Here is a 115,343-nt window from a genome sequence, read left to right on the forward strand (position 1 = left end):
TGGCAGCACAGCTCCCTGCCACAGATACCGATACCGCCAACCATCTTCGTCTCATCACGAACACCGATCTGACGGAGCTCGATCCTTGTCTTGAATACAGATGCCAGATCCTTTACCAGTTCACGGAAATCAATTCTTCCATCTGCGGTAAAGTAGAACAGTACTTTATTATTGTCAAATGTATACTCGGCCTCGATCAGCTTCATATCAAGCTTATGTTTTGCAATCTTCTCTTTACAGATAGCAAATGCCTTCTTGCTCTTTTCTTTATTATCTTCGTGTCTTTTCTTATCTTCATCAGTAGCTACTCTTATGATCGTCTTTAAAGTGGATACGATCTTACCATCGTCTATGTTCCGCTTACCCAGTACAACTTTTCCGAATTCTACACCACGGGCAGTTTCTACGATAACAAATTGTCCACACTCAACATCATGGTCTCCCGGTGAAAAGAAATAAATCTTACCATTCGGTCTGAACCGAACTCCAATGATCTCTTTCATTATTTATTCTCCTTTATAGTCAGAAGCATAAGTTCCATAGCCACATCAAAGTTAACATTTGCTTCCAGACGGATCTTCGCCTTATCCATTGCCTTTAAGACATCCTCAATTCCCTCATAGGAGATGTGGGATGACTGCTTGCGGATATCCGTATAATATTCCTTGAACATCAGCCGTCCGGCATTTCCGGTGATCTTTAACATCAGGATATCGCGATACCACATCATCATCAGATCAATATAATCACCGATCTTTAACTTGTGATGGTTCATATTCTTGATCGCAAACATAATATCGTCGACTGTCATATCCGGGATCTTGCGAAGAACACCTGTTACATCCTCTATGATTTCCTTGTATTCGTCACTGGTCGCAAGTCGGATCGCCTTACCCAGATTACCCTGTGCAAAGTCCATACAGAAATCCGCTTTTTCCTTTGGAAGCTTCAGCTCATTCATCAGATAGTCCAGTACATCCCGCTCTCTGACAGGCTTAATATTCAGTACGATACATCTGGAAATGATCGTCGGAAGAATCTTGTCAATATTGCTGGTCAACAGGAAAATGATCGCATACTCCGGTGGCTCCTCGATCGTCTTAAGCAGAGCATTCTGTGCATTTGCATTTAAAAGCTGTGCATCGTCGATCACATAGATCTTATACCGGCTGCTATACGGTTTGATCGTTATATCCTTATTTACCTGATCACGGATTTCCTCTACAGAGATCACATTTGGTTTGTCATGTGTGACCCATGTAACATCCGGCTGATTATCCGTATCCATCTGCTTGCATGATTTGCACTTGCAGCATGGCTCCGTTCCGCCTTCTTCACACTCCAGAGTCTTGATTATGGCACGCGTCAGAGTCTTTTTACCACTGCCTTCTTCTCCATTTATAATATAGCCCTGGGATACCTTTCCCATCTCTATACTTCTCTTAAAATGCTGGATTATATCTTCATGTCCGATAATTTCAGAAAATTCTATCATGCTCTTCTCCTTGCTTATGCTATGGTCTTGCCAGCCATTTTTCTACATACGAAATTATTATATCATGTATTGCTTCTTTTGGCAAAGCCGCATCAACTTTTACGATACGGTCAGGATTCATCTCAGCAAGGCATCTGTAACCCTCGACAACCTTCTTATGGAACTCCAGACTTTCCTGCTCCATACGATCAAGCTCTGCCTGGTTTTTCTTTCTGGCAATGCCGGCTTCCGCATCCAGATCCATTAAAAATGTCATATCCGGCAGGATACCCTGTAAGGCAAATTCATTCACCTTATAAACAGTATCAATTCCGAGTCCCCGTCCGATTCCCTGATATACAGCTGACGAATCTACGAAACGATCAGCGATAACTGCCTTGCCTGCAGATAATGCCGGCTTGATATTCTCTTTTACAAGCTGTGCTCTCGCTGCCGCATATAATAACAACTCTGTCATATATCCCATCTCTGTAAAATCTTTATTCAAAATGACTTCACGGATCGCTTCGCTAACCGCATTTCCGCCCGGATCTCTGGTTATGAGTACGTCATATCCTTTTTTATTCAGATAGTCCTTTAACAGCTCGATCTGTGTTGTCTTGCCGGCTCCGTCCGGTCCTTCCATCGTTATAAATATTCCCTGCATATGTTCCATACTCCTTTATCTGTTTTATCATATCGCCAATCCGGATCCAATTACCGAACCCTTTTGACAGCCCCAAATGTTATTGTACTATAACATTTTTATAACCTGTATATATATACCATCCGGCGGACATTCCACTCCGATCATGTTAAGCCCGGTTTCCACCATATGTATGATATCCCGGATCACCTGCGCGTCAATCCTCTCACCAGGTACGATAACCGAAGTTCCCGGCGGATACGCATACACATAATCAGCCGCTGTGCATCCTTCTGCCTCTGTCAGCTTCTTTCTGCTACTGTCAAATGTCCACGCCCTGCCCGGCGTCATAATCTGCTCCGGCAGATGAAACCTTGTATTAAACAAAACGGCATCCTCCGTCTCCGACAGTGTCGAATCTGTATCATACTCCCGGATTGCATCTCTTCCCGCTTCATCAGACGCCTCTTCCAGTTCTGAATCTATCTGTTTTAAGACCTCATACAGACGATCAAGCGCTTTTCTCTTATCCGCAAATGATGTCATGACGATCACATGCTGTGCTCCTGCCATCTCAACCACCTGATGAAAGTTCTCTGCCAGTACATGGGCAAGCCATGGGCCGGTCGCCTTTTCATACTTTTTGCCATCTGTATTATCCATATTCTCCGGGTATATGCCCGTCACTGTGAATACCAGCTTACATTTATCATAAGCATAACATGTCTGCTTCGGTTGTAACAGTCTGATATGCTTCAATTCCTTACATTTTTTTCTAAAATGCTTTAGCCGTTTTCGATATGCGTCAAATACTTCCGGGTGATTCACTGCATATACGACCGCTTTCTCCATGCTCTGTGTGAACAGATACGATGGTGATGACGTCTGAAAAATATGCAGATAGCGTTCCACCCTCGGAATCAGATCTTTCCGATTCACATGAAGAAGTGCGGTCTGCGTCAATGCCGGAAGTGTCTTATGTGTGCTCTGGATAACCAGATCCGCTCCTGCCGCAACTGCTGACAGATTCCGCTTCGGCATAAACGGAAGATGTGCTCCATGTGCTTCATCCACGATCAATGGGATATCATACGGAACAAGTACATTCTTAATTCCGCAGATATCCGAGATCACGCCCTCATAAGTCGGCGAAGTGATAACCACAGCAGCAGGCAGCTCACCTCTCTGCTTCATCTCCTGTATCTTCTGCCCGATCTGTTCCGGTGTAATATCTGCAAATATATCTGTTCCCGGCAAAAGCTCCGGCACAATGTACTCCGGTTCCAGATTCAACAGGCTTACTGCATGGCAGACAGATTTGTGACAGTTTCTTCCCATCAGAATCCTTGCGTGCTCCGGTGCACATGCAAAGAGTGCTGCCAGTATCCCACCGGTCGCACCATTCACCATCATATATGTCTTCTTTGTGCCGTAGAATCGTCTCATCTGCTCCAGACTGTCCTTCATGAACAGCTCCGGTTCATGAAGGTCGTCCAGCCCTTCCGCCTCCGTAAAATCCCGACGGAATAATATCTCCCAGAAATCATCCGCAAATACATCCTGCCTTTTATGTCCCGGCATATGCCAGGGATAATAGTCTCTTTTACTGTATCTGTCCAGATATTTATTAATATATTCTTTCAAGCCAATCTCTCCTGTTCTATAAGAATAAAGACCGGAGAATCTTATCCGCAGAAAATCTCTGTCCTCTGCAAATAAAACTATCCAGTCTCCATCCTTCATCTCTAGCTGCCGATTATATTGTGGATCATCTCAAGCTGACTGCGAAGTGCTTCCACATCGATCTGGCCCGGTGCAGAAGGAATACCCGCAGTTGCAAATGAGATGCAGTTGCCATACATTTCTCCGGTTGTTCTGGTTGATACGCCAAGCTCACCCATAGAGATAACGATAAGCGGTGTCTGATTCCCATACTCCTGCAATTCCTTTGCAGCCTGCATCATGTCGACAACCTGTGAGCCATCCTCAGGCATCATTGCGATCTTCGCAATATCTGCACCTGTGTCTATCATTTCCTTGAATCTGCCCACAATCTGTTCCATCGGTATCGTCGTCTTGAAATCATGATTGGATACAACCACCTTGATACCATGATCATGCGCTGCTTCAATTACTTCTGTAACAAAAGGAATATCATAGAAATATTCAACATCGATCAGATCAACCAGTTCATTTTCAACCACTCGTAACAACATTTCTCTGTACTGATCCGGTGTAATATCATGACTTCCGCCTTCACTTCTGGTCCGGAATGTGAATACGATCGGAAACTCTGCTAACTCATCCTGAATCTTCTCAAGTATTTTTAGCAATACATCCATATCCAGACAATCCTCAAAACAGTCTGCTCTGAATTCTACCAGATCCGTCTTAGATTTCTTGATCGTTCGTATCTGCATATCCACATCATACTCAGTCGGTGCTACCATAGGTACGCAGATCTTTGTCATACCCTCACCGATTCTTACATTTTTTACTTCTACAACATTCATATATGTGCTCCCGGAATACCTTTATCCTATTGCTCCTGTACATTTATGATCTGGCCATTGACAAGCTCATTGGCGATGGCTGTGATATCGGCATCAACCTCCTGATCCTTTCCGTTTGCCCAGACATTTACATTTACAACTATATAATCTTTATCGTTGATCGGATAGAAATAGTAATAATCACGAACCTTTATATCGTAGATATCTGAATCTATTACATAACAGTCCATTGTCTTGCCATCAGTTCCGGTCACCTGCTCCATCTTTTTATCAAGAACGCTGCCATCTTCTCCAAGATAGTCAAAATATGTCATAAAGTTCTCGCATTCCTTCTCTTTGTCGCAGTTCGGTGTCAATGTATAATATGCATTATATTTGTCATTGTAGATATCTATCTCTTCATCATCTGCATATCCTCTGTCGTAACCTGCCGGATCATTCAGGGCAACTGTATAGCCTTCACCCTTCATGACATAACCGGAATAATCTACATCATCAATGGAAGAACTGTCAATTACATATTCATCATCATTGTCACCATCATCAGTAGTTGCATCCGATGTAATAAAATCGTCAATGTCTATATCTCCGTTATCAACTGCAGAACCAAGTGCCGAACCCCATGCTGACACAATTCTCTGTGCTGCTTCCTGATTGATATTTGATTCCATATATTCATCTGTCATCTCAGTATAATCTACAACCTGCTTGGATTCGTCCGGCTTCCCGATCTCTTTTCCAAGATCACCAAACTGTACATCACCGGAAAGATCCGCATATACGGTATCGCCACCATCCGTAACCTTAAACGAATCAACTGTTGCGCCAAAGGATTTACCCTTCCGGACATCCTTCAGGCTTCCTGTCAGATCATATGCAAATACAGCCTCATCATTTGCAGTCAATGTCAGATGACTTTCAAATGCATTTGTCGATTTTGTGAAGGTCGCTGTCTGTTCCAGACCGGCAACAGCCTTATCATTTACAACAACGCTGTCTGTTAATTTATATACATAAGAGCCCTTTGTGTTCTCTTTCTTCTTACTGAATGATACGGATCCGAGTTCCTTCTCGTCCTTCTTTACGGATGCACAGAAATAAACATCATCCGCCGGGTGTTCTTCACCCATGTAATCCCATACAACAGATGCAGTTCCACCAAGAGCAGTAAACTTATAATCCATACTGATTCTTGCTAACTGATTCTTCTTAACATATATATTTACAACAAAATCTTTTGAGAACATCATTCCATAATAAGTTGGAATGTACTGAAATGCCTGTGATAATTCAGCTCTTGTAACTCCGATCTCATCTAATTGATCATCAGTAATATAATCAGATGCATAAGCATTCAGATAATTACAGAGTGCTGTCACATATGCCTTTACATCAGCAGTCGGAAGTGTAACTGTATACTGCTTACATTTTTCCTTGTCGCCGTTGTGATTCTCAATCTCTGCGCTCCCTACTCTGTCATAGGTAACTGCTTTCTTCAAATCCTCTGTAGCAGGCTCCATATACTTCTCATACAGCGCCTTTACTTCATTCTGGGTTGCTTCGTCCATATCTGATGTATCAAGTGATTTCAGCATAGCCGCAAGATCCATCTTGAACACAGAATCATACAGCTCAGGAATCTCAAAATAGAAAACCTTGTCAATGCCATAAAGATTTGCGTTTACGGTCTCGCCGGCAATAGTCAGGGAACCATTCAGATTCAGATTATATGAATTATCCTTCTGCTTCTCAAATGCTCCGCTTATTCCGTATGTAGATCCGGATAAACCATCCATTTTATAAATACTGTTCACCTTCAGGTTCATATCAAAATCCATCTTATCTTCACTGAACTCTGATACGCCGATTACATCTTCTAACGGTGATGAATCTACCGACTCGGTAACTGTATTCTTCATTGCCGCCTTAATTGCCTCGGCAGGAGTCTTTCTTACAAAGAAATAAACTGCAGTAACAATAGCTGCAACCAGCACAACACCTATAAATGTAAATAATGCGATCTTTCCACCTTTTTTCTTCTTTGGCACAGTCGCCTGATATGGTGTCTGGTCACCAAATTCATTCATGTCCGGCTGTGCATATCCCATGTTCGGATCTGCATTATAGCCATTCATGTTATTGTATACACCCGTGTTCGGATCTGCATTATAGCCATTCATGTTATTGTATGCGCCCATGTTCGGATCTGCATTATAGCCATTCATGTTATTGTATGCGCCCATGTTCGGATCTGCATTATAACCATATGGCATATTGTTTTCCGGTGTCTGATCGTTCATACCGCCATCAGCACCATTCGGATTCTCCGGGAATCCCTGATTCATATTATTTTCGTTCATCTCATTTTCCTTTCGTTCTGATGAATATATAGCAGATCATCCATCTGCTTCGTTTTCATGTTTATTCTATATTAACTCCGACAATTCCTACATTAGTAGAAAACAGAGGATTTGTCAAAGATTTTTATCCAAACCAAGCTGACCGATCAGGCTCTTTGGAACATATGCTTCAACAAAGATTCCGTCCTCCAGATATTCTTCCGTCAGAACTTCGCCATATTTCCTTATCAGCCCCGGTTTCCCCGCATCCTGATAAGCAAATGTATGCCGGATATATGTCTTCTGCTCCCGCAGAACTTCTTCAACCTGTACCAGCAGATCATCGATTCCAGCACCGGTCTTTGCTGACAAATATACCATACGATCCGCGCGAAGGTCCTTGATCATCGATATATCCCCACCCTCCGGCAGTTTGTCAATCTTGTTGAACACTGTAATGATCGGATGATCCTTTTCCTCATCTACATTTAACTGTCTGAGTGTCGCATAGACCGTCTCCATATTCCGATCCCAGTTCGGGTCGGACGCATCCACAACATGGAGGATTACATCACTGTACTTCGCCTCCTCAAGTGTCGACTTGAATGCCTCCACCAGATGGTGTGGCAGCTTGCGGATAAATCCTACCGTATCCGTGAACAGCACCTGCTGTCCGGCGGGAAGTACAGCATTTCTCGTTGCCGGATCAAGCGTTGCAAATAACTTATCTTCTTCCAAAACACCTGCGCCCGTCAGCTTATTTAACAGAGTTGACTTGCCGGCATTTGTATATCCTACAATACTTACAACCGGAATCCCCGTCCTGTTCCGCTGCTTTCTCTGTTCTGTCCGTCTGCCTTCTACCTGACGAAGATCCGCTTTCAGCTTCGAGATCCTGTCTCTTATCACTCGACGGTCGATCTCCAGCTTCTTCTCACCGGGACCTCTGGTTCCGATTCCTCCACCAAGTCTCGACAGGGAATCACGCATACCTACCAGTCTGGTCGCCCGGAATCTGAGCTGTGCCAGCTCTACCTGCAGCTTTCCTTCATAGCTTCCGGCATGTGCGGCAAATATATCCAGAATAACCATCGTTCTGTCCATTACTTTTATATTAAGTGCATCCTGAAGGTTCATCAACTGTGCCGGTGATAACTCGTCATCACAGACGACGCCTGTCGCATCATACATAGCGACCATGCTTCGCAGTTCTTCTACCTTACCACTGCCAAGATATAGATCACTTGTTGCACGATCCAGACTCTGGATTAGTCTTCCGACTGTAGCTGCCCCTGCGGTTTCCAGAAGTTCCTCCAGTTCATCCAGTGATTTCTCTGTATCCTCTACCGATACTCCACCGGTGGTTACTGCAAATACGATCACTCGTTCTTCTGCTTCCATCTGCACTTCATAACCGCTTTTTTTATCATTTTCTGATCGAATATCCAACTTCTAACCTCTCTTCTTTTTCAGCTTTCTGCTGTCCTTCTCTATTCCTCTAAAGCAATCGTTATCTTCCACACGGCTGATCGATTATCTGCGGTATCTTTTGCATAACAGGATACTTCATAGGTTCCCGGTGTCTCCTGTACACCTGTCAGGTCTATCACAAGAACCGGATTCTCTGTTGTCCGGTCATCGTCTACCCCGACTTCCTCCGTCTGTGGGATCACATCGTATGAGATGATCTTCTTATCACTGTCAAAGGCTGTAACATTTCGCGCGATCAAAGCTGCCAGTTCATCTGCATCCCCATGATAACCTCTCAGGTGCAGTTCATCCGGTGCTTCCGTAATAACAGGAGGTTCCGTGTCCTTGACCGTAATATAGATATCCCGTAATATTTTCTTTCCATTATCATAAAAGTAATAAGATAATTTATATTCACCCGGTGTCTGGTTGTCTACTGTTCCTTCTACCATGAGCCGATCCGTTACATTCTCCATATCTGATGAAAATGCAAGAACACCTGTCTTACTGTCAAACGGCTCTCCCACTTCAATGCTATGGCTTACCGCTCCATATATCGCCGCCGTTCCGGCAAACGGATTGCCCGGCGTCGTATCTGTCGGATCCCAGCCAGTATCATCTGTCTCAGTAAAAACATATGGCTGCTGTGGTCTGCCAAGCGGTCCCGGATAATCACTGTCGAATAAGTATACCTGTGTTCCCGGCATACAATTCTCATAGATCCATTTCACATCCGCCACACACATACGGATACATCCAAGCGATGCCCCTTCTCCGAGCTTATTATATTCCCATGTCTCAAGTTTATCGCTTCCCTTTTCTGTATAAGGAACGGAATGGAAATAAATTCCCTCATGAATCTGGTAAGCATACTGTCCGTATACATTTCCTTGCAGGATCGCCCATTCCAACCGCTTCTCTGTTGTTGTGAATAAGCCTGCCGGTGTCGTATCATCCAGTGATACCGAACATCGAAATGCCTTAACCGGAACTGTATAAAAACCATCCGAATCCAGACTGTATACTGTAACAATATTCTCTTTACGATTAATCTTTATGGCATATGGCATTCCATTGTCTTTCAGATCTATGCCATTATAGTCCTGTCCGGCAGAAACAGCATCTACCTTCTTTAATTCTGCCGGCTGAGCAAGTTCCAGATGATCTTTTGTATTTTCTTTCTCATTTTTTGTCACACCTTCTATATCGGTATCTGCATCCGTCGGCGTTGCTTCTTTATATATGGAAATCTTCTTTTTATTTGTCTCCCCGGATCTGGATACCGCCTGCACCCCTACCAAGACCAATATTGCTATATAAACAGCAAAAAACAAAAATGCCTTTATAAAGGATAAACCTTTCAATCTCTGCCGACTACTTTCTTCTTTATTAGATATCTTTTCATCTTTCTGATTATCTTTTTTCATTCGTATCCAATCCTTCTAACTTTTTATTCTAACATACATTATTTCCGATAAAACCTAAACTTATCTTACATATCATACTGCATAATCCATGATATATCTATCCATTTTCATGCAGCAATTTTCATTTTCTTCCACAATCTGTCATTTTCACCAAATCTGATTGTAAATTTTCTGTACCTTTTTTTATGTTTACTTCTCTTTACACTTTCCCAAAAATGTATATAATTCAATAGTACGAAAGGAGAAAGCAGCGTCTGATGGCGTTCTGCAAGTTATATAATATGAAAGATTTAACCGAAGGAAAACCAATAAAAGTAATATGGCTCTATGCCCTTCCAATGATTCTCGGACAGATCGCACAGCAGTTCTACAGCTTCTGTGATTCTGCCATTGTCGGAAACTGTATCAATCCCGATGCGCTTGCAGCCGTCGGAGCAACCAGTGTTATCTCGAATACACTGATCGGATTTCTGAACAGCGCCACGCTCGGCTTATCGATCCCGATAGCCCGGTATTTCGGTGCTCAGGATCAGAAAAACATGCGAAAATGTATCGGTGTCTCAGCAATCCTCACCTTTGTTACTTCCATCGTTCTTACGATCGTTGGACTTCTGTTTATATATGACCTCCTGGTGCTTCTTGGTACACCTGAGGAAATTATACATATGGCTGACAAGTACGTCAAATACATTTTAGCAGGACTTATCTTTTCAGCAATTTATAATTTTGGTGCAAATCTGCTACGTGCTGTCGGTGACAGCAAGACCCCATTGATCTTCCTTGGCATCGCAGTTGTGCTGAACATCGGACTGGATCTGTTATTTATCCAGGGCTTCCATTCAGGTGTTGCTGGAGCAGCTATCGCTACAGTTATCTCGCAGGCAGTTGCCGGTGTTGCATGTTTTATATACATCTTCACAAAATGTGACTTCCTGATCCCCAAAAAAGATGAATACAGAGTTGACCATACAGATTTCAGCGATCTGGTACAATCCGCTCTCGCCATGGGATTCATGAGCTGTATCGTAAATATAGGTACTGTTACCTTACAGAGTTCTATCAATAAACTAGGTACAAATATCATTACTGCACATACCGCAGCAAGAAAGATCTTCGATATCCTCGATGTAGCTCTCTATATTATCGGAAACGCAGTTACAACCTTTGTCAGTCAGAACATCGGTGCCAAAAGGATCGACCGTGTAAAATCCGGTATCCGTGCCGGCATCCTTATAAATACGATCGCAACCACACTTATTATTCTGGTCGGTTTCCCAACCGCTCCGCTTCTGCTCCGTCTGGTTGCCGGAACAAGCGACGCAGCTGTAATCGATCCAGCTGTTATGTATATCCGAATCAGCATGTGCTGTTTCTATGTACTCGGACCATTGTTCGTACTTCGCTGTGCTATGCAGGGTATGGGAAGAAAGATTGTTCCCGTGCTTTCCAGTACGATCGAAATGGTCGGAAAGATCCTTGCTGTTATGTTCTTGGCACCTGCCCTCGGATATCTGGGCGTAGCGATCACCGAACCTATCATCTGGGCTGCCTGCACGCTGATGCTTACCATTATGTATGTCGCAAAGCCTGTTGATAAGATATTCGCATAACATCACCATATATAAAAGCCTATCTGTAATAACGGCTTACTGTGATCAGTTATGACTCATTTAGTTTCTATTCGATACACCCGCTTATTTGTCAGCAGTCGCCCCAACTCACCCTTACGGGTTCAAACAAGGGCTTGATGCTGACAGCTAGAGTGTATCTCATTACGAAACTACATGAATGTCATTACTGATCACAGCAGCCATCATCACAGACAGGCTTGTCTTATTTATATATATGATAATCTTATCGAAAGACGCCGGGCTGTCAATTATGACAGTCCGGCGTCTTAATTTTGTTTGCTATCAGATATTATTTCTGATTCTTACGTTTCTTATAGACAACAGTTCCTGCTCCTGCAAGTGATACTGACATCATAATGAGAAGGAAAGCTATCGGTGAATCATCACCTGTCTTTGGCTTATCTACTGTCTCCTCTGTCGTCGTTTCTGTTGTTGTCTCTGTAGTTGTTACTTCGGTTGTCTTCTCTGATGTAACTTCGGTTGTATCTTCCGATGTTACCTCAGTCGTTTTCTCAGATGTAACTTCCGTAGTCTTTTCTGTAGTTGTCGTCTCAGAAGTATCTTCGGTGGTTGTCTCTGTAGTTGTGGTCTCATCGTAGGTATCCACAAATGTTACATCTACTGTCTCATCTATCTCTACCTGAACATCTACTGTCTTACCATCCTTCTGAAGTCCTGTACCAATCGCATACTTGATGCTCTTAGTCTCATATCCATCGATATCATACTTGGTTTCTTCTACTGTATATTTGCCAGCAGGTTTTTCAAGTTCCAATGTATACTGCTTTGTAGTCACATCATACTTGAAATCATTCAATGAATATGTCTCGACATTTCCGGCTTCATCTGTAATCTTGAACTCGATCGCGCTAGCTGCTGTAGTCTTATCTACAGAACCAACAACCATCTTTGTAAGTACAAGTTTGCCCTTAGTTCCAACTCTTGTATTTGTAATCGTTATCTCGCCTGTTACAGGATCTGTCGTTACGCTGTCTGTATATTCAGCCGGTACATTTAATTCCTTGACGCTATATGAGATTAACTGTCCGGCATCATCATACTTTGGAAGATTTGTCCATGTATGCGTCCATGAATTATTCTCATCCAACCGAGCTGCTACACCAGAAACGGCTGTTCCTGCATAAAGCTGTACGCTTACAAATGGTGCACGTTTATTGGCTTTATTGTTATTATCGTTCCATATCTTCTTAACTGTTACAGAGGTAAGTTCTCTAGCGTAATCGTTTATGAACTCGACATCGATCGTTGTTCCATCTGCTACAGTTGCTGTTGCTGTATCGCCATTATCTTCGGTTCCGCTTCCTACCTTGTGGCTGGTTGTCAATGTATAACCTGTGATTCCTGCTACAGTTTCGACTACTGTGTAGTCACCTACTGCAAGGCCATCAATCTGTACACTGCCGCCTGCTGTTAACAGTTCTGCTCCGGTTACGGTCTTACTGTAGCTGTCTGGGCCTGTGATCTTAAAGCTGATATCTGATGCTACATCTGTGAGTGTCTTGTCTCCACTTACTGTCTTCGTCAGCTTCAGGCTACCGACCTGCTTCTTATAGTTGTTTGTAAATGCTACTTCTGCTGTTCCGCCATTTGGTACGGCTGCCGTTGCTGTTGCTCCGGCTTCTGTACTTCCACCATCTACTTTGTAAGTAGTAGTGACTGTATAGCCGTTTGGTCCGGTAGTCGTCTCTTTCACCGTATAAGTTCCTTTTGCAAGATTATCGATCGTGTAACTACCGCTTGTATCAAGTTGTGTTCCTGATACTGTCTCACTGTAGCCATTTGGTCCGGCGATCTCAAAGCTAATAGTTCCTTTTACATCTGCAAAGCTTCTATCTCCTGTTACTGTCTTTGTCAGCTTCAGGCTTCCCGGATTCTCTGCATAATTGTTTATAAACTCTACGTTACTGGTTACTCCATCTGTTACAGCTGCCGTTGCTGTCTTTCCGTCAACTTTGCTTCCGCTTCCTACCTTGTGGCTGGTTGTCAATGTATAACCTGTGATTCCCGCTACAGTTTCGACTACTGTGTAGTCACCTACTGCAAGGCCATCAATCTGTACACTGCCGCCTGCTGTTAACAGTTCTGCTCCGGTTACGGTCTTGCTGTAGCTGTCTGGGCCTGTGATCTTAAAGCTGATATCCGCTGCTACATCCGCAAGCGTCTTGTCTCCACTTACTGTCTTTGTCAGTTTCAGGCTGCCGACCTGCTTCTTGTAGTTGTTTGTAAATGCTACTTCTGCTGTTCCGCCATTTGGTACGGCTGCTGTTGCTGTTGCTCCGGCTTCTGTACTTCCACCATCTACTTTGTAAGTAGTAGTGACTGTATAGCCGTTTGGTCCGGTAGTCGTCTCTTTCACCGTATAAGTTCCTTTTGCAAGATTATCGATCGTGTAACTACCGCTTGTATCAAGTTGTGTTCCTGATACTGTCTCACTGTAGCCATTTGGTCCGGCGATCTCAAAGCTAATAGTTCCTTTTACATCTGCAAAGCTTCTATCTCCTGTTACTGTCTTTGTCAGCTTCAGGCTTCCCGGATTCTCTGCATAATTGTTTATAAACTCTACGTTGCTAGTTGCTCCATCTGTTACAGCTGCCGTTGCTGTCTTTCCGTCAACTTTGCTTCCGCTTCCTACCTTGTGGCTGGTTGTCAATGTATAACCTGTGATTCCTGCTACAGTTTCGACTACTGTGTAGTCACCTACTGCAAGGCCATCAATCTGTACACTGCCGCCTGCTGTTAACAGTTCTGCTCCGGTTACGGTCTTACTGTAGCTGTCTGGGCCTGTGATCTTAAAGCTGATATCTGATGCTACATCTGTGAGTGTCTTGTCTCCACTTACTGTCTTTGTCAGCTTCAGGCTGCCGACCTGCTTCTTGTAGTTGTTTGTAAATGCTACTTCTGCTGTTCCGCCATTTGGTACGGCTGCTGTTGCTGTCTTGCCGTCAACTTTGCTTCCGCTTCCTACCTTATGGCTGGTTGTCAATGTATAACCTGTGATTCCTGCTACAGTTTCGACTACTGTGTAATCACCTACTGCAAGGCCATCAATCTGTACACTGCCGCCTGCTGTTAACAGTTCTGCTCCGGTTACGGTCTTACTGTAGCTGTCTGGGCCTGTGATCTTAAAGCTGATATCTGATGCTACATCTGTGAGTGTCTTGTCTCCACTTACTGTCTTTGTCAGCTTCAGGCTGCCGACCTGCTTCTTGTAGTTGTTTGTAAATGCTACTTCTGCTGTTCCGCCATTTGGTACGGCTGCTGTTGCTGTTGCTCCGGCTTCTGTACTTCCACCATCTACTTTGTAAGTAGTAGTGACTGTATAACCTGTTGATCCGGTCACAGTCTCTGTCACCGTATATGTTCCTTTTGCAAGATTATCAATCGTATAACTTCCGCTTGCATCCAGTTCTGTTCCGGCTATCGTCTTGCTATATCCGTTTGATCCGGCGATCTCAAAGCTGATATCCGCTGCTACATCCGCAAGCGTCTTGTCTCCACTTACTGTCTTTGTCAGTTTCAGACTTCCCGGATTCTTCGCATAATTGTTTACAAACTCTATGTTGCTGGTTGCTCCATCTGTTACAGCTGCCGTTGCTGTCTTTCCGTCAACTTTGCTTCCGCTTCCTACCTTATGGCTGGTTGTCAATGTATAACCTGTGATTCCTGCTACAGTTTCGACTACTGTGTAATCACCTACTGCAAGGCCATCAATCTGTACACTGCCGCCTGCTGTTAACAGTTCTGCTCCGGTTACGGTCTTACTGTAGCTGTCTGGGCCTGTGATCTTAAAGCTGATATCTGATGCTACATCTGTGAGTGTCTTGTCTCCACTTACTGTCTTTGTCAGCTTCAGGCTGCCGACCTGCTTCTTGTAGTTGTTTGTAAATGCTACTTCTGCTGTTCCGCCATTTGGTACGGCTGCTGTTGCTGTCTTGCCGTCAACTTTGCTTCCGCTTCCTACCTTATGGCTGGTTGTCAATGTATAACCTGTGATTCCTGCTACAGTTTCGACTACTGTGTAATCACCTACTGCAAGGCCATCAATCTGTACACTGCCGCCTGCTGTTAACAGTTCTACTCCGGTTACGGTCTTGCTGTAGCTGTCTGGGCCTGTGATCTTAAAGCTGATATCCGCTGCTACATCTGTGAGTGTCTTGTCTCCACTTACTATCTTTGTCAGTTTCAGGCTGCCGACCTGCTTCTTGTAGTTGTTTGTAAATGCTACTTCTGCTGTTCCGCCGTTTGGTACGGCTGCTGTTGCTGTCTTGCCATCAACTTTGCTTCCGCTTCCTACCTTGTGGCTGGTTGTCAATGTATAACCTGTGATTCCTGCTACAGTTTCGACTACTGTGTAGTCACCTACTGCAAGGCCATCAATCTGTACACTGCCGCCTGCTGTTAACAGTTCTACTCCGGTTACGGTCTTGCTGTAGCTGTCTGGGCCTGTGATCTTAAAGCTGATATCCGCTGCTACATCTGTGAGTGTCTTGTCTCCACTTACTATCTTTGTCAGTTTCAGGCTGCCGACCTGCTTCTTGTAGTTGTTTGTAAATGCTACTTCTGCTGTTCCGCCGTTTGGTACGGCTGCTGTTGCTGTCTTGCCATCAACTTTGCTTCCGCTTCCTACCTTGTGGCTGGTTGTCAATGTATAACCTGTGATTCCTGCTACAGTTTCGACTACTGTGTAGTCACCTACTGCAAGGCCATCAATCTGTACACTGCCGCCTGCTGTTAACAGTTCTGCTCCGGTTACGGTCTTACTGTAGCTGTCTGGGCCTGTGATCTCAAAGCTGATATCTGATGCTACATCTGTGAGTGTCTTATCTCCACTTACTGTCTTTGTCAGTTTCAGGCTGCCGACCTGCTTCTTGTAATTGTTTACAAACTCTATGTTGCTGGTTGCTCCATCTGTTACAGCTGCCGTTGCTGTCTTTCCGTCAACTTTGCTTCCGCTTCCTACCTTGTGGCTGGTTGTCAATGTATAACCTGTGATTCCTGCTACAGTTTCGACTACTGTGTAGTCACCTACTGCAAGGCCATCAATCTGTACACTGCCGCCTGCTGTTAACAGTTCTGCTCCGGTTACGGTCTTGCTGTAGCTGTCTGGGCCTGTGATCTTAAAGCTGATATCCGCTGCTACATCCGCAAGCGTCTTGTCTCCACTTACTGTCTTTGTCAGCTTCAGGCTTCCTGCCTTCTTTGTATAGGTATTAACAAAGTCTACCTCTGTATTCTTTTTTGCCTCTACAGTTGCAGTTGCTACTTTACCGGTTTTTTCGCTTCCACTTCCAACCGTATATTTAGTAGAATGCTTAAATCCTGTAATATCCGTTATTGTCTCGGTTATCGTATATTGACCCGGCACAAGACCAGTAAGGGTCTTTGTTCTGGTTGTTGCATCCAGGTCTTTGCCCTTTATGGTTGCACTGTAGCTTCCCGGTCCTTTTATTTCAAAGCTCAAACCATCCTTAACATCAGCAAATGTCTTATCTCCACTTACTGTCTTTGTCAGAGTCAGGCTGCCACTCATATCTGCCGAATTATTGAAACTGATCATTTCCGGAATAGTATTACCTATTAATATTCCATCTTCCGAATACTTATCTATACTGTTTATATCTGAATAAATCTCTCCTGTGGTAGCATCCTGCTTCACGCTTACGGTTGCAACATAGAAGGATGTATCGTATGCAATATTCGAATTTGATCCTTTCTTCTCAGATATCTTGTAATAAAATTCTTTTCCTATATCCGAGGCTGTGTAATCTATTACATTGAAATCACCAATACCGGTCGCAGTGCTTGACGTAATCTGCTGGTTTACACCAGACGTCTTGTCTGTATATGTGATCTCTTTCTGACCATTTACAGAACTGATACTTGGTTTATTTATCTCCTGAAGTTCAAATGTAAACGCCTCATACTTCTGTAGATTTTTCGTTGATCCATCTATAGTCTTCTTTATCTGAAAACTACCTTTTTCGTTGTTATATCTCAGGTAACTGCTGGTTACAATCCTCTCCAACTGGGAGGTCTGCTGTACCTTCTTATAATCGTCACCCGGAAGTACAAAATACATAGGATCCGGATTCACCTTATATCCAAGCTGAGATCCTGTCTCAACCAATGCATATACAATATCGAGTCGGAGATTGTCAATTACCCACTCCGTCTCATCATCTCTCAGTGTCTTCTCCTTTTCCGGAGTGGCACTGCTGTCATATGTATATAATCCGGTTGCTTCATCATATGTTGCTCTGTATATCTTAAAGGAGGATCCTCCCAATGGTTTCATATTACCATCGGTTCCTCTGTAATACTTTAACAATGTTATAGATCCGGTATCACCGGCACCCTGTACCTTTGATGAATATGCGTAATTATATCTGGAAACCTGATCCTTTGTATCAACAGTTTCTACGCCTTTCACTGTAAATGTATTACCACTGTTTTCAAATGTAATCTTGTCTGAATCCGCAGCAGTTCCATCACCATAAAGAGCCAGCTTTACTGTATATGTGATCTGGATATGTGTTTCATCAGGAATCTTAAATGTAATGCGGTTATTCAGCTTATCATACGAAAATGACGCTGAACTGCACTCCGATGAATTTCCGTCATCATCAATCTGCTTGATCTTGACTGTAGATGGATCAAGGATCAGGCTGGTACCCATATCATCCTCACAAGTAAGAACATCTGTACCTGATGCCAGATCATATCCACATTTATTAATATCAACGGTATAGAATATTTTATCAACGCTCTTGCTGGTATTATATTCCATCTGTTTGTCTACAAGTTTTCCCGGTGTCAGCTGTGACGACACCGTCTTCTTTCCCACACTTGTTCCGTCATAAGTAGCTGATACCTTGTTCTTAAATGTAGTAGTTCCGCCCTTGTGGAATTTCATTCCATCCTTTACCTTGGCTGTATATGTGACATATATACCACGTTGGTTCGGCGCAGCATTATTGATATTATCGATCATCTCCTGTGATAAAGTTACAGTAAAGACAACTTTTCCGTCTTCTGCAGATGTATCCGTAACACCAAGCTGCGAGCTCTGATAGTTATTATGGTTATCAAACCAGCCATCAACCTGTCCTGCACCCAGATAATCAACTGATTTCAGCACCATGTTGTCCGGCATCTCATCTGTAAAGATTATCTGCTTTCCAACCTCCGGAGTTATAGAATCGTCCTTTGAGAAATCAACCCATACATTGTATTGGATGGTTTCTTTGTCGTCGTCGGCAAAAAATGCTCTCTTATCCGTAATGCTGACAGCCTTGAATTTATAATCTGCAGATACCGGTATCACACCCTGTTTTCCATTACTCTTATATCGAACTTCACCTTTGTTTGAATATGTTCCTATTGGATCTTCATCTGTTATGTGAGTCTTAAAGGTCAATGTCATATGTGCAGAGCCGCTTGCCTGCAATGATGCAATATATGAATCCTTAAATGTAAGATTATTTTGTTTATTAAAGTCTGTATATGTGGTCTCCAGTACATCAGAATCCATCTGCTGGTTACTCTTTTCTGTGTACTTCAGGATAGTTGCATCTGTATGGGTGTTATCAGTCAGTGTAACTTCCAGATTGCCGATATTGAAGTCATGATTTCCTGAAGCACCGTACAGACTATCATTTACCGCAACATCTGTAATATTTTCGCCTGTTGGTATATCCACATCTATCTTCCATGTCAGAATCTTTGAAGCTTCATCGTAAGATGCATAAGATTTCTTTGCCCAGTTTGACTCTGTAATTCCCACTTCGGCAGAAGTGTTGTACTTGTGTCCATCAAATTGAATATTTGTTACATCGTTCTGTGCGGTAACCTTTGATGAAGAACTCTGTGCGTCAGCCGACACATCTGTTGTATATTCATATGTGTATGTCTTATTATCGGTAGTTGTAAAATCACTCTTGGTAAAGGATATATCCTTAGATGCTCCGAGAGCAGTACCCCCAAGCATTTCTGTCACTTTATCTGTAACCCCGGACATATCAACCTTATCCCATCCAACGACTCCCGGTGTAACAGTTATCTTCCAAGTAACCTTTCCCGTTGTGCTGTCATATGTACCGTTCTTTGAAACAGATGGCATATCAAGATCCAGATTAACACTATTACTGTCTGATGTTTTAGGATTTCCTTTGTTTGTCGTATATTCTGTCTTGAATTTATTTGACTCGCTTCCTGTATAATGGTTTGTACCCTGTTCCAAAACAGATGCATCAGCCTTCATATCATATGTAAAGCTGATTTTCTGATTCTTTGTCATTGTTGAACCAATGGCTGTACTCAGTTCTGCCAGAGAACCATAGGTTGTACCATTATAAACAAAATTTGTGGCACCGGATAATGCAGATCCAGCCTCATCACTTAATACAAGATCCGAAATATTGTCATCCTTACATGTAATATCAACCTGATATGTCTGGTTTAATGTTCCGTCAGCATTCAGAGTTGCTTTACCTACAGTCTTCTTCGCTACTTCAAGATTACTTTCTGCCTGATTAAATACAACATGAATGTCAAATTTATTACCGCTGACAGCGATCGTCGCATCCGTGCTTGCTTTATTATCATCGTTATTAACCGAAACCACACCATCCAGGCTTGCCTTTCCTGAACGGTTGGAATAGTTATCATAATAATCCTTATTAATAACAAGTGTGAACTCGCTACCGTTTATACTGTATTTACCCATCTCTGTATTGGTCGTATCATTAAACGGAACATTTGTGATACTGTCCATACTGATATTATCAATGCCCAGATCGATCTTCGTTATGTAATCTCCTCCCGCTGTTGTCATTGAGGAATTCGGGAACTGCCAGTTGAAATTAATCCTCACCTTCGTCTGGTCATTCAGCGTTATTCCGCTAGTTAACGGCTTGTACGCCCCCGCTGCTTCATCATAGTATTCAACGACCAGATTGGTTATCGTCATACTATCATCATCGGCAAATACTGCACCTGAAAAATTAACAAATAATGTATTGATAACTAATACAAATGCAAGTAAAAATGCCACAATTTTACTTCGTTTCATTTGATTCATCTTTCTTCCTCCTACATTAAATATTCTTTCTCTCTGTACAACTCTACAGATTATTAAAATGAACAGACTACCCCCAGGGCATAAACGTTCCAGTTCACCACATCATACGCCATTATCATAAAAAAGTCAACAAAACGGCAGGGTTATATTTATTAAATTTTGCCAAGGATTAAGTTAATTTATTAATTTAAGCTGATTGCTTATCTGTTATGCCCGCAGGCAGCCATTTTCCCTTCCATGCATAGAGCACCATAAGAACCGCTCCGAACGCCCATGAGACCGGATATAAGACAAAAATTCCGTCAATATCATGGAAAGTAGGAAGGATAAACTGAATCCACACGATACGGAACAGACATAAAGATGTCAGCAGTACGACCATTGGCGGTACACTCTTTCCTGCCCCCCGGATGGTTCCTGCCAGACCGTGCATGATACTTAAAATGAAATAAAACGGGCAGAAGTACTTCATCGCCAGTTCTCCGTATGCGACGACTGCATCATCATTTGTGAATAACCGCATCAACGGGTCTGAAAATACCAGAAGCAGGATTCCTGTGGTGATCGTATAGATCAATCCCATCGCGATCGTCACCCACATGCCTTTCTTTACCCGGTCTATCTTTCCGGCTCCATAATTCTGTCCGGTAAATGTCGTAACTGCCATGCTGATACTCATAACCGGAAGGATATTGAAGCCGTCGATCTTCAGATATGCGCCAAATCCCGCTACCGCATCTGCTCCGAATCCGTTCACACTGGACTGCACAAGGATATTTGACAGGGAAATGACCATATTCTGGATTCCGGTTGGAAGTCCGATCTTCACGATACGTCCTGCCATCTGTCTATGTATCTTTATCTTTCTCAGAGAAACTCTGTAATCTGCTTTTACGCGTATCAGATAACCGGTCGCAAGAACACTTGATACCACCTGACTGATATCTGTTGCGATCGCAGCGCCTTCTACACCCATGCCAAAGCCCCGGATCAGAACCAGATCGAGGATGATATTTGTAACCGATGCATACGCAAGGTAGATCAGTGAACGCTTCGAATTACCACCTGCGTTCAGGATGCCTGCTGCCATGTTATATAGAACATTGAATAACAGTCCACCAGAATAAATCTGCAGATAGAGAACTGCGCCGTCAAATACTTCTTCCGGGGTATGCATCCACAAAAGAAGTCTGCGGCTGAACAGAACACCACCGATCGTAAGGATCACGCCTAATATAACAGATATCGCAAGGGCTGTATGAACAGCATCCTCTGTCTCTTTTTTCTTCTTTGCGCCCAGATACTGGGAAACTACAACACCTGCACCTACGGAAGCGCCCTGACTGAATGCGATCAGCAGGTAAATCACCGATGTACTGGAGCCGACTGCCGCAAGTGCATTCTTTCCTACAAAATTACCAACGATGATCGAATCTGCTGTGTTATACAACTGTTGCAGCAGATTTCCTAATATTAGTGGAATTGCAAAAAATAATATATTTTTTACGATGCTTCCCTCTGTCATCAGAGTGCCTTTTTTCGTTTCTGACTTCATCTGTATCCCTCTGTTTCTGTCTTATCTGTCATGTAAGCTTTCCACCATCTAAATTCTTAGCAATGGCGTACTTCTATCATTATCCTAATATCTTTTTCAACATATGAACGCGGTTAAATGGGAATGAAAAATAATATCCGTCTGCAAAATCATCGGTCATTGCCATGAATTCTCTGGCAAGCCGGATACCACAATTTTCTCCTTCTTCTCTGTTCATATCCTCTCTGTAACGATCTATAACTGAATCCGGTATCTCGATACCCGTCATTTCATTCTTCATAAAGACAGCATTTTTCCTGCTGACAAGCGGCATCAGTCCGACAAGGATCGTAGCTCCGGTCTCTTTCTTCATCTGCCTTATAATCTCTGCCTGCTCTGCCGAAAAGATCGGCTGGGTCATAAAAAATGTTGCTCCTGCCGCCATCTTTCTTCGGATTCGTTCTGTCTCTGCCTTTGTATTCATCCGGTTATGATTGATTGCACCGCCATATGTAACCGGGTGCTCGCTAAATGTATCACTGTTCATTTCCTGAACGATCTTCATCATTCCTACAGAGTCGAAATTGAACACGCTCTTTGTCGTCTGACGGAATAATACGGGAACCGGATCACCTGTCAGCAAAAGGAAATTCGTGATATGGTTCAGACTTGCTCCAAGTATCGTGGAACGGATCGCGATCGCATTCTTATCTCTGCAGCAAATATGCGGCATAACGCACAGTCCTGTCTCAAGTCTTATCTTCTCTGCCATCAATACCGAATCGGCTCTGGTTCTTCCCGATGGAGAATCCGGGAAAGTCACGACATCGACTTCTGCATTCTTTAATATATGCGCTGCATCGAGTAACTTCTCATCATCTGCATTTAACGGAGGAACCAGTTCGACTGCAACCAGCTTATGGGACGGATCCTTCACCCGACGCTCCATGAAACCATATGCCGGTTTCTCCGAAGATACAGTTACCTCTGCCACTGTTTCCCTGCTGCCAACCGGATAATCCAGTGATATCCCTGCTGCTATCTTCCGAATATAATCCGGTGTTGTTCCACAGCATCCACCGAAGATGCAGATGCCTGACTCTGCGATCTCTGATATTTTCTCCGCAAAATATTCTGCATTATCCGTAAAGGTCAGACGGTTATTCAGATATTTCGGATAACCGGAGTTCGGGAATACCGAAAGGAATGTAGCATCGTCTGCCGATATCTTCCGGATCAGCTTCTTCATATGGCCCGGTCCGACACCACAGTTTAAGCCGGTGCCATCTATATATCTGCATGCCTCTGCATCCGCGATCAGTCGTTTCGCAGACAGGCCTGTATTGCTATAGCCGAACTGATTGACACTGAAATGTACCAGAATCGTACAGTCATGTGTCTCTTTCAGATATGCGATCGCCGGGAGAATCGTTTCCAGTTCCGGAAATGTCTCAAATAACAGAATGTCGATTCCCTGCTCGATAAATGTCTCTCCGATCATGATATATTCCTTCGTCAGGTTATCGGAATGCGGTACACCCTCGGCGGGGATCGGGCCGATATCTCCTGCAATATAAATCTCATGCTCCGCCTTTTCTGCCGCTGCCTTCGCGCATGTAACTGCCGCCCGGATATTCTCTTTTACCGCTTCTGTATCACTTAAAAGGCTCTTTGTGTTTGATGCAAATGTATTCGTGCGGATAAGCTGTGCTCCCGCTTCTATGTATTCGGTGTGGATGCCAATGACCCGCTCCGGTGCTGTTATATTCGCAAGCTCCGGAAGATTTGAAATCGCAAGCCCTTTTTCCGGCTTACTTCCATCTCCATATAATGACATGTAATAAGTACCAAATGCTCCGTCTGCAATGATTCGTTTTGTCTGTATATATTCTTTCAATCTCATAAAAATCTGTTTATCTCCTTGTCCGTTTCCAAATTCGGCCTATGTGCTACAGTCTGCCTTTGTCTATCATTAGGCGTTTTTTCCACACCATTATATATGGACATCCATCAGAATTCAATGGTATGCCGCCACAAGAGCCAAATGGCATCTGCCACTCCTGTACTTCCAAACAAAACCCGCAAAACATCTTACTTCTTATAACGCAAAAATGATCTGCATACAAGTCTGTCATTTTCTGACTGCCCTTGTATACAGATCATTTCATTTTAATCGGAACTTTATGATACTCTTATCATCTGTTCCTTCTCGGCAACGTACTTCATCATCCGAAGCACATAGGACGGCATCTTTCTTTTTCCGGCCTCCCAATCCTGCACGGTACGATATGGGATTCCATAATAATCGCAGAATTTTTTACGATTCATACCCATACTGTCACGAAGTTTGCGAACCTCATTTCCGTATACTTCTTTCTCATCCATGCTTTTTTCCTCCTTAACCCTTTTGTATTTGTCCCCAAACCAATATATAGTTTAGTTTATATAAATAACGCAGGATTTGCAATACACCTTGCAAAAATGTCTTGTTTTCTGCATTATTTTACCATTTCTTTACCATTTTCGAGGCTGTTTCCCCAAAAATGACATGCAGAATCAGATCAGATTCCTGTTCTTCGCTTCCATAACTGCGCCGGCTTTGTCTTTTACTCCCAGTTTTTTATATGTCTGTGCCATATGATATTTTACATTTGCCTCCGTCATATTAAGCTGCTCCGCAATCTGGATCCTAGAGAATCCCTCTGCCAGAAGTTTGATGATACGGATACCGGTCTCACTTATCCGGACTTCTGCCTTTCCCATTTTCAGATATCCCGGATATGATCTTGCAACACTCTCTGTCTCTTTCATCACCTGTCTATGATACTGACGATTCTTTTTTATAAGTTTCGGATCATCTTCCACCTCTTCCGGTACAAACGGCAATGCTTGAAGCAGCGGATAGACAGCTGCTCCCTCTCTGGAAATCACTCTTACAAAATGATAATCTGCCGCTTCCTTTATCCCTGCCTGCAATTCTTCCCGCCAGGCTTTATTTCCCATACGATACATCGTGATCGCCATCAGTAATCTGCACTCGATCTGAATATAAGTACGTTTCATGACTTCGGCATAATATTGAAGCTTCACCAATAAACTGTATGCCTGTTCATATTTGCCTCGTTGAATGTATACCCGAACCTTTGTAAGATAAATAAATCTGTCATAGATTGAAAATTCCACATTCTCATCTACCGTCTGATCCATCCACCGGTTTACTTCTGCCCATTCGCCCTTATACAGTGCACATCGGGCAAGAAATGTCTGTATGTTCGGCAACAGCTTTACTGCCCCCTCCTTTTCAGCTTTCTCATAAAAGCTTCGGAGAACTTCTTCTGCCTCCTGAACTTTTCCGTTTATAATATGAAGCCATGCAAGGATACCGTCAGCTACAAAGCACTGTTCAATCTTGCCTCCGGCTTCTGCCTGCATACGACCTTTATTTGCAAGGACAGCCACCTCGTAATTGTCTTCGCCTTTTTCAAAAAAGCTCTCTGCCAATGCCAGATTGATCAGCCCTTTGCCGTATTTGCCAAGAACAAATTCCACAAGCTTACCTATCTTCCCTGCCAGTTCGCGATCCCTTCTGCTCCATTCACAGAAATCTTTCCCTCCATTCATCATAGACGGTTGGTTAGAAGTAACTGAAAATTCGCCCAATGTCGCCTGCCTGTCAAATACCAGTCGATATGCATTCTTCATAATACTTATCATATCTGCTGAACCTCTATGAGGCAATCCGATCTCCAGATACAGCAGATTATTCTTTGCTACCTTTCGAATACTGCCCTGATGACTGTCTGCAAATGCCTGCAGCTCCGAATACCAGCGTTCACTTTCCTCCGGATTCAACAACAGCGATTGCAGCATACTCATGCCACACATAAGCTCCGGACTTTTCTTCACGATCTCCTCCGACAACGCAAGATAATATTTCTTCAATTCATAATAATACGCACTGTTTGCTGATTTTCTTGCATTATCGATCAGAATAGATACCATTCGTTCCATCGCGTCTGCTTTCTCGTACATTTCAAGTGCCTGTAAAGGTCTGCCTGCTAACTGATAAAACAATCCTGCATTTTCATATACATTTTTTATCTGTTCTTTTGTATATTTTCTGTTCATTCTGCGCAACATGGATAACCGCATATGATCTCGAAGCTTATAGATTTTTTCTCCGTTTGCTCCCATCTGTTCATCTAAGAAATTACCCATCCATCTTGCATGCTCGATCAGATTCTCTGCATCATTCGCTCCCGTGATCATCTCAGCCAGCCGTATGGTAAATGTATCTACGATCGATATTTTCATCAGAAAATCCTGCATCTGGATATCCCAATTATCGTATACATGGAACTCCAGATAATTCCACATCTGCTCTGTTACTTTTCTTGAGTACTCGTCGTACTCCGGATCGGACAATCCATTTTCATATCCCAGTTCGTAGTACATGGTTGTTGCTACGCTTAATGCAAATGGCATACCATAGGTTTCTCTTGCCAGTCGCTTCTTCTGCTCTTCAGTCAGAACCATCTGTGTCAGTTCTATATATTTCAAGATTGACGGCATATCCATAATAAGCATGCTTTCATCTATAATATAAAATCCTTCCCGGAAGCGCAGTGTTGAAAGCCATGGGGGAACAGGACATCTGCCTGCCAGGATCATCCAGATATCCTCTCTTATAATTAAATTAAAAATTGCGTTTCGGAGTTCATCATCTTCTTCCCATGTAAGCTCATGTATATCATCGATCACAACAATCTTTCTGGCTGTTTCCTCCGGGATCTCAAGGTCCTCTGCCGTTATTTCTCCTGCATGGAACAGGTTGTATTTTCTCTTACCCAGATAATGGGTGATCAACTCACTTTTTCCGGTTCCGCTGACTCCAAATATATATGCGGTTACGTTCTCATCGTCTGCCGTCTTCAACAACCGCCAGGCTTTTTTCGGTTTGATATAGTCGCCTTTTTCTATTGATGGATTTCCGTTCATAACCGCTGTTCCTTTCGTAATTTTTATATAGTGTAAATAATTACACAGCTTTGCCTGCTAGCAGGCATGCTGTCATCCGCTTATTTCTTCTCCGTGAATAACTACGATTTCTCCGTTCTTCGAACTCCCGAAATCGCTTCAGTCATTCGCTTTCCGGACTTTCGTCCTTCATGCTCATGTTTCTTCTCCGTGAATAACTACGATTTCTCCGTTCTTCGAACTCCCGAAATCGCCTCAGCCATTCGCTTTCCGGACTTTCGTCCTTCATGCTCATGTCTGTTTGCCCGGCAAATAATTACACAGCTTTGCCTGCTAGCAGGCATGCTGTGTAATTGCTTGCCGGGGTTATTCACTCATTATATCACTTGTTTTGGCGCACTGTACACTGGACAAACGGCTAGTATTGCACATTTTTTTATTATTTTTCATTCTTTCAAATAAAACACTTGCTTTTTTCAGAATAAATATTTATACTAATACAGGTATTGAGATCCATACATTTGAGTATGGATTTTCTTTCGGCGCGTGGCTCAGCTTGGTAGAGCGCTTCGTTCGGGACGAAGAGGTCGCAGGTTCAAATCCTGTCGCGCCGATTTTTTATGCTCTTTTTTACGCACAGTTATAAAACAATCCGTTTTTCCGAATCTTAAAAATGGAAGAACACATTACCCATTATTACGCAAGACGTTTGCACTCTATTCTAACGCAACGGTGCTAAGTTCCCCGCCTTTGGCGGCTCACTAAGAACCGGCGTTAGAAAAGGCTTGCTGCATAATAGTAATGTATCCTTCCATTTTTGTATTTCAACACAAGAAACGGATTGTTTTATAACCGCGCATACAGGTAAGCGAATTTTTATCTTGTCACCGACAGTATTTTTCTCTGTTTTAAAGTTCGTTTAAGGATTCCCTTTTAGAATACAAGTAAATTAAATAGTTCCTGTACATCTATATCATCTACCTATTATTTCGTAAGTCGTTTCCACTCTAATCCTCGTGCAGCGATATTTACATTACAAATACGAATTGTGTGATCTCTCTTTCCGATGGAACGATCACAAATAAAGACAGCGACAGCTACCTGATGAATATTTGCGGCAACTCCGCTTCCCATGGCTGGGGTACCGCTGGAGCAAATGGCGCACAGGTAACATTTTCCGCAAGCGACCAGACCTTAGACGGTGATATCGTTGTGGATACGATCTCCACGCTTGATATGACATTATCTGATAACAGCACCTTTAACGGAACGATCAACATTATCGATAATGCCGATGGTGGTACTGCTGTCTCCGACAATGCCGTTGTTACGATTGATTCCGGAAGCACCTGGAATCTGACTGGTAACTGCACGATCAGCAGCCTTACCAATAATGGCACGATCAATTTCAACGGCTACACCATCACTCTTGCAGATGGCACGGTGTTGAAGTAAATTTCTGAAAGCACCCTATGGTTACTCATAGGGTGCTGAGAAATTGATCCAGCATATACAATGGAACATTCACCATCCAATCTTGTTTTCTAAATTTCGACATAGAAGATCGTATTGCCATTTCAGGTTTATATTTTTCACAAAAAGCTCGCAAACTCTTTGCTCGTAGGTTTTCTTCTGCTTTTACCTCAATAGGAATACACTGCATCTCCTGTTGTATCAAAAAGTCAATCTCCCCACTGGAATTTTCTGTAGAGTAATAATACAATTCTCTATCAGCTGCTTTTAACTGCTGTGCAACAAACTGTTCTGTCAATGCTCCTTTAAATTCTTCAAAAATTCTACACCCATCCAGCAACACTTTTGCTGCAATATTTCCCTTTGCCCCAAGAAGCCCTACATCAATCATAAACATCTTGAAGCTGCTCATCTCCATATATGCAATCAAAGGAATATCCGGTTTACTAACACGATAACTTTTTATAATCAAACCGGCATCTTCCAACCACTGGATTGCTAATTCAAAATCCTTTGCTCTGGCGCCTTCCCTCACACAACCATAAATAAACTTACGATTTTCTTTTGCAAGCTGAGCCGGAATAGAATTCCATACCATCATAATTCTTGGAATTACATCTCTGGGTGCATGCTTACTAAAATCCTCTTCATAATACTTCAGTAAATTCTTCTGGATTTCTCTTACTTCATTAAAGTCATCTGTATCTAAATATGTTTGAATAACTTCTGGCATTCCACCTATATAGTAATATTTTTTTAATAGCTCCGTATATTTTATAGAATAGGCATTTATCATTTCATAATCACGCGATTGTAATAATTTTGCCAACTCATTTTCACCATTTGCGCATAAAAACTCGCTGAAATTCAAAGGATAAAGCTGCATGAAGTCTACCTTTCCAACAGGAAATGAAGTACCACTATGAAGTGCTACTCCTAATAATGATCCTGCAGCAATTATGGCATATTGTGGTGCATTTTCATAAAAATATTTTAACGATGTAAGAGCCTCAGGCGCTTCTTGTATTTCATCAAATATAATCAATGTATCTGCTGCTTCAAAACTTTTTCCATACTCAATTTTAATAGCAGATACAATACGCGCAATATCAAAATCAATTTGAAATACCCTTTTCATAATTTCATTATTATCAAAGTTAATATATACTGTATTCTTAAAATATCGCGCACCAAATTCCTTCATAATCCATGTTTTTCCAACTTGTCTGGCACCTTGGATAATTAAAGGTTTTCTTTTTTTCTTATCCTTCCATTTTTCTAACTTTATAAATAAATCTCTTTCCATAACTTCATACCACCTTTGCACTTATCCGTAGCAGTTATGCCAATATTATATGCTTTTATTTATATTTTATCAACATTTTTCAGGTGGTAATTTGTTCGTCTATAACATTTTTCAGGTGGTAATTTTTATAAACTCAACAATTTTCAGGTGATAAATATACTCATTCAATTCTTCCATCCTCTATCCTGTACCGGATCGGACACCGCATCGCAACCTTTGGATCATGCGATACGATAATGATCGTTATCCCCTGTCTGTTTAGTTCCAACAATAAATCCATAAGACTATCGGTATTTTCAGAATCTAACGCTCCCGTTGGTTCATCTGCAATGATTATTTTTGCATCCATTGCCAATGCTCTGGCGATCGCAACCCTCTGTCTTTGTCCACCGGATAACTGATTTGTCTTTTTTTGCTCTAGTCCTGAAAGCCCGACAGCCGACAATATCTCCTTTGCTTTATTTTCAAATTTGCGGTTATATCGTCCTCCGATCACTTCGGGCAGACATACATTTCGCAGAACTGTATCGTTTCCAAGAAGTCCAAAATCCTGCATGATCATCCCTATCTTTTGATTGCGTATTCTGCATCTTTCTTTATCAGACATATCAGAAACCAGTTTCCCACAAAAACGATATTCTCCGGAACTCGGCGAATCAATTCCCGCAATAATATGCAGCAGAGTTGATTTTCCGGAACCGGAAGGTCCCGTAATGGCAACCATATCCCCCTCTTCTATTCTCAGATTAATATCCTTTAATGCATGCGTCTCGGTTGCTTTTCCTGCATTATATATTTTTTCAATCTTTTCTAATTCGATCATATCAGTCACCACCCTTTAATAATTCGATCTCTGCCTGTTTTCCGGTTCGCCGGAATCCCATCCATATGCTCAATAGCAGAATGAACAAAAGCACACCTGCTGAAAATCCATAACTAAATATCCCTGTGTATCCGTAACTCTCCTGTATTTTTAATACCGTTTTTGTAAACCATGGATATAAAAGTGCCGCTATTCCAAATGACACTGCCAGCAAAATTGCACCGGATGAGAAAATAACCGCTATCATCTTCTTTCTTGTCATTCCTAATATATAAAATACCGCAAACTCATTTTTCTTCTGTGCGATCATAAGATACAGATACCCTCCATATCCAAACACTGCGATCAAGGTCAACAAAGCAAATGCAAGCACATACCATGCATTTTCTTCCAGCATATTCTTAAAAGCTCCTGCTGCTATCGTACGGTAAGTATTTAAAGTTCCATAATTTCTCATTTTACTTTGCAAAGAGGTTGCCAGATTTTCTCCCGATACATGTTCTTCCGGTTCTATCAGGAAATTAACATTTGTCAAATGATCAAATAATTCATCCATAGCCTTGCCAAATACAATAAATCTGTATTCCGATAAATCTTTCGATGGAACTGCCATATCTCCCAATTCCATGGTATCTCCGTAACTAAAAACCACCGGAACTGCACTGTCTCTCTGCAAGATGCCTGCTACTTCACATGATATTTTTATTGTATCATCAAAAGCAAGACTGATTTCTGTCCTTGTTCCAACCGGTAATTCCTCTGCCATTGAACTGCTAACCAATATAGGAATGCATCCTGCTGATACATTTTCCTGAATTTCCGGTTCTATATTTAATCTGATAATATCTAACATTTCGCTTGAATACATAACCAGATTTGCGCTGCACATCTTCCCATCCGTCTGCATATAAATACCATTTTCAAATGCACATCGATCTACTTTTTTCACACCGTTCGACTCCCGCAGCAGCTCATAAATCTCTTTTGCCGCAGTTCCATTTCCGGCCATTTCCTGCGCATATATTGAATTATTCTTGCTAAAATGAACCATAGAATCAAAGTCTAATGTATATGCCGCTTTTACCTGCTTTTTCTCCATCAGATATGAATCGACCGGTTTTAATACAACAAATGACATTTCAAGCATACATATCAACTGAATGAATAAAACAATCTCCCCAAACAACTTCTTTGTATATAAATACCTGCATATCCGAAGAAAATTCATACGATCTCCCCCTTTGTATATAAACGAACCACCTTTCCCATCGGTCTTAACGTGCATAATATCGAAAATCCAAACATAACAGCTAATATATATATCAGGCTGTCAGGCATTGGGAATGCATTTCCATAGACATATTGAAGTAATGGAAATGTCAGATATTGCAGAATAATCGCAATGATACTGCCAACGCCATAATATAAAAGCCAGTGTCCATATATCAATAACATACACCGTACTTTTGGCATCCCGCACAACCACAAAACGGTGATCTCTTTTTTATAAGTTGTGATCCACTCTGCCATGAGTCTGATCACTGTTATCCCGGCGATCATACACAAAAGAAATGCAAGTATTTCATATTGCGTCCGTCCTTCTTCCAGCACATCATTGGAATTGCTATCGGGTAAATATACCCGCGTCGATGGAAACATATCCTGTATTTTTTCTGCATATTTCTGCAAAACCTCATAAGATGCATAATTGAATTGCGCCAGTATCTGTTCCGGTTGAAATTCTTCTTTATAACATTTATATGGGATCAACATATATTGCATTTCCTCACCGGCTTCTTCCCCTAAAATGTCGATCTGTGACTGTGATGATCTGGCTGAAGCGAAGGACCATGGAACGATCCAGCCCATACCAATTACTTCATATGTATGCTCTCCTGCCTCAAAACTTCCACTTCCGGCTATTGCATTTTTCATATTATCAGATACAAAACCAACATATTCACCTGCTGCCTGTTCCTCTTTGTTAAAAAAACTTCCTGAAGTAATTGGAAACCAATTGTTTCCTTTTGTTCCATCCCAGCCTACCAATATTTTTTTACTTTCCAACCTTGTGAAATATAATACATTTACCATCCCTTTTTTTGAGATGCTGTTCAGATATGCAGACATCTCATCCATATTTATACCGTTTTTCTCGTCTATATCGATCGTCAGAGATGCTTCCGTATTGCTACAGGTAGCCAACTGATACTGTCCAACTGCCAAACCCAGCATGATACTGATGCAATATACACATATGACAACGCCCAACAATAACAACCCGGATATGACAGGATTCATGCTTATGTGTTTCTTTAATACATGTCCGAATATCATAGATATGCCCTCCTTCCTAAATAACCATGCAAGTAAATGATTTTGCAGCCACCTCTCACCCCATACACTTGAAAAATCATCCCTTGCAGGTAAATGGTTTTTCATCATCATATCATCCACATTCCCCTGTTCAAGACGCGCCGGCGCAAACAACATCCTGCCGGATGCAAACAACATACGGAAATGAAATTATAGTCTTCACAGGAAAGGCTGGTATGTTACAATAAATATTGTAGAAGTGTAGATTTATCGAAATGGATATAAACGATATGGAAAAGCGAGGGGATATTTTTGAGTGACTATATTGCAGAATTTATTATAAATATCTGGGTATCATTTCTTTTTCTGATACTTGCAAATGGAAAATTAAACCGGCGAAGCTTCAGATATTCTTATCTGTTACAGATCCTGTCGGTTCTCGTATTGGCAGAATGTGCCTTATTACTGGATGTCATGCAGGCTCCCGTTATCATCAAATCCCTGACTATACTATTGGTCTTACATTACCTGTATACCTGTATATTCTTTACGTTCCAGATCAGCAATCTGTTCTGGGTCGTTATATTCTGCATAGTAGAACTTGCTTCCAAATTCACAGCGACCATATTCCCTGTGGAATGGCTGCACACAGATGCCGATGGGATGCTGACGGATCATGCAGTACAAAGCCCGGTTACAATCCTGTATCTTCTGACCCTTACGGTATTGACATCCATTCTGCTCTGTTTCTCATCCAGAGCCTTCAAGCTCTCACGAACAGAAAAAATAATCTTCGTTCTGTTGTCAGTCTTATGCATCGTGATTGAAAATCTTATCGTTGCCGGTCAGGTAAATATCCATACCGGAAGCCCGGAAACCTATGCAGATCTTCTGTCTGCCATCTGTTTCCTGATCTTGATCTTATTTGTCTCCCTGACAATATACCTGTACCATCTCGGCATAGAACGTGAGAAAAATATCCAGTTGTCCAGACAACAGCTCCTATCAGAAATGGAGCGTAAGCAATACGACCAGATCATCAGCTCCATATCAGAGCTTCGCTATCTGAAGCATGACATCAGCAATCATCTGGACACCCTTCACGCCCTGATGGTAAATCATGCATATCCGGAAGCAGAGGCATTTATCCGGGACCTGACCGCAACCGTAAATAACAACCACTACATTCTTGCGAGCGGCAACTCCACGGTAGACAGCATCCTCACAAATAAACTGATTCAATGTAAATCTGCACAGATTCAGGTTGAATACTCGGTATTTCTGCCGGACAGCATTCCGCTATCGGATATTGAATTATGTTCCTTACTTGGTAATTTATTTGACAATGCCATCGAAGCATGTGAACAGCTTCCGGAAACAGAACAACGCTCGATTGATTTTTCGATGAAACCATTTCAGAATATGCTTTCCATCGTCATAAGCAACCGGACAAATGGATATTACAGAATAGATAAGAAGAATCATTTCCTATCAACGAAAACCATAGAGGATACACCCGAACATGGATTGGGGCTGTCGAGAATCCAAAGTATTGTAAACGATCATAACGGTATTTTTAACATTCAACCAACGACGGATACCTTTATGATCCAGATATTATTGCCACTTAAATGAAAGGATGAACCAATCGGATGAATATAAATATCGCTGTACTGGAAGACATTCCAAAACATTATAAACAATTAGCGGAAGTTATACATAACTGGGCTGAGAAAAAGGAATATGCTGTTTCTGTCAAATGGTTTCACGATGAAACTTCTATTTTAGGATCAGCATTTATGAAAGATTGTAATTTGCTGTTTTCCGATATTGAACTGAAAAATGCCGACACGAATATACCTGCCGATGATCACATCAAAAATGGAATCGATATCTGTACACAATTAAGGAAAAACGGATATCAAGGAGATATTATTTTTCTTACAGCCTTCCGTGAATATGTCTTTGACGGATATCAGGCACAGGCGATCAACTATTTATTAAAACCTGTTTCACCTGAAGCGATCGAACGTTGCCTGGATCAGTATATTTCACTGCATTCTTCAGACTATTATTGCCTGCATAAGGACAATAACATCACACGGATTCCGTTCAATGATATCATTTCCATAAGCAGGCTGGGGCATGACTGCTGCATCACAACAGCTTCCGGCTTATACACAGAACGAACCTCGCTGAAAAACATGGAACAGCATCTGCCCGAACCATTTATACGGTGTCACAAATCCTGCATTGTCAATATAAATCATGTCACCTCCTTATCCGGCTCCACGATCTATCTTGCAAATAAACAGACCCAGACGGTCGGAAGAAATTATCTGGATGACATACGAAAAGCATTGCTGCAAATCGCACAATAAAACAGCACCCTATAAGCATGATACCTTTCAAGCAGTCAATGAAAATAACCAATGTCTGCTCAAAAACGTATCACTGCCCACAGAGTGCCTGAAATAATACATCTTCTACTGATTCTTCACATTCTCCACAAATCTCAGGATCTTCTCCCGGTCTTTGCCGATTCCGGTGTCGTTCTCCACACCGGAGCTGGTGTCTGCACCATCCACATGAGTTGCGGCAAATGCCTCTGCCACATTGTCAGGATTTAAACCACCAGCAAGAAGTGCAAACTTCTCATCGTGCGGAATATCGGAAAGTACAGACCAGTCAAAGGTCTTCCCACTGCCCGGTGTCTGTGCATCAAAGATATATCCTTTTACTATATCAGCCTGATGATATTTCTCATAAGAAGACAGATCATGTACATTAAATGCTTTGATAACAGGAATATGGATCTCCTGCAGCAGTTCCTGGCTGATATCCCCATGAATCTGGATCATCTGGATTCCGGCAGCTTCGATCTCCCGGATCTGATCGAGCGTCGGTTCTACCGTTACCGCTACGGATGTGACCGCAGGGTTCAGTTTTTTTATAAGGGAAGATGCTTTTTCTACTGTGATATTCCGCTTGCTTTTCGGAAAGAACATCACCATTCCCATAAAATCCACGCCGGCTTCATTTACATATTCAACTTCCTGTTCTTCTGTGATTCCACAGATTTTTACCAGATTCATAGCTTCTCCATTCTGTCATTTATATGTACGACCTCTTTATCATAGTGGTAGAACAATACTTCTATATAAGAATCGATTATTTACACAGTTCATCTGCCAGTGCATCGATCTGTGCAAGGCTTGCGTCATTTAATGCCGCCTTGATCTGAACTGTTGTATCAGTAAATGTCAGATTCTTGCTGTTTTCAAACATACCCTTCATAACCTTTGCAGCCATTGGAGCCCATGCGCCATTCTCGATCAGACCGATCGTGCGGTTCTGGAAATTACGCTCTGTCAGGTGATTGATGAACTCTCTCATAAATGGGAAAATGTCACCGTTATAGGTCGTTGTTGCAAGCACCAGTTTGCCATAACGGAACGCATCCTCTACTGCCTCTGCCATATCACAGCGGGCAAGATCATTGACTGCTACCTTTGGGCATCCCTTTTCGGTCAGCTTCTTTGCAAGAAGCTCTGCTGCCTCTTTTGTATGTCCATAGACAGATGTGTAAGCGATCACTACACCGTCTGTTTCTACTCCATAAGATGACCATGTATCATATAAACCGATATAATATCCGAGATTCTCTGTCAGAACCGGTCCATGAAGCGGACAGATGATCTGGATATCCAGTCCTGCTGCCTTCTTCAACAATGCCTGAACCTGTGCACCGAACTTTCCTACGATTCCGATGTAGTAACGGCGAGCCTCACATGCCCAGTCCTCCTCTACATCCAAGGCTCCGAATTTGCCGAAGCCGTCCGCGGAGAATAATACCTTATCTGTGCTGTCATAGGTCATCATAACCTCCGGCCAGTGTACCATCGGAGCCATGACAAATGTCAGCTCATGCTTTCCAAGTGATAAGGTATCTCCCTCTTTCACCATCATTCTTCTATCAGCATAATCTTTTCCAAAGAAGTTCTTCATCATGTTAAATGCTGCCGCTGTTGCAACAACTGTTGCTGTCGGATACTTCTCCATGAAATTTGCAAGATTCGCCGAATGATCCGGCTCCATATGCTGAACCACGATGTAATCCGGTGTCCGGCCTGCAAGCTCCGTTTCCAGCTTTGCTAACCATTCATCCGTAAAATTCTGATCCACCGTATCCATAACGGCAATCTTCTCATCCATGATCACATAAGAATTATATGCCATGCCATTTGGCACAATATACTGTCCCTCAAACAGATCGATCTCATGGTCATTCACACCGATGTACTTAATATCATTTGTAACTGTCATTTTTTCTTCCTCCTGCCACTATATTTTTATTTGTATATTTTTCTATCTGCGGGCTTTTTGTTCACCCACAGTTCTTTATGGTATTTTTTTCATTGCATCAACCGCAATACAGTATCTGTTTTCTATATTTCATGATTTCATTTTTACGCTTTCCCTTAGTCCACTGATTTCAGGGATTCTGCCATATTGATCCGCTCCAGTCTCACCGACATGAACAGGTTGACACAGCCATTAAAAGCAAACGTCAGAATAATGCTGTACACATAACTAAGCGGTGAAATGTAAGTGTCAAATGAAACCATATCCACACGGATCTGATCCATAACAAAGCTATGCAGAAATACTCCGAGCACCAGACCGACCGCTATTCCGATTGCCGTCAGCACCCAGTTTTCACGGAACACATAAGATGAGGTTTCATTTCTGAAAAATCCAAGCACCTTTACGGTTGCAATCTCCCGGATTCGTTCTGTAATATTGATATTTGTCAGGTTATACAGCACGATAAATGCCAGTGCTGCCGCCGACAGGATAACGACCAGAACGATATAGTCCAGACTCTTCATCATATTGCTGATACGTTCGCGCATATCTCCATTCACGACTACTGCAGAAACTACATTTTCTTTCATAAGATCGGCAGCCACTTCATGTGCATCCATATCAGGCTTCAGATTGAAATAGACGGAATGATATACCGGAGCTTCTCCCATCTGATCCATGTATGTTTCCGGCGACAGATATACATAATTATATACATAATTTTCAAAGATGCCGGAAATCTTTGCCTTGATCTCTTTCATATCACTGTTCCGGATCGTAATGGTATCCCCAACGGACAGATCATACCGGGTTGCCAAAGCACTGTTGATAACCGCCTCATCCTTGCCCGGATATGCGACCTTCTCATTCTTACTGTTGTGAAAATCCATATATTTGTCCGAATGCTCCGGTTCTTTCATAATAACTAGATTAATGCTCTTAATGCCATCGGACTCTATCAGATCCCAGCTTGTCTCACCAACAAAATCATAGTCCTGCATATATTTGTCTAATTTATCATACAGATCACCGGCTGCCGCTGATTCCGAACCCGTCTGCGTTGCTTCCTGCTGATCCTTCTGATTTTCCTCAGAAGCTGCATTCGTTTTCTTTACATCATCAACACTCTCTGCAAGGGTCATCGTTCCGTCTAAGATCTGGATCTCATCATACTGACGATCTGCAAAGCCGGCGATCGAATCATTGATACCAAATCCGGTCAGAAGCAGGGCTGTGCATCCGCTGATTCCTATTACCATCATAAAGAAACGCTTCTTATACCGAAAGATATTTCGAACCGATACCTTATGCAGAAATTTTAATCGTTTCCATACAAATGATATTTTCTCAAGGAATACACGTTTGCCCGCCTTCGGTGCCTTCGGCCGCATCAGACCTGCCGCAGTCTCCGACAGCTCATACCGGCAGGTAAACCATGTCGTTCCTACCGAACATGCCAGAGATACCAGCATAGCAATTCCTGCCAGCTTCCAGTCTACAATATATTTTAAGCTAATATTCAGATACATCATATGATATGCTTTCCAGATTACCCGTGGGAATGCATACGTTCCTGCAAAAAAGCCTCCTATACATCCGATAACTGCTGCCAGCCCTGAATAGATCATATATTTGCTCATGATCGTATGCTCACTGTATCCAAGTGCCTTTAGCATTCCGATCATTGTTCGCTGTTCCTCGACCATACGATTCATCGTCGTCATACAGACAAGCACAGCAACCAATACAAAGAACACCGGAAATACCTTTGCTACACCATCCACGATATCGGAATCACTCTCAAAACAGACATAACCGACATTCGTCTCCCTGCCAAGAATATAATAACTGACATCCGGTGCGTCATCTATGGTTACGCCGGCAACCATATCTTCGGTAAGCCCGGTCTGCATCAAAAGCGCCTGATATCGTTTCGTAACACGGTCATGACAGATAGCATCCCAGGCATCCTTTTTCTCGTCCATATAGGTATCGTACGCATCATCGTATAACGCATAGTCCTGATCAAACCTGACATAGACGTCAGTGTAGCATTCACAGTCAAATGCTTCCGGCTTCATATATACAAATCCACTTAATTTACCGGTCCCGAGAGTAGTCGTTCCACGTTCAAAATTAATATAAAGGGAGGACTGTACGGTTCCAGTAACCGTAAATTTCCTATAGCGGAGCTTTGTCTCAGTGGCATCACCATTCGTATCTGCCACGGTAATGACATCACCGATTCTCACATCTGTCAGCTTGTCATCCACTACGCATTCATCATCCGCTTCCGGCAGTCTGCCATCCACCAGACGGATGTCATTCACATGCTCCGGCAATGACAAGGTTTTGAGTGCACGTTCATTATCACCCATACCATCATAAAGCACATCAAATGAATAGCTGCCCTCTGCATACCGGACATCATCCTCACCCGCAAATGCTTCCACATCCTCATCTGTATAGCCAAGCGTAGACACCAGATGCAGATCATAGAATTCCGAATCACTGAGGAAATCCGTAATCGTCTTTACCATAGCCGGCTTGGTCATCTTCAGGCCTGAAAAGAAACCAACACCTAACGCTATGATCGCGAGAATCGCTGCAAACCGTCCAAAACTGTTTTTAATTTCTCGAAATGTCGTACGACGCATCATTGATTTCATAAGACATACCTACCATTCCAGATCTTCTACATTTTTAATGTTATCATTCAGAACAACCTTCTCTACTGTTCCGCTCTTAACTGTGATCACACGATCTGCCATTGCTGTAAGTGCCTGATTATGTGTGATAACGATAACCGTAGTTCCGGTGTTCCTACAGGTATCCTGAAGCAATTTGAGTACGGATTTTCCTGTATTATAGTCCAGCGCACCGGTCGGTTCATCACATAAAAGCAGCTTCGGATTCTTTGCAAGTGCTCTGGCGATCGCTACCCGCTGCTGCTCTCCACCGGATAACTGTGCAGGGAAATTTGCCATACGATCCTCAAGCCCTACCTGCTTTAATACCGTTGCCGCATCTAACGGGTCCTTACAGATCTGTGCCGCAAGCTCTACATTTTCCAGTGCCGTCAGATTCTGCACCAGATTATAGAACTGAAATACAAATCCTACATCATATCTCCTGTATGCCGTAAGCTGCCGCTTGTTCAGCCCGGAGATTTCTTTTCCGTCCAGATATACACTGCCGCCGGACAGCGTGTCCATTCCGCCCAGGATATTCAGAATCGTTGTCTTTCCCGCTCCTGACGCTCCAACAATGACACAGAATTCTCCTTTTTCAATCTCGAAGTTCACATCCCGCAGAGCATGGATCTCAACCTCGCCGGTCTTATATATTTTCTTAACATCCTTAAACTCAACATATGCACTCATGCCGCCTCGCTCCTTTCTATCATGACAGATAATTGTGAATTAAATATTCTCTTTTTTATATGAACAGTATTGACATTACCAACCAGTGGACGCTTCCGCTCGTTTCCCCACTGTGTAACTTCGAACTAACCTCGGTAAACCTCGCTAAGGTCTCAGTTAGCCCTGCAACGGTACTAAGATGCTGCTAATGCACCATCTAAGGACCGGCGGACTCAAATGCCACTGTTTTGGTAATTCAAACTGTTCATATATAACTTATAATTTTTAATTTCACAATTATCTGTTACTCACTTCTAAGTGCTATTACAGGGTCTTTCTTCGCTGCCATCTTAGATGGGATAAGACCGCCGATCAAAGTAAGCACAACACTAATGATCACAAGGATCACCGCACCCTTTACCGGAAGTGAAGATACATTTGGCACATTTACAAATTTCTCTATCACCTTGCTTATCGGGATATTTAACAGCACCGTAACCAGAATACCGATCGCACCGGATACCAGTCCGATAATAAATGTCTCTGCGTTAAACACACGGGAAATATCCTTTTTCGACGCTCCGATACTTCGAAGAATACCGATCTCCTTCGTTCTCTCCAGTACAGAGATATAGGTAATGATTCCGATCATGATCGATGATACGATCAACGAGATAGCTACAAATGCGATCAATACATAAGTGATCGCATCGATGATCTTCGTAACGGAAGATAGCATCAGCCCGATATAATCGGTATAAGTGATCTCGCTGTCTGAATGTGAATCATTATATTTGTCGATCAGATCTGTCAGCTTATCCTTGTCCGCGAATTCTGAACAATACAGGCTGATAACGGACGGCTTTGCCAGATCCGCAAATCCAAGCTTCTCGATATTATCATCATAGGTTGCGGTAGACTGTGCAAAATAGCCCTGTTCCTTTAACATTTCAAATAACTGCTCATCAGACATCTGTGAAATATATGCCTGCTGTTCCTCTGACAGGTTCATGGATGCAACGATCTGCTGCATGTCCACCTGACTCATGTCGATATCTTCTCCGTTTGAAAACGGAAGTCCTGTAAATACATCGGTATCCGGATTGTCAAGCTGCCGTTTTACGATCTCCGATTTTTCATTTTCGGATACAACATACTCTGCAAGTTCAGCGGTATAACCGATCATTCCCGCATCGATCGATGCTGCATAAGAGGATTCGCTCTGACGGATGATACCACAAACCTGAATATCCAGACCTTTGCTGATCACATCTGCCATATAATCTTCATCGGAACTCTTGTCTGCCCATGTTCCGTCTGCATTTTTTTGATAAATGTCACTCGGCAGAATGAGCTTGAATTTGAGATTTAAAAGATCATCATAGGAGAAGCTCATTTCCTCCGGTGCATCGTAATCTTTACCTGCCATGATCTTCGGAACCATCTCTCCAAGATCAGAAGCATTTCTGACACCTAATGTATATAAGGTAAAATCACTGATCTCGTTATTCTTATCAACGACCAGTACAACTTCATTTTTATTCTGAGGCCAGTGTCCTGCAAGCACATCGTACTGCTGTTCCAACAGCTCCCGATTACTCATTAACTGCTTCCACATATCCATGGAATTATTTCCGTAACTGAATGCCGACATGAAGCCTGACAGGGATTTCTGGGATTCTTCCATATCGCCAAATCCCATCTCTCGCATCATGATACTTGGATTTACCTGCTGTGTACCGCCTGCTGCATTTTCGTTAAATACATACATCGGAGTATCATAGGTATACTTGATATCACTCACGATATCCTTGAATCCATTTGTATCATCTTCAATATATTTCTTAAATGTTTCCAGATCGTTTTCCTTTACCTCTGAGAGCATGGACACCATCATATCGCCCATGACATCACCAGAGTATACACGATCCGGGTCATGATCACTCAGATCTTCTTCCTTTGTATTACCCGCCATTTCCGAGATCAGGTCAGAATAATCCATTGCCTTTTTCTGGATCTCGATTGGATAGGATGACAGGGTTTCCTCCTGCACATCATTGATATAGCCCTGGAATCCACTGGATAATGACAGAATCAGCGCGATACCGATGATACCGATACTTCCGGCAAATGCCGTTAAAAGGGTTCGTCCTTTCTTCGTCAGCAGGTTATTAAAGCTGAGGGAAAATGCCGTAAATACAGACATAGATGTCTTTCTCGGTGCATATGCTTCTTCTGATTCTTTCGCTTCGTCTTCATCTGAAAATGGTGCGGAATCATCTATGATCTTACCATCTAACAGCTTCACGATTCTTGTAGAATATTTGTCTGCAAGCTCCGGATTGTGTGTTACCATGATGACCAGCTTTTCTTCTGCGATCTCCTTTAACAGCTCCATGATCTGGACACTGGTTTCGGAGTCCAGGGCTCCGGTCGGCTCATCTGCAAGCAGGATATCAGGATCATTGATCAATGCTCTGGCGATCGCTACTCGCTGCATCTGTCCACCGGACATCTGATTCGGCTTCTTATAGATCTGATCGCCCAGACCAACCTTTTCCAACACCTCTTTTGCACGTTTTCTACGCTCGGATTTGGATACACCGGATAAGGTCAGCGCCAGCTCGACATTTGCGAGAACCGTCTGATGCGGAATCAGATTGTAACTCTGGAATACAAAACCGATCGAATTATTCCGGTATGAATCCCAGTCTCTTGCCTTGAATTCTTTTGTTGATCTGCCATTGATAACCAGATCACCACTCGTATACTGATCAAGTCCGCCTATAATATTAAGAAGCGTTGTCTTACCACAGCCGGACTGACCAAGTACCGATACGAATTCATTCTTTCTGAAATTAATGGAAATGCCTTTTAACGCCTTTACCACTTCATCTCCGGTCTGATAGTCCTTCACAATCTTCTTTAACTGAAGCATATATTGTTTCCTCCACGAATTATATTATAAAAATTTTACCATCCCAGTTTTAGCATTTCAAGGAAATGGCGGATTCTTTTATAAATGTTTTACATAATGATAAAATACTACGCTGCGACATCAGGGTTATTATGGCGCAGTATTTTTTTATTTTTATCAAGTTTTTGTAAATGGCTTTTATTTTGGAAATAAATAATGTATAATGGCGACAGAGTAGGGTTATCTAACCGGATTTTTACATTATAAATGTGGACAATTCGGGCAGATGAAAGCCCAAAATAATTTTTATAATGGAGGAATTTATAATGTTAGTTTCAGCAAAAGAAATGTTGGAAAAGGCTAAGGCTGGAAAATATGCCGTTGGTCAGTTTAACATCAATAACCTTGAATGGACAAAGGCTGTTCTTCTTACAGCTCAGGAACTTCAGTCTCCTGTAATCCTTGGTGTTTCAGAAGGCGCTGGAAAGTATATGACTGGATTTGAAACAGTTGCAGCTATGGTTAAGGCTATGCACGATTCTTTAGGAATTACAGTTCCTGTAGCTCTTCACCTTGATCACGGAACATATGAAGGATGCTACAAGTGTGTTAAGGCCGGATTCACATCTATCATGTTCGATGGTTCACACTATCCATTCGAAGAGAACCTTGCTAAGTCAACAGAGCTTGTTAATGTTGCTCATCAGCTTGGTCTTTCTATCGAGTGTGAAGTTGGTTCAATCGGTGGTGAAGAAGACGGTGTTATTGGTATGGGCGAGTGCGCAGATCCAGAAGAGTGTAAGATCATCGCTGATCTTGGCGTAGATATGCTTGCTGCCGGTATCGGTAACATCCATGGTAAGTACCCAGCAAACTGGAAGGGTCTTTCATTCGAAACACTTGATGCTATCCAGCAGAAGACAGGTACTATGCCATTAGTTCTTCACGGTGGTACAGGTATCCCTGCTGACATGATCAAGAAAGCTATCTCACTTGGCGTTTCAAAAATCAATGTTAACACAGAGTGCCAGTTATCATTCGCAGATGCTACAAGAAAGTACATCGAGGCTGGTAAGGATCTTGAAGGTAAGGGATTTGATCCTAGAAAGCTTCTTGCTCCTGGTTTCGAAGCTATCAAGGCTACTGTTAAAGAAAAGATGGAACTTTTCGGATCAGTTGGCAAAGCTAACGACTAATTTCTTTCGTAATACGAATATCGTATAACAATAATATGCCCCATATGGATTTATTTCACAGACCACTTGTGTTCTGTTGTATAAACCATATGGGGCATATTGCTGTTACAGGTTTTCTGCCATATATGCCCCAAGGGCGTTCTTACATGCTTTTACCAGATTCCCATAACATGCTGCATAAGCAGGCTGACCAAGGTAATGCCGATCCAACAGCATGCACCTAGCAAAATCGGCTTGCCACCGGTTTTGATCAGCTTAATAACATTGCTGTTTAACCCGATCGCCGCCATAGCCATGATAATGAAGAATTTGGACAGCTCCTTTAACGGTGCAAATACATCCGCATTTACGCCCAGACTGATACAGATCGTTGTGATTATAGATGCGATCACAAAATACAGAATGAACATAGGAAATGCTTTTTTCAAGCTGAATCCATTTGTCTTCTGCTCTGTCTTTGCCGCCTGTCTTGCACGAACTGCCGCAAGCACTAATGTGATCGGTATAATTGCCAGTGTTCTGGTCAGTTTTACCGTTACTGCCTTATTGAGAGTCTCACTTCCAAGATTCCACATGCTGTCCCATGTTGATGCCGCCGCTGTTACAGAAGATGTATCATTGATGGCTGTTCCCGCAAATATTCCAAATGCATCACCGGATGCCGTATCAAATCCTATTGCTTTTCCTATGATCGGGAAGAAGATAGCCGCAAGCACGTTAAAGAAAAAGATAACAGAAATAGCCTGTGCGACTTCATCGTCATCTGCATCTATAACCGGTGCTGTTGCTGCGATTGCGGAACCACCACAGATAGAAGATCCAACACCGACAAGAATCGAAGTATTTGCCGGAACCTTCATCACCTTTCGAAGGATCCATGCGATCAATAAGGATGTACCGATCGTACAGATAATGATCGGAAGCGACTGTTTTCCTGTCTGCAGGATTACTCCGAGATTCATGCCAAATCCTAATAATACAACGGCTGTCTGCAAAACAATCTTTGATGTCCATTTGATACCGGCTTCTGCCTTTCCCTTATCCGTCCATACGAGTGCGATCAACATACCGGCTAATATCGCAATGATCGGTCCGCCGACAACCGGAAACCGTTTTCCAATTAACCATGAAGGAACTGCTATGATAAAACACACCAGAATTCCTATCCAGTTTTTCTTAATAAAATTCATTTATTCCTACCTCACTGTGTTTTTTGCGGATGCTATTATAACACCCGCATACAAAAAATGCCATAAAATTGATTGACATTTTCTATCAACTTGGTATAATAGGCACGAATCGGACGGTATATATGATATACCTTGCAAGGTGTTCTGAATGTTATTCAGGATTCCCGGATGGACATGAATGTTATGAGCCAGATAAGATTATCTTATCTGGCTCTTTTTTTGTGAACAGCACAGCATAGGAGGACTTATAATGGATTTATTAAAAGACAATCTGAAAAAATTATACTTCAAATTTCTGATACCATCACTTGGAAGTGCCATGGTTATGTCTATTTATACACTGACAGATGCGATCGTCATTGGAAAAGGTGTCGGCGCAGATGCTCTTGCTGCCCTAAGTATTACAACACCACTTCTCTGCATCCTGATGTCAACCGGAATCCTGTTTGGTGTCGGCGGCTCTGTACAGATGAGTGTTCACAGGGGAAGTGGTAATCATCAGAAATCCAATCGTTATTTTACAATCTCTTTTTTCCTGATTACGGCTGTTACTACCCTATTATGGCTGATCTATGCCACCTGCATGCCTAAGCTGCTTCATCTGATGGGAGCAAATGACACCTTATTCCCATACGCCATGTCCTACATGCGTTATATCAACATTTTCCTTCCGGTTGCTGTATTTTCAAATTATGTAGCAATCTTTATCCGTGCCGACAATGATCCAAACCGTGCAATGGCGGGAGTTCTGCTTGGCGGCGTCGTAAATATCGCACTGGATATCATTTTTGTATTTCCTATGCATATGGGAATGGGCGGTGCCGCATTCGCTTCCGTTCTCGGTATGACTATCCAGGTAATTGTCGGTGGCTCACACTTTTTCTCACGCAAAAACGGTCTTCATTTCATCCGACCGATTCACACGATTCCCAGTATCCGTCATATTATTGTCGGTGGTATCCCAAGTTTTTTCAATGAATTTGCAAATGGATTCATCGTACTGCTGTTTAATATCCAGATCCTGAAATACTGCGGTGAAAATGCACTCTCGATCTACAGCGTGATCTCAAACTGTGTAATCCTGTTCAACTCCCTGTTTACCGGAGTCGGTCAGTCGATCCAGCCTGTTATCTCTACTAATTATGGTGCAGGAAATGGGGTCCGAATCAAAGGAATAAAAAAGATGGCATATACCACTATCCTTATAATGGGTGCCATCTTCTCGCTTAGTGGAATCTTATTCCCGACTGCGGTCTGTCGTATTTTTATTAAAATGAATCCAACACTGACTGATATTGCAAATCTGGGTATACGAACCTACTTTTTTGCATTCCTGCCATTTGGCATTAACCTGCTGACTTCTTACTATTTACAGGCGATACTGCGATCTGCACAATCCCTGTGCATCTCACTGCTCCGAAATATCATCTTAAGCAGTATCTGTATCCTTGTATTTCCATTGTGTCTGGGTGCATCCAGCCTGTGGTTTGTTATGCCGATCGTTGAAGTCGTAGTGTTATTTGTCAGCCTTGGCTACCTGAAAAGCAAATCTATATAGAACATAAACGCTAAGATATAACTGTAACTCTATCTGCAGTTCTACTCTTAAACAGTTTCGGCTATATTATGGAAGTCGCTCATTAAAGACTCGTATGCAGCTTCGTCCATGCCATAGGAAAAGCATGCAAGTGCACGGAAACAGACCTCAGGTAATCTCTTAAGATTTCCGCTGTTATACTGTTCTGCCACCTGCTGTAATTCATTGATTATGTCATGCTTACGCTTCTGTTCTTCCAGGCTGCCATTCCAGAAACAGCTCATATCATAATCAGATGTATTCCCGCATGGAGCCGTACAGGTGGAACACCCGGGAGAAAGTCGGTATTTCTCCCGGTGTATTTCCTCTATTGTCTCATCATTGTCTTCCTGTAATAACGCACTTGCGATCGTCTGATCTGTTTTCTCTGTCCAGCCGGAATTACCGGCCGCACCTACAAGGCCGATCAATGCGCCAATGATCTTATCATTCCTCATGTTGCTAATTCCTTATGTTTCCAAATTTCTATATCTCTAATTCCTCTATATCAATTCTACACATTCTATAAAACTGATATCTATATAAGAGCTTAATTGTATTCTCTATCTTCACACTTTATAAATACCGCTTCAGATATTGTCCGGTATATGAATTCTCACATTCTGCGATCTCCTCCGGTGTTCCCTGTGCGATCACTGTTCCACCGCGAACACCGCCTTCCGGTCCCATGTCGATGATATAATCGGCAGTCTTTATAACATCCAGATTATGCTCGATAACAACTACGGTATTTCCACTGTCACTAAGTCTGCGAAGAATATCCACCAGACGATGAACATCGGCGAAATGAAGTCCGGTCGTCGGTTCATCCAGAATGTAGATCGTCTTTCCGGTTCCACGTCTGGCAAGCTCCGTCGCAAGCTTTACTCTCTGTGCCTCTCCTCCGGATAAAGTGGTAGATGGCTGTCCCAGACGGATATAGCCCAGGCCAACATCCTTTAACGTTTCGATCTTTCGCAGAATGCTTGGAACATTTGCAAAGAACTCGCAGGCTTCATCCACAGTCATATCCAGAACATCATAAATGCTCTTACCTTTATATTTTACTTCCAGTGTCTCACGATTGTACCGCTTGCCGCCGCATACCTCACAAGGAACATAGACATCCGGCAGGAAATGCATCTCGATCTTGATGATACCATCACCACGGCAGGCTTCGCATCGTCCACCCGATACATTGAATGAAAATCTTCCCTTCTTATATCCTCTTGCCTTGGCATCCTTTGTATTTGCAAACAGATCACGGATCATGTCAAATACACCTGTATAGGTTGCCGGGTTCGATCTCGGGCTTCTTCCGATTGGTGACTGATCGATATTGATCACCTTATCGAGTGCATCGTAACCCACGATGTGATCATGATGTCCCGGTTTGATACGGCTCTTGTTCAGTCTTCTCGCCAGCTTCTTATATAAGATCTCATTTACAAGTGAGCTCTTTCCCGAACCGGATACACCAGTCACGCATACCATAATACCCAGTGGTATATTCACATCAATATGCTTCAGGTTGTTCTCATACGCATTCTGAACGGTCAGCCAGCCCGTTGGCTTTCTTCGTACCTCCGGTACCGGAATCTTTTTTCTTCCGCTTAAATAATCACCGGTAATCGAGTTCTCATTTTTCATGATCTCCTCTGCTGTACCTTCCGCAACAACATAACCACCATTTTCACCGGCTCCCGGACCGATATCTATAATATAATCTGCTGCACGCATCGTATCTTCATCATGCTCTACCACAATCAGAGTATTTCCAAGATCACGCAAATGCTCCAATGCTCCGATCAGCTTATCATTATCTCTCTGATGCAGACCAATACTTGGTTCATCCAGAATATAAGCAACTCCCACAAGCCCGGAACCGATCTGTGTCGCCAGACGGATTCGCTGTGCCTCTCCACCGGACAATGTGCCTGTAGAACGATAAAGTGCCAGATAATCAAGGCCTACATCGATCAGAAAATGCAGTCTCGCCCGGATCTCCTTTAAAACTGCCCCGCCGATCAGCATCTGCCGGTCTGTCAACTTAATATTATCCATAAAGTTTGTAAGATCCTCGATCGACATTCTGGTCAGATCATCAATATTCTTATCGGCGATCGTAACAGCCAGTGCTGTCGGTTTCAGACGTTTTCCTTTACATTCTTCACATGGCGTGATCGTCATAAAAGTCTCATACTCGGCCTTGGTCGTCTCACCTCCGGTCTCCCGATATCTTCGCTGGACATTCTTGATCAGTCCTTCAAATGTAATATCATAGACGCCTTCTCCACGCTGTCCTTTATAGTGAACCTTTACCGGACGGCTGTTCTTGCCATATAATAACAGATCTTTGATCTCATCACTGTAATCCTGAAATGGTGTGTCCAGTGAGAAATGATATTCCTCTGCCAATGCACGAAGTACTGCATTTGTGAAACTCTTTCCATCATTACAGGACTGCCAGCCCAGCACAACAATTGCCCCTTCATTGATCGACAGCTTGGTATCCGGGATCATCAGATCCGGATCAAATTCCATCTTAAATCCCAGACCGGCACAACATGGACATGCGCCAAATGGATTGTTGAATGAAAAGCTTCTGGGCTCGATCTCATCAATGCTGATTCCACAATCCGGGCAGGAAAAGCTGTCAGAGAAATTCAAGATTTCATTTTCTCCATCTGTATTTATAACCTCAATCTTCATCAGACCTTCTGCCATCCGCAGAGTTGTCTCTACAGAATCTGTCAGTCTTCGTTCCATATCAGGACGAACGACCAGACGATCCACAACAATATCAATATTATGCTTCTTATTCTTATCCAGCTTGATCTCCTCGGATAACTCATACATACTGCCATCAATGATCGCACGGACAAAACCGCTCTTTGCCGCCTTCTCCAACAGCTTCACATGTTCCCCTTTTCTGCCTCTTATAACCGGTGCGAGTACCATGAATTTTGTCCGTTCCGGCAATTGCATGATATCGTCTACCATCTGATCCACGCTCTGTTTGCTGATCACTTTTCCACATTTCGGACAGTGTGGGATTCCTGCTCTTGCATATAACAGACGGAAATAATCATAGATCTCCGTTACTGTTCCGACTGTGGATCTCGGATTCTTATTTGTCGATTTCTGATCGATCGATATCGCAGGCGACAGGCCCTCGATCTTCTCGACATCCGGCTTCTCTGCCTGTCCAAGGAACTGTCTTGCATAGGAAGATAAGGACTCCATATAGCGTCGCTGACCTTCGGCATAGATCGTATCAAATGCCAGTGAGGATTTGCCCGAACCGGACAGACCTGTCACAACGACAAATTTATCTCTCGGAATCTTCACATCTATATTCTTCAGGTTATGTTCTTTTGCACCTTTAATCGTAATATACTTAATATCACCCATTTCGGTTGACCTTCTTTCTGCTCATTTTATTTGAATCTTATAAACATGTATGATCATTATATTTATTATTACTTTTATACAATATGAAAGATACATTACATATTATTCCGTAAGACGCTTCCGCTCGTATCCTCGTGCAGCGGTACATAAAGTTGCAAAAAACGCAACTTAAGTACCGGCCTCGGATAAGGCTTACTTCATAATAGTAATGATATCTTTCATATTAGTTTAACAACTAATATTCAAACAAATAATAATATGATCATACATGTTTATACACTTTCAATTAGTACGACAGCATGATCTGTATTGTATTTTCTACTTATCATAATCTCGTAAAGCTTCTTTATATTTTTTCAGCTCATCACGGACGATCGCTGCCATTTCAAAGTTCAGGTCGGCGGCTGCCATGTTCATCTTCTTTGTCAGCTTATCGATCATTGCTTTCAGCTCTTTCTTTGTCATGGATTCAATATCTTTCTCTGCATCCACAACCGGTTTATCTTCTGTGACTTCATTTGTAATAAGATCACGGATACTCTTCTGGATCGTCTTCGGTATGATCCCATGTTCCTTATTATAAGCATCCTGAATCTTTCGACGACGATTTGTCTCCGAGATCGCACGTTTCATGGAGTCTGTCATCATATCTGCATACATGATAACATGACCTTCTGAATTTCTCGCAGCACGTCCGATCGTCTGGATCAATGAAGTCTCCGAACGCAGGAAGCCCTCTTTATCTGCATCCAGGATAGCCACCAGTGTGATCTCCGGAATATCAAGTCCCTCACGAAGGAGGTTGATACCAACTAATACGTCAAATACACCCATTCTGAGATCACGCACGATCTCTACACGCTCCATTGTATCAATATCAGAATGAAGATATTTGACCTTAATGCCATTCTCACGCAGGAAATCTGTCAGATCCTCTGCCATACGTTTTGTAAGTGTTGTAACCAGAACCTTGTGTCCCTGTTCTGTCTCTTTCAATATCTCTGACATCAGGTCGTCGATCTGTCCTTCTACCGGACGGACATCCACCGGTGGATCCAGCAATCCGGTCGGTCGAATGATCTGCTCGGCCCGGAGCAGCTCATGTTCTGCTTCATATTTGGATGGTGTCGCCGATACAAATAATACCTGATCTAACTTCGATTCAAATTCTTCAAAGTTTAACGGACGGTTGTCCAATGCGGATGGCAGACGGAATCCATAATCCACCAGATTCTGTTTTCTGGAACGATCACCTGCATACATTCCTCCGACCTGCGGAATCGTCATATGCGACTCATCTATGATCAACAGGAAATCATCACCGAAGAAATCCAGCAATGTGCTCGGAGTCTCCCCGGATTCTCTGCCGGATAATGGTCCTGAATAATTCTCGATACCGGAGCAGAAGCCTGTCTCCCGCATCATCTCTATATCAAAATTTGTCCGTTCTTCAATCCGCTGCGCTTCGATCAGCTTATCATTTTCCTTAAAATACTGTACCCGTTCAGCCAATTCCGCTTCGATCTTTGTAAGTGCACGTTCCAGCTTCTCATGTCCGACAACATAATGAGAAGCAGGAAAGATACAGGTAAAATTCAGGCTGCGCCTGATCTCCCCAGTCAACGGATCAAATTCACAGATACGGTCGATCTCATCACCAAAGAATTCAACACGCACAGCATCTTCAAATGTCGATACCGGAAGGATCTCCAGCACATCCCCGTGTACACGGAATGTTCCACGGTGGAAATCCATATCATTTCTGACATACTGGATATCCGTCAGTTCATCGATCACCATATCCCGATCCTTGATCATTCCGACACGGAGCGACAGCATCTGCTCCCGGTATTCATCCGGATCACCGATACCGTAAATACAGGATACCGAGGATACGACCACAACATCTTTTCTGTCGATCAAGGCCGCTGTTGCACTGTGACGCATCTTGTCAATATCATCGTTGATCGCAGAATCCTTCGCTATATAAGTATCAGTCGATGCCACATATGCTTCCGGCTGGTAATAATCATAATAAGAAACAAAATATTCTACCGCATTTTCCGGAAAAAATTCCTTCATTTCCGAATATAACTGTGCCGCCAGCGTTTTGTTGTGCGCAAGCACCAGCGTCGGTTTATTCAGTTGTGCTATTACATTTGCCATGGTAAATGTCTTACCGGAACCGGTTACACCTAACAGGGTTTCAAACTGATTTCCCTCTTTAAATCCATCCACCAGCTCTTTGATCGCCTGCGGCTGATCACCGGTCGGCTGATATTCTGATACTAATTTGAAATGATCCATTATGTTCTCCTGATATATCTATCTAAATACAATCAATATTCTTATTATTGTTCTCTGTCTAATATATCATTCCATTTAAAAAAAGTACAGAGCAAATCGAATATTTGTTCTTTATTCTGTAAGAACCTTCTGCTTCCCACTGTTGCATCCGCAAAGCGGATTTAAAAAACATGCCATCCATGATATACTATGATTTATCAAAAAATGAACGAGGTGTAACATGAGCGCAATCGTAACATTAAAGAAGGGCGAGGGCAGAACCATCAAAGCCGGCGGCGCCTGGATTTATGACAATGAAATAGATACCATCATGGGGAGTTTTGAAAACGGAGATATCATCATTGTAAAAGACTTTGACGGATATCCGATGGGAAAGGGATTTATCAATACGAATTCCAAGATCACTGTCCGTATGCTGACACGTCACGTCGATACCGAGATCAATGAAGATTTCTTCCGCATGCGTCTGCAGGCAGCATGGGATTATCGTAAGAAAACCGTAGATACAAGCAGCTGCCGTATCGTATTTGGCGAGGCAGACTTCCTGCCCGGTATTGTGATTGACAAATTTGAAGATGTGCTGGTCGTTGAGTCACTTGCACTTGGAATTGACAGAGTTAAAAATTTGTTAATAAATATTTTAAAAAATGTCCTTAAATCAGATGGTATAATAATCAAAGGTGTTTATGAGCGTAGCGATGCTAAAGTTAGAATAAATGAAGGGATGCAGCCATTCAAGGGATTCATTGGGGATGAATTCGACACGAACGTGGAAATTATTGAAAATGGCGTACACTATATTGTTGACGTAAAAGACGGTCAGAAGACCGGCTTCTTTCTTGACCAGAAATACAACCGACTTGCGATCCAGCGTCTTTGTAAGGATGCAAAAGTTCTTGACTGTTTCACACACACAGGCTCTTTTGCGCTGAACGCCGGAATTGCCGGTGCCACAAGCGTACTGGGTGTAGATGCTTCCGCACTTGCGGTCAAACAGGCACAGGAAAATGCAAAGCTGAACCATCTGGAGGATTCGGTTACATTTATCTGTAAAGATGTCTTTGATCTGCTCCCTGAACTGGAAGAACAGGGCGAGAAATTCGACGTTGTAATTCTGGATCCACCTGCATTTACAAAATCACGCAACTCAATTAAAAACGCTGTAAAAGGTTATCGGGAAATAAATCTGAGAGCCATGAAGCTCGTTAAAGATGGCGGCTTTCTTGCCACCTGTTCATGCTCCCATTTCATGGACTATGAACTCTTTACAAAAACCATCGGGCAGGCTGCTTCCAACTCTCACAAACGACTGAGACAGGTTGAATTCCGTACTCAGGCTCCTGATCATCCGATTCTGTGGGCTGCAGATGAATCATATTATCTGAAGTTCTACATATTTCAAGTAACCAGCGACAAATAGCTGGAGTTTCAGAGATTGGTCCTCTGTCATTTATCTTACTTGTAATACTTTTGGGAGGTAAACATGAAGCTAATACAGAGAAATAGGGATGCAGCATATCTACAGTATGATAAATATGTCGATTTCGACAATCCCATGGTTATGGAGAAGGCTATGGATCTTACCAAAAACTGCAGATCTGTTTACGAAAAAATAGAAACCATATATTATTTTGTCAGAGATGAAATTGATCACACCTGGGACGCCAAAGATTCCACGATCACGATCTCTGCATCAGATGTTCTGGAAAAGAAAACCGGTATCAGCTATTCAAAGGCAAATCTGTTAGCCGCACTGATGCGTGCAAATGGTATTTACACCGGATTCTGCTACCAGAGGATCAAACGATTCACATATGATAACAAGCTGGCACTTCATGCACTGAATGCAGTATTTGAACCGGATGTCAAGAAATGGATCCGCTTGGACGCCAGAGGGAACAATTACCAGTTTCAAGCTGATTTCTCGATCAACGAACGAAATCTTGGATATGAGATCCGACCGGAGCTTGGTGAATTTGAATTCGACGATCTGATCGCGGTTCCTCTTCCATCGACAATGGCAGTTCTGGAAAAGAGCACAAATGCGATCAAAATGTACTATAACGATCTGCCGGACTACAACGATTAATATTATATTTTACAAAATCATCGGTCCTGCCGACCGACAGTTTTTCCTGATCATTCTAAAAACTGTTCTGTTGGCGCGGTCGATGATTTTTTATGTCTGTCTGAAATGATTTCCGTTGATTTTTCCGGTATCGCAGGGTTTAATTTCCTGTTGTCTTATGGTAGAATTATACACAGTTAAAAATTTTACGAAAAGGGGTTACCGATATGAGTAATGTCACAATTATGAATCATCCTTTGATCAAACACAAAATATCAATGTTAAGAAACGAGAACACCGGAACAAATGAATTCCGTACACTTGTAGAAGAAATCGCTATGCTTATGGGCTACGAAGCACTTCGTGATCTGCCTACAGAAGATGTAGAGATCAAGACTCCGATCGAAACCTGCAAATCTCCTATGATCGCAGGCAAAAAGATGGCAGTTGTACCGATCCTCCGTGCCGGTCTTGGCATGGTAAGCGGCATCCTTGCTCTGGTTCCATCAGCAAAGGTTGGACACATTGGGCTCTACAGAGACCCGAAGACACACGAGCCGCATGAGTATTACTGTAAACTGCCGGATCCGATCGAGCAGAGAACAATCCTTGTTGTTGATCCAATGTTAGCAACCGGCGGTTCCGGTTCCGAAGCTGTTTCATTTATCAAACAGCACGGCGGCAAGAATATCAAATTCATGTGTATCATCGCTGCTCCTGAAGGTCTGGAAAGACTTCAAAAGGATCACCCGGACATCCAGATCTATGTTGGTCAGCTTGACAGATGCTTAAATGAAAATGCTTACATCTGCCCGGGTCTCGGTGATGCCGGCGACAGAATTTTCGGAACAAAATAACAGGAAGGCTTACATTATGAGATATATACACGAGCTTCGCGAAGGCGAAATGGTTTCAGAGGTTTACCTCTGCAAAAACAAGATCACAGGAAAGACAAAATCAGGTAAATCCTACTATTCTCTGCAGCTGGTAGATGCCAGCGGAACAATGGATGGTAAGATCTGGGAACTGAACAGCGGAATTGGGCATTTTGAATCCATGAACTATGTTAAGGTTGACGGTCAGGTTACCTCATTTAACAACACTCTCCAGTTGACAATTAAGAAGATCCGTATCGCTGAAGAAGGGGAATACGATATCAACGACTATATGCCATGCACGAAGAAAAATGTCGATGAAATGTTTGACAAGCTGCTTGGCATTATCGCAACGATCGAAAAACCTTACTACAAAAAGCTTCTGGAAAGCTTCTTTGTAGAGGACAAAGCTCTTGCAAAAGAATTCAAAAAGCATTCGGCTGCCAAATCCATTCATCATGGATTTGTCGGCGGTCTGTTAGAGCACACTCTGGCAGTTACCAGCATGTGTGACTACTACACTACATACTACCCGATCTTAAATCGTGACCTGCTCCTGACTGCTGCCATGCTTCATGACATCGGCAAGGTCTATGAGCTTTCAACATTCCCGGAAAATGATTACACAGATTCCGGTCAGTTACTTGGTCACATCGTAATGGGTACTATGATGATCCGCGACAAGATTCGTGATTCTGTTCCGGAATTTCCTGCAAAGGAAGCAAACGAACTGGAGCACTGTATCCTCTCCCACCACGGCGAACTGGAATACGGCTCTCCAAAGAAGCCTGCCCTGATCGAAGCACTTGCATTATCATTTGCCGATAATACAGATGCCAAGATCCAGACATTCATGGAAGCATTAGACAGCAAGGACGAGACCGGCTGGCTTGGTTACAATAAAATGATAGAAAGTAATATCCGCAGATCTACAAAATAAAGGATACGATATTTATTTTATGGAACTTAAAAAGAACAGTATATATACAATAGAAATAACGGACATGGGAAATGAGGGAGAAGGCATCGGCCATCTCTCTCTTTCTGATGTAGCAAATAACAAAACAGGCACAGACATTTCCACGAAAGCTTCATCCGAAGATGGAAATAACGTGCAGAATATCACTGTATTTGTCAAAGATACAGTGATCGGTGACGTAGCCGAGATCTCGATCATGAAAGCAAAAAAATCGATCGCCTACGGACGGCTGGTTCGCCTGATCACACCATCCCCTTACCGCGTAACTCCGGTCTGCCCAGTCGCAAAGAGCTGTGGTGGATGCAGTCTTCAGCACATTTCCTATGAGAAGCAGTTGGAATACAAATGGAATAAAGTAAGAGAATGTCTGCGCCGGATCGGCAAGATTGAGAATCCCGATACTCTGATGGAACCAATCTATGGTATGAAAGAACCATACCACTATCGAAATAAAGCACAGTTTCCGGTTGGCAGAGACAAAAACGGCAATATCGTGATCGGCTTCTATGCCGGCAGAACCCATTCGATCATCGATTCCGATACCTGTGCGATCGGTGCAGAAGTAAATGATCAGATTCTGCCGATCATCCGTGCATTTCTCACGGAATATAACATTTCCACTTATAACGAAACAACCGGACAGGGTCTGGTACGTCATATTCTGACTCGTGTTGGGTTTACAACCGGCGAAGTTATGGTCTGTCTCATCGTAAATGGAAAAAAACTACCTCATGCAGATGAACTCATCTCCCGTCTGACAAAAATTTCCGGAATGACTTCAATCTGCCTGAACATCAATACAGAAAAAACAAATAAGATTCTTGGACCAACCTGCAAAACACTGTGGGGCAGTCCATACATCACAGATTATATCGGCAATGTAAAATACCGGATTTCACCTCTGTCCTTCTATCAGGTAAACCCTGTGCAGACTAAGGTACTTTATGAAAAAGCATTGGAATATGCAGATCTGAACGGCGAGGAAACCGTCTGGGATATGTACTGCGGCATCGGAACCATCTCCCTGTTTCTTGCTCAGAAAGCAAAACAGGTATACGGTGTGGAGATCGTTCCTCAGGCAATCCTGGATGCCCGTAAAAATGCGGAACTTAACGATATCCACAACGTCGAATTCTTTACCGGAAAAGCGGAGGAAGTCGTTCCTGCCATTTACGAAAAAGGCGGCGATGGTTCCCATGCAGATGTCGTCGTTGTCGATCCACCAAGAAAAGGCTGTGACAAGGTACTCCTTGACACCCTGATCCGGATGAATCCAAAACGGCTTGTCTATGTAAGCTGCGATCCCGCAACCCTTGCCCGTGACATCGCCATCCTCACTCCCGCCGGCTACCACCTCGAAAAAGTCGCTGTCGTCGACCAGTTTGGCCACACCGGGCACGTTGAGTCCGTAGTTCTGCTGTCACGAGCATAGCGAAGTGAGAGCAGATTACGGAGGACCATGCAAGGCACGCCCAAGAGAACGAGTTAAAAACGAAGTTCGATTGGATGCGGGCTACTGCTGAAACTTGCGTTCTCTTAGAGAAGACAAGTGCAACGCACGAAGTCTGAACTTAGAAACGCAGTTGTTCTGGCGAGCGAAGCGAGAGCAGAACCTCCTTGAACCTTGTCAAGGAGCGTTAGCGACGCAGAGAAGCATTAGCACTGACCATGCGATAGCTGTCCACGATTGGCGTGCACGAAGTGCAAAGACAGCGTAGGAAAGAGGAATGTGTAATGCTCCAGATTATGTCCTTAGGCTGTTGGCATACTATATTAAAACGGAAAACATGGTGAAAGATAAGAGCAACGAGAAAATATGAGAAATTTGGAAATGATACAGTCTGGTTATCACTTGACCAGATGGCAGAACTGTTTCAAAGGGATAAATCAACTATATCGAGACATATTAAAAAGATATTTGAGGAAAGAGAATTGGATGCTTGTCAGACATTCGGAAGATAAAAAATTATATCTATAGGAGATACAACAATGTTATACATCATGCGACATGGAAAAACAGACTGGAATGCCATGCGGAAACTACAAGGTCGGACAGACATTCCATTAAATGAAGAAGGACGCCAGATGGCGGAGCATGCCAGAACAGAATATGCCGATATCCATTTTGATATCTGCTACTGCTCTCCCCTTATCCGAGCAAAGGAAACAGCCGAGATCGTATTAAAAGGGCGGAACATTCCGATCATAACGGACGACCGGTTAAAAGAAATGAGTTTTGGCAGCTATGAAGGAACCGCAAACTGCATAACTACTCCCGGCTGTCCAATAAAAGATCTCTTTCTTGATCCGGCAAACTATAAAGTTCCAAAGGATGGTGGAGAAAGCTTTAAACAGCTATTTGCGAGAACAGGAGAATTCCTAAAAGCGGTTGTAAAACCACAATTAGACGAAGGAAAGGATGTCCTGATTGTCGGACATGGAGCTATGAATTCCAGTATCATCTGTCAGGTCAAAGGGATCCCGCTGTCAGAATTCTGGAGTGCAGGAATCGAGAACTGCAAACTGAAACGTATACTATAAATATCATTTATAAATCCAAACAAAAGCAACACATTTCATTCAATAGCAAATGAGGAGATATTTGAAAATGAAGACCTACAACTTCTATGGTTGGAAACAGGCAACCGTTCCTGCCATAACAAACAAGTATAAAGGAATCCATACACCACAGGATCTGTATGACAGATTATCTGATATCTGGTGCGCTGATACTTGCGCACCAAGACTACGTGATGGCTGGACACCGGAGAATAAAACCTTGGGGCAGTGTTCTATCACAGCATTTCTGGTTCAGGACATCTTTGGCGGCAAGGTGTATGGCATCCTGCGTCCCGGCGGAAACTATCATTGCTATAACAATGTCAACGGTCATATATTTGACCTGACCAGTGAACAGTTTGGTGATGAGACTCTTTCTTATAAGAACAATCCTGAGCAGTTCCGTGAAGTACATTTTGCAAAAGAAGAAAAACGTTTAAGATATGAATATCTGAAACAACAACTGGCATGCTTAAACCAGCAATCCACTTGCTGATTTTCGTAAGATCAGGTATGCTGAAAAATAAATATGACATCTGAGAAAGGAACCCATACTATGATAGGATTAATCGTCGCACGTTCAAAAAATAATGTAATCGGAAAAAACGGCCAGATCCCATGGCGGATCAAAGGAGAACAGAAACAATTTAAAGAACTGACAACAGGGAATACTGTGGTTATGGGACGTAAGTCATATGAAGAGATCGGACATCCTCTCCCGAACCGAATGAATATCGTTGTGTCAAATACTGCCAATTACTCCGGTGAAAACCTGCTTACCGTTCATTCCTTACAGGAAGCTCTTGATGCTGTAAAAGAGGGAAATGTCTATATCTCCGGTGGATATGGGCTGTTCAAAGAGGCACTTCCACTGGTTGATACGATGTATATCACAGAAGTTGATACTGTCGTTGAAGACGGAGATGTCTTCTTCCCAGAATTCAATGCAGATGAATTCGATATTACAACTGGCGAATCCGGTGGTGACGACATTATATTTACCCGCACGACCTACACCCGCAAGAAACTGTAAACAAGGACAACTCACATGAATACACAGACAACGAATGAAAATCCTCTCGGCACTCAACCCGTAAAAAAATTATTAATGCAATTTGCTATTCCAAGTATAGTAGCCATGCTGGTCAGCTCTCTTTATAACATTGTTGACCAGTTTTTCATTGGGCGAAATGTCGGTGAACTCGGAAATGCCGCAACCAATATTTCATTTCCACTTTCCATATCCTGTATCGCGATCGCTCTGCTGTTCGGCATCGGCGGCGCATCTGCTTTTAATCTGGCTATGGGAAAAGGAGAAAAGGAAAAAGCAGTTTATTATATCGGCAATTCCGCTGTCATGCTCTTTGGCTGTGGTGTGATTTTAACTACGATCACCCTGCTGTTCTTAGAGCCTCTGCTCCGTTTCTTTGGATCTCCCGACAATGTACTTTCCTATGCAAAAACTTACACAGGCATTGTTGCGATTGGATTTCCTTTTCTGATCCTCACGACCGGAAGCGGTCATCTGATCCGCGCAGATGGCAGACCAAAGATTAGCATGATCTGTAACCTTACCGGAGCCGTAATCAACACCATCTTAGATGCTCTGTTTGTATCCGTTCTTCAGATGGGTATGACAGGCGCAGCCATCGCAACCGTTATCGGTCAGGTAATATCCGCCGGTCTTGTCATCTGGTTTTTATCCCACTGTAAGACTGTAACGATAAGAAAAGAACATCTCCGCATCAGTAGACCGATCATAGCGAGAGTCACATCCCTTGGTACTGCTCCTTGCAGCAATCAGCTTGCCATGATGATCGTACAGATCATTATGAACAAATCTCTCAAATACTATGGCTCCCTTTCCATCTATGGCGAAGCAATCCCTATCGCCTGTGCCGGAATTATCACAAAAGTAAATCAGGTATTTCTATCTCTGATTATCGGTATATCACAAGGCTTACAGCCAATCACCAGCTATAACTACGGTGCAGGAAAATACAAACGGGTAAAGTCTGCCTATCTGTTCGCCTCTACCTGTGGATTTGTGATCGCGCTCATTGCGTTTCTATTATTCCAGTTTGTGCCAAGGCAGATCATATCCATTTTCGGAAATGGCTCCGAAAGCTACTTCCAGTTTTCGATCAGCTATTTTCGTATTTTTCTGTTCTTTACGTTTATAAACTTTATGCAGCCGATCACTTCGAACTTCTTTACATCGATCGGCAAACCGAAAAAAGGAACATTCCTGTCATTAACCAGACAGATCCTGTTCCTTCTTCCATTATTAATTATTCTGCCGCTTTTTATGGGTATTGATGGCATTATGTATTCCGGCCCTATCGCCGATGGACTTGCCGGAGCGGTCGCCATCTTCATGGTCTTTAACGAATTCCGCACCAGACCTTTCCGCTAAAGAGGTTGTTGTTGTTCAACCTCTACTTTTTGCCATGATATTTTGGCTCTGCTGGTATGGACATATACAAAGACCGTTCCGTTTTCTGCTCGGATTTGCACGCTTATTGCCAGCAGTCGCCCAAACTCACCCTTACGGGTTCAGACATGGGCTTGGTGCTGACAGCTAGTGCAAACCTCACAACGAAAACTTCACTGATGTCTTATGTATATATCCATACCAGCAGAGCCAAAATATCACAACTATAAATAACACAAGAATCATCAACAACCTCTTGTTTACTCACACATCGGGAAACGGACAATAAATCGGGTGCCGATCTCCGGACGGGATACGACCTGGATCGTGCCGGAGTGAGCATCGACGATCCATTTGGCTATGGAAAGTCCCAGGCCGGAACCGCCGGTCTCGCTGTTTCTCGCTTCGTCCGATCGGTAGAATCGTTCAAAGATATGAACGACATCTGACGACTCCATTCCGATGCCCTCATCCTGAATCATATAACTGACATAACCGGATTCCAGCATAACTCCTAATGTAATATCCGCACCATCCGAAGAATACTTTGCCGCATTCTGTACAAAGATCCGGATGGACTGTTTGATCATGGCTATATCACCTGTCATATATGCAGGATCTGTTCCACGAAACAGATAGCGGTGCTTCTCATCGATCATCTGGGATTCCTCCCAGACCTCACTGACCATCTGATTCAGATCCAGTTTCACTTTATTCAGAGTATTTCTTCCGCTGTCACCCCGCGCAAGGAACAGAAGCTGTTCTACCAGCTCCTTCATGTGCTGGGACTCATTCTTAAGGGCTTCGATGGATTCTGTCAGAACCTTTTCATCCTCTTTTCCCCATCGATCCAGCATATTCACGTATCCCTGGATCACAGCAATAGGTGTCCGAAGCTCATGTGATGCATCCGATACAAACCGTACCTGCCGCCTTTCGTTTTCCTTCATATTCCGAAGCAGGTTATTCAACGCGATCTCAATACTTTTCAATTCCTTGTCTCCGGTATGGACTCCCTGTTCGGCATCATCCGGAGAAATATGTGATATTGCCTGTTCCAGATGATCCATCTGATTCTGGTCAAATGTCTTTGCAGACTTCTTATCGGAACGTTTCTTCTGATCCTCCATACCATTTTGCTCAAATGACATCTTACTGATCTGTTCTGCCTTTACCGCCAGATCATTTAACGGCTTCAGCTTTCTTCTGACAACAGAAGTCCGGAATAACGCAAAGAACAACACAAATCCTTCTGCCGATAACAGTATGATTCCCGGTACAGCTACCAGATCCCTTACATCCCGGAAATCATATGCATATGATTTCCGGTCATTTCCATCGATCACATATTCCAGTGTATGCTTTTCTTGATTGACATTAAAATAATAATGCTCACCTGTTACCTGATCCGGAAGCTTTGTGGTACACCAGTACATCCAGGTTCCCATAATAAGAAAGGCAATGATAATATTGATTCCTATTACATTGCCTACTTCCTTCAGCCAGAAGCTGATATTTATTTTTCTGGCGATCGAGGTCATCCTCTTATTTTCATTCATCCGTGATACCTTTTCTTATACATTCTTTCAATCTTGCTCTTGTTTCTGCATCTACCCTTATCATCAGACCGTATACTCTATCCCGTTACACCTTCCTATGATTCCCTGATCACATAGCCTACGCCTCGTACCGTTGTGATCAGCTTGATACCGAACCGGTCATCGATCTTCGTACGCAGATACCGGATATATACATCTATGATATTTGTCTCACCGACATACTCATAACCACAGACAATATTCATCAGCTTTTCCCGATCCATGACGATATTCTTATTCTCCATCAGAGTATGCAGCAGCTCAAATTCCCGATTGGTAAGCTCCACCGGTTCTCCCGCCACCATAACCTCATGCCGGTCGGTATCCAGGCTGACCCCATGGATCTCTAGCTTATGTGTCTCCTGCCGGTCGGTGCTTTTCCGCTTCAGCGCTACACGGATACGAGCCAGAAGTTCTTCGATCGCAAATGGCTTCGTAATGTAATCATCCGCTCCCGCATCCAGCCCGGACACCTTGTCCATTACCGCATCCCTTGCAGTAAGCAGCAGGATCGGAACATTATTTCCTTCTTTACGAATACGGCGAAGGACCTCCAGACCATTTAGCCTTGGAAGCATAACATCCAGCACGATCAGGTCAGCATGTTCTGATAGTGCCAGATCCAGACCTGTCCGCCCGTCAAATGCCTTTATTACTTCATAGCCTTCATGAACCAATTCCAGCTCTACAAATCTGGCAATCTTTTCTTCATCCTCTACAATCAAAATCTTCCGGCTCATCTCTACTCCTTGTTGTGACGATTTATTTTAAGGGAGTATCTTGAGTACCTATGTCCATATTCTGACATACTATTATTCCGCAAGACGCTCTCGCTCTGTTGCTCATGTAGCGGTTCTAACCGCTCCACTCCGTGGATCGCTAAGTACCGACATTCGCAAAGGCTTGCTGCATAATAGTATATCAGAACATGGACAATGTATTTTCGTTTCATGTCCCTTAAAATAAATCTGTGTATTGTAAATTAATCTCTCACATTAGTTCTTGTTAATGTCTGTCTTAATAGTTTCTACCGTATCCGCAACCTTGTCGCAGGCACTGTTCAGGTCTACATTGATATTGTCGATTCCTGCAAAATGGTATCTGCATTCACAGAATAAACCGACCACTAATAACGGGATCGTGATCCAGAATGCGAAGATAATCGCAAGTATCAATACCAGAACAGGTACATTCACCATAGTGCTGCCACGTCTTTCTATGATGAACTTGGAATCAACGCTTTTCTTCAAAAGTCTTCCACACCAGGAAAAGAACTGATCCATCATCTGACCAAAGGTCTTTTTATTGCAGTCTCTGGTATATTCCTGCTGTGCCTGTTCGAATTCTGTTGATGTCTGCTGTGCCTGTTCCGTCGTGTAATCGGTTACTTCCGGTGCTTTTACCTTACCTTTCTTTTCCAAATAAATGATCGCATCCAGCACATCATAATTATTTGCTTCTAATGCCTCCTTGGCTTCCTCATAGCTGACACCTGTTTTTTCTCTTAACTTTTCTACTTTTTCTAAATTATCCATATCTTTTTCCTTCTTTCTCTATTCTCTCCTCAGCTGATGGTATTACTATACCAACCACGAATTAATCTAAAATAGGAGAAAGATTAAAATCAGATTAAAAATCTGACCATTTTATTTTAAAGCTGCTTTTTCGATGGAATAACTGTCAATCAGCTCATCCTCTGCCGTATAGATAGATACGCTTGCGGTTAACTCTTTTATACTTGCCGGATCTGTTACATCACACAGAAGCTTTCCATATGTATGCCCAAGAGCCTCTGTCATATAGGATGGTTCTTCGTCCGTTCCATTTACAAGGATAGTGTCAAATGTTGCCTGAATTAATTCATCTGTCTTATTATAGATTTCAAATGCCAGGCAAGTCTCTGCATCCTCACCCTCTCCGTCAGTCTCTATACCTGTATATGCAATGGTAATCTTATCATTATCAAACACCTGAACTGCACCATCCTTTAATGTAAAGCTCTGATCACCCGAAGCTTCTGCCTTACCAGATAAAGGAACATCCTTAACCTCATAATGTCCAACTGTTTCTCCCGCATCGTTATCAATAAAAAGTATACCATTCAATACGGAAACTGCTTTATCACACTCAATCATACACACATCTTCTTCTGTTGCATTTGCTTCCAGTTCAGGACCAAACAATGGCTGTATCGTCTCTCCGTTAATTGCTACATCCCCAAAATAAATATTAACAGGATCACCCGTCTTATTGGAAACAGTAAACATCATACCATCAGCTTCCTTGTCATATCCTGTATATGTAAGAGTCACTTTGTCATTATCTAGCACAATGACAGTTACATTCTCCTCTTCTGTTGATGATTCTGTCTTTTGTTCCTTTTTTCCACAACCACACAGACTTGCAAATACACACAAGCCAGCTGCCAGAATATAATGTCTTCTTTTCATAATAATTCATCCTCCACATTTCTATCAAAACCGGGGTACACCACTTCTATCTGATGCGCCCCGATTTTTCACATATTATTTTTTTATTTTGACCTTAGTATAACTGCTCCATGCAGAATATGTCTTTTTCGAACCTGACTTCTGATAAGAACGTATTCTGACATAATATGTCTTTCCCTTTTTCAATTTCTTAATTACTGCTTTATCGGAAGATTTAACTATATTTGTCATCTTTGTCCCTTTTGCAAAAGTCTTGCCGGTAGAATACTGAATTTGATAACCGGAAATCTTCTTCTGCTTTTTCCACGTTACTGAAAGCTTTCTTCCCTTCTGGTTCGCAATCTTTAACTTAGTTGGTGCAGTCAGACGAAGGATCTTCTTTTCTTTACTAACCGCCTTTGCCGTCTGTCCGTTCACAGATTTATAAGATTCTATTCTATAACTATAAACTGTGCCATGCTTTGACTTCACTGTTGAATCTGTATAAGTAGTCTTCGAAGCGCCCTTTACTATCTTAATCTTTTTCCATGACTTAGAACCTGAATTTTTACGATAAACAACATAACCGGTAGCATCAGAAACCTTCTTCCATGTAAGTTTGACACCTGTTGCTTTGTTTTCCACCTTGGAAATAGTTGTCTTATTTACCGTGATTATTGCAGGTACATCAACCGGCTCCGTCTTACCGCCGTCGCCCGGCTTGGTCTCACTTCCGTCTCCCGGTTTGGTCTCACTTCCGTCTCCCGGTTTCGTCTCACTTCCGTCTCCCGGCTTGGTCTCACTTCCGTCTCCCGGCTTTGTCTCACTTCCGTCGCCCGGTTTTGTCTCACTTCCGTCATCTTTCTTTGCTTCTATTATGGTAAATGTCTTTGTTACATAACCAATATAGTTGCCGGTTCCTGTTACTGTTATAGTCGCAGTTCCTACCTCAATATTATCTGTATAATCAACTATATACTCTATAGCATTTTTTAATACTGTTCCGTCTGAAAGCGTCACGGTTGCCTCTGGCCTGATCTCCTTACTTATGTACTCATAGCATTCCTGTGGAATCGTGACATTTGCACCTGTAATACCTTTTCGTGCAATCTCAAATGTCTTCTCTGCCGTACCGCCATAGTTTCCTTTTCCGGATACAACTACTCGCGCCGTTCCGGCATCAATACAATCTTCATAAGAAATAGTATAATCCACATTCTCTACCAGAGTTTTTCCAGCAAATACAACTGTCGCCTTTGGTGTATTCCTCCTGCCACTATAAATATACTGATCCATACTTAAGACTATTTCTGCATCCTTTATGTCTGCTCCTATGCCAAATGAACCATTTGCCTTACCTGTATAATTTCCCCGACCGATTACATTTACAGTTGCAGTTCCTATGTCTGTATTATCCTCATAAGATACAGTATAGTCTGTTCCAAATATCAATCCGGTTCCATCTGAAAGTGTTACAGTCACTTCCGGTTTTATCTCTGTACCCGTATATTCATAGCTTTCTTGCGGGATTGTAACATTTGCGCCTGTAATATCCTTTTGTGATATTATAAATGTTCCTTTTAATTCACCACTATAGTTGCCTGTTCCGGTTACGGTTACATTTGCTGTACCGGCATTTTTATTGTTTTCATATTTAACAGTATAATTTGATGCATCCAAATAATATTTGTTTCCTGTTGTCTCCGATATAACAACTTTGACTTCCGGTTCTTTCTCTGTGCCATCATAAATATAGGAATCCGGCTGAATTTCCAGTTTATATGATCCGATATCTATTGCCTCAATTATATAATTCAGATTTTTTGACCCTGCAAAGATTCCCTTGCCTGTTACAGTTACAACAGCATCTCCTACACCTGTATCATTCGTATAAGTTACTGTATAATCTGTATTTTGTATCAGATCCTGTCCTTTATATGCTACTGTTACCACAGGTTTCTTACTGGAACCATCATATACATATTGATCCTGTGATAAAGATATCTGGCAGTCATCCAGACTCACTTCGCCTTCCTTACCGATGCGGAATGTAGTAGCTTTCTTACAGGAAGGATTATACTTTGGATAAATGCTGATCTTCACAATACCCGGTTTAAGCATATTAACGGTTCCACTTTCATCTGTCAGATTACTGACTGTTGCGATACTTGTATCTGAAGATTCCCATACCATCTCGCTATTCTGATTGGTGGAATCAGATTCAGATGAATAGGTCTGATTTCTTAACAGGAACTTGAGCTTCGTACCTGTATCATATCTAGACTCATAATTGGTATAATAATAACCATTATCTGCAGATCCATACCAGTAAACGGCAAAAGACTTAACAACATATTCCGTATGCGACTGACCACATTTTGAACATGTTAATACCACTGATGCATCTGATGCATTTGTAGCACTCACCTGATAGCTATGCCCTAACACAACATTTTTTACTGTATAGTCTGACAGATCATTTATGTTGATCTGATAGAACTGCAATATTTCATTTTTCCATGTATACCAGACCAACTTATCTCCCGCAAGAACAGGAACGCAGTCTGACAGATCGCCGGCCAGACTATAGATAGCTCCAACCTGATTTCCGTTTCCATCAATCTTAGTATAGTATACAGAAGAACCTCTATGCCATAACAGCATATAACTGTTTGTTCCAATCTTCACAAATTGCGGTGTGTCAGTCGTACCCTGTCCTGCTGTATAATTGGTTATCTTATTTACTGTCACTGCATCTGTACTCTTAGATACAACACCTACAAATATATCCTGACCTGCTGAATATTTGGCAGTACTGTCAATATCAACGCTTCCGGCAGTCAGATATGCAGTGTCCGATATCTCAAATCCACCAACCGTCGCTCCCGTATAATTCGCACCCTTCGTTCCCTCAAATGCCACAATGTCTGTTGCTTTGCATGCAGAAGAATAAGAAATGCCCCTGGTGAAGCCGCTGGATGTAACTACTGATGGATACCTTACCAGAACGATAGATCTTGGATTTGCATCTCCATGATCAACCGCAACGATCTTACCATTCTCCATCTGAATAAACTGGTTAAATGAATGACTGACATAGCCATAATTTATATTCATAACTTTTGTAAATGAATCTGTGATCTTCATAGTAGATGTATCTACTTGAATCGTTACATTGGCCTGATGATTTACTCCATCAATAGCATACATTTCATGAGACGTACGAATCATCAGATAATTTCCATAGGCTGCCATTCTTGCAGAGCCGGCATCAAACGGGACTGTCGTATTTGCACCATACAGTCCACAGGAAGCTACCCGGTTCCAGTCCTTTGTATATTTTGTGATACGATACACTTCTACACTATCCGACTCGTTCTTATTGGTCTGACCGGAAAGAATATAATAATTCCCATTCATCTCATAAAATCCACCAAATAAAGGAAGTTCCTGCGGAACAATCTTCCGTCCGGTGATCGTAAAAGACGAATCAAAATATTCAACGACATAACCGTTGGCATCAGCCCCAGCCTGTACCCGCATATAAGTTCCATTCTCATATGTAAGATATGATCGGATCGGCTTTGCCCACTGACTATACTCATAGTTTTGATCTTCGATATTATCTCCTGTATAAGTTGTACAAGCAACCTCTGCCGCCTGTACCTGCTGTCCTCCACCAAGGCGGCCTGTTATTCCACCGGAAAGAATTCCTGCTGCCACTGTAAATCCGGTCACTACAGCAATGATGCTTTTCTTTAACCCCTGTACACCTTTTGTCATATGCCTCTCTCCTTTATAAAACTAATTACATCCTGCTCCATTTTCTCTCAATCTATCATAGCATCTGCAATGTGCCTTATTGCACATTGTGTTTCCCTAAAAAACAAAACCGCACCCCATATATCCTATACAACCGCCAAAGCCCGATGTAAACACGAAACTTGGTTCATTGTTTATACACAATAAGAATATACAGTGTGCAGTCTTGTTATTTTTTATTCTTCCGTCTTCTGTTCGTCTAACACTGTAATGTCAATACCCAGCTCTTTGAGCTGATCCTCATCCACATAATCCGGAGCATTTGTCATCAGGCAGGATGCATCCTTTACCTTAGGGAACGCGATCACATCACGGATAGAATCCTGCTTTGCCATAAGCATAACCAGACGATCCAGACCATAAGCCAGTCCTGCGTGAGGTGGTACTCCATATTTGAATGCATCTAACAGGAAACCAAATCTTTCATACGCCTGTTCCCTTGTAAATCCAAGACATTCAAACATCTTCTCCTGAATATCATCCTGATGGATTCTGACAGATCCACCACCAATCTCGTTACCATTTAATACAATATCATAAGCCTTTGCACGAACCTTACCCGGATCTGTATCAATAATCGCCAGATCCTCTTCCATCGGCATAGTAAATGGGTGGTGCATAGCTGTAAACCGATTCTGTTCATCTGACCACTCAAGAAGTGGGAATTCCGTTATCCACACAAATTCAAATACATTCTTATCAAGCAGTCCCATCTGTTCTGCGAGATGGCAACGAAGTGCTCCAAGAGTGTCCCATACAACCTTGTTCTTATCTGCTGCAAATAACAATAAGTCTCCCGGTTCACCGGAAAGTGCTGCTACGATATTGTTCATCTCATCTTCAGTCATGAACTTTGCAAATGACGACTTGTAAGTGCCATCTTCATTAATTACGATATATGCAAGACCCTTTGCTCCGTATGTCTTTGCAAATTCAACCAGAGCATCGATCTTCTTACGAGGCATAGCGCCCTGTCCCTTTGCATTGATACCACGGACAGATCCGCCATTTTCAAGTGCACCTGTAAATACGCCGAATCCACAGCCTTTAACAACATCGCTGATATCCTTTAATTCCATACCAAAACGAAGATCCGGCTTATCAGATCCGAAACGATTCATTGCTTCGATCCATGTCATACGACGGATTGGAAGCTGTACATCTACATCCAAAATCTCCTTGAATAACTTTGCAAGGAGTCTTTCATTTACATCTATAACATCATCCACATCTACGAAGGATAATTCCATATCCATCTGTGTGAATTCCGGCTGTCTGTCTGCACGAAGATCCTCATCACGGAAGCATCTTGCGATCTGGAAATAACGATCATAACCGGAACACATCAGAAGCTGCTTGTAGATCTGTGGAGACTGTGGCAGTGCATAGAATGTACCCGGATGGATACGGCTTGGTACGAGATAATCTCTTGCACCCTCCGGTGTTGACTTACATAACATAGGTGTCTCGATCTCAAGGAAGCCTTCATTTGCCATGAACTGTCTGGCAATGGTCATAACCTTGCTCTTCATAACCAGATTTCTCTGAAGATCCGGTCTTCTCAGATCCAGATATCTGTATTTCAAACGTAATTCTTCTTTTGTCTTACTGTTCTCCTCAATCGGGAACGGAGGTGTCTCAGCCTCTGATAAGATACGAAGGGAAGTTGCTACAACCTCGATATCTCCGGTTGTCAGATTCTCATTTACCGCACCAGCACGCTTACAAACTGTACCTTCGATTGCTGCTACATACTCGCTCTTAAGCTTTGTTGCCTTCTCAAAGCACTCGCTTCCGCATTTGGATTCCTCAAATATGATCTGAAGAATACCGCTTCTGTCTCTGAGATCGACAAATATAATTCCACCTTTATTTCTGCTCTTCTGAACCCAGCCCATTACGGTTACTTTCTGTCCTTCAAGAGCGTTTGAAACCTCTGCACATCTGTGGGAACGCTTCAGTCCCTGCATTGATTCTGCCATTTTTCTATATCCTCCTGTGGTTCTTATCTTTCTTCTAATACACTTGCAAGCTGATCCAGCGCGATCTCGGTCTGCTCGCCCGTTTCCATATTCTTGATACGACCGGTATTGGTCTCTAATTCATTATCACCAATAATGATCGTGTATCTCGCATTTAATTTATTTGCATATTTCATCTGCGCCTTTACACTTCGATTCATATAATCTGTCTCTACGATATAACCTGCCAGACGTAGATCATATACCAGCTTATAAGCTTTTGCCTTTGCGGAATCACCCATGATACCGACATATAAGTCGATCGGTTTTTCCGGTGCGAGATTGATATTTTCTTTCTCAAGGAAATATAGGATTCTTTCAATTCCCATACCGAATCCAACAGATGGCTGTGTCTCTTTTCCATCAATCTCATATACCAGATTATCGTATCTTCCTCCACCGCATAAGGTGAAGCCCTCTTTATTCACAAATTCAAATACTGTCTTTGTATAGTAATCCAGGCCACGAACGATTCCGGTGTCAACCTCAAACGGAATCTCAAGCTCTGTCAGAAGTCTCTGAAGCTCCTTAAAATGAGCATCGCATTCTTCACACAGATAATCAATCGTTCTTGGGGCATCCTTTACGATTGCCTTACAGCCCGGCTCCTTACAGTCAATAACACGAAGCGGATTTTTAACCATACGTTCCTTACAGGTATTGCAGAGTCCCTCTTCATGCCCTTTCAAATAGGAGATCAGTGCATCATTGTACACCTTCTTACATTTTGGACATCCGATACTGTTGATATGCAGCTTCGCATCTGACAGACCGATCTGCCTGATGAGAGTTGATACCAGTGTCATAACCTCAACTTCTGCCATTGGATTTGGAGATCCGACAAACTCAACACCGAACTGGTGATGCTGACGAAGTCGTCCGCTTTCCGGCTTCTCATAACGGAATGCCGGTGTGATATAGAACATCTTGACCGGCTGTGGTTCTGCATATAATTTATTCTCAACATAAGCACGGATCGCACCTGCCGTACCTTCCGGCTTCAATGTGATACTTCTTCCACCCTTATCAACAAAGGTGTACATTTCTTTCTGTACTACATCGGTCGTCTCTCCAACACCACGCTGGAACAACACCGTATGCTCAAATACCGGTGTGATCACTTCCTTTATATTGAATTTCTCACACAGATTTCTTGCCATTGCTTCTACCTGTGTACGTGTTCTCATCTTGTCACCGAACCAGTCACTGGTTCCTCTTGGTGCCTGAGTTATCATATTCCATCCTCCATCTATTGTTCATATTTTTATACTATACATCAACTGATCTGTGATTTATAGCTTCCTTTTAAAATTGACTGAACCTCATCTAAAATATCGGTTGTATTTATAATTCTCTGAAATGCGAGAAATACATTCATGTCAAAATGCCGCACTTCATCGATCACCATCAATAATGCAGTCTTTGGTTCAAATGCTTTCCGGTATGCACGATCACTTATGAGCGCGACAAACACATCACATACACGAATGATCCTTGCTCCGATCGGGATCTCATCTCCCTGAAGGCAGAACGGATAACCGGAGCCATCGTAGTTCTCATGATGATACAGGATAATATCCGCAATATCATCTCCGTAGCCTTCTTTTTTTACGATATCCGCTCCAAGCTTCGCATGGAGTCTCACATAACGCATTTCCTCAATCTTCATGGAATTGCCACGACCATAGATATATGGTGTAATACGAAGCTTTCCGATATCATGGATCATTCCGGCAACCGCAATCTTATGGATCTCATCTTCTGACAGCCCCAGTTCTCTGGCAAGCTCCGACGACAACCGGCTGACACACATTCCATGACGAATGGCATCATTCAGATCCTGTTCATAGTATTCAATTTCTTTATCTATGTCTAAGTTTATAACTTTATCTGTCATTTTGCAAACGCCTGCTTTTTTCTGTCAATCATTTCATCAATTCTCGCGATATAATCGTCTACACTCTTACAATTTTCCACACGATCGATCCGGGTTCCTGTAATCATCTCTCCAGTAACCGGATCCGAATCACCTTCCCTGCGGATCAGCTTACTGGAGCTTCCCGCACCGATTCCTATAATGTCTGTCCGTTCCTCCATAATCAGAATATTATAGAGACATTCCAGTCCATGTCTTGCATATCCGACATTTTCCAGATTGCCGGCCATATTCTTCTGTCTGTACAGATAATATGGTGCAAGACCCAGTTCCTCTGCTGCCTGACCGACCAGTGATAACTGCTCATCCACATCACCTGCAAAGCTGTATTTGTCCATCTCCTGTTTCAGATGTGCTGCCCGTTTGATCGCAAGGGTGTGAACCGTAAGGCTCTCCGGTGCAAGCTTCTTCACTTTTTCCAGCGTCCGCTTCACCATCTCTGCATCTTCACCCGGAAGACCTACGATCAGATCCATATTGATATTATCAAAGCCTACTTCTCTGGCTCTCTTAAATGCTTCTTCTGCCTGCTCCGGTGTATGTGCTCTGCCGATCAGCTTCAGTGTCTCTCCGTTCATCGTCTGCGGATTGATACTGATACGACCTACGCCATGAGCTTTCATCACCTGCAGCTTATCTGCCGTCGTACTGTCCGGGCGTCCTGCTTCGATCGTATATTCCCGAACCTGCGACAGATCAAAATGCTTCTCGATCATGCTGCACAGACGATCCATCTGCTCCGCACTGATCGAAGACGGCGTACCGCCACCGATATAAATGGATACCAGTTTCTTCTCTGTATAACTTGCTGCGACATACTCCATTTCCTTTTCCATTGTATCCAGATAAGCATCGACCTTATCCTTATAAACACCGATCGGATAAGAGGTAAAGGAGCAGTACAGACATCTCGTCGGGCAAAATGGTATGCCGATATACAGGCAGTATTCATTCCGCTCGTCGATCGTCTCAATGATCGCTTTCTCACGTCTGGCAATCTTCACACAGGCATCTGCCTTTTCCAGGCTTGCCACATAAATCTCCTGATACAGCTTCCGTATCTCCTCATCCGTACATCCACGTTCTACCGCTTCCATTGCAATCTTCACCGGACGTACTCCGGTCAGACTTCCCCATGGAAGAACCCTTCCGGTTCTTTCTGACAGCATCCGGTACATCGCACGCTTCAGAATATTACGGAATACCTTTCTGTCATGATAGTCCTGATCGATCACGATATCCGGTTCCACATCCAGACCGCCGTCCTTCATCCAGATTTTTGTCTGATCTTCTGCAAATTCTGCCACAAGTGTTGCAGTAATATCCGCACCAAGTTCAGGCTTCTTCTCTATATTTTCCGGGGTAATAATCTTCACACCCATATAAAACGCCATGAGAATTACTCTCAGGTCATTATTATAATCTTCTACATTCTGAATCAGACAAATCATGTCAATCTAGTTCCTTATCGTTATTTATGAAAAAAATGGATTGAACTTCTTTTCTCTGCCAATCCTTGAAGTTCCGTTGTGTCCCGGATACACGGCTGTTTCCTCCGGCAGTACAAGTAGCTTCGTCTCGATCGCCTCTAACAGATCCTGTTCATTTCCGGTTGGAAAATCCGATCTGCCAACCGATGAGGCAAATAATGTATCTCCGGTAAACAGCAGATGTCCTTCTGCAAAATAATAACACATTCCACCTACCGTATGTCCCGGCACACTGATACATCGTACTACAGTTCCAAGAACTGCAACCTCCTGTCCATCCTGCAGATAAATATCTGCTGACGTCTCAAGTGGATGACCAAACATTGCAGACAGATTTCCTGTCCTGCTCTCAAGTACCTGCTTCTCGTCCTCGGAAGCATATGCTTTTACTCCTGTCAGCTTTCTCAGATCATCCAGCGCCCCGATATGATCATAATGTCCGTGTGTCAGGAAAATGCCAACACAGGTAAGTCCCGCATCTGTCAGACTCTTATAAATAAAATCTGCATTATCCGCCGGATCAACCACGATTGCTTCCTTTGTTTCTTGATTACTTACGATATAACAGTTGGTTCCCAAATCACCCAACTGATATAATTTCACTTCTAATTCTGCCATTCGGATCTCCTATCCCACTGTTCTCTCTATATCAATAATACTGTCAACATTTCGAATCTTTGCAATGATCGCGTTCAACTGATCGACCGATTTGATCGAGAAGCTGATCGTGATTGTCGCCTTACCCTGCTTACTTGTCCGGCTGTTGATACTGTTAACACTGATATTAGCCTCACTTAAGATCTTCGTGATATCAAAAAGGATTCCGCTTCTGTCATCTGCATAGATATTGATCTCTGTCAGGTAAGTATTATCTGCAACCGCATCCTGCTGCCATTCTGCATCAATGATCCTGTTTCTGTCTTCCTCACTCATGCAGAGCACATTTACACAATCTGTACGATGGATCGAGATACCTCGTCCTCTGGTGATAAATCCGATGATCTCATCACCCGGTACCGGCGAACAACACTTGGAGAAACGAACTGCTACATCATCTGCACCCTTTACGATGATTCCTCCCTGTCCGTGGGACGAATGAGGTGTCCGCTTTAATGCATATGCTTCCAGAATCTCCTTATCATCCGGCTGTTCTGTATGATCCTTGTTATATTCTTCGATCAGTTTATTGACAACCTGACCTTCTTTGATTCCACCATGACCGACTGCCGCCATCGTAGCTTCCCAATCGGCAAAATTATATTTCTTATAAACACGTTCCTGATATTCCGGCTTGGAATACAGGGAATAATCAAGCCCCTTTGATTTACAATATGCAAGGATCAATTCCTTACCGCGGCTGATATTCTCATCCTTAAACTGATGCTTGAACCACTGATTGATCTTCGTCTTTGCCTGTGCACTCTTTACGATATTCAACCAGTCTCTTGACGGTCCTGCCGAATTCTGGGATGTTATGATCTCTACCCGGTCACCATTATTTAACTTGGTATCGATCGGAACCTGCCGTCCGTTAATCCGCGCACCCACCATCTTATTACCGACTGCCGTATGAATAGCATAAGCAAAATCAATCGGCGTAGATCCGCTTGGCAGATTCTTGACATCACCTGCAGGCGTAAAGCAGTATACCTGTTCCGCGAACAGATCCAGGTCTGTCTTAACGAAATTCATGAACTCCTTATTATCCGAAGTGTCTCTCTGCCACTCCAGGATCTGACGAAGCCATGACAACTTTTCCTCTTCCTTCTGCATAACCGTACCGGTTATGTTCTCTTTATATTTCCAATGTGCAGCAATACCATATTCAGCCGTCCGGTGCATCTCAAATGTACGGATCTGTATCTCGAATGGTTGTCCTTCCGGTCCGATCAACGTCGTATGAAGGGATTGATACATATTTGACTTTGGCATTGCGATATAATCTTTAAAACGTCCCGGAATCGGCTTATACATCTCATGGATGATTCCAAGTGCTGAATAGCAGTCCCGGACGGTCTCTACCTTAATTCGAACTGCGAAGATATCATAGATCTGATCCAGCGTCTTGTTCTGGTTCTTCATCTTCTTATATATACTGAACAGATGCTTTACACGACCGTCTATCTCCGCATCCAGATGCGCATTATCGATATGCTTCTTTACATCTGCAACGATACGTTTGATATAGGCTTCCCGTTCATGCATTCTCGCATCGATCTGTGCTGTCAGATCCTTATATACCTCCGGCATCAGATACTTCATAGACAGGTCATCCAGTTCTACCTTGATCTTGCTGATACCAAGACGATGTGCGATCGGTGCATAGATATCCATTGTTTCACGTGCTTTTTCCACCTGTTTTGCAGGTGACTGATACTGTAACGTTCTTAAGTTATGCAGTCTGTCTGCCAGCTTGATCAGGATAACGCGGATATCCTTTGCCATAGATAAGAACATCTTTCTCAGATTCTCTGCCTGTACCTCGATCTTATCCGTTGTCATCTTTAACTGGGTCAGTTTGGTAACACCTTCCACCAGAAACGCTACTTCTTCTGAGAACTCTGCCGCGATCTCCTCCGAGGTCATAACCGTATCTTCTACTACATCGTGAAGGATTCCTGCAACGATCGTTTCCTTATCCAGCTCCAGTTCTGCAAGAATAATAGCAACACAGAGTGGATGCATGATATATGGCTCCCCGGACTTCCGAAGCTGTCCTTCATGCGCCTTGGATGCCACCTTATATGCCTTCTCAATCATCGAAATATCTGTGGATGGATGATAGGTCAGAATCTTCTTGATCAGTTCCTTATACAGATCCTCCGGCGGAGTAAAATCCGCAGGTGTAGACAAGTCGATATCTCTTTTTTCCCTCACCGGTTTATTCTCCATTGCACTCGCCTTTGCCGCAAGCTCTTTTAATTCATCCATGCTTTCTGCTTTATCTTTTACGTTTTCCATGATCTTCACCACTTTTCCCAATTCGAATTTTTCTATTCCAATTTCATCTGTGAATCAGATGATCATTTTTATTTGCCATCATAGCAGATGACAGAAGCCACATCATACTTGGCAAGCTTCTCTCTGCCCTTCAAGCCTGCAAGTTCGATCAAGAATATGATCTTTACCACTTCGCCGCCCAGTTCTTCTACCAGTCTTGCAGCCGCCTCCATGGTTCCGCCGGTTGCGATCAGATCATCTACAAGGACAACCTTCTGTCCCGGCTTGATCGCATCCTTATGCATCTCTATCGTAGCACTTCCGTATTCCAGATCATAGGATGCCTCAATCGTCTCTCTAGGCAACTTGCCCTTTTTTCTTACCAGTGCAAATCCCTTTCCATTCTTATATGCAAGAGGTGTTCCAAAGATAAATCCCCTGGACTCCGCCCCGGCTATTACATCATAATCTACGCCCTCAAGCAGACCATCTAATGAATCTATCGCCAGCTTCAATCCATCCGGATCTCCGATCACACTGGTAATATCTCTGAAAATAATTCCCGGCTCCGGGAAATCCGGTATACTTGTAACATATTCTTCTATCTTTTTCATAATCTTCCTCCTACATATATATGTATATTCTACATTTATTTACATTTTCCTTTTCCGCCATCCACATAATATCAAAAGGCCGGTTAAATCTTTAACCCTCATGCTTTCGATATTCGAGCAAACGAATCTGCAGCGTTCTTCTTCCCGCAAATTCATTGATATCCGGATAATAGGCAATATCTAATACAACATGACCGGGCATTCCTTTTAGTATTTTATCACATTCATTTGCTCCAAACCACTGTTTTATGTTAGAAATAAACACTTCCGGGGCAAAACTTATGCCCTCGATCGTGCCACCGTTTTCCATCAGGAACGTAACCCGTAGAACATTCTGTCTTTTCCCCATGATCCTCGCACTTTTTACATACACACCACTCTGGGCAAATACCGGTTTTTCATTTCCTTTTCCAAATGGTTCCAGAAGCTCCAGTTCTTCCGTCAGTGATATACTTACATAATCAAGCGGCATAGGTACATCGATCCGAAGCTTCGGGGTAAGCAGTTTTTCATCTAATGTACAATTCGTATTCATCTTTTCACGAAGTCTGGCAAGATTCCGCTTCTCCATGGAAAAGCCCGCTGCCATCTCATGTCCGCCGAACTTCGTGAAATAATCACTGCATTTATTGATCTCATCATACATATTATAGCCTTCGATCGAACGACCCGATCCCTTAATGATTCCTTCTTCCTCACCATCCGTAAATAACAGCACCGGCCGATAATACCGTTCCTTGATCCTGCCTGCGATAATCCCGACCAGACTTTCATGAAGCTTCGGAATATACATAACAAGCACTTTATCAGATAATGCCGCAACCCCCGTCTCCGGGACTGCGCCCATCAGAAGGCGATCCGATTTCTCAAGCAGCTCGATCGCGGTCTTCGTTCCCTGCTCTGTCATATCTTTTCTGGCATTATTGATATTCAATAACTCAATCGCCCGTTCATTTGCCTTATAGCTGTCGGTTTCGAGCAGGAACTCCAAACTGGTTTTTGCATCCCCGAGTCTGCCCGCCGCATTGATACACGGTCCAATGATAAATCCCAGATCAAATGCTGACAGCTTCTTTCCATCTCTGCCACTGTTTGTGATCAATGCCTTTAAACCATAATTGCTGCTATCGGACAACCGGCGCAGCGCTTCTCTGACAATGATGCGGTTCTCATCTACCAGATTCATAACATCACAGACAGTTGCAATTCCAAGTATCTCAATAAATGCCTCACATTCCGTCTCCGGTATCCCGCACATCCGGTACAGAAGCTGGATAAATTTATATGCCACCCCAGCGCCGCACAACTCCTTGCACGGATATTCACACCCCGGCTGCTTGTGATCGATCACCGCATCCGCTTCCGGTACTTTATAGATCCGGATATTCTTTTCATCTGTATCATATGGAATATCATGATGATCCGTAACGATCACCCGCATACCATATTCTTTCGCTTTTCTCACCGCATCAAATGCCGCAATCCCATTGTCACAGGTAATGATCGTACTAATCTGATCGGCTGCCGCCGCATCTACCATACGGATATTGATTCCATATCCATCGTAGATCCGGTGTGGGATATCATAATCTATCTTATCTCCTGCGGATATACCATTTTCATGCTCCCACACACGCTGCAAGCCTTTATATAAGATATAATTTGAACTCACACCATCCACATCATAATCAGAAATGATCCGTATCCTTTTTTTGTTCCGAATCTCCTCAAGCATAAGGTTACAACCCTTTTCCATATTTTTCATCAACCCGGGATCATGCAGGCGATCAAGACTTCCATTCAGATAGGTATCGATATCCTCATCCGTTATCACATCCCGGTTTCGGATCACCCTGACTGTTACCGGATCGATATGAAAACGTTCCCCGATTCCGAAAAAATCGGCTCGTTTTCCATATACAGTCCATTCCATATCATATTTTATCGGTGGTTTTATCTCTGTTGCCATATCTGTCTTCTCCTGTCCGTCTCACTTGTATTTTCCCTTATAAAAGCAAAGGAATTATACACCAGCCCTAAAAAACGCGTCAACACCTTTGCAGTTTTGTTTATTCGTGTATATACGCATTTTATGCACCTCTCAGGTTATGTGCCAATACACCTTACAGGTTGTTTATTTGATTTTTTATTCTAAATATAATGTATAGTGGAGGTAGTTTTATGGAAAATTTATATGCCAAAATCGGACAACGTATTGTGCAGATACGACACGCAAATAATCTAACTCAATACCAGCTCGCTGAAATGCTTGATATTTCTGTAAAGCACTGTAGCGCAATCGAACGAGGCAAATCCAGTCTCTCATTAGAGAAAATGATCGATCTCTGTGATATCTTTAATATCGATCTGGATTACTTGATCCGCGGTGTGCAGAAAACTGACGATATACCATCTTATATCCCACACACCGTAGTGGAGATCATGACATCTGATGACGAGGAAAAGAAACAACATTTCCGGGACTATATAGAGATTTTTAATGCTATTTCAAATTCTCAATCACAATAACCGACAATCTTCACATCCGGGTATTTATATTAAAAAAGAAGCAGTTGAAATCTAATATATCCGAATCCTTCGGTACATACCAGCCTCCAACTGCTTCTTTTTATAATTATTTGAAATATTTGTCGATGATCTCATTTGCCTTATCCGTATCATCTGTAACACAGTAAACAACATAATTGCCATCTTCCTTGATAATCGCTTTATCCAGACGACTCGTCTCTGACGGCTTATAGTCTGCATAGGATGTTGTCTGCTTTGCCTTTCTGTCTTCGCATGCTGACTTTACGGCATCCGCAGAGCTCTGATCTGCTGCTTCAAATACTGCAATCTCCTCTGCAGTTGCACCTGTTGATACAACAACTACACTGTTCTTTACCTTATCCGCATCAATCCCATAATAAGTAAGCGCCACATTTGTATCTAACTCGGACAAAGAATCTTCAAACGTCAATCCGTTCTTTAATTCATTTGCCATATCTGTCACGTTTATATTCAGCGCTTCCTTCGAATCACCGTTTCCACCTACCGTTGTGCCACATCCTGCAAGCATACCTGCAATACCAAGGATTGCACACATCTTTAAAATCTTATTCTTCATCTACTCAATAACACTCCTTGTCTGTTCTTCTGTTTTTTCTATATCACAATATCATCCATTCCGGATCTACTGTCTTACATATACATTCTGTCTGATGTATTCCAGCCATTTCTTACAATATTCCTGATTACAATGTCTCCCATCCGTACTTGCATCTGCCGGAAGAACACCGTCTACCGTAACACTGCTTGCTACATCCAGATATATGATATCTCCATAGTCCTTACACATTCTCTTTAACAGCTTATTAAATTTCTTGACATTTTTATTATTATAGATCTCATCCTCATCCGATAGCTTCTTTGAAACCGGAAGGATATTTTCTACATAAATCGTTGCATCCGGTTGGATCTCTCTGACTGAATCAATAAATGTCTTATAGTCCTCAATAAAAATATCATCATAAACCCATCCCAACTCATTAAGTCCGAAGGATATATAGATATTATCATACTGCTTAAGCTTTAAAGCTTCTAATGTCGTTATCATTCCCTTATCTGTCGAAACGATCGAATCCGTCATAACTTTTTCGATATTCAGGCCCTTCGAACAGAATGCATCCAGATTACTCATCCCCGTATATAAACTCAAGCCTTCTGTCCTGGAATCTCCAATGATAACTGCTGTATCAAAATAAGCATCATCCGTCGCATTTGCCGGTTTGAAAAGCTTTTTATCATACCAGTCATCTCCCTTTGATGAGAGATCCGGATCTTTATCATTTATATATTTTAAAGTTGCTCCGCCTTCTGCTTCCGAAGTAGATGCTTCCTCACCGGTCGTTACTGTTTCCGTTGTCGGTTCTTCTGTTGTCGGCGCCTCCGTCGTTACTCCTGTTGTAGCTTCTTCCGTATCCTCTGTTGTCGGTTTCTCCTCCGTTCGATCTGCATCGGACTTTGTTGCAACATTTTCCGTATTCACATCCCTGCCGAAATCTATAATTTCCTGTCTATATTTTGTAGCAAATATCGCAATGGAGCTCGCCAGAAAAATTACCGCGATCGCAATAATTTTACATCTGTCGACCTGTGCGTTATGCTGCTTTGCGTTATATCGTTTATCATTGTCCATTATCTGTGCTTCCTCTTTTGATCTTACATTCTAATAAAAGGAAAGGGTTATTACCCCGATTTAATCAGTGTTCACATTATAACATACCACTTTACATAAGTGTACAGATTTTGAAATTTCTACATAATTCGCAGTTTTAGTCGTTTTTCGACTTTTCCCATTGTTGAAATTAACAAATCTTGTTTCATTTTTATGGACACTTTTTAACTTAAGTGTTACTATTCTATTAGATTTTTGAGATGAGTCTGTTTTCACACTCACACATACATATTATTATCTTGCAGACTTTTTCCATTTTATGTATCTTATATTCAAATATTTATCACTTTATATGGGAGGCAACTATGAGCTTTAGCGCAAAAAACTATGATTTTAAAGGCGAAACCTGTATTGAGCTTATCGCAGGAGATTTTCGTGCGTTGATCGCACCTTTTAACGGAAGTAATGTAATGAAGCTGGAAAACACAGCTCTTGATATTGATATTTTAAGAAATGATCTGTCACTTTCTCCGGCAGAATTAAAAGCTGCTGCCGAAGTATATGGCATGCCTACCTTATATCTTCCAAACAGATTATCTCATGGAAATCTGAAAACCTCAGATGCCATGTATCATTTTCCTTGTAACGATCCACTCGGAAACCATCTTCACGGTTTTCTTCACAAACGCTGCCATACAATTGATGACATGTATGTAGAAGGTGAAAGTGCTGTTGCAAAGACATCTTATGTATATGATGAAAATGATGAATTTTTCGAGACTTTCCCTGTCAGCTTCAAGGCTGAATTTGTCTTTACACTGACATCAGACGGACTGGATTATTCCTTTACACTGACCAACCTTTCCAAGGTGCAGATGCCTTATGGTGTATGTAACCACATTGCATTCAAAGCACCATTTACAAATGGCGGAAGCGGCGCAAATGTTCGTTTACAAGTTCCAATCGGTGACAAATGGGAACTCAGCGACACCTGCATCCCGACCGAGAAAACACTGCCGCTTACCAGATATGATATGATGTACAAAGAGGGTGACATGGTTCCTGTTCTTCAGGATATCGACAACGACCTCTATACCGCGGAGATGAATGAATTAGACGGCAAACCATTCTATGGCGTCATCGTTACAGATAAAGTTACAGGTGTCCGTGTCTGCTACGAAGTATGTGATATTATGAAATACTGGATCATGTGGAATGATCACGGCATGAAAGAATTCTTCTGTCCGGAACCTATGAGCTGGAACATTGATGCTCCGAATCTCTCCGGCGACCCTGCCGTAACCGGCTACACCGAACTGGCTCCTGGCGAATCCAAAACCGTAACCGAGCGAATCTTTGTCCGGTAGAAAATAGTTTATAATAAAGCATTAACTTTATATCTATCATCATACACAGGTTTGACAGTAAAAAAAGACATACATATTCCTGTAGCAGACCTCTTTTCACGTCGGTACTTAATGAACCGCAAAAGCGGTGAATTTAGAACCGTTACGTGAAAATAGAACGAAAGTGTTCTGCGAAAGGAATGATATATGTCTCTTTTTATTGTCAGACCGTCATGCAAACAGGGCCTTAGCTAAAAAACACGGCATATGTATTCTGTGTAAGGAATAGCATATGCCATGTTTTCATATAAGGCTCGGTCTTATTCGTTCTCTACCGTTCCGCCGATATACCATTTTCCGCCCTTCTTGTAACAGATCAGTGACATCTTGTCATCCTCTGTCTCTGTCTCTCCAAGGTAGTTTATTGTCATGGTATAATCAACATCACAGATATAAGCACATCTTACTTTGCTTGCTACAGATGTATCACCATACAGACCTTCGCACATATTCTTGATAGTTGCTCTGTTTGCCTTCTCTGTTGATGTGATCTTGTAATCAATAGAATACTCAACCCCCATAGAGGTCAGAAGCTCGAAGCTGCTGGATAATGTTGCTACATCATTATCCGCAACGCATTCTTTGTCAACAAGCGATACAATCTTTGCTGTATCTGCTTCTTCGATTCCGGTCATGAAATCATCAACCAGCTTTTTACTCTTCTTTGCTCCACCGATTGAACCGGAAAATAAGAATATTACTGCCGCTGCAATTACCACAAGTGCAATAATGATTCCAATAACTGCTCCTACGCCGGATTTCTTCTTTTTGGTTGGCTGCTGATAATCTGTGCCATATGCATTTCCCGCATAACCGTTCTGCATAGGATCTCCCTGATACTGTGGTCCACCATACTGTGGATCCATCCCCATTCCCTGCTGTGGCTGTGCATCATATGTAACACCCTCCGGCTGCTGTGGCTGGTCATTCCCCGCAAGTTTAAAACCACCACTTGTACCTACTGCTGCCCCACAAACAGGACAAACAGATTCATTTGTCTCTGCTCCGCAATTTGGACAATTCATAATCTCTCCTCCTAAAAGTAAAAAATAATAAATAGTATTTGTGAACTTTTTATGTCTGTTCACATTTTGAGTGTATCAGATGATGATTCTTTTTACAATGATTATTTTTCCACTTTTATCCTGGGTTTTGTTGTCAAATATACTATTTTATTATATAATATGTCCATATGACTGTTTTTATAAAGGGCGTGCTATGTCCTTTGTAAGGGAGAGATCATGAAGCAGCGGATACTGCCTGATAACGGCAGACACTACTTATCTTAATACACATGAAAGGAAGGTATATATTACATGAAGTTTGGTTATTTTGATGATGCCAACAAGGAGTATGTCATCACATCTCCTAGAACTCCTTATCCTTGGATCAACTACCTTGGAACACAGGATTTCTTCTCACTGATTTCAAATACAGCGGGAGGTTACAGCTTCTACAAAGATGCTCGTCTTCGTAGAATTACAAGATACCGTTATAACAATGTACCTATCGATATGGGTGGTCGTTATTTCTATATTAACGAGAATGGTACAATCTGGAATCCGGGCTGGTCACCGGTTAAGACAGAGCTTGACGAATATGAATGCCGTCATGGTATGGGTTACACAGTGATCACCGGTAAGAAGAACAACTTAAAGGCAGAGGTTACTTTCTTCGTACCTCAGAATTATGCCGGAGAAGTTCAGCAGGTTGTTCTTACAAATGAAAGCTCAGAAGAGAAGACTTTCTCATTCTTCTCATTTGAAGAGTGGTGTCTCTGGGATGCACAGGATGACTGCACAAACTTCCAGAGAAACTTCAGTACAGGTCGTGTAGAGGTTGTTGGTTCTACAATCTACCACAAGACAGAGTACAGAGACAGACGTGATCATTTCGCATTCTATACCGTAAATGACGAGATTGACGGTTACGATACAGACAGAGATTCATTCATCGGACTTTACAATGGTTTCCACAACCCACAGGCTGTTGAAGCCGGCAAAGCAAATGATTCATTCGCAGATGGATGGTCACCAATCGCTTCACACTACAAGAAGATCACTCTTGCTCCAGGCGAGACAAAGACTCTTGTATTTATTCTTGGATATGTTGAGATGCCTGTTGACCAGAAGTTCGAAGCTGATGGCAAGACAATCAACAAGGTTAAGGCTCTTGAGATGATGGAGAAATACAACACTCCTGAGAAGGTTGCAGCAGGTCTTGCAGAACTCAAAGAGCACTGGAACAACCTCTTAAGCATCTTAAATGTTAATACTCCTGATGATAAGGTTAATCGTATGGTTAATATCTGGAATCAGTATCAGTGTATGGTTACATTCAACCTTTCACGTTCAGCTTCATACTTCGAGTCCGGTATCGGCCGTGGTATGGGATTCCGTGATTCCAACCAGGATATACTTGGATTTGTTCATCAGATCCCTGATCGTGCAAGAGAGAGAATTATTGATATCGCTTCTACACAGTTCCCGGATGGCGGATGCTATCATCAGTATCAGCCACTTACAAAGAAGGGTAATGCAGATATCGGTGGTGACTTCTCAGACGATCCATTATGGCTGATCCTTTCTGTATCTGCATACATCAAGGAGACAGGCGACTGGGGTATTCTTGATGAGATGGTTCCATATGACAACGATATGTCCATCGCTAAACCGATGCTTGACCACTTAAAGGTTTCTTTCTACAAGATCGTAAACAACCTTGGACCACACGGACTTCCACTTGCAATGAGAGCTGACTGGAACGACTGTATCAACCTTTCATGCTTCTCCGATACACCGGGTGAAAGTTTCCAGACATACACCAACCCTAAGTTCGCTGCTGAAGGCGGATACTCAAAGGTTGCTGAGTCAGTTATGGTTGCTACACTCTTTACATATGCAGGTCCTAACTATGTTGCTATTCTTAAGCACCTCGGAATGGACGCTGAAGCTGAAGCTGCTCAAGCTGAGATCGATAAGATGAAAGCTAACATCATGGAATCTGCTTGGGATGGCGACTGGTTCTTAAGAGCATACGATGCAAACGGTGAGAAGATGGGATCTAAGGAATGTAAAGAAGGACAGATCTTCATCGAGCCACAGGGCTTCGCTATTATGTCAGACATCGGTAAAGATCAGGGCTGCGACAAGAAGACACTTGCTGCTATTGATGAGCGTCTGAATACACAGTACGGACTTGTACTTAACAATCCTGCATTCACAAAGTATTACATCCAGTATGGTGAGATCTCAACATATCCGGGCGGATACAAAGAGAATGCCGGTATCTTCACACATAACAATGCATGGATCATCTGTGCTGCTGCTTACGCAGGCGCCGGCGATCAGGCATTCAAATATTACTCAGAGATTGCTCCTGCTTTCACCGAGGAGACATCTGATATCCACAAGACTGAACCATATGTATATGGTCAGATGATCGGTGGCAAGGATGCCGGTTCCGATATCGGAAAGCCGGGCAACCACTTTGGTCAGGGTAAGAACTCATGGCTTACAGGTACAGCTGCTTGGAACATGGTAGCTATTTCACAGTACATCTTAGGTATCTCAGCAGACTTCGATGGTCTTAAGATCGATCCATCTATTCCTGCTGCTTGGGATGGTCTGAATGCTACACGTCAGTTCCGTGGTGCTACATATGATATCAAGGTTACAAATCCGGATCATGTAAATAAGGGTATCAAGAGTGTTACTGTAGATGGCAATGCTATTGAAGGCAATGTTCTCCCTGTATTCGGTGATGGCAAGACTCATGCTGTAGAAGTAGTAATGGGCTAATCCATATAACAAATTTCATATAACCATATAATAAAGACCCATATAGATTTATTACACAGATTTCAATTCTGCTATAAACTATATGGGTCTTATTATTTCTTCTGTAAAAATGTGCTCCGTCTATAACGGCATCTCTCTTATAACCTTTACCATAACCGCAACACGATCACGGAATGTATGTCCATTCAATGCAATCTTCTGTCCGGCTTTCGCCTTTGCATCGCGTTCTTCTTCGTGTTTCAGATAATAATCGATCTTTTCTTTCAGATCCTCTCGTCCATGATATGTCACAACATTATCCCCAAACAACTCATGTATTTCTGGAATATCGTCGCTGATTATGAATGCGCCAACGGCCAATGCGTCAAAGATACGATTTGAGATAATTCCATTTTCTCTCATATCATCCCAATGATCATTTAGAAGAATCTTTGCATCATGATATGCCTGTCCAACCTTACTGTTATCCATATAATCACTGACAACATAATCCTGAACCGGAAATTTTTCCCAATGTCTTCCATATACTGTCAGCTTATGTTCTGTTGGAATAAGATCCTTTAAGATCGGCCGGAATACATGCCGGGAGTTTCCTACAAACAACAATTCATATTGCTTATCATGTCCTTCTTCATATACCATCGCACTGTCATCTACACACTGCTGTGCAACTCCCGATGGCACATGAAGCTTCGAGGCAAGCTCATCATGCATTTTCTGAGAAGCGAAGAATACATAGTCATAGGAATTATATTCGTCTATCGTCACATCATCCGGATGTGAAATATTCCACATGATATATTTCCTGTTATCTCCCATCGGTCTGTAATAAGGATTTTTCCCTCTCAGCACGATCACATAACCCGCCCGGCTCTGATCATACCAACGGTCTCTCGGAAGAACATTTGCCTTATACCCAAGCTTTTCAAATTCCTTTTTCATTCCAACAGCAAAATGCTGGTCTCCCCAGTATTTTTTTGATTCATCATCCGGCATCGCCCCACATATATCGATCTCATCCGAACAGACAGGTACATCAAAACACCCACTGATCATCTGAACAAATCCATGCGCAGTATCCTCATATATATGATTCTTTATGACATATGCTTTCTGTTCCGCAAGATATTCTTTCTTCTCTGCCGGCGTCTTTTCATTCATACAGCTAAGATCATACAAATCGTAATCCAGATCAAACCTACAATCCATATCAGCCGCCTTATCCTGTCCGGCTTCCATCTCCAACTTCAGACAAACTGTATTATCTTTCTGCTGCCATAATATCCTGATCAGATCATTCTTGCAGTTATACACTGCTTCGATATCATAATCCGGACAAACAGGAACCAATATATCTGTATCAACCCCTACGTTATACCAATCCTTCTTCGCAGTCCGGCTGAGTATCTTCACTTTACAGCCAAGTGCTTCAAGTGCTGCCCCAAAGAATAATGCATGATAATATTCCTCTGCATCTGTACCGGTCTTCGCATCCGACACGGCAAATGCAATTGTCAATTTCTGTTCTGTGAACATATGTGACTGACTGATCTTATCATTGAATAACTGCTTTGCAAGGTATCTCTGCCATTTACCCTTAAATACCATCATGTTATGAATACGTCTTTGCTTCTTTTCTTTTGCATCATCTTTCTCCTGCGTTCCGAATTCATAATGATATACTACAGAACCGGGGCAGTAATAATTTTTATATCCGGCTAAATGCAATTTTAAACATAAATCGACATCCTCATATCCGTATATATATTTTATATCAAATCCTCCGACTTCATCAAATGCATCTTTTTTAACCAGCATAACCGCCGCCGTTACTGCTGCGCGTTCCTGAAGTTCCAGACTTATATCCGAATCCGGCTCCCCGTTTTTCAGATTATATGGTTGAATAAAATGTGCCTTTTCCCGTATAACATCCTTAAACCCAATTCCGGCATGCTGAAGCATGTATGATTTTTCCTCATTTGCCGATCCGACAGGGATCTCCGGATAAACCAATTTTGCTCCAATTGCACCGGGCTGATCTGCTTTCTGTATGGCAATTAATAATTCATCCAGCCATCCATCCGTTACCTGAGTATCATTATTCATAAATAAAAGATACTCGCCCTTTGCCTGTTTTGCTGCATAATTATTTGAAACGGAAAATGACAGATTTTCATTTTGCTTAATTATTGTCATATCATATACCGACCTATAGGTCTCCAAATAATCCACAGACCCGTCTGTTGATGCGTGATCCACAAAAATAATTTCTATATTTTTATAAAAATGACAGTTAACGAACGACTTCATCAATCGTTCCAAATTCTTTTTCCCATTTTGATTCAATACTATGATCGACACAAGCGGTCGTTTTTCTTCCAGAAAACGAATCTCCTGAATATACTTTAATTCATCGTTCTGTTCCGGCGACGGATCTGCCTTCCAAAACATCCACTCGGTTTTTCGTTCAAACTGCCGTTCCTGTAATCTTGCAAGATCTGCCATAAGACATCCTCCGGCTGCATCCTCACGCAGTTTCTTCATCTGTCTGTTAACCTTGGCAAGCTCCGCATTCACTGTTTTCTTTTCTGCATTTAGCTGTTTGATCTTATCTGAAAGATCAGTATTTTTTTTCTTGAGTTCAGTTATTTGTTTTTTCAGACTTGAAGCTTCTTTCTTAAGTGCTTTTATTTCAGCAAGCGCATTTCTCCATTTGTGAAGAAATCCCCGGATACCGGGTAGTTTTGCGATAAAATTCTTTATTCCTTTCAAAGTTATCTTTTCTCCTGATTTTATGATTTTATGTTGCTATATATCTTTTTCCTTAATTGTTAATTATAGCATACCCTGTCTTTGCTATGCAAACTCATCCTGTCACTTTCAAAAGCCACCTTCAAAAGCCCACTGCCAAAAGAATGAGAGAAGGATCATGTATTCAAAAAATATATCTTTAATATCGTTCCGTTTTCAAATATTAATTCTGTCAGTATTATCTCCGGAATGCTTGACACCTACATTCCGGTAACTTAAAATTAATCATATATCAATAGTTATTTGGGGGAAATTTCATGAAAAAGTTAACACTGATCATTCCCTGCTACAACGAGGCAGATGCCCTTCCTCTGTTTGCGGCAGAGCTAAATAAAGTCATAGTTCAACTGACAAACTATAATACAGAAGTTCTTCTGGTCAATGATGGTTCATCCGATCAGACATTGACTGTCATGAAAGAAATCTGTGCATCCGACTCACACTATAAATATATCTCATTTTCCAGAAATTTCGGAAAAGAGGCAGCCATGTATGCCGGTTTCTGTAATTCCGACGGTGACTATGCCGCTGTTATGGATGCCGATATGCAGGATCCACCATCTCTGCTTCCCGAAATGTTAAACTGTCTGGAAACCGAAGATTATGACAGTGTTGCGACCAGACGTGTCTCTCGTATAGGTGAACCACCGATCCGTTCTTTCTTTGCCAGAAAATTCTACAAGCTTATCAACAAAATTTCTGATGCCGATATTGTAGATGGTGCAAGGGATTTCCGTTTGATGCGAAAAGAAATGGTTGACAGCATTGTTTCTATGTGTGAATACAACCGTTTCTCAAAAGGTATTTTCGGGTGGATCGGCTTTAAGACCAAATGGATCCAATATGAAAACGTCAACAGAATCGCGGGAGAAACCAAATGGAACTTCTGGGGACTCGTTAAATATGCGATCGACGGTATTATCAACTTCTCGGAAACTCCTATGTCCTTTGCCTCCGGTCTCGGTATTTTTCTGACCATTTTGTCATTTATCATGGTCATATTTATCATTATCCGAAAAGCAATATTCGGTGATCCGGTTGCCGGCTGGCCATCTCTCGCCTGTATCATTATATTCATTGCAGGTTTGCAATTCCTCTGCATGGGAATTATGGGAAAATATATGGCAAAGACCTATCTGGAAGTAAAAAATCGTCCACATTATATTATTTCCGAAACAAATAAAGAACACATAGATCGAATAAATTAATTTGTATAGAAGGCGCATTCATTGAAAAAAATATTACTTACTTTACTTACCCTGACTCTGTTCTTTCTTCTGTTTTCCGCACAGACCAGAATAACCGTATCAGCCGCAGAAAACAGTTCCTCTGATGAAACAACGATCAAAGTATCCGCCAAAAATGGCAGTGATATCTCGGACAAACTGCGTGAAGCTCTGATCAATGCAAGAGACCTCGCAGAAAGCTCCGGCCAGATCATAACCGTCAAGGTAAAAAAGGGAGATTACTATCTCTCAAAGTCCCTGCACATATATAGCAACACAACCCTTGATGTAACAGATGTACATTTTACTTATCAGGGTACTAAAAAGATCAACATGGTCATCAGCGGAACAAATGCCCCATACCGCGGCTATGAACATTTCAATTCCAGTGAAGGCTGTTCCGGCTATGATGCCTTTGAAAATATCACGGTACTTGGTGGAATATGGGAAAGCACACCCGAAAATGCCGGCAGTATGATCCGGCTCTTTCATGCCAGGAATGTCACTTTGGATGGCTTGACACTGATTGGCGGAGGCTGTGTACATCAGATGGAGGTCGCTGCCATCGATGGTTTCTATGTCCGCAACTGTACTTTTCTGGATCATGGCAAGAGCGCAGACTCCACAACTAATTTTCAAAAACAGGAATCCATCCAGCTTGATATGCCATACAGTAATCTGGTATATCCCGGTGTCTATCAGGATGGTACGCCTATGAAGAATGTCGAGATCACACATAATACTTTTCGAAATATTGCCCGCGGTGTCGGAACACACACGATGCTTTGTGGATCTTATCATGAAAATATTAATATCAGTAATAATACATTTGAAAATGTATTGGAGGAATGTATCATTTGTCTGAACTATGTAAACTGTCAGATCAAGGATAATACGATCACAAACTGCGGTGGTGGTATCCTTGTTGAAAATGCAAGAGATTACGATCGTTCCATGAATACTTCGATACTGGACGGAAGTAAAGTGTATGCCGGCGCAACCATCCACGACCTGAATACCGAGATCAGTGGAAATACCATACAGATCGTCTACCATCCAACCACGCTGATCGTAGCCGGAATCTATGTATATGGGAAAAATATATCCGATGATGCACTTGGTGGAGACGGCTATCCTCTGCCTAAAGAAAATCATTATATCAGCTCTATATCTATCCGGGATAATACGATCATAACCGCAGGTGATGGCATAACCATATCCGATGCCAGAAATTGTGAGATAGCAGGGAATTCCATCAAAGGCGCAAAATTTTCAAAGAAAGATCCATATGCCAGATACAGAGACGGAATTCGAGTTGATAAACAAAGCTCCGATATCTCTATAACAGGAAATTCTATTAAGAATATGTCCAGAAACGGTATTGTAATATATGATCGTTCCTCTCTGTCCGGCATAGTAAACAACAATATTAAAAGCTGTTCCAAGTCCGGAATCAAATTAACAGAACACAGTATCTGTGCAAATGATATAACAAATAATATAATAAAAAAATGTTCTTTCGGTGGTCTGATAGTTGAAAACAACAGCACGACTTCCGATATCATCGGGAATACACTCTCAGCGGTAAGCGGTAATCCCGCCATCAAAATCAGCAACATGAGTACTGTCCGTTATATCAACTCCAACCAGATTTATGACCTGGGGGAGTACAGAAAAAAAGAGGTTGCCTCGGGCATCGTAGTAAGCGGCAGATCAACTTCAAAAGGAATAGAAAGCAACCGGATCTATGCATCCAAGTCTAAATACTCCTCCGGTTACGGCATTCTGATTGATTCAGATTCCAGATTATCTGAATCAGTCAGCAACAACACAATTTCAAATACAAACGAATACTCTATTGCCGTTAAAAGCTATTCCAAGATAGCAGGTCAGATTAATCGTAATGATATCACCTCTGCCAGAAAAAGTGCTATTGCTGTTACCGATTCCTCCATAATCTGTGATAATATCGAAAGCAATCATATCTCAGGCAGCGGTACAAACGGTATCTTACTTGATAAAAAAGCAACCGTCCGGAACAGCATCGCCGGTAATGTTATTACAGAATGTAATAACTATGGCATCAATATCCAGAGTATAGAAAACGACCTGACCGTTGCCCACAATGAACTGAATGAAAATAAGAACGCTGCTATTAATATTGCCGCAGGAAAAAAGAATCTGACCACTATATCAGGAAATATATTATCCGGCTCAGCTTCAATCAGTGGTATCCGGCTATCCAAATGCAAAGTATCGATTGCATCCAATGAATTTGAAAAATTCAAATACGGAATCCATGCTGCAGCTTCCGTTTCAGGGTCAATCTATGATAATATATATAGTGATATAGCAAAAAAAGAAATCTACATTGATAAAAAAGCCCAGAAAATGAATACAGTCATTTCATCAACAGTCGAAACTACGACAGATAATGGAAAAAATAAAGCAACGATCACATGGGATGCTGTAAAGGGAATGGACGGATACGAATTACAATACAGCACATATGCAGATTTTTCCAGCAAACAGGTTATCCACCTGAATGCAAAACAGACATCTTATACCCTACACGATCTGCCAAATAACAAACCGGTTTATTACCGGATCAGGGCATATAAAACAGTGGAAAACATCTGTATTTTCGGAAATTTCCAGACGAACTATTTTATTCTCAGATAAATGGGATCATATTTATAACTGAAAGGGGACATATATATGAAAAAACATCTTATCCTGCTTGCTTCAGGACTGCTGCTTGTTTCCGGTGTTGCTTATACAGCAGATACACAGACATTTGCAGCCAACTTAACAGCTACTGAAAGCACAGCATCAAATGACACCTCACCGGAACTATTTGCAAATTCATACTCTGTTTCCGGCGACACGATTACGGTCTCCGCTAAAAACGGAAGTGAAATTGGAACAGTATTAAATGACGCATTAAAAGCTGCACGCGATCTTGCGGATTCCAACGGACACATAATCACCGTCAATGTTCCGGCAGGAAGTTATACTCAGGACATTGCTTTACATATCTACAGCAATACAACACTGAACCTGACAGGTGTAAGTATCAAATGCACAGCGGATACACCGATCAACATGATCACCACCGGAACAAACGGCGCATACAAAGGACAGAACAACTATAATACAAGTTCATTATGTAGCGGCTATAACGGATTCAAAAACATAACCATAAACGGCGGAACATTCATCAGCATTCCATCAAACGACTCAACAATCGTGCGTCTTTCCCATGCAACCAATGTCCATTTAAACGGAATCACCTTAAAAGGAGGCGGCTGTCTTCACCAGATGGAAGTAGCTGCAATCAACGGCTTCTATGTAACGGGCTGTACATTCCGGGACAATGGAAAAGCAACCGATATCAATAACCACGAAAATCAGGAAGCACTTCAGCTCGATATGCCATGCCGTGAGTTTGTATTCCCGAATATATACGAAGACGGCACTCCGATGAAAAATGTCGAGATTACCGGTTGCACATTTAAAAATGTTGCAAGAGGTCTCGGAAGCCATACGATGCTGATCGGCGCTTACCATGAGAATATTAAGATAAACAACAATACCTTTGATAACGTACTGGAAGAATGCATTATCGGTCTGAACTATTATAACTGTGAAATTAAAAATAACACGATCAAGAACTGCGGTGGCGGTATCCTTGTTCAAAACTATAAAGCTGCCGCTAATACGATCAACACCTCAATTCTGGATGGCAAGAATAAATATAAAGCATCCTTCCGCTATAAACTCAATACAGTTATCAGCGGCAATAATATCTCCCTCCGTTATTCTCCTAGCTGTATTACACCGGAAGGAATCAAAGTCTCCGGATACAAACAGGAAAGTGGAAAAAAGGGCGGTGACGGATTCATTCTTCCTGCCGGAAACTACTATATCAGTGGTGTAACTGTTTCCGACAACACAATCCACACCTCCGGTCATGGCATTCATTTCCTTGATGCTCACGGATGTAGTGCATATGATAATACAATCATTGGGCAGAATTTTTCTTCCAAAGATCCGTCCAAAAACGATCATGATGGCATTCTGGTAGAAATGGATTCCAAAAATATTATCATAAACAATAACCATATATCCGGAATGACCAGAAACGGTATTCTCGTGCAGAAGTCATCTTCCGTAAAGAGGATCTCCAAAAATATTTTTTCCAAATGCGGCGGACGCGGAATCCAGATATATGATAAAAGCCAATGCACAGAAGGCATATCGGATAATCAGATCAAAAGCTGCAAACGGGGTGGCATCTTTATCAGCAATAACTGCACCTCGGGAAATATCACCGGAAATAAAATTTCATCTTATAACGAAGAAGGCGGTATCTCTGTTTATAATAACTGTACAACAGGCAAAATCGCAAATAACACGATCACTGATACCAGAAAAAACGGTAAACATACAAATCTGGCCGGTATAAAGATCAATTTAAAATCAACCACCGGCTCCATGACGGGAAATAAGATTCTGGCCGGTGCCGCAAAATACTCATCCAACCGTGGAATTGTCCTTTACAATTCTTCCAAGGTAAAAGGATCGATCAATAAAAACACGATCGAAAAATGTAGTGACTCAGCTATCGTGGTATCTCTGAAATCTCAGGTTACCGGAAGTGTTAATGGCAATAAGATATCATCTGCTGCCAAATACGGAATTCAGACCCTGAATAAGTCATCTATTGGCAAGGCAATAGCATCCAACACGATCAAAAATGCCAAAACAAGCGGTATCTTGATCGGAAGTATCTCAAATACTTTGAAGATCGAAAAAAATAAAATATCAGGCTGTTCAAATGCAGGAATCTATATCCAGCCTGCAACAACAAAATACAAAATTACCGCTACAAACAACACAATTACCGGAAATAAAAAAGGATCCGGCTTCACCATAAGAAAAGCCAAGATCCTTATCAACAAAAATAAGATTTCCAAAGTTACATTTGGCGTATATGCAGATAAAAAATGCAAAGGCAATGTCTATGCAAATAAAATCTCCAAGATCACCAAAAAAAAGGTCTACACCGACACAAAAAAAGTGAAGCTTAAGAAATAAACCTCTTCTATACTAATGAGGAAGGTTATACTATTATTACGCAAGTCGTTTGCACTCTATTCTCGCGTAACAGTACTAAGTTCCCGCCTCACGGCGGATCATTAAGGACTGACGCGAGAAAAGGCTTGCTTCATAATAGTATAACCTTCCTCATTTTGTACATTAAGTCTGCTCTATAAGAAATAAGACATTTCTTGTCTAAAGTAACAATAAAACAAACCGGCGGTAAGTATATAGATACACTATTATGTACCGCTGCACGAGGATTAGAGCGAAAGCGTCTTGCGAAATAATATGTGTATTATATACTTACCGCCGGTCATAAAAATATCACTTATAGAACAAGACCCCTATATACTTTATGCATCAGACCTGTTCACTCTGTATAACTTCGAACTAAACTCGGCTAGCCTCGTTAAGATCTCAGTTACTCACGTCGGTCCTTAGCGACCCACCAAATGGTGGGAGCTTAGTACCGCTACGTGAAAATAGAGCGCGAGCGTTCTGCGGCATAAATGTATATATGTCTTTTTTTGTATACATAAACAGACCCGTGAGCATTATATATGTACATCATTATGCAGCAAGCCTATCCGAGTGCCGGTACTTAGGTTGCGTCTTTTGCAACCTTATGTACCGCTGCACCGAGGATAGAACGAAAGTGCCTTGCGGAATAATGGATGTACTATATAACGATCACGGGTCGTACATATATTATTAGTCTAATGTGACTTTAACCTTTTTGAGGTTCCAGATCTCTTTTGCATACTCTTCGATTGTTCTGTCTGATGAGAACTTACCGGAGCATGCTGTATTCAACATAACCATCTTAGCCCAGTTCTTCTCGTCTCTGTAAAGAGTATCGATCTTTCTGTGAGCTTCTACATAAGAAGCAAAATCCTTAAGGATGAAGTATACATCTTCGTTGATAAGTGAATCATACAGATCTCTGAAACGATCCGGATCATCAGAAGAATACATACCATTGATAAGCTGTGTAAGAACAGTTCTTACTGCTGCATCATTGTTGTAAATATCCTTTGGATTGTATCCACCTTCACGCTCATACTTCATAACTTCTTCAGCTCTTAAACCGAAGATAACTGCATTTTCTTCACCAACTTCTTCAACAATCTCTACATTTGCACCATCCATGGTTCCAAGTGTAACTGCACCGTTTAACATAAATTTCATGTTACCGGTACCGGATGCTTCTCTGGAAGCTGTTGAAATCTGCTCGCTGACATCTGCTGCTGCGAAGATCAGCTCTGCATTGGATACTCTGTAGTTCTCGATGAATACAACCTTGATCTTACCCTTGATAGATGCATCGTTGTTGATAACATCTGCAACAGAGTTGATCAGCTTGATGATAAGCTTTGCTCTCTTATAACCGGCGGAAGCCTTTGCACCAAAGATATATGTTGTTGGATACATATCATATGATGGATTTGTCTTCAACTCGTTGTACTGATACATAACATGTAAAATATTAAGAAGCTGTCTCTTGTACTCATGAAGTCTCTTAACCTGTACATCGAAGATAGAACGAGGATCTACATCCACGCCATTATGCTCCTTGATATAATTTGCAAGACGGATCTTGTTCTGGTACTTGATATTCATGAATTCCTGCTGATACTTCTCATCAGTAGCATATACTTTTAACTTCTTCAGATTTGAAAGCTTAACGATCCATTCATCACCGATCTTATCTGTGATCCAGCTTGCAAGAAGCGGATTACCATGAAGAAGGAAACGTCTCTGTGTAATACCATTTGTCTTATTATTGAACTGCTCAGGTCTCATCTCATAGAAGTCCTTCAGCTCTCTCTCTTCCAGAATCTTTGTATGAAGTGCTGCAACACCATTTACAGAGTAAGAACCTGCGATAGCAAGATGTGCCATCTTAACCTGACCATCATAAAGGATAGCCATGTTCTTAACCTTATCCTGGTTGCCCGGATACATAGACTGGATCTTCAGTACAAATCTTCTGTTGATCTCTTCTACGATCTGATAGATACGAGGAAGTAATCTTGAGAACAATTCGATCGGCCATTTCTCAAGAGCTTCAGCCATGATCGTATGGTTAGTGTATGCACATGTTCTGGTTGTGATATCCCATGCATCATCCCACTCAAGACCTTCTTCATCCATAAGGATTCTCATTAACTCTGCTACTGCAACTGTTGGATGTGTATCATTCATCTGGAACGTGATCTTTTCCGGAAGCTTATGAATATCACTGTTTTTCTCTTTGAATTTCAGGATTGCTCTCTGAACAGACGCTGAAATGAAGAAGTACTGCTGTCTCAGTCTTAATTCCTTACCTGCATAGTGATTATCATTTGGATAAAGGACTTCAACAATTGTCTTAGCAAGGTTCTGCTGCTCAACAGCCTTTTCATATTCACCCTTGTCAAATGAATCAAGACAGAACTCCTGATCTGCTTCTGCATCCCAGATACGAAGTGTATTTACAACATTGTTGCCATAACCGACAACCGGAACATCATATGGTACGGCACGAACGGTCTGATAACCATCCTGAATAAAGTAATTTCTTCCGTCTCTGTTCTCAACTCTTACATAACCGCCAAATTTAACTTCTACAGCGTACTCCGGACGCTTGATCTCAAATGGGTTGCCATCCTTTAACCAGTCATCCGGCAACTCGATCTGATAACCATCTTTGATTGCCTGCTTGAACATACCATAACGATAACGGATACCACATCCGTATGCCGGATAACCAAGTGTAGCAAGAGAATCCAGAAAACATGCTGCAAGACGTCCCAAACCACCATTACCAAGTGCTGCATCCGGCTCCTGATCCTCGATCAGATTCAAATCAAATCCAAGTTCATCTAAGGCTTCTTTTACTGCATCATAGTATGTCAGATTGATCAGATTGTTTCCCAGGGCTCTACCCATCAGGAACTCCATGGACAGATAGTAAACTGTCTTAACATTCTTCTTCTCATATTCCTTATGTGTTGCTATCCATCTGTCTATTATGTCGTCCTTAACAGCGTAGCTGACAGCCTGGAATACCTGCTGTGGAGTTGCCTCTTCGATTGGTCTTCTGTACAATGTCTTTACATTTGTAATAACCTCTTTTTTGAAGCCCTCTTTGTCGAAATCAATCAACTTTTTCATTTATCGTATCCTCCTTGAAAATTGCACGCCAGAATGCATCCCTGACGATTTTTCTATAATCAGATGCCGATATTATTCGCATCCTTTATATCTCTTTCACCCTAATTCATCATAATATCCAGTTTTACCATGAGAAATTTTGGAAGAAACCTATATCATTTTAACAAAAAAACATGTATTTCTCAATACATGTCTTAATTTTTTGTAGAAAAATACATATTTTTTAGACCAAAGTCTAATTAATCTTGCAATTTTACAATGATTTTTCAATTATTTTCTGTTTTTATAGTTATTTATACGCTCTTGCCCTATGGGGCATACCAATATCTGAACAGTTTCATAAGGGGTTTTCCTTCTAATAACCGCCTGAATAATAGCCGCCACAAGGGAAACAGCACATATTTCCACCACAACAGGAGAGACAAAGCAAGGTAGTGCAGAAAGTATTACAGCATTTTGTCATATCCCGGCCTGACATATCCATGCCATAACCCTGTCCCTGATCCATATACCATTTCGATCCGCTCTTGATCTGTTCGTATGCACGCTTGTATTCCATATTATCCGGCTCTAGCTGTATCGCCCTTTGAAGCATCTCAAGCGCCCGGATCTGATTACCAAGTCCGGCATTGCATACACCAGAATAATAATGCCATTTTGCATTATGATCCTGGATCTGGTTCAATACTGTTCTTGCTTCCTCATAACTGCCTGACCGCAGATAATTTCTTGCCGCCTGAAAATATCTGGAATCCTGATCGTTCGGATCATAGTCCTCCCGTCTTCCGCCGGCATATCCGCCGAACCCGCCAAACGGGTCAAAACCGCCATAGAAACCGCCAAACGGATCTGACTCATCATAAGTAGTTCTTCCACCGCTGTTGCTGTTTCGGTAACTGCCCGAACCATATGAACCATTTCCATATGGGCTGCCATATCCACTTGCTCCGTATGGATTTCCATAACCGGTATCACCATCCATGATCGCCTTATATGCCTGCTGGATCTCTTTGAACTTCTCCTCAGCCTCGGCTTTATTTGGATTGTTGATATTCGCATCCGGATGATATTTTCTGCTCAATCGTCTGTATGCACTTTTTACTTCATCATTACTGGCACCATGCGGCAATCCCAGTACTTCATAAGGATCTTTCATTTATTCTCCATTCTGCCTGTTATCTGCTTTGCTACCGCATCTTTCGGCAGTTGCTTTATAATAATTATTCCATATGCCAGAATACACGATATTCCTGAGAATTTCCACATTTTTTATAATCGGAAGCTTCTCAAATTCTCTGGCACATTCTGCCGCCTGCATCATCAGGACTTCTTTTACCCAGTCTGCAAGCTTCTGCCATTCCTCCACCGGAATGTCCTCTGTCTTCATTTCTTCACTACATGTAAGCTTGTGTATCAATGGATTAAAGCTGTGTTTTTTTCGGTCCTTTTCAATATCATCGTAAGCGTCCAGAATATATACAAATCTTCCAAGATAATAACCGATCTTTCTCAGATTTTCTTCCCATGCATCAGCTTTTACGGCAAATATCTCTGCCAGCACTTCACCAAAATATCCTGATAACCGATCCAGATCTTCACTGTTTTCTTTCTCAAGCTCGCTGATCTTTGCAAGCCGATCTGCAATAGTATCAATCTTTTGTCTGTAATCATATAATCGGCTGTCTTCCTTTTCCAACTCTTTCTTCGGTATTAAAAGCTCCGCATACAGCTTACGAAACAGCTTCTTATCATCTGTCCAGTCATCCATGCATTTGTAATATGTAAGTATACGGTTCATATCCGCTGCATAATCGGAGTACAGATTTCTGGCATATTCATGCTTTGTCATCGGATGGACCACACACCTTTTTGTACCCCGCTCCTCTGACGGCTCATACAATCCGGTAAGCAGCAGCACCAGAAATGTCATATCGTAGCTTAATGACAACTGACCTTTTGCGCCCTGATCTTCTTTTAACGCCCTGCACAACCCGCAGTAATACCTGTGGTATTCGTCAAATTCTTTAAATTTCATTTCCTGCTGGTTTACTACTATATATCCAAACACGCGCCTGTCTCCAATCAGCTTTTCTTAATAAAAGTATTCCCACATTTCGGACATCTTATCTCGATCCTGCCCTTGCCTCGTGGAATCCGGATCATCTGTTCACAACGTGGGCAGGTGAAGATCTTATAATTCTTTCCGGCTTCTTTGCTTTTTTTCATCCGTTTAAATACATTTCGAACGCCTGTCGTGTGGCTTAGAAACCACTTATTTTCTGCCGCACGTTTGTCGTATTTCTTAGAAAAGATGCGCACATATCCATAGATAAAAGAAGCAAGTCCAAGGAAATACAAAACTCCTGTCTTCGCCCAGACATCTATGATGATCAGGATCAGGCCCATCCAGGTCAGAAATGATGAAAACTGATCATTCCCATATCTTGTTCGCATAAAGTTATAAATCTTATCTCTCATATAAGCACCATTCTTTCTTTACCCTGCAGATCTGCTGCCATTTCAGCACCTTCAGATCATGTATACTATTTATATATTTCCGATCCGACGATCGTAATATTCTGCCTATCCAAGGATCATTGCAGATTCCTGTAACTGTCTGTAAGCATCCTTTATATTGCCCGCTTCTATATCCGTGATCCGGTCAGCATCCGTCCGACATACCAGTTTCTTTAAGTATTCCAAATCTCTCCGAATCTTCTTGATCTGAGCCTTATCCAGATTCTGACTTTGTACCTCTAACTGATTTTCTACTTTATATACATATGCTTCAGCTTCGTTCCAGATATCCATATTTTCCTTGTTGCCCTGAGTCTCTTTCTCGTACCGCATGGCATCTTCCCTTGCCCGACGGATCTCTTCCTCTGAAAGATTCGTGCTGGATGTGATCACGATCTGCTGTTCCACGCCTCTGCCAAGATCCTTTGCAGATACCTTTAGTATACCATTTACATCAAGGTCAAATGTAACCTCGATCTGCGGAACTCCTGCAAGTGCTCGCTTGATCCCACTCAGGCGGAAGTTGCCAAGTAGCTTATTATCTCTGGTATATTTGCGTTCGCCCTGATACACCTTTACCTCTACATCGCGCTGGAAATTTCCGGCCGTTGTAAAGATCTTAGATACCCGTGTCGGAATTGGTGAGTTTCTTGGGATCAGTACATTTGCAATACCACCTAAGGTCTCGATTGACAGAGACAATGGCGTTACATCCATCAGCAAAATATCATTTACCTTATTTGTAACGGTCAGACCACCACTGAGCTTTCCTCCCTGAATCGCAGCTCCCATCGCAACGCACTCATCCGGGTTGAGATTCTTCGAAAGCTCTTTTCCGGTTATCCTCTTAACCTCGTCCATAACGGCAGGGATTCTGGTTGACCCACCAACCAATAATACCTTATCTAAACTTCCGGCTGATATACCTGCATCCCGAAGTGCCTGATTGACCGGACCGTCTGTCCGTTTTACAAGATCATCTGTCAGCTCATTGAACAACTCTCTGGTTATGAGCATATCGAGATGCTTCGGCTCGTTCTTTACGACCGTGATAAACGGAAGATTGATATGAGTCTGCAGCGTGCTGGATAATTCTTTCTTTGCCTCTTCGCATGCTTCCCGGATACGCTGTACCGCGGTTATATCTTTCTCCAGATTGATCCTTGTTTCTTTCTTAAATGACTTTATCACATACTGCACCAGACGCTCGTCAAAATCATCACCACCAAGATGATTGTCACCTGCAGTTGCCAGAACCTCGATCACATGATCTCCGATCTCGATCACGGATACATCAAAGGTTCCGCCACCAAGGTCATATACCAGAATCTTCTGTGCCTGTCCGTTATCCAGACCATAGGCAAGTGCCGCTGATGTCGGCTCGTTAATGATTCGAAGTACATTTAACCCTGCGATCTTTCCTGCATCCTTTGTCGCCTGTCTCTGGCTGTCATCAAAATACGCCGGAACCGTGATGACCGCATCATGAACCGGCTCACTCAGATAGTTTTCTGCATCTGCTCTTAACTTTGACAGAATGATCGCCGATATCTCCTGTGGTGAGTAATCTTTTCCATCTATTCTTTTTCTATATGCCGTTCCCATTTCTCTCTTGATCGATGCAATGGTTCTGTCTACATTTACCGTAAGCTGTCTCTTCGCAGCATCCCCCACCAGTCTGTCGCCATTTTTCGTAATGGCTACTATCGATGGTGTGGTACGGTTGCCTTCGGCATTCGGTATGATCGTCGCCTGTTCTCCTTCCAGAACGGCCACGCAGCTATTTGTCGTTCCTAAATCTATTCCTATTACCCTGCTCATGTATGATCTCCTATTCTGCATCAATTATTTAAATTATTTTTCCTTACACTTTTTCTAGAATGTATGATAGACAAGTTTTTTGAATAAATTGTGTATAGTTTATAAAGCAAGTATAAAGTGTTTCATAAAACTTTGGCTGCTGACAAATACGAAAACATGCTATAATGAGCATTGCTATGGAATGTGTCTTCACATACCGGCATAATGCGAAAATACTGTTTATTTCCGCAAATATCTAACAAACAGAAAGTGGTGTTTTTATATGCGAGAGAAAACAAAAGCAATTCTTTATATAATTCTGTCCGGTGTCGGTTTTTCTTTTATGAATGTATTCGTACGATTATCCGGCGATCTTCCTACGATTGAAAAAGCATTTTTCCGTAATCTGGTCGCAGCATTCATCGCGCTTGTTGTCCTGATCCGAAGTGATCTCGGACTGCATTATGAGAAACGGCACATTCCGATGCTGTTTATGCGGTCGATCTGCGGCACACTCGGTATCATGTGTAACTTCTATGCAGTCGATCACATGAACATCGCCGATGCTTCGATCTTAAATAAGCTGTCACCGTTTGCCGCTGTTATCTTCTCGATCTTCCTGTTAAAGGAAAAGGCAAGTCTGAAACAATATGCTGCTCTGATCGGTGTATTCATCGGTGCTTTATTTGTTATCAAACCATCCCTGAACTTCACTGATTTTGCTCCGGGTCTCATCGGTTTTACCGGCGGTATGGGTGCAGGCGCTGCTTATGCGGCAGTAAGATATCTAAGCAACCACGGTGCAAAGAATCCACAGATCGTATTCTTTTTCTCCGCATTTTCGACTCTGGTCATGCTGCCGTTTGTGATCGCCTTTTATAAACCGATGTCATTTTTCCAGTTGTTCTGTCTGTTAATGGCAGGTGCCTCCGCTGCTGTCGGTCAGTTCTCGATCACGGCTGCTTATTCACATGCTCCGGCAAAGGAAATATCGATCTTCGATTATTCGCAGATCATCACCTCGGCAATCCTTGGTTTCATCTTCTTCAGCCAGATACCGGATGCACTGAGCTTTATCGGGTATGCCGTTATCATCGGCATTTCTTATCTGAACTGGCGCGCAGGATTAAAAGCAGATACAGCCGGCAAGTAAATTTAGATATTATTTATATGGCTAACAGATTTGTATTAAACGAAACATCTTATCATGGAGCAGGTGCGATCACAGAGATCGCTACAGAGGTCATCGGCCGTGGCTTCAAGAAAGCATTTGTCTGCTCTGATCCTGATCTCATTAAGTTCGGTGTTACTAAGAAAGTAACAGATGTTCTGGACAACGCTGGTCTTGCATATGAGATCTATTCCAACATTAAACCAAACCCAACCATCGAGAATGTTCAGTCAGGTGTTGCTGCTTTTAAGGCTGCTGAAGCTGATTACATCATTGCGATCGGTGGCGGATCATCCATGGACACAGCAAAGGGCGTTGCTCCTACCAAGAATAAATCCGTACCTATCTTCGCTGTACCTACAACAACCGGAACTGCTGCCGAGGTTACGATCAACTACGTTATCACAGGATGTTGGAATTCCAGCCAACTTAAAGGATATCGTAAAGCCGGAGGATATTCCTTTCCTTGCTCAGTCTGCATATGGCGATGCATGCCGTCCGGGCAATCCAAAAGAGACAAGCGTAAAGGATATCACCAAGCTGTACGAGTCATTGATCTAGGATTTATATAAAAACGGGGATGTAACATCGAGGGCATCATAATCATTATTTCGCAAGGCGCTTTCGCTCTATCCTCATGTAACGGTACTAAGCTCCCGCTTATCAGCGGATCGCTAAGGACCGACATTCGGACTGGCTTGCTACATAATATTATGATGCCCTCAATGTTACATCCCTGTTTTTATGCTATCTGTAAAATAATCCTACAGCTAACCGGTCTTTTACTTTTTTCTCCTTTTTTTAATGCTCATTACTCCAATGGCAGCTCCACCACTGACAAATAAAAGAACAACCGCCAAAACAGGTACACTGTTATCACCTGTCTGTAAAGACTTCGGTTCATCTTTTAACTTTGGTATTATTACAGCTTCTGCTTTGATCTCTTTCTTTCCGGCTTCATCGCTGTAATACTTTCCGCAACCATCACAATACCAATATTCAACATTTCCTTCAGACTTTTTCGTAGCAGCCTTAGCATCAACATGCTTGAAATCTGAATGATTTTCTGAATCTATTTCTCCATAAGCTTCACCACATACTTCACACTTTGCTTTTTCACTACATGTGGCTATACCGCCTTTATGTCCTTTTGCTTTAACCACCGAACCGGATGAAAGCTTTTTCCCGCATCCCTTGCAGTAGGTATCTCCGGTATAGCCATCTTTGGTACAGGTTGCTGACTGTTTCTTTCTGACCTCGGTTTCTCCTGCATGATTATCAGAATTATATTCACCATATTCTGCTCCGCAGCTTGTGCAAACTGCTTTCTCATGACAGGTTGCTGTGCCTCCGCTATGTTCACAGTTATAGCCGCATTTCTGACATACACCATCTTTCCATTCATGCTTTTCTTTTGCAACACTTACGAGGCTGCAGCAATTCCATTTCTTCTCGTGTGTATCAGCTGTCTGAATCCACTCCTCTGTTCCCGTATGATTGCTCGGATTCAGATCTCCATAACTTTCTCCACAAACCTCACACTTTGCTTTTTCTGTACAAGTTGCTTTGCCGCCGCTGCACTTTGCGGTTTCAGAAGCGTTACAGCCATTTGTCTCACATTTCCGGATATGCATTCCTGCAGCAGCATCATCATGTTGCCATTCCCCAAATGCATGTTCTGATCTGCCTGCCGCAATTGTATATCCACATACATTACATGTAGCAGCAGTCGTACAATCTGCATCATCATTTGATATATGCGCTGTCTTGGCAGTCACACTTGATGCCTTATCCGGACAATTTGTATCGTCACATTCCTGCCAATGACCGCTTTCATCACTGTTCCAGATACTGTTACTATAACTATGTTCATGTATGGAAAGATATACTCCATCTCCACTACCTACTTTTGAAACAGTATATGTATATACCTTTCCTGCTTCAAAAACATAGTCATCCATGCGCGCTTTATCTGTTCCCCCATTTCCTACGATCCAAACTCTATCATCTGGTGTTGGATTTGTAATAACATAATCATATGTTCCTGACGGAATTGTAATTTTGGCTGATGAACCATATGGGATACTATTTTGCGTATCCCTTGCTCCATCTGCATTTCCAGGTATTTTGTATTCGAACCTGTCGTACACAGATGACGGGACATCATCATTTCTACTAAGCGGACCACTATCTGGTATTACATCACCATATGTATCATGGTCTTCATCCAACAAAAATTGAAATCCTGAGCTGTCTTCCCAATCACAGTTATTAACCAATATGATTGTAGCCGTGCCTGTCTGTGTCTGCGAATCTTCTGCATGCACAGTATAAGCAGTTGACACACCTCCTGTTAATAATGCGCAGCCTAACAATAAACTGCTTACAATTCGTTTTCTCATTTCTTTACCCTCCATTTCTAAATGATAAACCTCCGCTTCGCACTGTATTAATCTCCCTGACCAAAAGGCTCTGCATAACCCCAACAGAAATAACCTTTTGTATAATTGAAACCAGTACATATGTTAATTATAACATATACGATATTTGAATGTCACCAATCAAAGTGTACACTACAAAAACAGGGATGTAACATTGAGGGCATCATAATATTATTTCGCTCTATCCTCATGTAACGGTACTAAGCTCCCGCTTATCAGCGGATCACTAAGGACCGACATTCGGACAGGCTTGCTACATAATATTATGATGCCCTCAATGTTACATCCCTGTTTTTTATTTTATTTACATCTCACGGAATCTCTTATATCTTGCAGCAGCAATTTCTTCGCCGCTCATTCCATCGAATTTCTTCAGGAATTCCTTGGCATTCATCTTAATGAATTTACCGATATATGGGACAGATTCTTTATCTGCTCCGCCATACTCAGGAATAACCTTCTCGATCACACCAAGTCTTGAAAGATCCTGTGCGGTAAGCTGCATAACCTCTGCTGCCTCCTCTGCACGGTTGCTGTCCTTCCAGAGAATTGATGCATAGCCTTCCGGTGAAAGAATGGAGTATACTGCATTTTCAAGCATCCATACTTCATTACCAACTGCCATAGCAAGTGCTCCACCACTGCCGCCTTCACCGATCAGGATACAAAGTACAGGAACTTTAAGGGCTGACATCTCGTAAAGGTTTCTTGCGATTGCTTCACCCATACCACGTTCCTCTGCTTCCAGTCCACAGAATGCACCAGGTGTATTTACAAATGTGATGATAGGACGGTTGAACTTCTCTGCCTGTTTCATCAGACGAAGCGCCTTACGGTATCCATCCGGAAGCGGCATACCGAAATTACGCTCCATACACTCTGTCATGCTGGAACCCTTTACCTGTGCGATCACGGTTACAGGCTGTCCATCGATATGACCGATACCACCAACGATTGCTTTATCATCATTCATTGTTCTGTCTCCATGGATCTCATGGAAATCATCACAGATATAATCAATATAATCAAGTGCGCATGGACGAGTCATCTGTCTTGTACCACGGATCTTCTCCCAAGGAGTCTTATTCTCAACAGAAGTCAATCTCTCCTTTAAGATCTCGCTGATATCAAACTTCTCGTCTTCTTCCTTATCGAAGTTTGCATAACCGGTTCTCTGCTTATGTGTAACGATCAACTGGTACATGGTATCCTTCATCTTATCTCTGGTAATAATTCCATCGATAATACCATGCTCTACCAGGAACTCAGAACGCTGGAAGCCTTCCGGAAGATCCTGTCCGATCGTCTGTTTGATAACACGAGGACCTGCAAAGCCAACCAGAGCACCAGGCTCACCTAAGATGATGTCGCCAAGCATTGCAAAGCTGGCTGTTACACCACCGGTTGTAGGATCTGTAAGGATCGATACATATAACAATCCGGCTTCTGAATGTTTCTTCAATGCTGCGGAGGTTTTTGCCATCTGCATCAGGGAAATGATACCCTCCTGCATTCTGGCACCACCGGAACAACAGAACATGAATACAGGAAGCTTTTCTTCTGTTGCACGCTCAACCGCTCTGGCAATCTTCTCACCAACAACATAGCCCATACTGCTCATCAGGAATCTGGCATCACAGATACCGATCATAGCCGGCTCACCATTGATCAGAGCCTTACCGACTGTAACCGCTTCTTTCAATCCTGTCTTTTCCTGCGCAGCCTTAACCTTATCCTCATATCCGGCTGTATTTAACGGATTTGACATCGGCATATCTTCAAACCATGGTTCAAATGACTTTGGATCTGTTACCATCTTGATACGGTTCTTTGTCTTAACACGGAAATAAGAACCACATTCATAACAGATATATTTTGCCTTTACAACTCTCTGCTTATCAAGCTCAGCTCCACATTTCGGACATTTTACAGTCTCCGGTTTTGGCTGCTCCGCTTCGACAGCCTTCATTTTTTCCATCTCGGCTTCTTTTGCCTTTTTCTTTATAAATAACATTTCTTTTTACTGCTCCTTATATTTCTGTAAAAGAATACATGCGTTATGTCCACCAAATCCAAGAGAATTGCTGATCGCACAGTCAACCTCCTGCTCATATGGCTCTTTACAATAATCAAGATCCAGTTCTTCTTCACTCTCATGAAGTCCACGGGTTCTGTGGATATAGCCTTCTTCGATCGTCTTTGCTGTAACGATACATTCAATCGCTCCTGCTGCACCAAGAAGATGTCCTGTCATAGACTTTGTAGAATTGATCTTGATGTCCTTTGCATGATCGCCAAATGCTTTCTTGATCGCTCTGGTCTCAACCAGATCGTTTAAATGTGTACTGGTTCCGTGTGCATTGATATATGCAACATCCTCCGGTGATACGCCCGCATCCTTTACAGCATTTAACATTGCTCTTGCAGGGCTCTCGCCTGAATCTTCCGGTGCTGTGATATGGAATGCATCACTGGAGCATCCGTATCCGCTGATCTCTGCATAGATCTTTGCGCCACGCTTCTTAGCATGTTCCAGTTCCTCAAGAATAACGATACCGGAACCTTCACCAAGAACGAAACCGTCTCTCTCTTTATCAAATGGAATTGAGCATCTGTCCGGGTTATCAGATGATGACAACGCTGTTAATGCATCAAATGTCGAGATACCGATCGGTGAAACTGCTGCTTCTGTACCACCGGCGATCATTACATCTGCATCTCCATACTGAATTGTACGGAATGCTTCACCGATACTGTTTGTACCGGATGCACATGCTGTAACAACATCAATACTCTTTCCCTTGCAGCCAAGCTGGATCGCAATATTACCTGCTGCGATATTGCTGATCATCATAGGTACTGTAAATGGGCTTACACGATTCGGTCCTTTTGTCATGATCTTCTCATATGCACTTTCAAGCTCCTGAAGACTTCCTACACCGGAACCGACACAGGTACCAACCATGTATGGATCTTCTGCTGTCATGTCAAGCTTTGCATCTGCAACTGCTTCCTTTGCTGCTGCAACCGCGAACTGTGAAAATCTTGCCATTCTTCTTGCGGCCTTTGGATCAATATAATCTTTTGCTACAAATCCTTTTACTTCACCTACAACCTTGCACTTATATTCTGATGCATCAAACTGTGTAATCGGTCCAAAACCATGTCTGCCTTCTTTTAAGCCGTTCCAGAACTCATCCACATTCAAGCCAAGTGGAGTAACCGCTCCCATTCCTGTAATCACTACTCTTCTACTCATATTCAATAATTCTCCTTAATATAAAGTATGATTTCCATTTTCTTCCATATATATACCATCCAGATTATCTGTGAAAGATATAGAAGAAATCCTGCATTGTTAAATTCTATAAAAATTTACTTTGTCAGCTTATGTATAAACCACACATACTGCACAGAATGCATGGTTACGCCGATATTGTACTACATTTTACAAAAATATGGAAATAAATCTTGTAAAGTTTTTATTAATTATCTCACGATTTCACGGCATACTTCGTCTTCCGACAACATTTCTCCGCTATTTTTCTTTTCGTATTGAATGGAAAAGATAAATTTCTTACTGATGAAATAATTCAAAAAGATCACAAGGATCGATGTAAACACCTTAACACCCATCGCATTCCATTTCAGTCCGGTGACAAGCGCAAAGATAATTCCTGTTTCGATCAGAAGTGTAGATACCCGGCTCAGATAGAATAATGCCAGTTCGATAAAATATGCCTTTACCGTGGCTGCCTTTGTGTGGAATACAGATTTGCGGTTTGTCGCAAATGACACATAGTTGTACAAAATCCACGACATATAATTGGCATAGATCTCATTTATCCCGCATTTGTACATAAAAAACCAGGCAGACCCTAAGTTCACTGCCCCTACGAGTATGCCCCATGCGATATATATGTATATTTCCTTTGGTATTTTGCGTAAAAGTTTCATACCATTCTCCCTATAGTCCTGATATCGGAAGCTGCTTGAGTGTCGTCTCTTCTTCCGGAAATTCCCGGACGATGCGATCATACATTTTATGGTTAAAAGCTTCCCTTTCTTTATAATTGAATTTCAGAATGTTCTTATAGCCCCATAAATGTGTGAAGATATCCTGGTTCTCGATCTGTGCCGAACCGGGAAAAAAAGATGATATCTGCTTTCCCTGCTTCTCTGCGCACATCGCAAGAAGCCGCTGTTCCGCAAATACCATATGGCAGAGATTCTCCTCTGTCTCCAGACAATTCTCCATAAATGTGATCGAACTGTCAACATAATAATTCTTAAACGCTTCATCCGCGATATATAACATACAGGTATTGACCGGAAGAACCTCAAAGCTCCAGTCCGGGTCAAACCGATACTCCTGCTTCATATGGAAAAACTCTTTTCCCGGATACACATCAGGGAATATCCCTTCTCTGTGTATTGCACAGATATCCGTATCTTTTATAATATTCCGTATATCCTTCCAGATGATCAGATCCAGATCCACCATAACCGCAGGCATCTGCATTTTTTTCAATGAATATAGTTTGCCGGCTGCCCAGAACACCTTTTCCGGTACCGCTTCCGGCACTGTAATTTCCTCGATTCCGAGATTCCAGATGTGCGCAAGTCCCAGCTTCTCGATAAATACTCTTGCCTCTGCATCCGCACACAAACGGATCCCCCCATTGTGTTTTCTCCACATCAATGCCGAAAGAATCATCGTAAGGACTTCATAGTCCTGCATCCAATATTCTTCCGCTTGTTTTCCCGCCATATACGGTTTTGACCATAAGGAATGAAATCCGTCCATATGTTGTCCTTTCAAGATAATTCAAAACCAGCTAAATATTAATTAGCTGCAGGCTCTTGACCTTCTCAGCCAAGGGACGCTTCCGCTCTATATTAAATCCAGCCCATAGCCAAATGTGCTGTTTCCGCCTTTTCTGCTGCATGGTCGTTTTGACCGGTTTATAAGCTGCCATTCCGGTGGCATGTAATACCAATGCGGAATATCATAATCATCTGCCCCGCCATCCGTTGCCTGATAAAAAGTCGGCGTATACCGGCTGCCTGTCAGATAACCCCGGTTACTGCCTGTTAAAGATCCTCGCTGGCTGCCAAAAAGAAAACTCTGCTGACTTGTGCCAAAAAGTCTGCTTTGACTTCCAAAGAAATTTCCACGTTGACTTGTACTAAACAGACTTCTCTGACTACCACCGAATAGACTTCTCTGGCTGCCATTCTCATATTCCCACTCATACATCCAAGGTCGATTGCTGCTCGTCCAGAATTCTCGATTACTGCCCGTCAGATAGCCTCGGTTACTACCTGTCAAAAATTCTCTCTGGCTTCCAAAAAAGAATCCATTCTGGCTTGTACCAAACAAACTTCTCTGACTGCCCCCGAATAAACTTCTCTGGCTGCCATTCTCATATTCCCACTCATATGTCCAAGGTCGATTGCTGCTCGTCCAGAATTCTCGATTGCTGCCTGTCAAAAACTCACGCTCACCACCAACAAAAGCTCCCTGCTGACTGACTACTAACAATTTGTTCTGGCTTGTACCGAATAAACTTCGTTGACTGCTACTCATCTGGCTGCCAGATACATCCGTACGATTTCCTTTACTGCCATTCTGAGAACCCTGTATTTTCACAGTCTCAGCTTTCTTTTTATAATCAACCGGAATCAATATATTTCCGTTAAATTCCACACTAAAAGGCCTGCCATTCCACATCACATATGTGCGATACGGATACAGCCTGCCCTCATGCGCGATCAACTTCATATAAACAGGAATTCCACCTGTTTTTTCTTCCAACTGTCTTGCCTGTTTTCCTGTTGCCTTTATAAAATAACCACCCGAAGGCAGTCTGTCGTTCAGAACGGAATTCAATTCCTCATTCCACTCTATATAAACATTAAATTCCCCATTATCATTACGATAGTTTCGCATATCAAAAAAAACCAGACCGGCAGCCACTGGAAGCATGTTAGAAATTCTGTTATCAAATTGTGAAAGTTCCTCTCCTGCTCTCTGCAAAAACAATGAATACACGAAACTCATTCAAATCTCCATTCTGACACCTACAAATATGCTGTCCCAATTTTTCTGTCTCACAGGCGTCATTTGTTCGCCCTTCACGCTAAAAAAGCGCTACAATCCCATACTAAATACTCATGATATTATGGTAAACCATTTACCCATTTATTTCAAGAAAAATCACACTTTCTTGCACTGAAAAATCAGCAGAATCAGGACTTCAAAAGCCACAAATATTAACAGCCGCAGAATTCCTGCAAATAGAATAATCATCTTTAGACAATAGACAAAAGCCGGACACAATCTCTTTAAACCAAAGATCGTGTCCGGCTTTTATCTATCTACAATTTATGCATCTTTATTATCTGCTAATGCCGCTGTGATGATCGCCATAGAATAAACCTCATCTGCTGTACATCCTCTGGACAGATCGTTGATAGGAGAATTAAGTCCTAACAGGATCGGGCCATATGCTGAGAAGTTACCCATTCTCTGTGCGATCTTATAACCGATATTTCCTGCATTGATATCAGGGAAGATAAAGGTATTTGCATTTCCTGCAACCTCT

Annotated in this window: 76 protein-coding genes, 1 tRNA gene and 3 pseudogenes (2 of these 80 running past the window's edge); 25 read left to right on the forward strand and 55 right to left on the reverse strand. The window is 42.3% G+C overall.

The window, feature by feature from the left end; translation table 11 throughout:
• The 8 genes from LK416_10775 to LK416_10810 form a co-directional block, all read right to left on the reverse strand.
• Positions 1–503, reverse strand: partial view of a stage 0 sporulation family protein gene (locus LK416_10775; GenBank protein ID UEA74135.1) — the 5' portion only. The gene continues 406 nt to the left of window position 1, outside the view; 503 of the gene's 909 nt are visible here — the first part of the coding sequence; its start codon is at positions 501–503; its stop codon lies beyond the left edge, outside the window.
• The gene (locus tag LK416_10780; GenBank protein UEA74136.1) at positions 503–1,495 is read right to left on the reverse strand and encodes a DNA polymerase III subunit delta; all 993 of its coding nucleotides are present in this window, start codon (positions 1,493–1,495) and stop codon (positions 503–505) included. The genes LK416_10775 and LK416_10780 overlap by 1 nt, the downstream gene beginning before the upstream one ends.
• Before the next feature lie 19 nt (positions 1,496–1,514).
• Positions 1,515–2,141 carry a dTMP kinase gene (tmk, locus tag LK416_10785; GenBank protein ID UEA74137.1) on the reverse strand — a complete coding sequence of 209 codons (627 nt, stop codon included), beginning with the start codon at positions 2,139–2,141 and terminating at the stop codon, positions 1,515–1,517.
• Positions 2,142–2,228: 87 nt separating this feature from the next.
• Positions 2,229–3,764, reverse strand: coding sequence for an aminotransferase class I/II-fold pyridoxal phosphate-dependent enzyme (locus LK416_10790; protein UEA74138.1), 1,536 nt, complete (start codon positions 3,762–3,764; stop codon positions 2,229–2,231).
• Positions 3,765–3,865: 101 nt separating this feature from the next.
• Entirely contained in the window at positions 3,866–4,633 is a 768-nt protein-coding gene (gene aroD, locus LK416_10795; protein ID UEA74139.1) for a type I 3-dehydroquinate dehydratase, read from the reverse strand.
• 26 nt (positions 4,634–4,659) lie between these two features.
• A complete protein-coding gene (locus tag LK416_10800; GenBank protein UEA74140.1) occupies positions 4,660–6,993 on the reverse strand; it encodes a hypothetical protein in 2,334 nt (777 codons plus the stop codon).
• Between the two features lie 114 nt (positions 6,994–7,107).
• Positions 7,108–8,373 (reverse strand): GTPase HflX, encoded by a 1,266-nt coding sequence (gene hflX, locus LK416_10805; GenBank protein ID UEA75913.1) that lies wholly within the window; start codon positions 8,371–8,373, stop codon positions 7,108–7,110.
• Between the two features lie 89 nt (positions 8,374–8,462).
• A complete protein-coding gene (locus LK416_10810) occupies positions 8,463–9,869 on the reverse strand; it encodes a L,D-transpeptidase family protein (protein UEA74141.1) in 1,407 nt (468 codons plus the stop codon).
• A 281-nt stretch (positions 9,870–10,150) separates the two neighbouring features.
• Here LK416_10810 and LK416_10815 point away from each other — a divergent pair, with 281 nt between their 5' ends.
• Positions 10,151–11,479: an MATE family efflux transporter gene (locus LK416_10815; GenBank protein UEA74142.1), complete on the forward strand. Its 1,329-nt coding sequence runs from the start codon at positions 10,151–10,153 to the stop codon at positions 11,477–11,479.
• A 310-nt stretch (positions 11,480–11,789) separates the two neighbouring features.
• Here LK416_10815 and LK416_10820 read toward each other — a convergent pair whose 3' ends face one another.
• From LK416_10820 to LK416_10840, 5 genes are all read right to left on the reverse strand, one after another.
• Positions 11,790–20,600: a DUF5979 domain-containing protein gene (locus tag LK416_10820; protein ID UEA74143.1), complete on the reverse strand. Its 8,811-nt coding sequence runs from the start codon at positions 20,598–20,600 to the stop codon at positions 11,790–11,792.
• 187 nt (positions 20,601–20,787) lie between these two features.
• Positions 20,788–22,155 carry an MATE family efflux transporter gene (locus tag LK416_10825; protein UEA74144.1) on the reverse strand — a complete coding sequence of 456 codons (1,368 nt, stop codon included), beginning with the start codon at positions 22,153–22,155 and terminating at the stop codon, positions 20,788–20,790.
• A gap of 79 nt (positions 22,156–22,234) precedes the next feature.
• Positions 22,235–24,037, reverse strand: coding sequence for a bifunctional homocysteine S-methyltransferase/methylenetetrahydrofolate reductase (locus LK416_10830; protein UEA74145.1), 1,803 nt, complete (start codon positions 24,035–24,037; stop codon positions 22,235–22,237).
• A gap of 278 nt (positions 24,038–24,315) precedes the next feature.
• Positions 24,316–24,519: a helix-turn-helix domain-containing protein gene (locus LK416_10835; protein ID UEA74146.1), complete on the reverse strand. Its 204-nt coding sequence runs from the start codon at positions 24,517–24,519 to the stop codon at positions 24,316–24,318.
• A 171-nt stretch (positions 24,520–24,690) separates the two neighbouring features.
• The gene (locus tag LK416_10840; protein ID UEA74147.1) at positions 24,691–27,132 is read right to left on the reverse strand and encodes a LuxR C-terminal-related transcriptional regulator; all 2,442 of its coding nucleotides are present in this window, start codon (positions 27,130–27,132) and stop codon (positions 24,691–24,693) included.
• Between the two features lie 519 nt (positions 27,133–27,651).
• On the opposite strand from LK416_10840, the gene LK416_10845 reads away from it, so the two are divergent.
• Both LK416_10845 and LK416_10850 read left to right on the forward strand, forming a co-directional pair.
• A tRNA-Pro gene (locus tag LK416_10845) sits at positions 27,652–27,725 on the forward strand.
• A gap of 436 nt (positions 27,726–28,161) precedes the next feature.
• Positions 28,162–28,566: a hypothetical protein gene (locus LK416_10850; GenBank protein UEA74148.1), complete on the forward strand. Its 405-nt coding sequence runs from the start codon at positions 28,162–28,164 to the stop codon at positions 28,564–28,566.
• 25 nt (positions 28,567–28,591) lie between these two features.
• On the opposite strand, the gene LK416_10855 is transcribed toward LK416_10850, so the two are convergent.
• The 4 genes from LK416_10855 to LK416_10870 all read right to left on the reverse strand — a co-directional run bounded on the left by LK416_10855 (position 28,592) and on the right by LK416_10870 (position 33,050).
• Positions 28,592–29,890: an AAA family ATPase gene (locus tag LK416_10855; GenBank protein ID UEA74149.1), complete on the reverse strand. Its 1,299-nt coding sequence runs from the start codon at positions 29,888–29,890 to the stop codon at positions 28,592–28,594.
• A gap of 160 nt (positions 29,891–30,050) precedes the next feature.
• Positions 30,051–30,713: an ABC transporter ATP-binding protein gene (locus tag LK416_10860; GenBank protein ID UEA74150.1), complete on the reverse strand. Its 663-nt coding sequence runs from the start codon at positions 30,711–30,713 to the stop codon at positions 30,051–30,053.
• A 1-nt stretch (position 30,714) separates the two neighbouring features.
• The gene (locus LK416_10865) at positions 30,715–31,941 is read right to left on the reverse strand and encodes an ABC transporter permease (protein ID UEA74151.1); all 1,227 of its coding nucleotides are present in this window, start codon (positions 31,939–31,941) and stop codon (positions 30,715–30,717) included.
• The gene (locus tag LK416_10870; GenBank protein ID UEA74152.1) at positions 31,938–33,050 is read right to left on the reverse strand and encodes an FtsX-like permease family protein; all 1,113 of its coding nucleotides are present in this window, start codon (positions 33,048–33,050) and stop codon (positions 31,938–31,940) included. Before LK416_10870 ends, LK416_10865 begins: the two co-directional genes overlap by 4 nt.
• 291 nt (positions 33,051–33,341) lie before the next feature.
• On the opposite strand from LK416_10870, the gene LK416_10875 reads away from it, so the two are divergent.
• Positions 33,342–34,664: an ATP-binding protein gene (locus LK416_10875; protein UEA74153.1), complete on the forward strand. Its 1,323-nt coding sequence runs from the start codon at positions 33,342–33,344 to the stop codon at positions 34,662–34,664.
• A 17-nt stretch (positions 34,665–34,681) separates the two neighbouring features.
• Positions 34,682–35,410 (forward strand): LytTR family DNA-binding domain-containing protein, encoded by a 729-nt coding sequence (locus LK416_10880; GenBank protein UEA74154.1) that lies wholly within the window; start codon positions 34,682–34,684, stop codon positions 35,408–35,410.
• 105 nt (positions 35,411–35,515) lie between these two features.
• Here LK416_10880 and LK416_10885 read toward each other — a convergent pair whose 3' ends face one another.
• From LK416_10885 to LK416_10905, 5 genes are all read right to left on the reverse strand, one after another.
• Entirely contained in the window at positions 35,516–36,124 is a 609-nt protein-coding gene (locus LK416_10885) for a phosphoribosylanthranilate isomerase (GenBank protein ID UEA74155.1), read from the reverse strand.
• A gap of 76 nt (positions 36,125–36,200) precedes the next feature.
• Positions 36,201–37,355: an MBL fold metallo-hydrolase gene (locus LK416_10890; GenBank protein UEA74156.1), complete on the reverse strand. Its 1,155-nt coding sequence runs from the start codon at positions 37,353–37,355 to the stop codon at positions 36,201–36,203.
• 155 nt (positions 37,356–37,510) lie between these two features.
• A complete protein-coding gene (locus tag LK416_10895; protein ID UEA74157.1) occupies positions 37,511–40,066 on the reverse strand; it encodes an ABC transporter permease in 2,556 nt (851 codons plus the stop codon).
• Between the two features lie 9 nt (positions 40,067–40,075).
• Positions 40,076–40,780 carry an ABC transporter ATP-binding protein gene (locus tag LK416_10900; GenBank protein UEA74158.1) on the reverse strand — a complete coding sequence of 235 codons (705 nt, stop codon included), beginning with the start codon at positions 40,778–40,780 and terminating at the stop codon, positions 40,076–40,078.
• 283 nt (positions 40,781–41,063) lie between these two features.
• Positions 41,064–43,697 carry an ABC transporter ATP-binding protein/permease gene (locus LK416_10905; protein ID UEA74159.1) on the reverse strand — a complete coding sequence of 878 codons (2,634 nt, stop codon included), beginning with the start codon at positions 43,695–43,697 and terminating at the stop codon, positions 41,064–41,066.
• 305 nt (positions 43,698–44,002) lie between these two features.
• On the opposite strand from LK416_10905, the gene fba reads away from it, so the two are divergent.
• Positions 44,003–44,872, forward strand: a complete 870-nt coding sequence (fba, locus tag LK416_10910) for a class II fructose-1,6-bisphosphate aldolase (GenBank protein UEA74160.1) — start codon at positions 44,003–44,005, stop codon at positions 44,870–44,872.
• Between the two features lie 152 nt (positions 44,873–45,024).
• On the opposite strand, the gene LK416_10915 is transcribed toward fba, so the two are convergent.
• Positions 45,025–46,062: a YeiH family protein gene (locus tag LK416_10915; GenBank protein UEA74161.1), complete on the reverse strand. Its 1,038-nt coding sequence runs from the start codon at positions 46,060–46,062 to the stop codon at positions 45,025–45,027.
• 250 nt (positions 46,063–46,312) lie between these two features.
• Between LK416_10915 and LK416_10920 the strand changes: the two genes are divergently transcribed.
• A complete protein-coding gene (locus LK416_10920) occupies positions 46,313–47,620 on the forward strand; it encodes an MATE family efflux transporter (protein UEA74162.1) in 1,308 nt (435 codons plus the stop codon).
• Between the two features lie 47 nt (positions 47,621–47,667).
• On the opposite strand, the gene LK416_10925 is transcribed toward LK416_10920, so the two are convergent.
• The 3 genes from LK416_10925 to uvrB all read right to left on the reverse strand — a co-directional run bounded on the left by LK416_10925 (position 47,668) and on the right by uvrB (position 53,362).
• On the reverse strand, positions 47,668–48,096 hold the full coding sequence (locus LK416_10925; protein ID UEA74163.1) for a hypothetical protein: 429 nt from the start codon (positions 48,094–48,096) through the stop codon (positions 47,668–47,670).
• Between the two features lie 118 nt (positions 48,097–48,214).
• Positions 48,215–51,052, reverse strand: a complete 2,838-nt coding sequence (gene uvrA, locus LK416_10930) for an excinuclease ABC subunit UvrA (GenBank protein ID UEA74164.1) — start codon at positions 51,050–51,052, stop codon at positions 48,215–48,217.
• A gap of 318 nt (positions 51,053–51,370) precedes the next feature.
• Positions 51,371–53,362, reverse strand: a complete 1,992-nt coding sequence (uvrB, locus tag LK416_10935) for an excinuclease ABC subunit UvrB (protein ID UEA75914.1) — start codon at positions 53,360–53,362, stop codon at positions 51,371–51,373.
• A gap of 217 nt (positions 53,363–53,579) precedes the next feature.
• Here uvrB and LK416_10940 point away from each other — a divergent pair, with 217 nt between their 5' ends.
• From LK416_10940 to LK416_10985, 10 genes and pseudogenes are all read left to right on the forward strand, one after another.
• The gene (locus LK416_10940) at positions 53,580–54,779 is read left to right on the forward strand and encodes a class I SAM-dependent rRNA methyltransferase (GenBank protein ID UEA74165.1); all 1,200 of its coding nucleotides are present in this window, start codon (positions 53,580–53,582) and stop codon (positions 54,777–54,779) included.
• A gap of 63 nt (positions 54,780–54,842) precedes the next feature.
• Positions 54,843–55,448, forward strand: a complete 606-nt coding sequence (locus LK416_10945) for a transglutaminase family protein (protein UEA74166.1) — start codon at positions 54,843–54,845, stop codon at positions 55,446–55,448.
• A gap of 206 nt (positions 55,449–55,654) precedes the next feature.
• On the forward strand, positions 55,655–56,284 hold the full coding sequence (upp, locus tag LK416_10950) for a uracil phosphoribosyltransferase (GenBank protein ID UEA74167.1): 630 nt from the start codon (positions 55,655–55,657) through the stop codon (positions 56,282–56,284).
• 16 nt (positions 56,285–56,300) lie between these two features.
• Positions 56,301–57,242: an HD domain-containing protein gene (locus LK416_10955; GenBank protein ID UEA74168.1), complete on the forward strand. Its 942-nt coding sequence runs from the start codon at positions 56,301–56,303 to the stop codon at positions 57,240–57,242.
• A 19-nt stretch (positions 57,243–57,261) separates the two neighbouring features.
• Complete coding sequence (rlmD, locus tag LK416_10960; protein ID UEA74169.1) at positions 57,262–58,713, forward strand: 23S rRNA (uracil(1939)-C(5))-methyltransferase RlmD; 1,452 nt, start codon at positions 57,262–57,264, stop codon at positions 58,711–58,713.
• A 392-nt stretch (positions 58,714–59,105) separates the two neighbouring features.
• A pseudogene (locus tag LK416_10965) lies at positions 59,106–59,216 on the forward strand (cell filamentation protein Fic).
• A 54-nt stretch (positions 59,217–59,270) separates the two neighbouring features.
• Positions 59,271–59,822, forward strand: a complete 552-nt coding sequence (locus LK416_10970) for a histidine phosphatase family protein (GenBank protein UEA74170.1) — start codon at positions 59,271–59,273, stop codon at positions 59,820–59,822.
• A gap of 67 nt (positions 59,823–59,889) precedes the next feature.
• Positions 59,890–60,336, forward strand: a complete 447-nt coding sequence (locus LK416_10975; protein UEA74171.1) for a hypothetical protein — start codon at positions 59,890–59,892, stop codon at positions 60,334–60,336.
• A gap of 60 nt (positions 60,337–60,396) precedes the next feature.
• On the forward strand, positions 60,397–60,873 hold the full coding sequence (locus LK416_10980) for a dihydrofolate reductase (GenBank protein ID UEA74172.1): 477 nt from the start codon (positions 60,397–60,399) through the stop codon (positions 60,871–60,873).
• A gap of 15 nt (positions 60,874–60,888) precedes the next feature.
• Complete coding sequence (locus LK416_10985; protein ID UEA74173.1) at positions 60,889–62,256, forward strand: MATE family efflux transporter; 1,368 nt, start codon at positions 60,889–60,891, stop codon at positions 62,254–62,256.
• Positions 62,257–62,534: 278 nt separating this feature from the next.
• Here LK416_10985 and LK416_10990 read toward each other — a convergent pair whose 3' ends face one another.
• The 13 genes from LK416_10990 to recJ all read right to left on the reverse strand — a co-directional run bounded on the left by LK416_10990 (position 62,535) and on the right by recJ (position 81,093).
• Positions 62,535–63,833 carry a sensor histidine kinase gene (locus LK416_10990; protein ID UEA74174.1) on the reverse strand — a complete coding sequence of 433 codons (1,299 nt, stop codon included), beginning with the start codon at positions 63,831–63,833 and terminating at the stop codon, positions 62,535–62,537.
• A gap of 95 nt (positions 63,834–63,928) precedes the next feature.
• The gene (locus LK416_10995; GenBank protein UEA74175.1) at positions 63,929–64,612 is read right to left on the reverse strand and encodes a response regulator transcription factor; all 684 of its coding nucleotides are present in this window, start codon (positions 64,610–64,612) and stop codon (positions 63,929–63,931) included.
• Between the two features lie 255 nt (positions 64,613–64,867).
• Positions 64,868–65,407, reverse strand: coding sequence for a DUF4342 domain-containing protein (locus LK416_11000; protein ID UEA74176.1), 540 nt, complete (start codon positions 65,405–65,407; stop codon positions 64,868–64,870).
• Positions 65,408–65,518: 111 nt separating this feature from the next.
• The gene (locus LK416_11005) at positions 65,519–66,322 is read right to left on the reverse strand and encodes a hypothetical protein (GenBank protein UEA74177.1); all 804 of its coding nucleotides are present in this window, start codon (positions 66,320–66,322) and stop codon (positions 65,519–65,521) included.
• 75 nt (positions 66,323–66,397) lie between these two features.
• Positions 66,398–70,084, reverse strand: a complete 3,687-nt coding sequence (locus LK416_11010; GenBank protein UEA74178.1) for a fibronectin type III domain-containing protein — start codon at positions 70,082–70,084, stop codon at positions 66,398–66,400.
• A gap of 215 nt (positions 70,085–70,299) precedes the next feature.
• On the reverse strand, positions 70,300–72,105 hold the full coding sequence (aspS, locus tag LK416_11015) for an aspartate--tRNA ligase (protein UEA74179.1): 1,806 nt from the start codon (positions 72,103–72,105) through the stop codon (positions 70,300–70,302).
• A 23-nt stretch (positions 72,106–72,128) separates the two neighbouring features.
• Positions 72,129–73,379: a histidine--tRNA ligase gene (hisS, locus tag LK416_11020; protein ID UEA74180.1), complete on the reverse strand. Its 1,251-nt coding sequence runs from the start codon at positions 73,377–73,379 to the stop codon at positions 72,129–72,131.
• Positions 73,380–73,420: 41 nt separating this feature from the next.
• The gene (locus LK416_11025; GenBank protein ID UEA74181.1) at positions 73,421–74,041 is read right to left on the reverse strand and encodes an HD domain-containing protein; all 621 of its coding nucleotides are present in this window, start codon (positions 74,039–74,041) and stop codon (positions 73,421–73,423) included.
• On the reverse strand, positions 74,038–75,531 hold the full coding sequence (gene hemZ, locus LK416_11030; GenBank protein ID UEA74182.1) for a coproporphyrinogen dehydrogenase HemZ: 1,494 nt from the start codon (positions 75,529–75,531) through the stop codon (positions 74,038–74,040). Before hemZ ends, LK416_11025 begins: the two co-directional genes overlap by 4 nt.
• Before the next feature lie 24 nt (positions 75,532–75,555).
• Positions 75,556–76,188 carry an MBL fold metallo-hydrolase gene (locus LK416_11035; GenBank protein UEA74183.1) on the reverse strand — a complete coding sequence of 211 codons (633 nt, stop codon included), beginning with the start codon at positions 76,186–76,188 and terminating at the stop codon, positions 75,556–75,558.
• A 9-nt stretch (positions 76,189–76,197) separates the two neighbouring features.
• A complete protein-coding gene (locus LK416_11040) occupies positions 76,198–78,462 on the reverse strand; it encodes a bifunctional (p)ppGpp synthetase/guanosine-3',5'-bis(diphosphate) 3'-pyrophosphohydrolase (GenBank protein ID UEA75915.1) in 2,265 nt (754 codons plus the stop codon).
• A 137-nt stretch (positions 78,463–78,599) separates the two neighbouring features.
• A complete protein-coding gene (locus tag LK416_11045) occupies positions 78,600–79,124 on the reverse strand; it encodes an adenine phosphoribosyltransferase (protein ID UEA74184.1) in 525 nt (174 codons plus the stop codon).
• Positions 79,125–79,215: 91 nt separating this feature from the next.
• Positions 79,216–81,093 carry a single-stranded-DNA-specific exonuclease RecJ gene (gene recJ / locus LK416_11050; GenBank protein ID UEA74185.1) on the reverse strand — a complete coding sequence of 626 codons (1,878 nt, stop codon included), beginning with the start codon at positions 81,091–81,093 and terminating at the stop codon, positions 79,216–79,218.
• Positions 81,094–81,305: 212 nt separating this feature from the next.
• Here recJ and LK416_11055 point away from each other — a divergent pair, with 212 nt between their 5' ends.
• On the forward strand, positions 81,306–81,653 hold the full coding sequence (locus LK416_11055; GenBank protein ID UEA74186.1) for a helix-turn-helix domain-containing protein: 348 nt from the start codon (positions 81,306–81,308) through the stop codon (positions 81,651–81,653).
• Positions 81,654–81,759: 106 nt separating this feature from the next.
• On the opposite strand, the gene LK416_11060 is transcribed toward LK416_11055, so the two are convergent.
• The gene (locus LK416_11060) at positions 81,760–82,251 is read right to left on the reverse strand and encodes a DUF4358 domain-containing protein (GenBank protein ID UEA74187.1); all 492 of its coding nucleotides are present in this window, start codon (positions 82,249–82,251) and stop codon (positions 81,760–81,762) included.
• A gap of 66 nt (positions 82,252–82,317) precedes the next feature.
• On the reverse strand, positions 82,318–83,322 hold the full coding sequence (locus LK416_11065) for a GDSL-type esterase/lipase family protein (protein UEA74188.1): 1,005 nt from the start codon (positions 83,320–83,322) through the stop codon (positions 82,318–82,320).
• A gap of 344 nt (positions 83,323–83,666) precedes the next feature.
• On the opposite strand from LK416_11065, the gene LK416_11070 reads away from it, so the two are divergent.
• A complete protein-coding gene (locus LK416_11070; GenBank protein UEA74189.1) occupies positions 83,667–84,668 on the forward strand; it encodes an aldose 1-epimerase in 1,002 nt (333 codons plus the stop codon).
• Positions 84,669–84,967: 299 nt separating this feature from the next.
• Here LK416_11070 and LK416_11075 read toward each other — a convergent pair whose 3' ends face one another.
• Positions 84,968–85,732, reverse strand: a complete 765-nt coding sequence (locus tag LK416_11075; protein ID UEA74190.1) for a hypothetical protein — start codon at positions 85,730–85,732, stop codon at positions 84,968–84,970.
• A gap of 291 nt (positions 85,733–86,023) precedes the next feature.
• On the opposite strand from LK416_11075, the gene LK416_11080 reads away from it, so the two are divergent.
• Positions 86,024–88,507, forward strand: coding sequence for a glycosyl transferase (locus tag LK416_11080; GenBank protein UEA74191.1), 2,484 nt, complete (start codon positions 86,024–86,026; stop codon positions 88,505–88,507).
• Positions 88,508–88,627: 120 nt separating this feature from the next.
• Here the strand turns inward: LK416_11080 and LK416_11085 are convergent, their stop codons facing one another.
• Complete coding sequence (locus LK416_11085) at positions 88,628–91,279, reverse strand: glycosyltransferase (GenBank protein ID UEA74192.1); 2,652 nt, start codon at positions 91,277–91,279, stop codon at positions 88,628–88,630.
• Between the two features lie 296 nt (positions 91,280–91,575).
• On the opposite strand from LK416_11085, the gene LK416_11090 reads away from it, so the two are divergent.
• From LK416_11090 to LK416_11100, 3 genes are read left to right on the forward strand one after another with little or no spacing between them, the layout of a single operon-like run.
• Entirely contained in the window at positions 91,576–92,526 is a 951-nt protein-coding gene (locus LK416_11090) for a glycosyltransferase family 2 protein (protein UEA74193.1), read from the forward strand.
• Between the two features lie 21 nt (positions 92,527–92,547).
• Positions 92,548–95,226 carry a right-handed parallel beta-helix repeat-containing protein gene (locus LK416_11095; GenBank protein ID UEA74194.1) on the forward strand — a complete coding sequence of 893 codons (2,679 nt, stop codon included), beginning with the start codon at positions 92,548–92,550 and terminating at the stop codon, positions 95,224–95,226.
• Positions 95,227–95,262: 36 nt separating this feature from the next.
• A complete protein-coding gene (locus tag LK416_11100; GenBank protein UEA74195.1) occupies positions 95,263–97,644 on the forward strand; it encodes a right-handed parallel beta-helix repeat-containing protein in 2,382 nt (793 codons plus the stop codon).
• A 717-nt stretch (positions 97,645–98,361) separates the two neighbouring features.
• On the opposite strand, the gene LK416_11105 is transcribed toward LK416_11100, so the two are convergent.
• The 5 genes and pseudogenes from LK416_11105 to dnaK all read right to left on the reverse strand — a co-directional run bounded on the left by LK416_11105 (position 98,362) and on the right by dnaK (position 105,144).
• Positions 98,362–100,806 carry a glycogen/starch/alpha-glucan phosphorylase gene (locus LK416_11105; GenBank protein ID UEA74196.1) on the reverse strand — a complete coding sequence of 815 codons (2,445 nt, stop codon included), beginning with the start codon at positions 100,804–100,806 and terminating at the stop codon, positions 98,362–98,364.
• 475 nt (positions 100,807–101,281) lie between these two features.
• Positions 101,282–101,962, reverse strand: a pseudogene (locus LK416_11110) (DnaJ domain-containing protein).
• Positions 101,963–102,874, reverse strand: a complete 912-nt coding sequence (locus tag LK416_11115) for a DUF5685 family protein (GenBank protein ID UEA74197.1) — start codon at positions 102,872–102,874, stop codon at positions 101,963–101,965.
• 14 nt (positions 102,875–102,888) lie between these two features.
• Positions 102,889–103,284: a zinc-ribbon domain-containing protein gene (locus LK416_11120; GenBank protein UEA74198.1), complete on the reverse strand. Its 396-nt coding sequence runs from the start codon at positions 103,282–103,284 to the stop codon at positions 102,889–102,891.
• Between the two features lie 105 nt (positions 103,285–103,389).
• Complete coding sequence (gene dnaK / locus LK416_11125) at positions 103,390–105,144, reverse strand: molecular chaperone DnaK (GenBank protein UEA74199.1); 1,755 nt, start codon at positions 105,142–105,144, stop codon at positions 103,390–103,392.
• A gap of 262 nt (positions 105,145–105,406) precedes the next feature.
• Between dnaK and LK416_11130 the strand changes: the two genes are divergently transcribed.
• Both LK416_11130 and LK416_11135 read left to right on the forward strand, forming a co-directional pair.
• Complete coding sequence (locus tag LK416_11130) at positions 105,407–106,276, forward strand: DMT family transporter (GenBank protein ID UEA74200.1); 870 nt, start codon at positions 105,407–105,409, stop codon at positions 106,274–106,276.
• 17 nt (positions 106,277–106,293) lie between these two features.
• Positions 106,294–106,855, forward strand: a pseudogene (locus LK416_11135) (iron-containing alcohol dehydrogenase).
• A gap of 221 nt (positions 106,856–107,076) precedes the next feature.
• On the opposite strand, the gene LK416_11140 reads toward LK416_11135, so the two are convergent.
• The 7 genes from LK416_11140 to pta form a co-directional block, all read right to left on the reverse strand.
• Positions 107,077–108,696, reverse strand: a complete 1,620-nt coding sequence (locus LK416_11140; GenBank protein UEA74201.1) for a DUF2436 domain-containing protein — start codon at positions 108,694–108,696, stop codon at positions 107,077–107,079.
• 343 nt (positions 108,697–109,039) lie between these two features.
• Positions 109,040–110,749: an acetyl-CoA carboxylase carboxyl transferase subunit gene (locus LK416_11145; protein ID UEA74202.1), complete on the reverse strand. Its 1,710-nt coding sequence runs from the start codon at positions 110,747–110,749 to the stop codon at positions 109,040–109,042.
• A 6-nt stretch (positions 110,750–110,755) separates the two neighbouring features.
• Complete coding sequence (gene fabF, locus LK416_11150) at positions 110,756–111,994, reverse strand: beta-ketoacyl-ACP synthase II (protein ID UEA74203.1); 1,239 nt, start codon at positions 111,992–111,994, stop codon at positions 110,756–110,758.
• Positions 111,995–112,224: 230 nt separating this feature from the next.
• Entirely contained in the window at positions 112,225–112,692 is a 468-nt protein-coding gene (locus tag LK416_11155) for a GtrA family protein (GenBank protein ID UEA74204.1), read from the reverse strand.
• A 10-nt stretch (positions 112,693–112,702) separates the two neighbouring features.
• Positions 112,703–113,542: a hypothetical protein gene (locus tag LK416_11160; protein UEA74205.1), complete on the reverse strand. Its 840-nt coding sequence runs from the start codon at positions 113,540–113,542 to the stop codon at positions 112,703–112,705.
• 87 nt (positions 113,543–113,629) lie between these two features.
• Positions 113,630–114,799, reverse strand: a complete 1,170-nt coding sequence (locus LK416_11165) for a hypothetical protein (protein ID UEA74206.1) — start codon at positions 114,797–114,799, stop codon at positions 113,630–113,632.
• 324 nt (positions 114,800–115,123) lie between these two features.
• Positions 115,124–115,343: the 3' portion of a phosphate acetyltransferase gene (gene pta / locus LK416_11170; protein ID UEA74207.1), read on the reverse strand. The gene runs 794 nt beyond the window's last position; only the last 220 of its 1,014 coding nucleotides appear in the window; the start codon falls outside the window, past its right edge; the stop codon is at positions 115,124–115,126.

The organism is Lachnospiraceae bacterium GAM79, from assembly GCA_020735665.1.
In the GTDB taxonomy this organism is placed as follows: domain Bacteria; phylum Bacillota; class Clostridia; order Lachnospirales; family Lachnospiraceae; genus Coprococcus.

What these genes read in the sequence shown, in the direction of transcription:
- LK416_10780 (UEA74136.1), bottom strand. Translation starts at nt 1,495, where the DNA reads ATGATAGAATTTTCTGAAATTATCGGACATGAAGATATAATCCAGCAT.
- tmk (UEA74137.1), bottom strand. Translation starts at nt 2,141, where the DNA reads ATGCAGGGAATATTTATAACGATGGAAGGACCGGACGGAGCCGGCAAG.
- aroD (UEA74139.1), bottom strand. Translation starts at nt 4,633, where the DNA reads ATGAATGTTGTAGAAGTAAAAAATGTAAGAATCGGTGAGGGTATGACA.
- LK416_10800 (UEA74140.1), bottom strand. Translation starts at nt 6,993, where the DNA reads ATGAACGAAAATAATATGAATCAGGGATTCCCGGAGAATCCGAATGGT.
- hflX (UEA75913.1), bottom strand. Translation starts at nt 8,373, where the DNA reads ATGGAAGCAGAAGAACGAGTGATCGTATTTGCAGTAACCACCGGTGGA.
- LK416_10810 (UEA74141.1), bottom strand. Translation starts at nt 9,869, where the DNA reads ATGAAAAAAGATAATCAGAAAGATGAAAAGATATCTAATAAAGAAGAA.
- LK416_10815 (UEA74142.1), top strand. Translation starts at nt 10,151, where the DNA reads ATGAAAGATTTAACCGAAGGAAAACCAATAAAAGTAATATGGCTCTAT.
- LK416_10820 (UEA74143.1), bottom strand. Translation starts at nt 20,600, where the DNA reads ATGAATCAAATGAAACGAAGTAAAATTGTGGCATTTTTACTTGCATTT.
- LK416_10825 (UEA74144.1), bottom strand. Translation starts at nt 22,155, where the DNA reads ATGAAGTCAGAAACGAAAAAAGGCACTCTGATGACAGAGGGAAGCATC.
- LK416_10830 (UEA74145.1), bottom strand. Translation starts at nt 24,037, where the DNA reads ATGAGATTGAAAGAATATATACAGACAAAACGAATCATTGCAGACGGA.
- LK416_10835 (UEA74146.1), bottom strand. Translation starts at nt 24,519, where the DNA reads ATGGATGAGAAAGAAGTATACGGAAATGAGGTTCGCAAACTTCGTGAC.
- LK416_10840 (UEA74147.1), bottom strand. Translation starts at nt 27,132, where the DNA reads ATGAACGGAAATCCATCAATAGAAAAAGGCGACTATATCAAACCGAAA.
- LK416_10855 (UEA74149.1), bottom strand. Translation starts at nt 29,890, where the DNA reads ATGGAAAGAGATTTATTTATAAAGTTAGAAAAATGGAAGGATAAGAAA.
- LK416_10860 (UEA74150.1), bottom strand. Translation starts at nt 30,713, where the DNA reads ATGATCGAATTAGAAAAGATTGAAAAAATATATAATGCAGGAAAAGCA.
- LK416_10865 (UEA74151.1), bottom strand. Translation starts at nt 31,941, where the DNA reads ATGAATTTTCTTCGGATATGCAGGTATTTATATACAAAGAAGTTGTTT.
- LK416_10870 (UEA74152.1), bottom strand. Translation starts at nt 33,050, where the DNA reads ATGATATTCGGACATGTATTAAAGAAACACATAAGCATGAATCCTGTC.
- LK416_10880 (UEA74154.1), top strand. Translation starts at nt 34,682, where the DNA reads ATGAATATAAATATCGCTGTACTGGAAGACATTCCAAAACATTATAAA.
- LK416_10885 (UEA74155.1), bottom strand. Translation starts at nt 36,124, where the DNA reads ATGAATCTGGTAAAAATCTGTGGAATCACAGAAGAACAGGAAGTTGAA.
- LK416_10890 (UEA74156.1), bottom strand. Translation starts at nt 37,355, where the DNA reads ATGACAGTTACAAATGATATTAAGTACATCGGTGTGAATGACCATGAG.
- LK416_10895 (UEA74157.1), bottom strand. Translation starts at nt 40,066, where the DNA reads ATGAAATCAATGATGCGTCGTACGACATTTCGAGAAATTAAAAACAGT.
- LK416_10900 (UEA74158.1), bottom strand. Translation starts at nt 40,780, where the DNA reads ATGAGTGCATATGTTGAGTTTAAGGATGTTAAGAAAATATATAAGACC.
- LK416_10905 (UEA74159.1), bottom strand. Translation starts at nt 43,697, where the DNA reads ATGCTTCAGTTAAAGAAGATTGTGAAGGACTATCAGACCGGAGATGAA.
- fba (UEA74160.1), top strand. Translation starts at nt 44,003, where the DNA reads ATGTTAGTTTCAGCAAAAGAAATGTTGGAAAAGGCTAAGGCTGGAAAA.
- LK416_10915 (UEA74161.1), bottom strand. Translation starts at nt 46,062, where the DNA reads ATGAATTTTATTAAGAAAAACTGGATAGGAATTCTGGTGTGTTTTATC.
- LK416_10920 (UEA74162.1), top strand. Translation starts at nt 46,313, where the DNA reads ATGGATTTATTAAAAGACAATCTGAAAAAATTATACTTCAAATTTCTG.
- LK416_10925 (UEA74163.1), bottom strand. Translation starts at nt 48,096, where the DNA reads ATGAGGAATGATAAGATCATTGGCGCATTGATCGGCCTTGTAGGTGCG.
- uvrA (UEA74164.1), bottom strand. Translation starts at nt 51,052, where the DNA reads ATGGGTGATATTAAGTATATTACGATTAAAGGTGCAAAAGAACATAAC.
- LK416_10940 (UEA74165.1), top strand. Translation starts at nt 53,580, where the DNA reads ATGAGCGCAATCGTAACATTAAAGAAGGGCGAGGGCAGAACCATCAAA.
- LK416_10945 (UEA74166.1), top strand. Translation starts at nt 54,843, where the DNA reads ATGAAGCTAATACAGAGAAATAGGGATGCAGCATATCTACAGTATGAT.
- upp (UEA74167.1), top strand. Translation starts at nt 55,655, where the DNA reads ATGAGTAATGTCACAATTATGAATCATCCTTTGATCAAACACAAAATA.
- LK416_10955 (UEA74168.1), top strand. Translation starts at nt 56,301, where the DNA reads ATGAGATATATACACGAGCTTCGCGAAGGCGAAATGGTTTCAGAGGTT.
- rlmD (UEA74169.1), top strand. Translation starts at nt 57,262, where the DNA reads ATGGAACTTAAAAAGAACAGTATATATACAATAGAAATAACGGACATG.
- LK416_10970 (UEA74170.1), top strand. Translation starts at nt 59,271, where the DNA reads ATGTTATACATCATGCGACATGGAAAAACAGACTGGAATGCCATGCGG.
- LK416_10975 (UEA74171.1), top strand. Translation starts at nt 59,890, where the DNA reads ATGAAGACCTACAACTTCTATGGTTGGAAACAGGCAACCGTTCCTGCC.
- LK416_10980 (UEA74172.1), top strand. Translation starts at nt 60,397, where the DNA reads ATGATAGGATTAATCGTCGCACGTTCAAAAAATAATGTAATCGGAAAA.
- LK416_10985 (UEA74173.1), top strand. Translation starts at nt 60,889, where the DNA reads ATGAATACACAGACAACGAATGAAAATCCTCTCGGCACTCAACCCGTA.
- LK416_10990 (UEA74174.1), bottom strand. Translation starts at nt 63,833, where the DNA reads ATGAATGAAAATAAGAGGATGACCTCGATCGCCAGAAAAATAAATATC.
- LK416_10995 (UEA74175.1), bottom strand. Translation starts at nt 64,612, where the DNA reads ATGAGCCGGAAGATTTTGATTGTAGAGGATGAAGAAAAGATTGCCAGA.
- LK416_11000 (UEA74176.1), bottom strand. Translation starts at nt 65,407, where the DNA reads ATGGATAATTTAGAAAAAGTAGAAAAGTTAAGAGAAAAAACAGGTGTC.
- LK416_11005 (UEA74177.1), bottom strand. Translation starts at nt 66,322, where the DNA reads ATGAAAAGAAGACATTATATTCTGGCAGCTGGCTTGTGTGTATTTGCA.
- LK416_11010 (UEA74178.1), bottom strand. Translation starts at nt 70,084, where the DNA reads ATGACAAAAGGTGTACAGGGGTTAAAGAAAAGCATCATTGCTGTAGTG.
- aspS (UEA74179.1), bottom strand. Translation starts at nt 72,105, where the DNA reads ATGGCAGAATCAATGCAGGGACTGAAGCGTTCCCACAGATGTGCAGAG.
- hisS (UEA74180.1), bottom strand. Translation starts at nt 73,379, where the DNA reads ATGATAACTCAGGCACCAAGAGGAACCAGTGACTGGTTCGGTGACAAG.
- LK416_11025 (UEA74181.1), bottom strand. Translation starts at nt 74,041, where the DNA reads ATGACAGATAAAGTTATAAACTTAGACATAGATAAAGAAATTGAATAC.
- hemZ (UEA74182.1), bottom strand. Translation starts at nt 75,531, where the DNA reads ATGATTTGTCTGATTCAGAATGTAGAAGATTATAATAATGACCTGAGA.
- LK416_11035 (UEA74183.1), bottom strand. Translation starts at nt 76,188, where the DNA reads ATGGCAGAATTAGAAGTGAAATTATATCAGTTGGGTGATTTGGGAACC.
- LK416_11040 (UEA75915.1), bottom strand. Translation starts at nt 78,462, where the DNA reads ATGGAGAATAAACCGGTGAGGGAAAAAAGAGATATCGACTTGTCTACA.
- LK416_11045 (UEA74184.1), bottom strand. Translation starts at nt 79,124, where the DNA reads ATGAAAAAGATAGAAGAATATGTTACAAGTATACCGGATTTCCCGGAG.
- recJ (UEA74185.1), bottom strand. Translation starts at nt 81,093, where the DNA reads ATGGCAACAGAGATAAAACCACCGATAAAATATGATATGGAATGGACT.
- LK416_11055 (UEA74186.1), top strand. Translation starts at nt 81,306, where the DNA reads ATGGAAAATTTATATGCCAAAATCGGACAACGTATTGTGCAGATACGA.
- LK416_11060 (UEA74187.1), bottom strand. Translation starts at nt 82,251, where the DNA reads ATGAAGAATAAGATTTTAAAGATGTGTGCAATCCTTGGTATTGCAGGT.
- LK416_11065 (UEA74188.1), bottom strand. Translation starts at nt 83,322, where the DNA reads ATGGACAATGATAAACGATATAACGCAAAGCAGCATAACGCACAGGTC.
- LK416_11070 (UEA74189.1), top strand. Translation starts at nt 83,667, where the DNA reads ATGAGCTTTAGCGCAAAAAACTATGATTTTAAAGGCGAAACCTGTATT.
- LK416_11075 (UEA74190.1), bottom strand. Translation starts at nt 85,732, where the DNA reads ATGAATTGTCCAAATTGCGGAGCAGAGACAAATGAATCTGTTTGTCCT.
- LK416_11080 (UEA74191.1), top strand. Translation starts at nt 86,024, where the DNA reads ATGAAGTTTGGTTATTTTGATGATGCCAACAAGGAGTATGTCATCACA.
- LK416_11090 (UEA74193.1), top strand. Translation starts at nt 91,576, where the DNA reads ATGAAAAAGTTAACACTGATCATTCCCTGCTACAACGAGGCAGATGCC.
- LK416_11100 (UEA74195.1), top strand. Translation starts at nt 95,263, where the DNA reads ATGAAAAAACATCTTATCCTGCTTGCTTCAGGACTGCTGCTTGTTTCC.
- LK416_11105 (UEA74196.1), bottom strand. Translation starts at nt 100,806, where the DNA reads ATGAAAAAGTTGATTGATTTCGACAAAGAGGGCTTCAAAAAAGAGGTT.
- LK416_11120 (UEA74198.1), bottom strand. Translation starts at nt 103,284, where the DNA reads ATGAGAGATAAGATTTATAACTTTATGCGAACAAGATATGGGAATGAT.
- dnaK (UEA74199.1), bottom strand. Translation starts at nt 105,144, where the DNA reads ATGAGCAGGGTAATAGGAATAGATTTAGGAACGACAAATAGCTGCGTG.
- LK416_11130 (UEA74200.1), top strand. Translation starts at nt 105,407, where the DNA reads ATGCGAGAGAAAACAAAAGCAATTCTTTATATAATTCTGTCCGGTGTC.
- LK416_11140 (UEA74201.1), bottom strand. Translation starts at nt 108,696, where the DNA reads ATGAGAAAACGAATTGTAAGCAGTTTATTGTTAGGCTGCGCATTATTA.
- LK416_11145 (UEA74202.1), bottom strand. Translation starts at nt 110,749, where the DNA reads ATGTTATTTATAAAGAAAAAGGCAAAAGAAGCCGAGATGGAAAAAATG.
- fabF (UEA74203.1), bottom strand. Translation starts at nt 111,994, where the DNA reads ATGAGTAGAAGAGTAGTGATTACAGGAATGGGAGCGGTTACTCCACTT.
- LK416_11155 (UEA74204.1), bottom strand. Translation starts at nt 112,692, where the DNA reads ATGAAACTTTTACGCAAAATACCAAAGGAAATATACATATATATCGCA.
- LK416_11160 (UEA74205.1), bottom strand. Translation starts at nt 113,542, where the DNA reads ATGGACGGATTTCATTCCTTATGGTCAAAACCGTATATGGCGGGAAAA.
- LK416_11165 (UEA74206.1), bottom strand. Translation starts at nt 114,799, where the DNA reads ATGAGTTTCGTGTATTCATTGTTTTTGCAGAGAGCAGGAGAGGAACTT.